The sequence below is a fragment of the Geofilum rhodophaeum genome, from assembly GCF_002210225.1.
GTDB lineage: Bacteria > Bacteroidota > Bacteroidia > Bacteroidales > Marinilabiliaceae > Geofilum > Geofilum rhodophaeum.
The window spans coordinates 1-115,343 of the sequence record NZ_MWUJ01000001.1; the positions used below are offsets into that span (position 1 = coordinate 1).

A 115,343-nucleotide genomic window follows, 5' to 3' on the forward strand; every position below is an offset into this window, starting at 1 on the left:
GGCCTATCCCTTTTCCTATTGACAAATCCGCATAGGTCGCCTACACAACGATGAAGTTGGGGACACCTTCGTGGTGGTTAGAAACCGCCCCCCATTAAAACTCTTCCTTCACCACAAGGTCGGGAGGGAAACCGATGAAGTCGAGCTCGCCGCCAATTTCTTCCATCATCGGGGGCGGACCGCACACGTAAATATTGCCGCCGTTGTAGTGGATGCCGATCATTTCTTCGTCGATGCGCCCATGTACGTAACCCGGCACGTCTTCTTTGGAAAGCACATGCACACAGGCGTCTCCAAGCAAGGTGTTGAGCCAGTCCTCCAGAATAATGTCGTCGCGGGTCTTGTTGCCAAACAAAAGCTGACTGCCCTTAAGGGCATCCTCTTTTTGCAGCTGCTTGAATATCGCAATAAAGGGGGTGATGCCGGCCCCTCCGGCAATGAATAAGCCGGGACCTTTATAGGCAATGTTGCCCCAGGGATCGGCAATCAGTAATTCGTCGCCCACTTCTACATTGCGCAGGGCGCTGGTCATTCCCTCCCGATCTGCATAGATTTTAATCACAAATTCCAGGTGGTCCTCGTCGGGCAGACTGGTAAAGGTGAAGGGGCGGGCATCGTCTTCTCTGCCCTTTTGGTTAATGGCGACGGAAGTGGCCTGTCCGGGCACAAAGGTGTAGCCCATGGGTTTCTCCACTTCAAATCTTAACACGTCGTGGGTTAATGGCTCTATCTTTAAAATCTTTACTGCGCTCTTTGCCATGACTTTTGGTTTTAGGTTCAACAATGGCTCATTGTTTACAACCTTATTAAGGTATAAAAAAAGCAGGCGCAAAGCAAATAGACCGTATCTTTACTCATTCAAAGCAAACCTTAAACCAGAAAAAAATGAAGGGATACGTGCAACTTTATACCGGTAATGGCAAAGGCAAGACCACTGCAGCATTGGGCTTGGCCCTGAGGGCTGTCGGGGCTGGTAAAAAGGTCTATTTTGCCCAATTTGTGAAAGGTAAGACTTACTCCGAAATTGAGGCCCTGGCCCAATACTTGCCGGCCATTAGACTGAAACAATACGGCAGGGGATGCTTCATTAAAAACGATCCGGTGCCGGAGGACATTGCCGCAGCGCTTGTGGGACTTGAAGAGGTAAAGGAGATAATACAAAGTGGTGCCTACGATGTGGTGGTCCTCGATGAGGCCTGCATTGCATTGCACTACAGACTATTTTCCATCGAGGACCTCCTGAAAGTGATTGACCTTAAACCGGAGCAAACCGAAGTGATTGTTACCGGCAGGTATGCGCCGCAGGCGCTGGTCGACCGGGCGGACCTGGTTACCGAGATGAAGGAGGTCAAGCACTACTATCAACAAGGCATCCAGGCCCGCAAGGGCATTGAGTTTTAAGCGCCGTCTGCAAGCACAAAATTGATGGGAACGGTGTAAGTGGTGCGCACGGGCTTTCCTCTTTGCTTGCCGGGTTTCCATTTGGGCATAGCCTTTACAATGCGAACGGCTTCGGCATCGAGCAAAGGATCCACGCTACGCACCACCTTGACATTGGTAATGCTCCCATCTACATCTACTACAAAGGAAACGTACACCCTTCCCTGTATGCCGTTTTCCTGAGCGGCTACAGGGTACTGAATGGACTGAGACAGATAGGCCTGCAATCCGCTGGAACTTCCGGGAAATTCGGGCATTTCTTCAACGATGTAAAATATTTCTCCTCCATCAGATGCTTCTTCCTCAACCAGCATATTGGAAAAAGTGATCTCCAGTTCGCTCTCGATTTCCACATCGTCCTCTACGATACTAAGTCCCCCTACCGCGTTGTTGCTGACGCCTTGGGGCAGGGCACTGGGCTGCAAAACGGTATTTTGCGCTCCACCGGGGTTCGTGATCAGGGAATCTATTGCAATAAATGAGGTGTAGGAGGTCAGCAGACTGTAGTGCAGTCCCAGCTCCGTAATCTGCTCAACCAAACTGCTGTCTCTGTTCCAGTGACCACCCAGGTTGGCATAATCGGACAACAAACGCAACTTTTCACGGGCCCAAAGGTAGCGCAGGGCGGGGGACTCCTTTTCGGGGGCAGCCACGGGCACCTTCATTTCAACGCGGCGCTTTCCGGAGGTACCGGAGACCAGCAAATTCCCTTTGGCTTCACCCTTGTACTTGCCGGAAATAATCAGGGGACGCTCGGCAAACAAATCGGGCCAGTCCTCCGGCAGCACATCGTACACCTCCAAACCATCGAAGGTCACCGCTATGTCGGTCAACACCGGTTGTTCAATGTAGCGACGAAACTTTCTCGCCTCCAAAACCGCCTCTTCCTCATTCAGGGCAAAAAAGGGCTCGCCATAACCGACGTGAGCCATGCCTTCGATCAAATGACGGTTGACCGAGCTGCCAATGCCAAAGGCAAAGAAGTTGGCCTGTCCCAGATTATTCCGTATATAATCAAAGGTTTGAGCTTCGACACCGACATAACCGTCGGTAAAAATACAGAACGAACGGGCATAACCCTCCGCCGGATTCAGTGTCATAGCCTTCTGCAAGGCCTGCAACAGCACGGTGCCCCCACTGCCTTGCTGGTTCTCTAAAAAGCTTAGGGCTGCGGCAATGTGCTCGGGCGTGGCACTTTGGGAAGAGCGACTGTACACCTCGGCCCCTCCGGAAAAGTAAATAATGTTGAAACGGTCGGTTTCACGCAATCCTTCGAGCAAACTCACCAAAAGCTCCTTGGATACATCGAGGGGAAAGCCATACATGGAACCCGATACATCCAGAATGAAGACGTATTCGCGTGGAGGGAATTCTTCGGGTGCAGGCCGCTCGGGCGGCTGCACCATCGCTAGGAAAAACTTTTCTCCGTCGGGCGCTTCGTACAACAAAACACCGGTATCTACACCTTCACCAGCCAAACGATACTGAAGTACAAAGTCCCTGTTTCCCCCCTGAGGCTCTTGCAGGGTTACAAGCGCTGCATTTTCATTTTGCCACGACACGTCGTGCTTATGGGTACTGCAGCGCAGATCGCGCAAGGGCATGCCAGCTTGCAGGCGCAGCTCCATATCCAAACTAAAAAGCGGAGGCTCCCCTTCCCGCGTGTAGGGATTGGCCGCCCAATCCACACGGGCTCCCCCTTCTTTTTCTGCCCCACTCACATAACGGGGACCAACCACCGTGGGAAAAACAAATTCGTACACCTTATCACTGGGCACCAGCAACTCGGTATAAGAGAGCTGCACCTCCACCGTGGCTCCCGGCAAAATATTGCCCACCTTCATGGTAAAAACATTGGGGCGCTCCTGCTCCAACAAGGAGACCGTGCGCCCCTTCTTTTTAGCGGCATCGTAATCTTTTCGGGCCTTGGCTTTCTCTTCAATTTTGGCCACCACGCGCCTGTCGCCCACCAGCATTTCCATAGCATAAACGGCCGACCGGGTGGAGGCCGGAAATACATAAATGGCTTCGATGGTGCTGGCGCCGGTGTTTACGTAGCGCTGGGTCAGCTGCACGTCGGCAATAACGCCGGAAATATCCACCTCCACCGAAGTGGTTTTCAGCGGCAATTGGGCCTGCGCATCTTCATCCGACAACACAACAAAATAAGGGGATTCGTTCTTTTCCTGAGCCTTGCTAAAAATCGAAAAGCCCAACAATACGGCAAGCAATAAAATATGGTTCCTGGTTTTCATAATGCTGTAATTTATGTGGTACAAAACAGCTCCATAAAGGAAGGGTCGTAAACTTGGGTTGCAACCAGTTTGCTTTTCTCGGTATTCTTAACAACAAGTTAACACAACACAAGAATAACTTAACCAAATATTTATTAAAGAAACGTAAAACCCCCAAAGCCGCAGCAACCCGACAAAAACCAGCTTTTTGTTAAAAAGATGGTCGTCTGTCGGGTTGCTGAAACTGTTAAAAAACTGCAGCTTGGGCAGCGGGCCCTCAACTCTTGCGCTCAATTTCACGCAGGTTGTCCATCTTTTTGCGGGCCAAAAAGCTGTGGATATCGCCCAGGTGTTCCTTCACCCTGCCGTGACCAAATTCGTAGACCGTCTCCACCAGTCCGTCCAGAAAGTCCCGGTCGTGGGACACCAATATGAGTGTACCGTCGAAATCGCGCAGGGCACTCTTGAGAATGTCCTTGGTTTTAATGTCCAGGTGGTTGGTCGGCTCATCCAAAATCAACAGATTCACCGGCTCCAGTAACAATTTGATCATGGCCAGCCGGGTACGCTCACCACCCGACAGTACTTTTACCTTCTTATGAATTTCGTCGCCGCCAAACATAAAGGCGCCCAGAATGTCTTTTATTTTGGTACGGATATCGCCCTTGGCCACATCGTCGATGGTCTGAAAAACCGTCAACTCCTCCTCCATCAACGAGGCCTGGTTTTGGGCGAAATAACCAATTTGCACATTATGACCCACGGTAAGTTGGCCCTCGTGGGCCAACTCGCCCATGATGCATTTTACCATGGTGGATTTTCCTTCCCCGTTGCGACCGACAAAAGCCACTTTATCGCCCCGCTTGATGGTGAAGGAGGCCTGGGCAAAGACCTGGTGACCGTCGTAGTTCTTGCCCACCTCCTGAGCAATGACCGGAAAACTGCCGGCACGTGGCGAGGGCGGAAATTTCAAACGCAGGGACGAGTTGTCCTCCTGGTCCACCTCCACCAGCTCCAGCTTCTCGAGCATGCGTACCCGGCTCTGCACCTGGTTGGTTTTGGAGTAGGTACCCTTAAAGCGCTCAATAAAATCCTTGTTGTCGGCAATCATTTTCTGCTGCTCCTCATAGGCACGCAACTGCTGTTCGCGTCGTTCCTTGCGCAACTCCAGGTACTGGGTATAATTCACTTTATAATCGTAAATGCGCCCCATGGTAATCTCGATGGTACGCGTGGTAATGTTGTCCACAAAAGCCTTGTCGTGCGAAATCACCATGACCGCCTTGGCGCTGTTCACCAAAAAATCTTCGAGCCACTGAATGGATTCGATGTCGAGGTGGTTGGTGGGCTCATCCAATAAGATCAAATCGGGTTTCTGAAGCAAAATCTTAGCCAGTTCGATGCGCATGCGCCAGCCCCCGCTGAACTCGTTGGTGGGCCGTTGAAAATCGCTGCGCTCAAAACCCAGTCCCAGCAAAATCTTCTCCACCTCGGCATCGTAGTTCACCTCCTCAATGCTGTAAAACTTCTCGCTGAGTGTCGCCACCCTTTCAATAAGGGCATAGTACTCGTCCGACTCGTAATCGGTACGTGTGGCCAACTGTTCGTTCAGGTGCTCAATCTCGGCCTGCATGTTGTTCACCTGGGCAAAAGCCTGGGCGGTTTCCTCAAAAACGGTGCGACCGTCCTCGGTCATCAAGTGCTGGGGCAGGTAGGCAATAACTGTTCCCTCGGGTGCCGAAACCCTGCCGGCCGAGGGCTGACGAACGCCCGCAAGTATTTTGAGCATGGTGGACTTCCCGGCCCCATTCTTGCCCATCAAAGCAATCTTATCCTGCTCGTTAATGGCGTAGGAAATATTCTTAAACAGGGTGGTTCCCCCAAACTCCACGGTTAGTCCGTCCACTGAAATCATGCTGCACCTTTTAAAAATGAAGCGGCAAAGATAAGCAGTCTTTAGCAAGGCGCGAACTGCCGGGGGGACTTTTAATTAGAGAGCGAGAGTTCGGGCATGGACGAAAAAGCCCATGAAGCCTTACAGGTAAAAAAGTATGCCGACATCACCTTTACGCAGACCGGAACCGCTACTGCGCAACTCAGCGGCACAAAATTCAGCACCACGGTAACAGGCACGCTTACCATTAGCGGCAAAAAACAAAAGGTCAACCTGCGCATAACCGGCGACACCGCCAACGGGCAACTCAAAGTAAGCGGAACGGCCAATCTTAAAATGACCGACTTCGGCATTGATCCGCCCAAAGCCATGCTGGGGGCTGTAAAATCGGGCGATGCCATTAAGGTGAACTACGAAGTCGTATTGAAATAAATAAATTACTCACCCCATTTTTAAACAAACACTTATGAAGACAAGAATATTAAGTATCGGATTCCTCCTGGCTGGCGCCCTTAGCGTTGGTGCGCAACAATTTGAAGCGGAAAAAATCAATCCGGAGGACTTCAATGAACTCAAGGTAAAAATCGGAGCCGACTTTGCCCTTCAATACCAGGGCTTGTCGCACGAGGCCGACGTGGAGTTGATCGATTTGAAAAAGAACTTCAACCTGCCTGCGGCCAACCTTTACATCTCGGCCGATCTGGCGCCGGGTATGCGTCTGCACCTGAACAACTATTTGTCTTCACGCCACCACAACGAGGCCTGGGTTGAAGGGGGTTATCTGACTATAGACCACCTGCCCTTTTTGCCGGCTGCCGATGGCATTATGGAGTACCTGACCATTAAGGCCGGTGTTATGATGCCCAACTACGGCGATGCGCACTACTTCCGCAGCAACAACGCAGCGGTGACCAATAACCCTTTTGTGGGCAACTGGATCATGGATGCCTACACCAACAACCCCGGGATGGAAATTCTTTTCCGCAACAGCGGCTTCCTGGCCAATGTGGGCCTCAATAACGGTCGCATGAATTACGGCAGGGGCGGCGACCTGGGCGAAGACCTCGTATTTACCTGGAAACTGGGTTACGACAGTCAGGTCACCGAAGATCTGCGGCTGCGTGCCACCTTCTCGGGCTACCACGTGGGTGAAGGACACAGCGGCTCCACCTTGTGGGACGGCGACCGTGCCGGAGCCCGTTACTACAATGTGATGCAAATTTTCGACGATCAAAACGCTTCGGCCAACACCGCCGACGCCAACTTCCGCTCCGGCCGTTGGAGTCCCGGTGCCAACCAAACCGAGATGAACAGCTACATGTTCAACCTCTTTGGTCAGTTCAAAGGACTCGAGCTATTTGGTATCTACGAGACCATGAAGGGCGTTCGCGGGGGCAACGACCAGGAGTTTACCCAGACTGCCTTGCAGGGCCTTTACCGCTTTGGCGATTTCTATGCCGGTGGCCGCTGGAACAAAGTGGACAACAACAACGGAACCACCGTTCAGCGCACCAACATCGGCGGAGGCTGGAACATGGTGCCGTACGTGTTGGTGAAACTCGACTATGTGATGCAACAGTATGAGGGTCCCGCCCACGGCGCCATCGACGGCGGCGAGTTTAAAGGACTGGTACTGGAAGCAGCCATCTCCTTCTAAGCAGAAACAAAAAATTGCCCATTTCAAAAGTGGTGCTGCCTCAGGGCAGCACCACTTCCCAACACACAGGCTATGCAAAAAACAGGAAACAACCCAAAAACAAGCCCCAAAAGCAACAACGCGGGTCTGCACCTCTTGTGGTTCCTGGCCTGTTTTCTGGCCTATTTTTCACCCCTTACGGCCCAAACGGAGTCGGCAGGCAACAAGCACAGCGACTGCCACAACTTCATCACCATTGCAGGCTCCACCAATGTCAACGAATTCTCCTTCCAGCAGATGCTGGACGACCAGCGCTCCTTGATTCGTTTCTACCCGCAGGAGGGTTATCTGAGCGTAAAAATTCCCTCGAAAGATTTCGAGCCGTCCAATCCTTTAATGTATGCCGACTTCATCAAACTGATTAAGGCCGAAGAACATCCCTACATCACCATCCGCTTCCACTTCAACCCCTACGAGTTTTATCCCGAGGGACAGCAAACAACAACCATTGCCTCTGAAATTTATGTCAGTCTGGCCGGCGAGGAAAAAAAATACAAAATACCGGGTAAAATACATTTGTGTGAAGACAATATGCTGCGCATCAGAGGGGATGTGAAAATAAATTTACAAGATTTCAGTCTGCACCCCCCCACCAAATTCATGGGCATGGTCAAGGTTAATCACGAAGTATTTGTTAACTTTGGTTTGCGCATTGAGCAGACCATGCTCACGCAAAACTAAAACAATGTGGTCGCCGGCTTGTTTCCGACGCCTCTTTAGCAAAGCACCACATCATGAAAATCACCACCAAGACCCGCTATGGCCTGCGCGCCATGATCGAAATTGCCCGGGAGACCAACGAACAGGGCATATTGCAAAAAGAAATTGCTCGACGGCAGGATTTGTCGAACAAGTACCTCGATCAAATTGTATTGGGATTAAAGTTGGCCGACCTCATTATGAATGTCCACGGCAAAAAAAGCGGCTACATACTGACTCGACCGGCTGAAGAAATTACCCTTTTTGACATTTACCAGGCCTTTGAGCCGCCCTTCCATTTGGTGGACTGCCTGGCCCCCAACTACCTTTGCGCCAAAGAGAAAGTCTGCTCGGCCAAGCACTTTTGGCAGGGCCTCAATAAAGTCATCATCGATTACTTCAAATCCTTCACCCTGCAGCAACTGCTCGACCATCAAATAGAGCTGGAAACAGTCGAGAGTTATATCCCTTTACGGGTAGAATGTGATAAGTAAAACCGTCCTTTAAGGGGAACAAGCTTAAAGCACAAGCAACTCAGTCCATCGCTCGCCCCTTTTTCCGGGCCATGCGATCCTGAGAAGTGGCACAGGAAATGCCTCTTTTCGACATTTCCTTATTGGAGCCAATGTGCAAATTGGGAAACTGTCCGTTTTTACGAAACAGGACATTAAACGACATCAGAAAAGCCACAAAGGCCACCAATATCAGCGTAAGCAACAACACTTTCCAAATCATAAGCTGGTTTCTTTGCCACAAAGATAGGCAATATCCTAAACAATAAACCCTCTTGACTGTTTGATGTGTGGCTGCAAAGTGCACAAAACGGAGACAGACTGGCATTTGTTTTTAGATCCGTGATTTATTCTTTTATTTGTATGCAAAAGACCAATAAAACGCCGGAGATGGTAGCAGCACCTGAAACCGATCTAAGTTTCGACGATTTTAAAAGAGAAGTACTCAAGGACTATAAGCTGGCACATACCAGTCGGCAAATGAGCATGCAGGCACGCAGGGAAGTCCTCACCGGAAAAGCCAAGTTCGGCATTTTTGGAGATGGAAAAGAAGTGGCCCAAATTGCCATGGCCAAACAGTTCAGGGAGGGCGACTGGCGCTCGGGTTACTACCGCGACCAGACCTTTCTGTTGGCTGCGGGCATGACCACTCCAAAAAACTTTTTTGCCCTGCTTTATGGCGAAACGCGTACCCATTTGAATCCCGACAACGGCGGCCGCTCCTTCAACAACCACTTCGGCACCCGCCTGATTGATGACGAAGGGGCCTGGATTGATCAAACCCAAAGCAAAAACACCGCCTCGGACATCAGTCCCACAGCGGGACAAATGCCCCGCTCAGTAGGCTTGGCCCTGGCATCCAAATTATACCGGCAACAACCCGGTCTGCCGGGAGCTCAGCAATTCAGCAAGCAGGGCAACGAAGTAGTCTTCGTCTCCATAGGCGACGGCAGCACATCCGAAGGGCATTTTTTTGAAACCATGAATGCCGCCGGGGTACTGCAAATACCGATGGCCGTATCGGTGTGGGACGATGGCTATGCCATTTCGGTACCCACCGAAAACCAGACCATCAAAGGCAGCATATCCAAAGCACTTAAAGGCTTTGCCAAAGACCAAAAAAACGGTACGGGCCTGCACATTCTCAAGGCCAAGGGCTGGGACTATGCCGGTCTTTGCCAAATGTACGAGCAAGGCATCGCCCTGTGCCGCAACGAACATACCCCCATTCTTTTTCACGTGGAGGAACTGACCCAGCCCATGGGCCACTCCACCTCCGGCTCGCACGAGCGCTACAAAAGTGCAGAACGCCTGCATTGGGAAAAAGAAAACGACTGTTTGGTGCGCATGCGCCAGTGGATGGAACAAACCGGCATTGCTGCTGCCGATGAGCTGGACCTGCTCGAGACCGAAGCGCAAAAGGAAGTAAAAGAAGCCCGGGAGGCCGCTTATCAGGAGTACATCGCCCCTCTGGAACAGGAACGCGATGCCCTCATCGACCTCGTAACCAGACGCCACTGCGCCTGTAACGAGGCCCGCCAGCACCTCATCGACGAAGCCATCAGCGGTCTGCGCAGGGCCCACACCCTTACCCGAAAAGAAATTTTAAGCGCCGCACGCAAAGTGCTGCGTAATGTTTGCGCCTCATGCGATGTGCCGGGGGGATTAAAAGATGAGCTTAAAAAGTGGGTGGTGGACTACCGGCAAATGGGGCACGAAAAATACAATGCGCTCTTGTACGACGAGTCGGTACACTCTGCCCTGAAAGTCACCCCCGTAGCCCCGCAATATGCCGAAGAAGTAGAAACCATTCCCGGCAGAGAGATTCTCCTGAATAATTTCGATGCCCTGTTGGCCAAAGATCAGCGGGTGCTGATTTTTGGGGAAGACACCGGTCGTCTGGGCGGAGTCAACCAAACCCTGGAGGGCATGCAGGAGAAATATGGCGAACAAAGGGTGTTCGACACAGGCATACGGGAAACCACCATCATTGGAAAAGGAATTGGTCTGGCCTTGCGGGGATTTCGGCCCATCGCCGAAATCCAGTACTTCGACTACCTCTTATATGCTCTGCAAACCCTGAGCGACGATGCCGCCACGCTGCATTACCGAACCAAAGGGGGACAAAAAGTGCCGCTGATCGTCAGCACCCGGGGACACCGACTGGAGGGCCCTTGGCACGCCGGCTCCCCTTTGAGCATGGTCATTAACTCCATTCGCGGCATCTACGTCTGCGTACCGCGTGACATGACCCGCGCAGCCGGCTTTTACAACACCCTCTTGCAGGGCGACGATCCGGCCCTGGTTATTGAACCGCTCAACGGCTACCGACTGCGCGAACGGAAACCGGAAAACCCGGGTGAATTCCGCATCCCCTTAGGCATACCGGAAATTATGCGGGAGGGAGAGGATGTTACCCTGGTCACCTACGGGTCCTGCGTGCGCATTGGTCTGGAAGCCGCACGCCAATTGTCCGAAATTGGCATTTCTGTAGAAGTAGTAGATGTGCAAACCTTGCTGCCCTTTGATACCGAACACCGCATTTTGGAATCGGTGAAGAAAACCAATCGCGTGGTATTCTTCGATGAAGACGTGCCGGGGGGAGCAACAGCCTATATGCTGCAAAATGTACTGGAACAACAAAAGGCATTTTTCCACCTGGATGCACCCCCTGTTACCGTTTCGGCCAGGGAACACCGACCGGCTTACGGCACCGACGGCGACTATTTCAGCAAACCCAGCGCAGAAGATGTTTATGAGGCCATCTACGACCTTATGAATGAAGCGCATCCGGGCCAATTTCCACCCATTTACGAATAAACATTGTTAAAACGCTCTTAATGGCTTGCCATTCTCGGACGAAGCACTTAATTTGAAGTCTACCTGCATTATTCATAAATTATCTATTACGATGCCCAACTACCTGCTAAATACGGACGTCCTCAACAAAATGGATTTGAAAATAATTTATTATTCCCTGCGTCCATTTTCTTTGCGGTTGTCCATATTTATTGGTATTTGAGCATCTCATAACGACAACTTATGAATAAAGCAGGTTAAATAAGGACAAAAAGTGGCCCTTTATTTTTTATTCCCAACTTTTTTTCCTTGTTTTCGTGACTAAATGTTGATAGGAGGACGTCGGAATGAAGAACATTGATTTGAACATTTTTCAGGGAATCAACCAAATGCTCCGTCCGCAAAAAGGCCGCATACTTATTGCGGAGCCCTTTTTGCAGGGCCCGTATTTTGCACGCTCCATTGTGCTGCTGACCGAACATGGTGAGGAAGGCTCCGTGGGCTTTGTGCTGAACAAATCGACCGATGTATATCCCGATGAAGTGATCGAGGACCTCTTTAATTTTGGCGGGGAGCTTTTTATTGGGGGACCGGTATCGTCCAACACCCTGCACTTTTTGCACACCATGGGCAAGGACGTGCCCGGGTCTATGCAAATCACCCCATCCATTTATTGGGGCGGCGATTTTGAAGCCATCAAGCAACTCATCAACGCCGGTAAGGCCGACAAAAACAGTGTCCGCTTCTTTGCCGGATATGCAGGCTGGTCGCCCGGCCAGCTCGAAAGCGAAATTGAAGAAAACTCCTGGATCGTAACCAACCTGGACGATTACCGGATTATGCACGCCAACTCCGGCACCATTTGGAAAGAGAGCATGGAAAATCTGGGCGATGTGTACCGAACCTGGTCCAATTTCCCCACCAATCCGGCTTTCAACTAGCTTAAGCTTTATCGATCTGCGCCATCAGCGCCCGATGCAACCGTTTGGAAATGCGGGCAAAGTAGCGGCGGTTTTTATAGGCAGCCACCCAGCGAATACCTGCAATCACATTCCCCAGAAAAATTTCATCGGCATCCAGGAGTTCCGCCTCACGGGCACCGGGACTTTCCACCCATTTTATGCCCTCCTGCCTGGCCAGTTGCTGCAACTCTCGGTGCAAAACCCCGTCGATACAACCAGAGGAGACCAGCGGGGTATAGACCACCTCATCCTTTACCCAAAAGAGACTGGAGTTGAAGGACTCGATAACCAGGCCCTGTCCATTAACCACCAGGGCGTCGTCCCAGCCCTGCTCCCGGGCGTGTATCCCTGCCACCACGTACGACTGCGAAGCCCCGGTTTTAAAGGGCGAGAGGGGTCCGGCCAACTTGGGAAGGCCGGAAAAAATGCCGATGCGCAAACCCTTATCGGCAAAACCATAGCCGGTCTGCTGCAGATCGGTCGCCTCAATGAGCCACGACACCTGCATGCGCTCCGGGGTATAAAGACCCGCCCCTTTGCGGTAAACGGTGAGACGAATGCGTGCATCGTAAAAGATCCGGTTCTTCACCACCAAATCGATGATGCTGCTGTAAAGAGCTTGTGCAGGTGGAAAGCTGGCCACGGCCATTTGCAAGACCGCCATGCCGCTGAGCAGGCGCTGGTAGTGTCGCTCCCAAAACAGAATGCGGCCCCGATGTACACGAAGGGTCTCAAAAACCACATCGCCGTACCTGAAGGCACGATTATCGGCACCAAAAAGCGGGTGCCCCACCGAAAGCAGCACCCCGTCGTGTACCAAATACTGTTTGTTGTTGGGCATCACAGACATCTAAAAAGTCAGAAGCTGTTCAAAAAAGCGCAGCAACAATTTGGGCTCGTACAAAATCGGGAAGATAAAACCGTAAACCGCGCCAAAAAAGTGGGCATCGTGACCAATATTGTCGATCTGCTTGCGGCCCATGTAAGCCGAATAAACCAAATACAGCACGCCAAAAATGATCCCCGGAATGGGTATTATGGCAAACAGCAGCACCGGATTGTAGGGGTCGAAAAAAATGGACGCAAACAACACTGCAGAAACAGCACCCGAAGCTCCTACTGCGTTGTAATGGGGATTGTTACGGTGCTTAACAACCGAGTAGAGGGCCGACATGGGTATGGCCGTTAAAAACAACACCAGGTATAGCACATCAGCATTTCCAGGCAAATAATGACCGAAATAGAAAACAACGGCTCTGCTGAAGGAAAAAAGCACAAAGGCATTAATCAGTAAGTGCATCCAATCGACGTGCAAAAACGCATGAGAGAGGATGCGTACATATTCCTTTCGATGCACCACGCTCCAGGGATTCAACTGATAACGGGCCATCAGTGCCGGGGAACTGAAGGCGGCCATACTAATGAGCACAATAACAATTATAACAATCAAATACACAGTCATAAAAAACATTTTAGGCGACGGGCAAAACCAGTCGGATTAATGTAAGATCTTAAACACCATTTCCTGCAGCAGTTCACCATCCGGCGTTCCGGTATTCCCAAAGCCCTTGCTTTTCATATCGTACTCGCGCAAAAGGGAAATGATTTGAGCCACCTTTACCCCGGTATAATTTTTGGCAGCCATTTGGTACTTGTCTACAAAATACGGATTCACCTTCAACTGGGAGGCCACCGCAGCCTTACTTTTGTCCTTAAGATAATAATACCCCAGCAGCTTGCTGAAAAAACTAAACAGTGCGCCGGTAATCATGGGCAAAGGTTGCGCTTTTGGATTGGCCGCAAAGTAGCGAACAATCCGATTGGCCTTAAACACATCTCGCTTAATCAGCGCGTCTTGCAACTCAAAAACGTTGTACTCCTTACTTATGCCAACATTTCGGGAAACCTGCTCTATAGTAATCTGCTTAGCACCAGGCCCCATGGCTACCACCAGTTTATCCACGGCCTGGGCCACCTTTTCAAGACTCTCGCCCAGAGAATCAAGCAAGAGCTGACTGGCCCGTGGATCAATGGTCAGCCCTCTACTCTTTAAATAATCGGCCACCCAGGGCCCCATTTGGTAATCGCGCAGGCGATTGGATTCGAACACCACCGCCTGCTTCTGCTTCTGGAGTACTTTATAAGCTTTAAGGCGCTTATCGACCAACTTATACTTATGGCAAAGCACCAATACAGTCGAAGGCTGGGGCACTTCAAAATAGCTCTCCAACAGTTCAAAATTGTCGAGCCGCTGCGCTTCACGCACCATCACCAGCTGACGCGCCGCCCCCATGGGGTAGCGCTTGGCGGCGTGAATAATGTTGACCACATCGGCGTCCGCTCCATAGGCAATGGTTTCGTTAAAAGCACGCTCCTGCTCGGTCAATACTTTTTTTTGAAGGAGCTCCGACAATCGGTCGATGAAAAAAGGTTCCTCACCGTGCAAAAGATAAATGGGCGCAAACTGCCCCCGCTCTATTTGTTGAATTAATTCTTCGAACTTCATTAGTACACTTGCAACTGGTGAACTTAACTGTCAAATTTCAGGTGTTTGACCGACTTGCCGTTATGAATGATTTCCTCCAGGGCTTGCACACCAATGCGGATGTGCCCTTCCACAAACTCCTGAGTTACCCGCTTGTCGCTTTCGGTGGTTTTAATACCACTCGAAATCATCGGCTGATCGGACACCAACAACAGGGCACCGGTGGGAATGGAATTGGCGAAACCAACGGTGAAGATGGTGGCGGTCTCCATATCAATGGCCAGGGCCCGCGTCTTGCTCAAATACTTTTTAAAGCGCTCATCGTACTCCCACACCCTTTTGTTGGTGGTGAAAACGGTACCGGTAAAATAATCGCGACCGGCATCCCGAATGGCAGACGACACGGCCCTTTGCAGACTAAAAGCCGGAAGTGCCGGCACTTCGGGCGGCAGGTAATCATCCGACGTACCATCGCTGCGTATGGCCGCGATCGGGAGAATCAAATCGCCCAACTTGTTGATGTTCTTCAGTCCCCCACACTTGCCCAAAAACAAAACTGCCTTGGGCTCAATGGCACTGAGCAGGTCCATAATGGTGGCGGCATTGGGACTGCCCATGCCAAAATTAATCATGGTAATACCGCGCGCCGTGCAACTGGGCATATTACTGCCCTCGCCCATAATGGGCGCATCGTACCACTTGGAGAACTGCTCCAGATAATGGTTGAAATTGGTCAACAAAATATATTCGCCAAACTGATCGAGTCTCCGCCCGGTATAGCGCGGCAACCAGTCCTCTACTATTTCTTGTTTTGTCTTCATAAAGCCCGTATAAAGTAAGCACACTAAGATAAGGGATTTTGACGATTTTATGGTAATTTGCCCCCAATTTGCCTTTAAAAACAAGCCGTCATGCAGCCCTTGAATCTGCCGCCCTATGCGGCCTCACTGAAAGAAGAAAAAGGAAAACAATACATTTTTGACCCCATTCGCAAAAAATGGGTTGTGCTGACGCCGGAAGAATGGGTGCGCCAGCACTTTCTGAACTTTATGCGTCAGCTGGGCTATCCCGAAGGATTAACCGCCGTAGAGCGGCTGGTGGTGGTGAACGGACTGCGTCAGCGCAGCGATGTGCTTTTGTACAACCGCCAGGGAAAACCGGCCTTAATCGTAGAATGCAAGGCGCCCCACATCCCGCTCAACCAGGCCACCCTCAGTCAGGCAGCCCGCTACAACATTCCCTTAAAGGTGGGCTGGTTGGTGCTGACCAACGGACTGCAGCACTATTGCCTGCGCCTGAATGCCGAGGGCCGGCATGAAATAATGAAAGAAATGCCCGACTTCGAGACCATTAATGCGACGCCGGTCGGATGAGCTGATACAGCCACTCCTCCTCAAAACCCTCAGGGGTTTTGAGCCAGTCGCGCTTTTTCCCCACCAACTGAAAACCGGCCTGCTCAAACAGCGCCCGACTGGCCTTATTGCCTTCCGCAATGTTGCAATACAGTTGATGCAGGCCCAATACCTGAAAGGCATAGGGACAAAACAAATCCAGGGCAGCAGCGGCCACGCCCTTCCCCCGCCAATCGGCATGCAGCATAATGCCCACGCCGGCACGTCTGTGATAGGGATCAAAATCAAAAAGATCTACCATGCCCACCGTAAGAGAACCCTCCAGCCAATTGATCATGAGGCGCAGCTGCCGGGTTTGGTACACATCGAGGGCGGCATTTTTCACGTAGCGGGCCAACTGGGCACGACTGAAGGGTTTCAATGTAGAACTGACCGGCCACAGGGCCATGTCGTTTTCCCACTGGTACAATAAATCCACATCCTCCGGCTCCACAGCCCGCAGCTGCAGGCGCTCGTTGCGTAACAAATCACTCAAGCTCCATCTCCTCCTTTATGTCTTCCTCAACCAGAGGCTGCAAAAAAATACTTTCCAAAAAATGGGCGCGTCCACGGGTGCTGAAAACATCCCGAACCTCCACCCTGAAATTCTCGCGATGGGTTTCAAAACCCTCTGCTTCCACTTCCAGGCGATAATCCTGACCGGCAGGCAGAACGGCTACAAATTTCCCGCTGAGGGTATTGGGCCGATAAACGCCCTGCAAAAGGTCGGTTTCCTCGTCATAAATCCTAATAATGGCCGAGCCCTGCACCTTCTTTTCCTGGTCGAACACAAAACCGGCAGTTACTGCCAGCCCCCGATCGTCGTCACTCGGAAAGGTCATCAAATACAAATCCACGCCACCCAAACCATCGGTCTGCCGGGAAGCGTAATACACCCTGTTGCCATCGGGCGTGGGCATAAAAAACACATCGTCGTCGGGCGAGTTCACCGGGTAGCCCATATTTACAGGCTCCCCCCAATTGCCCTCCTCATCCTGCATGCTGAAAAACACATCCAGGCCGCCCATGGAATGGTGGCCCTCCGATGAAAAATAGAGGGTTTGACCATCGGGGTGCAAATAAGGACTGTGTTCGTCCAAAGGCGTATTGATGTTGGGGCCCAAATTCAATGGCTCCCCCCAATTTCCATCCGGAAGAAGATGCGATACGTAGATGTCTCTTCCGCCATAACCGCCGTGCCGGTCGCTGGTGAAATAAATGCGATCGCCATCGAGACTAAAACTGGCGTGCGTTTCGTTGGCACTGGTATTGATGGGTGCCGGGAAAGGCTGCGGTTCGGTCCACTGTCCAAAACGCAGTCGTGTATAGTAAAGGTTGCCTACGGTAGCATCGTTTTGATAAAAAACCAGGGTGTTTCCGTCGGCACTCAAAGCCACGGTGGCCCTGTTGGCATAATAGTTCCCGGGCAAATTCACCAGCTGGGCATCGGTCCATGCTCCCTCCCGCCACTGGGAGACATAAATATCTTCAAATGTATGCCCCTCCAGGCGCCCTTCAATATCGGCAGGTCGGTTAGAGGTAAAGTAAAGGGTAGATTCATCCAGGGCCACGATGGGACTGTGCTCATCGTAAGTGGTGTTGAAAGCAGCGCCCAGATTCTGTATTTCGTAGGGTACCGGGTGAGCAACCATCTCTATGGCGTTTTGGGCGTAGCCGATTTCCCTTTCGATGGCGCCCCGCAAATCCCGCGAAGAAGCGGGCAGTATTTCGAGCAAATTTTGATGTAAACTTAGGGCCTCTTCAAAGCGATGGGTCAGATGCAAGACCTGGGCCTTGTAATAATGTGCTTCCAAAGCCCTCCGCGAAGGCTTTTCACCCAGCGGAAGTCCGGCTACAGCCAGATCTAAGTACTTTTCCGCTTCTACAACACCACCCGGGCGATTAAGGTGCGCAATCCCGGCAAAAAGGTGGGCCTCAGCCGGTGTTTCATCCGCTTCCAACAAAGGTTGAAGCGCATTCAGAGCTTCCACATAACGCTCATTGGCAATATGGGCTTCGGCGCTACGCAAAACCCTTCGCTGCGCATGACTCTGGGCAACAAAAACAAAGCATACTAAAAACAGGGTAAAAATCTGACGCATAAGGCATGGGTTATAAATTAAACGAGCTCCGCTGCCTCCACGTGCATAACACTGCGGTTCGAAGCGGAAAGCGGCTGCAACAGAATCTTACGATCGGGCAACAGCCACAAAAACTGTTTACAAATCAAAGCTTTTCTGTTAACAAAATCAAGAATTTTTGACGGACGACAAGTGGAGGTATCCAAAAGGCAAGCCTCGGCCCCCAAAGTCTGCTCACCATTGTGGCAACAAGGATAAACCCGTTCCAGACCGGCAAAACGTAAGGCAGGTGTCTGCTCCTCGCTCAAAAGCAGAGCTGACGCAGGCAAAGGCGTTTCCTCGCGACCGGGGCGACGCTGAAAAGCAAGGCGCCAGCGCGCCATACGTGCCAGCATCCGAATGGCTGGTACAACCAGCCAGGAGCCGGACCAGAAACCTTTTCTCTTCGTATGTTTTTGATAAAACAACTCCATAGCGCCATAAAACATTTCCACATAACGCCGATTGCGCAGCGTGCTTTCCCCTTTAAAATGGACGATGCTGATGCCGGCGTGATAGTAATTGCGAAAACCCGCACGGTGTATGCGCCACGACAAGTCGATGTCTTCGCCATACATAAAGAAATCTTCATCAAATCCCCCCACCTGGTCCACCGCGGTGCGACGAAGCACCATAAAGGCGCCCGACAAGACTTCCACCGGAGCCGTTTCATGCTCCCCCACCTGCGCAGCATAATACCCGGCAAGCAAAGCTGAGGAAGGAAACAAACGGGAAAGTCCGCTAAAACGACAAAAGGACCGAAATACCGTTGGCAAACCCCGCTTGGATTCAGGCAAAAAACGGCCCCTGCCATCGAGCATACGCACCCCCATGGCCCCACCATCCGGATGTTGGTCCATAAAGTCCACTACCCGCTCGTACAAATCTTCCGGAACATAAGTATCGGGATTCAACATCAATAAATATTCCCCACGTGCTCTTTCCATCCCCTGGTTACAAGCCTTTCCAAAACCCACATTCTCTGCATTAAGCAGCAACTCCACCTGCGGAAAACGGCTCCGCAGCAGTGCTGCGGTATCGTCGCTGCTGGCGTTGTCCACCACCAGGACTTCTAAGCCATCTTGCTTTTTCCAAAGCAAGGCATGCAGGGTCAGGCCCAAAAAAGCGGCACAATTGTAGCTGACAATAACCACCGATAAGCGGGGCTTCGGCAAATTATTATCTGATTTTGATAAATTGATATCGGACATTATACAAAAGAAGGAGAATAAATTTCTTAATTTTAACCTTTACAATTAAGTCAACGACAAGATATCATTTGTTTCTCAAATCCTAAAAACAATCATTCATGAAACGAAGCAAAATCTTTTTTGCACTGCTGGCCCTCCTGGGTTTGGGCAGCTGTAACAAAGATGCCGGTCTGCAACTGCCGGCGTTATTTACCGACCACATGGTTTTGCAACAAAATGCCTTTGCCGCCATTTGGGGCAAAGCCGCTCCCGGAACGCAGGTTACGGTGAGCAGCGACTGGGGCGCGGAAGTCTCCGGCCAGGCCGAAGCCGACAGCACCTGGCGGGTTGATCTGCCCACCCCCGAAGCAGGAGGCCCCTATGTGCTGACCATTACAGCGGGCTCAAGCACCTTAACCATCAACGACGTTCTTTTGGGTGAAGTTTGGCTGGCCTCAGGCCAGTCGAATATGGAGATGCCTTTAGAAGGCTGGCCCCCCAACGACCTGATTCAAGACTCGGAAGCGGCCATTGCCGCAGCCAACAAGCCCAACATCAGGATGTTTACTGTAGCTAAAAACACCAGTTCTACCCCCCTTTTTAATGTAGAAGGCAGCTGGGAAACCGCTTCGCCCGAGGTGGCGGGACAATTCAGTGCTACTGCCTGGTTCTTTGCGCAAAAGCTTCAGGAGGAATTAAGTGTTCCTGTAGGCATCATTCACAGCAGCTGGGGCGGTTCGGCCGCTGAGGCCTGGATCAGCAGCGACATGCTGACCCTGGAGGAAGCCTTTCAGGAAGAACTGGCCCAACTGAAAGAGTTGGCGCCCAAAGAAGCCGAATACCAGGCCTGGCTGAAGAGTCGGCCCACGCAGACGCTCGCCGTTACAGAAGGAAACGACCCCTTAATTGGCCTGGACTTGTACAACGAATTTGGAAGCCATCCGCAAACCAGTCACGAAGACTGGGCAGAAATGAACTTACCCGGCGTTATTGAAAACACCGAGCTGGGGGCTTTTGACGGCATACTGTGGTTCAGAAAAGACATTGAAATTCCTGCTTCCTGGGAGGGTCAGGAACTGGTGCTGGACCTGGGGCCCATTGACGACCGCGACCTGACCTTTTTTAACGGCACCCTGGTTGGGGCGCATGAAGAGGGCGGTTATTGGCAGACCCCACGCAGTTACCAAGTTAAGGCCGACTTGGTTAAGGCGGGGAAAACCACCATTGCCGTGCGTATGATCGACAACCAGGGCGGAGGCGGCTTTAATGCGCCGGCCGACCAGATGGTACTGCGCCTGGCCGAAACAGGTGAAAGTATTCCGCTGTCGGGGAGCTGGAAATACCGTGTTGTTGGAGAAATACGCGGAACGACCCTCTACACCTTTAATCCGGAGACCAATGACTTTGCCGCCCGGCCTTCCCTATCGGTCAGCATGGGCAACCAAACGCCCACTGCACTGTTCAATGCGATGTTGGCTCCCCTGGCCCCCTACACGCTGAAGGGCGCCATTTGGTATCAGGGCGAAACCAATGTTGGACGTGCCAACCAATACATGCGTTTAAAGTCTATGTTGGTCAGCGATTGGCGTCAGCGCTTCGAAAACGAGGAGCTGGCCTTTTACTACGTACAATTGGCCCCCTGGCACTACCAGGATGCGGAAGGTCGTTCTTCTGCCCATCTGCGCGAGGCCCAGCGCCGCATGATGGATTTACCGAACACAGGAATGATCTCGACCCTCGATGTGGGCAACGTCAACAACATTCACCCGGCCCGCAAGCAGGAAGTTGGCGAACGCCTGGCCTTCTGGGCCCTGGCCAACAACTATCAGATGGACCTGCCTTATTCCGGTCCCCTGCCCGACCAAAGTGAAGTTAAGGGTTCTGAATTGCACCTGACTTTTACCCACGCTGCCGGTGGTTTGGTGGTAGACAAAGAAGTTCCCAATCAATTTGAAATTGCGGGTACCGACGGGACTTTTTATCCTGCCCAATGGAAACTGGAAGGCGACACTCTGGTGCTCAGCTCCAGTGCCGTTAAAACCCCGGCCTACGTCCGCTATGCCTACCGCAACGGCAGTCAGGCCAGTCTCTTCAACGCTGCCGGCTTGCCAGCTCCCTCCTTCTCTACCGAACCAGAGATTCAGGATTAAGCCGACCAGGCACACAAGAACCCAAAGGGCAGCGATCATCCGATCGCGGCCCTTTTCGTCTTTCCAAAGCCATAGTATAAACTCAAGCCAACCACGACTTGCTGGGCGGGTTCACGGCGCTTGAAAGCCTTCCCAACCCGACAATGGGTATAAATACCCACCTCTAATAATAGGATTTCCCTAATTTTGCAGGTCAAAACTAAATGCAATATGAGTCAGGATATTAAGCCAACACACTATCTACTGCAATCGGTAAAAACGGGTCAGCAATTCAGTGACCAGGGCTGGACACTGGATGCACCCAACGAAAAGGAACCCTCGTTGATTCGTACTGTGTACGAAGAAGTACAGCTGGAAGTAAAAGACGCCAGTCTGGGCCTTTTTCGCTTTGACGACTGGTTGCCGGTAACCCGCTTTCTGGAGGGCTCTTCGGCGCCCATCACCTACAAAAGTGAGGGCTTGGCAAAACATTTGGGACTCGAAAACCTGTACATTACCTTCAGTGGCTACTGGCCCGAGAAGGGGGTTAATATGCGCACTTGCTCTTTTAAGGAAACAGAAGCCTTTGCCGTTGGGGGGCGCATTACGCCGGCCACTAAAGGTGTATTGGTGGTGGCCTCAGCCGGCAATACCGCACGGGCCTTTGCCCGGGTGTGCTCCGACAACAACATTCCGCTGCTGCTTTGTGTGCCTGAGGACAATCTGGATGCCATGTGGTTCGATGAGCCCATCAACGACTCAGTCAAGCTGGTTTGCACCCGCAAGGGCAGCGATTACTTCGACGCCATTCACCTTTCCAATAAGGTGGTTACCCTGCCCGGCTATTACGCCGAAGGCGGCGCCCGCAACGTGGCCCGTCGCGACGGCATGGGCACCACTACCCTCTCGGCCGTCACCACCATCGGACGCATACCCGACTACTATTTTCAGGCTATTGGCAGCGGAACCGGTGCCATTGCAGCCTGGGAGGCGGTGGACCGACTTATCGTGGACGGACGCTACGGCAATAAGCAAATGAAACTGATGATTGCCCAGAACGAACCCTTCCTGGCGGTGTACAATGCCTGGAAGGCCGACTCGCGCCAGCTGTTGCCGCTCGACGACGACGAGGCGCGTAAGCAGTCCGAAGCCATTGTGGCCAAGGTGCTGGCCAACCGCTTTCCGCCCTACCCCATTCCGGGTGGCTTGTACGATTGCCTGAAGGACTCGGGCGGAGATGTACTGAAAGCCACCAACGAAGAGGCTATGGCGGCGGCCGAATTGTTTGAGCAACTGGAAGGCAACGACATTTTACCAGCTCCAGCGGTAGCCACCGCTGCCCTTATTGCCGAAGCCAAGGCAGGTCGCATCCCTAAAGATGCCACGGTAATGCTGAACATCACCGGCGGAGGCGAAAAGCACTTCAAACGGAATAAGGAAATCATTTACAAACAACCCGACCACATTTTTGACATCAACCCGGGTGTAGAGGACATCAAAAAGGTTCTGGACCAACTTTTTAAGTAAACGCATACCAAGCATCCTGGTCGAACAATGCAAAAATGATCAGCTGAGATTACCTGTTTTTCCAAAGTTCAGGATTCCTGCTTGTATGAAGGACTGCCGAAACTATTACAATTTTATTTACCTCATCAACTGTATAGTGAATCATAAAAGGAAACACATTTAAAACAGCAGTTCTAATAACATTGTAACGTATACTTGAAGCTTGGGGGTTTTGTCTGATAAAATGGACATTTCTTCGTACGTCTGCAGCAAACCTTTTTCCTAGCCCCTTTTCCTGCTTATTATACCATTCAGCAGCTTCCCTGATATCTTCTTTTGCTAAAGGCAGAATTAAAGACCTATACATTACAAATCTTTTTCTATATCATCCATTGCAGAATCAAAATCCATTGCAGAATCTGGATTTTCTTTATAATCTTCAAGGCGCTTCACGACTAAATCCTTGTGCCAGTCGGCAACACTGAGCTCTTCCAGCTCAATACTTTCATATTTCTTTTTCAGCTCATTCCATTCATTAATAGGAATAAACACGCCTGTAGTCTTTCCTTTGCTGTCCGAAACATATTGTAGATTCATAGCCCCAAAGATTTATCGGTATAAGACACTTGGAAAACCTGCCCAATCTGAATTACAAAGATAAACAAATTTTAGACGACAATAAGGACCATTGCTGTCCACGCCATAAGATGAATAAAACAAGACCGGGTGACCGGCCACTGCTATCAGTGGCCGGTTCCTGTTTGTACACGGTTTCGCGCTGTCCATTGCGCAAAGCAGAGGGCGGCTTCCGCCGATTCAAAGCGATAGTCGAGATGGTCGGGAAAGGCGCCGTAAAGCGCCATAAAGTGTTCTACGGCCAGGGCGGAGTAGAAATACACCCCTTCAAAATCTTCGAGATTAAAATGCATGGGACGCGGATGCTGCTGCAACATGCCCCGGGGATCGACCGTTTCGAGCGGAGCATGCACCGGATGCAGGCCTTCGGGCACGGACGAGGGGCGACGGTGACCCGTGTAAAGGTAGCGGCGACCGGGGCGACTGCCGTCGGCGGCTGCGGTCCACCCCACCATTATGATGGCGGGCGAAGGCAGCAGGTTTTCTCCGCTGAGCAGACGCTCCAGGGTATAACGACGGGTCTCGGCATCTGCATAGGAGGCGTTGCGGGTAACGGCGACCGGGGTGGCCGGCGCCCAGCCTTCGTCGATGAGCCGCTGCGCCAGGGGCACCTGGTTGGAAGCGCCCATGTAAATCACCAGGGTCTCGGCTTTGGGAATTTGCAACTTATCGAGGTCGTGCCCCGAAATAAAGGCCACCGAAGAGGATACCCCGCGCTCGGTTAAGGGCACCAGGGCATCGGCGGCGGCAGCCAGGGCACTGGAAATACCGGGGACCAGCTCTACCTCCACCGAACGTTCGTTCAGGTAGCGGTACTCTTCCATCCCCCTTCCAAAGATGAAGGGATCGCCACCTTTTAAACGTACCACCTGCTTGCCGGATGTGGCGGCTTCCCACAATTGTTGATTGATGGCTTCCTGACGAAAGGTGTGCCGGGTGCTGCGCTTGCCCACGTAAACTTTTTCGGCAGCAAACTGGTCGAGGTACGAGGCATCCAGCAAGTCGTCGTAAAACACCACATCGGCCGCCTCCAGCGCCCGCAGAGCTTTTACGGTGAGCAGGTCGGGGTTACCGGGACCAAAACCGGCTATGGTGACTTTGCCCCACTCGGGGCGTGCAAAGGTTTTCTTCAGTTTCAGGCTCATAAGGTCGTATTTTGAAGGTAAGCTTGCAGGGCATTGCGCCAGCGTACCGAGGCTTTCACATCGGTGCCGTTGGAGGAGACCGCTACACTCATATTGTCCTGCAAATAAATGGCCGGGGATATAAAATCTCCCTCAGCGGGGGCATCTGCCACAGTAACCAGTATGGGTCGACCGGCTGCATCTGAAACCACCTGTTGGTTAACGCTGCGCACAGAGGTGGCGGCATACACCAGCAAGTGGCCGTCCAGATCGCCGTGCCGATAAGGGCGCTCGTGCAGCGTTACCCAGGAGCGGCGACGTATGCCCTCGCAGATTTCGGGGGCCACCACATGTATGTTGCGCGTAAAGCGCTCGAGCGACTCCAGTTTGTGGAGGGCGACTTTCCCACCCCCTACAATGAGGAGGGACTGCCGATCGATGTTCAGATTAATGGGCAAATACATAGACTTCAGATTTCGTATTCGGGCGCTTTTTTCTTGCCGTAGCTGATTTTATCCCATACCCGCTCGTGCCAGTAGTAAAGCAGGAGCTTGGAGACGATTTCGATGCCGCCGATGGAGGCAGCCACCAAAAACTCCCCGGTAAGAAAATAGGCCGCGGTCATGGTCAGCAGGGAGCCGGTCAGCCGGTACGACAGGGCTTTGAGAATACTGCGTTGACGTTGTTCGTTGCTCATAGTATCGGTTTTAGTAGCTGACGACAGCTTGTGAAGGGGCCACTATGCCCGCCCGTACCACAAAATCACCAAAGCGCTCTCCGGACTCCCGCTCCTCGGCATAGAGACTTAACAGGGTCGAGAGTTCTTCAAGAATGGCTGTCTCATCGAGCATTTCCTTGTAGAGGGTATTGAGCCGCTCTCCGGCAAAACCGGCGCCCAGGTACAGGTTGTAGCGACCCAGACTCCTTCCAACGAGTCCGATCTCCCCCAAAAAGGGACGTCCACAACCGTTGGGACAGCCCGTCATCCGAATCAGGATGTCGTCGTGGGTCAGGTCGAGTTCGGCCATAATGGCTTCTATTTTGGTGTTGAGCGTGGGCAAATAGCGCTCCGCCTCGGCAAAGGCCAGCGAGCAGGTATTTAAGGCCACGCAGGCGATGGCGTTTTTCCGGATGCCCGATAATTGATCTTCCTGATCGACGCCGTACTTATGCAGGATTTTCTCGACCAACAGCTTATCGCCCTCCTCTATTTGTCCCAGCACCAAACCCTGATTTCCGGTGAGCCGGAAATCACAGACCTTGATGCGGGCCAAATCGCGCAAGGCGCTCTTGAGCTTATAGTTTCCTGCATCTCGCACCCGGCCGTGCTCCACAAAGAGGCCTAAAAACCATTTGTTGCGGACCGATTTGCGCCAGCCAAATACATCGCCGTTCTGCTCAAACTTATAGGGCCGGGCCGCTTCCAGTTGAATGCCGCTGCGGGTCTCCACCAGTTCCTTAAACACCGGTGTAGTCAAACGATCGAGGGTGTACTTCAGGCGCGACAGCTTCCGGTTTTCGCGGTTGCCGTAATCGCGCTGCACCTTCACCACTTCCTCTATCACCTGCAAGGCTTGTTCTTTTGCTACGTAACCAATCACATCGGCCAGCCGGGGGTAGGTCTCCTCATTGCCAAAGGTCATGCCCATGCCACCGCCAATGGCCACATTAAACCCGACCAGCTTACCGTCCTCCTCAATGGCAATCAGCCCCAAATCGTTGGCAAAAACGTCGGTATCGTTGTAGGGCGGCACGGCCAGTGCAATCTTGAACTTACGCGGCAGGTACAACTTTCCCAGAATGGGCTCCTCGTCCACCTTGCCCTCCGTAAGCAGCTTCTTATCGAGCCAAATTTCGTGGTAGGCCGTAGTTTTGGGCAAAAGATGGTCGCTGATGGTCTGCGCAAAAGCCGCCACCTCGCTCACCAATGGGGAAAGTCCCTCGTTCGAAGTGGCCATTACATTTCGGTTGACGTCGCCACAGGCGGCAATGGTATCCATCAGGGTGGCGTTAATGCCCTGGAGGGTCGATTTTAAGTTGCGCTTAAGCACCCCGTGCCATTGAAAGGCCTGCCGGGTAGTCAGCTTCAGCGTGCCGTTGGCGTACTTATCGGCCAGACGGTCGAACACCAACCACTGATCGGCCGTAGCCAGTCCCGCCGGCACCCGTGCCCTAATCATAAAACTGTACAAGGGCTCCAGCTTTTGCTTTTTTCGCTCGGCATCCAGATCGCGATCGGTCTGCTGATAACTGCCGTGAAACTTAATCAGCTGGGTATCGTCGGCCGCAATGGCTCCGGAGGTCTCGTCGGCCAGCGACGCCACGATGCCTCCCCTTAAAAAGTTGCTTTTGCTTTTGATGTGTTCCACCGGCGAGGGGGTCCACTTTATTGGTTCAGGTAGTTTTGTCATTTCAGTTGCTTTGTTGGTAATGGATGGACCATAGGGTTAATACACGTCTTCCTGGTAGCGCTTTTCCTTGCGCAGGCGGGCCAGGTAGGCCTCACTTTCTTCGCGCGACAGCTTGCCTTCAATCTGTAGGATGTCGAGCAGGGCCTTGCGCACATCGCCGGCCATGCGCTTCATATCGCCACAGACATAAAAGTGGGCACCTTCGCTGAGCCACTTAAACAAGTCCTTGCCCTGGCGCTTCATGCGATGCTGCACATAGCGCTTCTCCTCCTGGTCGCGCGAAAAGGCTACATCCAAGCGGGTCAGCAAGCCACTTTTGCGGTATTTCAGCCATTCGGACTGGTACAAGAAATCGGTGGTAAAGTGCTGGTCGCCAAAAAAGAGCCAGTTTTTACCCTTGCTTCCATGGGCCGAACGGTGTTGCAAAAAGCCCCGGAAGGGCGCTATGCCGGTGCCTGCACCCACCATAATGATGGCGGTATCGTCGTTGGCAGGCAGCTTAAATTGATTGTTGGGTTTCACCTTTACCTTCAGGCGCCCATCCTCGGGCAGCCGGTCGGCCAAAAAAGTGGAACACACGCCCCCTCTTTCGCGCTCGTCCTTTTGATAGCGCACGGCCCCTACGGTCAGGTGAATTTCGTCGCCGACTTCGGCGGGACTCGAGGCTATGGAGTAGGCGCGTGGCGGCAGGTAGCGGAGGACCGACAGCAATTGTTCGGCATCCAGTTGAAGGGGATGCTTCTTTAAAAGGTCGAGCACGTCGCTGCCGTACATAAAGGCGCCCAATTGTTCGGGGTCTTCGAGCAGTTGGTTAAGGGCCGATTCAGGCTGCAGGGCGGCGTATTTGCGGACCACCGGCGCCGTGAGCACCGTCAGTTCGTAATGATGCCGCAGGGCCTCTTCGAGGGAGTAAGTCTTCCCCCGCACCTCCACCTGCTGTGTCCCGTCGAGTCCGCTCTGCGCCAATATGGCGGCAACCAACCGGGGGTCGTTGTTGGCAAAAACCTCTAGGGCGTCGCCGGGCTGGTAGACCAGTCCCGTCTTATCGGTGGCCAGCTCGAGGTGCCAGGTTTCTTTTTCGGAGCCGCGTCCGTTGAGTTGAATGCGTTCCAGCACCTCTACCTCTACCGGCTGGTTGGAGGAGAACGCTGCACCGGGGGCGGGACCGCCGGCAGCGGGAGCTGCCTGGGGCGACTGCCCCCCGGCAGGCGCGCCTGCAAACGAGTCAATCACCGCAGGTAAAAGGTCGGGCAGCTCATTCTCGAAATCGGTATCCAGGGCAGCCACCTCCCGCAGCGACTTTGCGCCCAGCTTCTTAAAGAAGTCGGCAAAGTCGTGGCCCGTCTTACAAAAGTGCTTATAGGAACTGTCGCCCAGGGCAATAACGGCAAAGGACAAGCCGCTTAAATCAAAACCCCTTCCGGCCGCCAGCTTCTCGTGCAATTCCTGGGCGGCCAGGGGAGGCTCTCCTTCGCCGTGGGTGGAGACCACCACCAAGACCTGCTCCTCTTCCTTCAGAAAACGGGCGTTGTATTCTTCCATGTTCTTGACCTTTACACTAAGGCCTTTGCGCTCGGCTTCCTTTTGTGCCAGTCGCGCTGTTTTCTCGGAATTGCCGGAATGGGAGCCAAACAAGATGGTCAGACTCCTGGCTTTGCTTTCAGCGGCCGGGGCCTCCTGGCGCTCGCTCTGCTCACTGCCCTGCGTCAGGGCGCCGGGCTCTATAATGGGGTCGCTGTAGTGCTCCTGCACCGCCGGGGCAAAATCTATGGCGGCAGAAATGTAGCCCCCCAGCCAAAGCAACTGTTCGCGGTTCATGCGCGAAAGTACCCGCTGCAGTTCGCTGCGCTCTTCGGGTTTAAATAATTGATTGTCGGACATGCAAAATATCGGTTTGGGCAAATCATACTATTTTCATATAACTATGTATATGATTTCATACATGTTTGCAAGGCTTTGCGTAATATCTTTAGTGAATACAAAGGGGAAACAAAATCGACGTCCGCAAGCGGACCGCAGGATTGTTTCCCCCTTTTTATCTGCAATCGACCAATAAAATGGCTTTAGTCGATGTTGTAAGAGCTCAGGTAACGCTCTCCGGTGTCGGGCAAGAGTACCACTACACGCTTGCCTTTATTTTCAGCTCGCTGAGCCACTTCAATGGCGGCCTTAAGTGCTGCACCCGAGGAGTAACCACACAAGATGCCTTCCTGGGTTGCAGCCAGGTGGGCGGTTTCAATGGCGTCCTCGTTGCTCACCTTAATCACCTCATCGTAAACACTGGTATTGAGCACGTCGGGTACAAAACCGGCACCGATGCCCTGAATTTTATGTGGACCGGGTTGACCGCCGGAAAGGACGGGACTGGCCTCGGGTTCTACGGCAATGATTTTCACATTGGGGTTGCGCTGCTTTAAAACTTCACCCACTCCGGTAATGGTACCGCCGGTACCAATGCCGCTCACAAACACATCTACCTTTCCGTCGGTATCGTTCCATATCTCCTCGGCAGTAGTAGTGCGATGCACCTCGGGGTTGGCCGGGTTTTTAAACTGCTGGGGAATAAAGGAGTTGGGATTCTCCGCTGCAATTTCCACAGCCTTGGCAATGGCGGCCTTCATGCCCCCTGCGGCGGGGGTCAACACCAACTCGGCGCCAAATTTCTTCAGCAGTTTGCGACGCTCAATGCTCATACTCTCAGGCATGGTCAAGATCAGCTTGTAACCCTTTACGGCGGCCACAAAAGCCAGTCCCACCCCGGTGTTGCCACTCGTAGGCTCCACAATGATGCTGTCTTTAGTAAGTATGCCCTTGCGTTCGGCATCTTCAATCATATTCAGGGCAATCCGGTCTTTCACCGATCCGGCAGGATTGAAAAACTCCAGTTTGGCCACCAGTTCGGCAGCATCTTCCTTAACCAGACGGTTGATTTTTACCAGTGGGGTCTTACCCACCAAGTCGGTAATGTTCTGTGCAATTTTTGTCATGGCGTTACTATTTTAGATGTAATACATTAATTTGTCGGCACTCTCGTAATACTTCTTTTGGATGGCGGCGAGACTAAGTCCCTCGAGTTCTTCCCAAAAACGGGTCAGCACCTCATCCAGGGTGGTTTCAACCACCTGACCGGTTAATTCCCCACTTTTTTTGGCGGATTTGGTTGCGGGTCCCTCCAGGGCCTGAACCACCTGCCCCAAGGTTACAGCCTCGGCTTCGCGACTCAGGCGGTAGCCTCCACCGGCTCCTCGCTTGACTTCCAGTATCCCGTGCTTCTTAAGACTCACGGCAATGCCTTCAAGAAACTTGTGGGGAATCTCACAGGACAAGGCGGCCCTTTGAATGTCGGTGTATTCCTCCGTATCCACATCCAAAAAGAGGAGGAATTGTAAACCGTACTTTATTTTGTTTGAGAATCGAAGCATTTTTGTATGATTTTGTATTGCAAATATAACGCGGGTTTTCATACAAAGTTTAAAAAAAACAGACAATACGCATATCTTTTATATAGGATTTAAGGGATTTGCGGCGCGCAGAAAACTGAAAACCCGCTGGTGTGGCGGGTTTTCAGTCAAGCAAACCAAATACAAACTAATTCACACTTAAACAATATGGATTAGTTGTTTTTATAAACTTTTTCATAGCCGTGCACCCTGTTTCCGACCAGGTACAAACCGGAAGGCAAAGCCTCAAGAGCTGCGCCTCTAAGCACCTTCTCGCGCAATAAAATGCCGGTAAGACTAAATACATCTACCTCATCGGTAGGTTTTTGGGGAACCAGCTCAGCATCGTGCAAGCCCACAGGCAGGAGATCGTCGCTGTTCGACAGGTAAACCTCATCGATAACGATGGGGCTGCCACCGAGCGACCAGAAACCGATAATGCTTAGGGTGGCGGGATTGGCCTTGACCTGCTGACCATCCACGGTTTTAAACATGGCCTGCAAATCGACCACCACCTGGGTGGCTGAGCCAACCGAGTACTCCACCGCCGGGGCCCAGTAACTGCCCTGATCAAAAAGACGAAAAGAAGCATTACCACCCGCCGGCTCCTGCAAGTTCACCACCAGATAACGGTAGCCGGATAAGTCCACCCCATTGTCGTACTGCCATCCCCCAAAGCCATACTGACCGGTAATCAGGGTGCCGGTTTCGGCATCAAAGGAACCGTTCTCCCAGATGGAGGGGTTCAGAAGCCCCTCAACCAATGGGAAAACAGAAGAGCGGACCTCCATCTCAAGTGCATGTGTGCCCCCAAGGGGGCCTTCGTAGTTAATTTGAAACAGAGAACGCCCTGGGCCCCTGGCCAGTAACATGCCGTTTTGCAGAGCAATTGTACCAGGATTGGAATTTTGGATTTCGGCCTCAGCAGCAATGTTGCGCACGCTGCCGTCGGCAAACTCTGCAAAGACCTCAAAGCTTTTGCTGGTTCCCATCAACATTTCCAGATGCTCCGCCGGAGTAAAGATCTGCACCACCGTTAAAGCCTCCTCGCTGTAGCCCACAAAATCGGGATCGTAAAACAAATCTTCGTAAAAAGACTCCTCCGTACTGAACCAATCGATATCGACATAGCCACCCAAATCGCTTGTGGCGTAGGAGAACAGGCCAAACTTGTTGCCGGTAAAAACCGAGAGATTGAAGGCCATATCCAGCTCCTCGCCCAAAGGCAGGAAGCTTTGGTTGTCGAGACTGTAATAAAAGCGGGCCTTATCGGCACCAAAAGCAGTTACGGCACGCAAATAAACAACATCCTGTTCAAGAGCCGGCCCTTGGGTAATGGTCCCGTTCATATCAAAAAACAAATGCTTGTCGCCCGAGCCGGCTTCTACCCCTATGGCGGCATAAGGATCCTGGAACACAGCCAACCCGGCACGATCGCCCGACTCCATCCCCGAAACGTCCATTTTAATGGTTCCGTAACTTTCACTCCCGCTCTCATGATAGCCAAAAATGCGCTGGGTAAGGGTGTTGCGGGCCTGCCACAAATCGTCGCTCACACTGGCGGTGTACAAGCGCAAGTGCCCGGGGCGATCAAAGAGCGAATACTTGTCTGGATCGGGATAGTGATTCCAGCCCCATTGCATACCCAACCTGTAGGCGCGAAAGGGATCGTTAGTAGGCAGCACTTTAACCGGGTGCGAACGCCCCACATCGGGCTTGCTATAAACCGCAACTCCTTTGCCGTCCACCCCAATCTCGGGCCAGCCATCCACCCAATTCACCGGCTGTAAATTCGGCAGCCGTCCAATGGCCCCACGATCATAAAACATAAGGGTCCACCACTCCCCGGTTTGGGTCTCAATGAGGGCGCCTTGGTGAATATTCTGATCGTCGAGAAGGACTTTTTCTTCGTAGGGCCCCTGGATGTTGGTCGACCGAAAAGCGACCTGTGAGGCGGGCCAGCCACCGTAGGTGGCATAAATGTAATAGTAATCTCCAATCTTATAAACGTGACTGCCTTCAAGTCCGCTTTCTGCACGTTCCACCAGAACCACATCGCTGCCTATGGGCGCAAAGTTCTGATCCAACTCAGTCAGCTTAAGGGTGTTGATGCCATGCACCACATAGGTCTTACCATCCTCATCAAAAAACAGACCCGGATCATAGAAACCGCGAGGCAAACGGGTTGTCGTCCATTCTTTTTCCGGATCAGCAGCTGTTAAGAGGTAGCCGCCGTCGTCAAGCGTATTGAAAAGCAAATAAAAAGTGCCGTTGTTGTAACGCAGACTGGTGGCCCATTGACCCCGGCCATAACGGTTCTCACCATTCAACAAAGAATAGGCATCATCGCCGCTGATGCGTTCGAGGGGATGGGCACAATACTCCCAGTTGACCAAATCGTAGGATTTCAAAAGGGTGGCACCGGGAAAGACATGCATGGTGGTGGATACCATGTAATAGACATCTCCGACGCGAATCACATCCGGGTCAGGAAAGTCGGCATAAACGACAGGATTGGTATAGCTGCCATCGCCGTTGTCGCTTTGCGATTGCTTTTCAAACTCGGGCCGTGGATAGTGTTCCAGCGCATAGTCCTGGTACCAATGGTACACGGGCCAGGGGCAAGCCTCCGGATCGTTCAGAAAGGTATAGGGCTCCCCCGGTGCTGGGGCCTCACCGGTAAACCGGGCCAGCAAATGGGCATCGGTAAACAACAACCAGCTGGCGTTACCGGCCTCGTCCATAATGCGTTTAAAATTGGCACCAAAACCTTCTCCACCTGCCGTTCCGGTAATCCCCTTGCCCCAGGACGAATTGTATTTTTCCGGTGCCCAGTCCATTTCGGTTATAACAATGGGTGCGATATCGGCAATGGGCTTTACCTGCTCCTCCCACTCTGCTTTAAAAACCTCGTAACCGTTGGCGCTGCCAAACCAGCCGGGATAAAGGTGCACGGCGTAGCCAATATTGGGCCCCTCGATGGGATTTACGGCATAGCCTTTGTAATGAGCCTGGTAACCCGATCCGGGTATCCACAGCACACTGTGAAAACCGTTGCTGCGTATGCGGTTAACGATGGGCTGAAAAATCTCTTTGAGCACATCGAAGTGCGCCTGGGTATTGGCCCCAACCGAACCGTCGGCCAATTTAATGCGCACCGGCTCATTGGCAAGCTCAAACATAATTTCATGGCGGTCGCGAATGCGGGGGTGACTGGACACAATGTCCCATACAGTCATCAGGTATTCGGCGTAATTATACTCATCTTCCACCCCAATGACCTCGGGAGAAACGCCGGGAGGACGCATAATAACGTACAAACCTTTGCTTATGGCGTACTCGGCCATGGGAATAAAAACCTCATCGAGGTATTGGCGAAAACGGTCTTCGTTGAAGCAATTGGGCAATTCGTGGCCGTCGGGTGTACACCCGGGCGTATTGCTCCAATAAGGATCCATATGCAGACGTACAAAATTCATCATCCAGCCGGCTTCCAGTATATCGTCAATAAGTCCCTGGTTGTAAGCCAGACAGCCCGCCACATCGTAGTTGCTCCATTTTGTTCCCTGCTCATTGAACCAGGGACTGTAGGTTTGGGCAAAGCCATGTAAATTAACCACATTACCATGGGTGTCGGTTAAATAACGTCCTTCCACACTAAGCGGAGGAAGTGGCATCCCCTCCCAGGCTGCAGCCGGGATGGTGGAGCTGGTCCAAAGGACCAGGCCCAATAAAAAACTGTAAACGATTCTTCTCATAATATTTCCGTTTGGATCGGCTCTTCTTTATTCAGTCACTTTAACATCGCTGCCCCTGGTGGCATACAGTCCGATAAAGTTTCCGATGAAACCGCCGGCTACGTTGGTCGACAAGATATCGCCCGACACGGTTCCGCCTAAATTTTCAAAAGTTTCTCCATCGTAGGAGTAGTTAAAGCGGTAGTCGTCGCCATCGGCATCAATCTGAAGATGCAAAGGCTTTTTGACATCTACTTTAACTGCAGCCAGGGTGGACGATTCCCCGCCCTCGGTGCGCTCCAATACCAGGAAGTTCTCTTTTCCCACCTTGGTCACGCCAAAAATGTAATGAAAATGCTCACTCTGGTAACACACCATTCCCGCCAAATCCTTTTCAGTTTTCGGCTGGTATTCCAGCAAACTGGTTGCAGTAAAGGTTTGGTGCTGCTGACGGTGAAACAAAGTGGAAGTCGGTGCAACCGCCTTCAGATTTACTTCGAAGGGCTGAATCTGCATTCCCTGCTTAGTTCGCTTTATGAAATCTTCACGGGGTCCACGCATCCCAATCCAACGATAATCAAGGGTGTCGGCCTTAAAATCTTCGACAAAACTAAAGTTGCCATTAGGGAAAAAGCCATCCTTGCCGGCTTTATTCTCCACGCCCTCAGGCATTTTTAACTTGGGTGAAAAAGGCACCAGGCCATTCTCAAACACGGGCCATTCGCCACTCCAATCTACAGGTAAAATAAAGGTTTCACGACCCGTATTCACGCGGTCCTTGTCGTTGGGACGAACAGCAAGAAAAACGCCCCAGAAACGACCATCGGGTCCCTCCACCAAGTCGGCATGCCCGGCCCAATCCACCTTATTGGGACGATCAGGGTGCAAATAACGCTGAGTTAAAATTGGATTATTGGGAGCGGGTACATAGGGACCTCTGGGATTATCGCTCACAAAAATCACCTCACTGTGCCAACCTCCTGTGCCGCCTTCGGCGCACATCAGATAGTAACGACCATAACGCTTGTAGATGTGTGGCATCTCTATCCAAATGGGCTTTTGACTCAAATCCACGCCACCGTTCACAATGATTTTGTCCGAGCCGGCAACCACCTGGTCTTTCTCCAAGTCGTAATCCCAGATCTTAATCACACGGTGCCCTTCGTACAACTCCTCGCCGGGATTGGGTGCATCGTTGTGCACAACGTAAGCCTTCCCATCTTCATCAAAGAAAAGTGAAGGGTCAATGCCTTCAAAATCGAGACTTTTGGGATCGCTCCAACCCTGAAATGGATCTTTGGTCTTCACCACCATATTGCCAATGCCGCCGGCAAACTGGGTGGTAATCAAGTAAAAGGTGTCGTTGTGCTCGTTGTATTTGATGGCAGGAGCATAAATCCCGGCAGAAATACCTGTGTCAAAAACTTTGAGCTGCGATTTGCGATCCAAAACGTGCCCTATTTGCTTCCAATTCACGAGATCGTTGGAATGAAAAATGGGGATGCCCGGGAAAAAAGCAAAAGAAGAACTCACCAAAAAATAATCGTTCCCTTTACGCGTAATGGCGGCATCGGGATACACTCCTTGCAAAATGGGGTTGTAAAACTCATCGCTTTCCAGTGGAAAGTCATTATAAACCCTATCGTTTCCCTCATAAACAAACTGCTTAAACAAAGGCAAATGTTTTTGAGCAACCAGGGGACTCAAGGTCATCAACATAAATAAAGCCGCAGTCAACAACAAGTGCCCAAGGCCGCTTACACCCTGCTCCCCTCCTTCTATCCTTCCTCCTGTTTTCATAACCATATTTTTTCTGGCGTTCATCATTAAAATATTTACACTATTAAAGTTGTCGAGCCTCAAAAAGTAAAAAGTCGCCTCCCAAAGGAGGTGACTTTTTACAACCTCAAGGCAAGGGATTACATCGTTTACTCACCCGACAGACCTTCGGCAAATCCGGCATAAGTATGCTTGCGATATTTATCGAGCGACCAAAGTCCAACAGGCTCTCCCCCTCTCCAGGAGGAGCTTTCGGGACTGTCTAGCGGACACCAATGCGTAATGCCATAGCGCTGCTCGGCAGGAATAATCTCAAAATATTTTTGAACAATAAATTTGTAATACGCACTCATTGCTTTATGCTGCTCCAGCGTAACATCACCGGTTTTAACCGGCTCACCCTCAGCATCGACCAGCCCCATATCCAACTCTGTAATTTTCACAAGTTTTCCTGTGGCGGCCATCAACTCAAGCATCTTGACCACATGTTCTTGCTTCTGAGCCTGTGTCTCGGGATTCATATAGCAGGATACGTGCATTTGGGTGCCAATACCGTCAATAACGGTAACGCCATCTTCCTCCCATTTTTCTATCCACTTAATCAAGCTCCTCAGTTTTTGATTGTCGTCCCAATCCGATTCCAGATTGTAGTCGTTGATGAACAACTTGACATTCTCGGGGCCATACTGGCGGGCAAACGCCACGGCCTGACGAACGTAGTTTTCGCCCAGGTAATCGCCCCAATAAAAATTATTGAGGGCATCCTGCTCCGATACATTGCTGGCCGACCATAAGTCGTAAATACCATCGCCATCACTGTCGGCACCCGATATGGCTTCATTCACCACATCCCACTCGGTAACATAGGTATCTGTTGCCTCCATCATTCCGGCAATCCAGGTCTCCATAGCCCAGGTAAGGGTGTCTGCCTTCTCTTCTGGGCTAAGGGGGACAGAATTCCCCGACTCTTCGATGGCCCATGAGATGTCGTCAAAATAATAGGTGTTGGCTTCTTTTAAAACCGCAAGGTTGAAGGCTATTGTCTTAGCTCCTCTAGGATTGTCTTCACCACCGGCCTGGGCAAGACTGACGGTTCCAACATACTCTAAAGTCTTCCATTCGGTCGTAAACTGAGGTTGACCTACAAACTCATAATGCTGATACTGCCCGGGTTCAAAATGTGCCTGGGAGGACGATCCTGCAGGCTTTTCAGCCCTATACTTCATAGAAAAACGAAATTTTTCGCCTTCCATAAAGGGTTCCGCAACAGTAACAAAAAACTGCGTGGAATGATCTTCTGCCGGATTATCCCCCGCCTGAACCACAATGGCCCTGCCAACGCCGTCGGCTCCGGTACCGGCTGCACCTATTGTTGCCGCCTTGGGTCCGTCTCCTGCCTCGGTTGCAAAGAAGCTCGACAAGTCGTCCCCTTCCACATCACCATTACTTACGCGCTCGGTATACCATACGGCGGGACCTCCGGCTACTTGCTCAACACCAAAACTGTAATCGTGCCATGAAGGCTTTTCCCAGCCACTCAAACCATCTTCTTCAAAAGAACCATTGGCCACCAAATTGTCCTCCGACCCGGCGGCAGTAAGCTCTAAATCGTCGAGGTACAAATCGCCCCCAAAAGTTCCAAAACAAAACTGCAGCGTAGTGGCATCAATAGTGGGGGTAAAGCTGATCGAAACATCTCCCCAATCTTTCCCTACCGCAAAGTCGGGACCGTAGTTGGTAGCTGTTCCGTCGAAACGCCAAAAGGCGACGGTATAAGCTTCAGATGCCTTTGCACGCAGCTTCAAGGTATATTCCACCCCTTGTGTCAAAGGTTCAGGCAATACGTAATTCAATTGGAAGTCCCAAATATTGGCACTGGCAGCAGCCGTTTTAGCCACCAAAACCGATTCCGCTGCATCCGGGTCCACCTCTATTTCTTTATCGGCCATTAAACCTTCCAGAAACGTCTTGTTTTGTTGCGAATGCCAGACCAGAGTGTGTCCATAAACAACGAGTCCGGCAGCTTTGGCTGCGCCAATAAATTCCCCTACCTGTTGAAAATTCATGGCACCCTTATCTCCAACCACAGAGCTGTGCTTCATGGCATTACCAGCCGTCATCCCATCAAAATTTTCGTTGATAAAATGGGCGTAACCATCCTTTTTGAGGTATTCACTGACAGTAACCCCCGCACCCAGCTTAAAATGCGGGTGAGCACTTCGATCCACATATTGTTTTAAAACGTCGTACTGGTTCAAATATTCCATTTCGGCAATGCTCGCGGGCTTGGTCACCTCAAAATCGAGCACATGGTCGTCGGTACAGCTCCCCAACAAGCTCAGCACCAACGCTCCGGCCAACCATTTATTCTTAGTTTTCATAGTCTTTCTGTTTAAAATTCAACATCCGCTTAGTTGCCTTTGTACACAGGTGTAAAAAACGCTGCATCTACACCGCGGTCGCGCAACACCAGTGTGTCGGTAGTAGCAACATGCATCAAATCCATGTCGATCTCATAATCGAGGTACAAGGCATCCCGGTCCTTGCTTCCCCAACTGTTCTTTTCTCCTTCGACAACAAATGCACCCTCACCGGAAGCTGTAATGCCTTCAGTTGCAGAGCTGATGCTGCAGGAACCGTCCTGATTAAAACTGAGCAGCAAACGACAAGGAATATTGGCTCCTTCAGCATCCTTGAAGGTCAAATCCAAATAGGCAGCGTTTAGCGAGGCGGTCTCAACCAGATTCACTTCATCTTGCTCCACAAATTCTTTTCGACGAACCACTGTGGCGTCTAAGGCGCTGTTTCCATTTTTACCGGTAACCACATCCTCACCCCTACGCAAATAATAACCATGCCAGGGATTCACGTACCTAAGGGCGTACAAAACGTAGTCCTTGGGAAGCACTTCCCAGTCGGTGGCGACCAGGCGATGAGGGTTCTCAACCAACGGACGCCCCTCCAAAATAGAATCGGCATTCTGCACCTGATACATCACCACAGGCAACACATAGTTGGCTTCGAGGGCCATAGGATCAGCAAAAAACGCATCGGTAAGCTGAACGGTAAAGCCTCCGATTTCCTGCCCCTTTTTTATTACTATCTGATCGGAACTCAAGCTGTAGTAGTCTTCAGGAAGAGGCAAAACCTGGGCATCTGTATTGCCGTTTCGATCGAAATAAACATCGGTCAGCAAGGACTCATCGATTTGAAAATTAACAACAACCTCTTCCGAATTGTCGTAGGCCCCGCCAAAAGTTGCCAGCACCTGACATTGGTACTGATTGTCCAAACTGGTGTCGAAGACCTCATGCCGGCCCAGGGTAATGGTTCGCACCGGATGCTGATACGAAAAATACACGGTTTGGTACTCGTAATCCGGGAAATCCCAGTCGCCATTCTCACAGGATACCAACAGAGCTGTCAGCATGCCCATTATTATCAGATGAATTTTTCTCATTTGTTTCAGTTTTATTGCTTTAAAAAAACTTACCATCCTTTGTTCTGAATCAGTTCATCGTACTTCAACACCTCACTGTAAGGCAGCGGTCCGTAGTACATATAATCACGGTAAACTCTGTTTTCAACGGCAATGCGGTTGTAGGAGCCATTTCGTATGGCCATTCCTTCAGCAGCCACATTCAGTTCTTCGTTCCAACGTCGCAAATCCCAGAAACGGAAACCCTCAAAGCAAAGCTCCAGGCGGCGCTCGTTTTTAATCAACTGACGCATAATCGCTTTATCATCGGCGGCTTGCTCCAGGTAGGGATCGCTGTCGGAACTTCCGACCCCGGCACGTGTCCGCAACGCCTTTATTACATCGTAGGCCGAAAACCCGTATGCTCCGGAGCCACGGGGGCCCCAAACCTCATTGGCCGCTTCGGCATAAATCAGGAACAATTCGGTATAGCGAATAAAGGCTTTGTACTTATACTGCTCGGTATCAATGCTGGGATCCAGGTTAACGTCCTGCCGCAACAACTTACGCATATAATAACCGGTACGGGTCGAACTTTCTACCTTATTGAGTCCGTCGTTGGTACCACCATCTTCTGCCGTATTAATAACGGCATCGGAAGGACCAGCCACACCACCATTCAATAAAACGTAGGCAGCCAAACGCGGGTCTCGGCCCTCATAAGGATGAGCGGCGTCGTAGCCACTGAGCGGATCATTTATCGGATAGCCATTAGCCATAGGAAAGGCATCCACCAGATTTTGGGTGGGATTTACCATCCCGTTTCCATACAAGGTGGGCGGAAAATGTGCCTCTTCTATGTCGTTGTTTTGCGCACGATTTCCCCGCCACAGCATTTCCGGAGGATTCATTCCACTGGTAAGACCATCTATCTCATCGGTGTTGGTGTACCAGGTCCACCCATCAGCGGCCATAGCTCCCAGTCCCCCGTTCAGCGACAATACTTCGCCCGCAAAATTGGCCACATCTTCCCAGGTAGTAGTGGTCGCCTCACTGTAGGCAGGTGATGCTGCCAACAAAGCAACCTTTGCACGCACGCCTTTGACAATACGGGCGCTTATGCGACTTCGAAAGTAATCGCCATTGGTTCGGTTGTAATCGTCGATCGTAGCCCCTGCCGAACGATACTTTTCGGGTATCTGCTCAACGGAGCTGATCATTTCGTAATCAAGTGGCAATAAGTCTTCTGCCTTATCCAAATCAGCGTAGATTTGCTGCAAACAGGCTTCAAAGGTGGCTCTGGGCTGGTTAAAATCAGAATTGATGTCCTCTGGCTCCAGTACAATGGGCACTCCCAGCAAATCACCTGACTCGGTCCACCCGCCATGCGCCTGCAACAAGTCGAACAAAAACACCGCACGTAAGGCGTAAATCTCCCCTTTAATGCGATCGTTAAACATCGCACGGGGTAGGGCGTCAATGGCCCACGCTACAGAGTCGCTTACGCTGAGGAGACTATTCAGATATTGAATGGCAGAGCGAGATCCGGTCCACCGGTTCATGGGATTGTTCTCTGCCGACCATTGCCCGGTGGCCATTCGTCGATAAGCGTTGTCGTTGTCGTTGCTTACCGCATTATCGGTAGCCACATCACTTATATCCCAGGAGGAAAATGGCAGTCGGGCATAAGCGTTCAAAAGCAATCCCTCGGCATAAATGGGATTGTCGTACACATTCTCAAGCTGCAGGTGATTTTCAGGAGCAGGCTCAAAAAAATCGTCCTGACAAGCTGAAACCCCAAGCATTAGTGCGAATAAAATTCCAATATATCTTTTCATAACAAACTTACTATTTAAATGATGACTGGTTAAAACACCGCCTTTAATCCGAGGTTAAAAAAGCGGGTTTGGGGCGTAGAACCCACGTTCAGCTCCAGCATTTCACGCTCAGGAGCTGCCGTAAATAAATTGTAAGCAGCCAAATACAGACCCAACTGGTCCAGACCCAGATTGCCCACCACAGCCGATGAAAAGTTATAACTGAGTTGCAGTTGTGCCAGATCAAAACGATCGGTACTGTACATCCAAAAATCAGATGCTCTGAAATTGTTATCGCCGCTTTGAGTAGTCAAGCGGGGATAAGTAGCTGTTGCCTGAGTTTCCTCAGTCCATCTGCCTCTAACCACTTCGGAGTATTTTCGATCACCGTACACCCAGTTGTAAGCATCGTTCTTAAAGGCGTAGGCACCGAATCTGGCACTCGCCAAAGCAAAAACACTGATGTTTTTCCATTCCGCTTTTAAATGCAAACCACCACTAAAGGGGGTACCAAACCATCCTGCTTTTCCGAGAAAAACAACATCCTTGGAATCAATTACCTCATCGTTGTTCTGATCTACGTAACTCAAATCGCCGGGCTTTACTTCACCAAAACTGTGCCGGGGGGCAGCTGCAATGGCGGCTTCGTCGGCAAAAAAGCCATTGCTTTCCAATCCCCACAAACCGTCTATGGCTTTTCCGGCACGATTCTGATAGGAATCGTCATAATTCTCGGCCCGCTTAAGCGCTTCAGAATCGAACCATAGGCCACTCACCCCAAGCGTCCAGTTAAAGTCGCCCAATTGTTGACTGTAGGTGGCCGAAAAGTCCACCCCCATTCGTTGATCCTCATTATAATTGGTGTAGGGAACATCGGAATACTCCGGATAGCCTGTGCTGAAATAGCTGGGATACAATACACCTGCCTGAACAATATTCCCCGTCATTTTATTAACGAAAAAAGAAGTGTTCAAACGAAGTTTGTGTTGAAACAGCGCGGCATCAAGGCCCAGATTAAATTCCTCTCGCCGTGGAAAGGTCAAATCAGGATTTGCACCACGACGACGATCGTACATCTTGCGTGAAACACCATCTCGCCATCCGTGGTACGCGGCATCCTCATGGGTGTAGTAACCTTGGTACAAATAATATTGCTCAACATCCAAATCAGTGTGCAAAATTCCGGCAGACGCCGTCAGTCGCAAGTCGTTGATGGCCTGGATGCCCGACATAAATCCTTCCTCATTGAGTCGCCAGGCCAAAGAAGCTGTAGGGTTGAAAGCACTGCGATTGCCCTCGGGCAAACGGGCAGAATGCACCAGGGCTCCGTTAAACTCCGCCGCATACTTTTTATTGAAGGAGTAGGCCAAATGCATCCCCAGATTGGCATTGCTCGTGCGATGATAAATCCCTGATTCACTCATCTGATAGCCGGAAGCAATGGCCATAATACTAAGCTTATGCGCATCGTTGAAAACGCGATTGTAATTCAACTGACCCGAAAAAGCCAACGTTTGGTCGTACCAGCTCCCACTGACCGACTGGGCACCTGTTTTTGCATCTTTCCCGTACTTGGTTAGGCTCCCTACCTGGTCGGTCCCTCCATAATTATTCCATGTAGCCTCGTACACAGAATATTCGTTGTCGAACGACAAATTGTACAAGGTGGCATAATCAAAGGCAAACATGGTTTGAAAACTCAGGCCCTGCAACAAGCCACTTAAATCGGCATTAATGCCAGCGTCAAATTGGAACTGACGACTGTTGTATTTATTGGTTCCTCCGGCATAAACATCCGCAAAAGCATTGCTTTGATCCAACTGCGTACCCCCCAGCAGGTATTTGCCGTCGATGAGGTAGTTGGAATTATTGACCAGGGTCTGGGACGCTTCATCGTTGGCCGACAACAAGTCGATGGGCAGCAATGGCGCCACACGGTTGGGTCGCAGAATGGCCGAACTGCTCCAGTAATCGGCATTAACGCCTTTGGCGGTATAAAAAATGGCATTGGCATTGATGTAACTGGTTATGGCTTCGTTGATGTCCACATCAATATTACCCCTGACATTAAAACGGTTTGAAGAATTATTGTCTACAGCCTGACCAAAATCCAGCAAAGAACCTTGCCGATCGTAGCCAAAATTGGTATAATAGCGCGCGTTTTTCCCGCCACCAACGACTTCAGCCGAAACATCGGTAAAATTGTAGCTCGACTTCAGGTAATCCGAAGAGAAAAAATCCACATCGGGGTAACGATAAGGGTTAAGACCGCTTCCATGGTTGTAAACATCTTCCTCCGAATACAAAGGCTCCAGTCCATCATTTACACGAGCCTCATTGTAAAGTGTCATGTATTCGGCCGAGCCCAAGTACTTGGGATAACTCTTAGGAACATGAAAACCGGCATTGGCCCTGAAATGGATTTTTTGCGTTTCGGCTTTCCCCCTGCGGGTAGTAATACTGACAACGCCCTTGGCTGCACGACTGCCGTAAAGAGCTACTGCTGAAACGCCCTTTAAAAAACTGATGTGCTCTATTTCGGAGGGTCGGACGTAAGAAGACGACCGTGGAACGCCATCGATCAACACGAGCACATCACCCAGGCCCCAAATATTGCCATTGTAACCGCCCACAAACGCAGACATGCCAAACAAGGAGGAACTGGAGTAAGCACTTTCCATTAATTCCTGCACATCAACCACTGCTACGTCTGCAGGCAGGTCGTCTACATTAACTTTACGAAAGGCCAACTGCACCGAAGTTAAACTGTCGGTTAGCGCCAGCTCCTCCACAGCATCCGCAGGCGTTTCAGCATCCTGGGCCAGAAGTCCATACGGCGCCAACGCCAGCAAGGCACAGCATGCCATTCCTATCTTTAGATATTTCATTGCTTTCATTTTATTGAATTCATGTTTATTTCTGCTGCTCTACCAACCCGGATTCTGCTCAAATTCGGGATAGAGATTAACGTCGGCCACCTTAAAGGGCAACCAATAGTGTTTTTCGCTGAACTCACGCTCTAAAATCACAGCTTCACGCAAATTCACCACCTGGTTAAGCGAAGGATCTTCGGTGTTGAGCTCACCAACACGATCAAACTCAAGAGAGGTCTTGAGGGTATAAGGACGCTCCGTTAGAAGCAGCCAGCGACGTAAATCATTGAAGCGATGGGCTTCGAACGCCAGTTCAACAGCACGCTCCCGACGCAACTCTCCCAGCAGGGCTTCCACTGATCCGGAAAACTGAGCGGCAACAAGTCCCGCACCGGCACGCTCGCGAACCACATTGATGGCGTCGAGGGCCGATTTGCCATAACTGGAAGCTGTGGCCGTGGGTGCGTTGTGCCCCATCAATACCGATTCGGCATACATCAGATAAACATCGGCCAGGCGCATATAAGGAATATTGATGTGCAGATTACCTCCCCAGTCGAAACCCCGGTCGTGAATATTTACAGTAAGCGGTACAAACTTGCGCAACACAAAACCGGTTCGACTTCCGTTGCTGACGCTGCGGTAACTGCCACCGCTGTATAAGTTGGCGTAACGTTCCTTTTCCTGTTCTTCGGGCATGGAGCCTTGTACCACTTTCACCCCATCAAAAACAAAGTTGGTGTAAAAACGAGGATCGCGGTCGCGCCAAGGAAAGGCAGGATCGTAACCCGATGCCGCATCGGCCTGGGTAAGATCATTGATGGGCAAGCCATTGGCCATGCCAAAATAGGACACGTAATTGGCCGTTGGATTGAACTTCAAATCCTCTCCGCCAACAATGGAAGGCATATATTGCTTGCTGAGGCCCCAGTTGCTTCGATTGGCCGATTTATATGGGGCTCTGAAAATGGCTTCCGTCCCACCAGGTAAAGCCCAGTTTTCGCCGGTGGTAAAAAAGTTCCGGTGGTACTCATCAAAAGGCAACAATGCATAATCGGCCTGTCCGCCTTCGACCAGACTCAGCACCTTTCCAAAGGCTTCAGCTGCTGCTTTACAATAATCGGCGTTGTAGGTTTTACTGCCGTTTACGCTGTAATTCATCAGGGGACTGCCTGCCCAGAGATAATTCTTACCCAGGTACGAAAGCGCCATTATTTTATTGATGCGCAAATCGTTCTGCCCCAGGGTTCTTCTTCCGGCTTCGGTATCGTCCCAATGCATGGGCAGCAACTCGGCAGCAGCCGCAAAGTCTGCCGCGGCCAAATCGGCACACGCATGGTAATTGAGGCGGGGCAGGGTCAGCGGCTGATCACTGGGCAAAACTTCATTAATATATGGGATCCCGCCAAAATACTCCATCAACCTATGATGAAACCAGGCCCGGAAGAACAACAGTTGGCCCTGAATCAAATTGCGCTCCTCCTGGGTAGCATCGGTCAGCAGATCCATATTGGCCAAACCAATATTGGCCTTGCGAATGCCGTACCAGGCCGAACGCCACAAATCGCGGTGCGAGCGGGAAGCATTCGGATCGTAACCCAGATCCCAACGATCACCCGCATCAAGCCAACCGGCACCCCAACCATCGTGCTCTGACTGCCAACCCCAAAAGTTGCCCTGATCCACTTTGTAACCAAAATGAAAGGTTCCACCGGTGGTCAGGATTTCATCCTCACCCCAATTGAAGGAGTTGGTCCAGTAATTGTTCGAGAACTCCACAATGCCGTTGTACAGCTCTTCAGTATAGCCCTGAAAATTCTGGAAATTTTGAAAGGCTTCCTCCTCCGAAATGATCGAATCTCCGGTTTTATCCAGATAATCCTCACAGGACATCAAGCCCGCTGTAGCCAGCAAAAATGCCCCGATCATATATTTTCTAATCTTCTTCATGATGTTCTGGTTTTCCCGTTAAAATGTCAGATTAAGACCAATGTTGTAACGCTTAACAGTGGGATAGGCGCCTTGCGAGGCCCATCCGGTTCCTGCAAAGTTGGACTCCCGGTCGTCGGGCATATCGGTAAGCACCCACAAATTGTTGCCATTAACAAAAATGCGCAGCGTCTCAATTTTCGAGTTGCGCATAAAATCCCAACGAGAATTAAATGTGTAAGAAATTTCAGCATTCTTAAGGCGCAGGTAGGAGCCGTCAAACATATAGCGACTGCCCGCACTGTAGCTGCTGGGTGTGCTTTTCCATCGGGGATGGGGCACATCGGCTGTCATCTGCTCCTTACTCCAATAAGTGCCCTCATCATAAACCAGGGTGTTGCCGCGTTCGAGACTGCTCAGCACAACCTGGCGGGTAACGTTGTTAACGCCATAAAACTGCGCAAAACCGGCAAAACCATTCCATTCAAAACCCAGGGTGGATGAATAGGTGTTTTGGGGGGTCGACGAAAAACCATACGGAATGTTGTCGTTGGTATCAATGAGTCCGTCGGCATTAAAATCGATGAGGTGATAACTACCCGGTAATTTCTGGTTGTCGTTGGCATCGTGCGGAGTACTGGCGTACAACTCGTCCCAGGTATTGTAATACCCATTGCTCACATGCGATCGGGTTTGTCCCAGCACATAACCCACTTGCTTCTGGTAAGCGGGCAACAATTTTGGATCGTCGCGCTCAAGCACCTCGCTATGACTGCGGGTAATGTTGAAATTACCGTATAATCGGGCATTGGCACCAAGCTTTTTATTCAATCTCAACTCCAATTCAAAACCCTTCACTTCCACTTTACCAAGGTTGGCCACGGGTGCCTGTGCGCCAAAATAGGAAGGAATGGCCCGATCGGTTCCACTGATGAGAATGTCGGTTCGCTGATCTTCAAAATAATCGAAACTACCAGCTACCAAATTGTTAAAAAAGGAGTAATCGACACCCAGGTTGGTTTTCTGTACCTTTTCCCAGTGCACATTGGGATTGCCAAGGGCCGACTCCCGATACCAGGTATAAGGACTGGTGGCTGGAGTTTCACCGGTAGTTCCAATGCGGGTCTGTCCCCCGTCGGGATCGTCGTACGACCATTGGGTCATATACAACCAGCGGTCGTCGATGTTGTCGTCGCCAATTTCACCGTAGGAAGCACGCAAACGAAGCATATCCACAAAACCAAGGGGTTTCATGAAATTCTCCTCTGAAATCATCCAGTTGGCGCCACCCGACGAGAAGAAGGCAAAACGGTATTCGGGACTAAATTTCTCGGATCCGTTGTAAGCACCATTGTACTCTATGGTGTACTTTCCGCCATAATTATAGGTGGCTCTAAACACCCAATCCTCACGATAAAACGGCACCTGACTTCCCTTTGCGTTTTCATTACGACTGAACAAGCCCATAGCAGTAATGTCGTGCAGGTCGTTGATGGTTGTCGCATAATTCAACTGAGTCTGGTAAAAAAAGCTGCGATAAGTCTCCCAATTACGCACTTCTCCTTCGCTGATGGCCCAGTTTACGCCCTCGGCAAAATCGAAGCGACTGCTGCTGTCGAGCAATTCCTTGTACCGGACTTCACCGGTATCGGGATCAATCCATTTCAACTGCGAATTGTTGTACAAATCATTGATGCCGCGCTGTGCCTCCACAAACGTATTGTCGAGTGAAACCGTGCCTTTAAAACTAAGGCCCTTGACCAACATACCCAAATCCTGATTGAGCGTAAAATCGGTGTTGATTTGACTGGTGGTGGTATATTCCACCCCGCTGGTGGCCAGTATGCGCACAGAGTTCAGTCCCCGCTGTTCATCATCGGCATAATACCCCCAGGTTCCATCAGAATACCGGGGCAAAAACAAATCCGGTGCAGTAGAATAAGCAGCGATCCAATAACTGTAATCGTCGCCACCGGCATTCCATGGTCTTTTGCGTTCGGCGCGCGAACCTGCCAGATTTACACTAAAAGTAGTGCTGGGGGTTAAATCAAAATCAAGGTTAGAACGCACATTCATACGGTTGTATCCATAACCCGATTCATATCCCCGGTTGTTGTCGTACACCTTAAAAAGATCGCCCTCATTAAGGTAATCGGCACTTACAAAATAGCGCACCAATTCGGTTCCTCCGCCAATGCTCACATTGGCGTTGTAGGCCATGGCATAGTCCTTAAATAAAGCATCCTGCCAATCTACATTGGGATAACGCTCTGACTCTACTATAGAGCCGGGATAACGGTACTTTCGTGCCATCTCGTAAGGCACGTAATCGCTCCAGCTGTCGGGATTAAGGCCAAGCTCATATTCTATGGCATTGTTCTTTACCATTATGGCATCGTAGGCATCGAGCTTTCCGGGCAACTTGGAAGGCGACTTAATGGTGGCGTTGGCGTTAACACGAATATCGGCGCGGCCTTCCTTACCACGCTTGGTGGTTATCAGAATAACTCCGTTGGCCCCACGCACGCCATACACCGCCGTAGCCGAAGCATCCTTAAGTACCGATATGGCCTCAATAGAACCAATATCCACACTGCTCATAGGCCGTTCAATACCATCGACCAGCACGAGGGGGTCTGAATTGTTCCAGGTACTGCTGCCGCGAATGACAATTTCAGGATCTTCTTCACCGGGCATGCCGGTACTCGACGAGGTGATTACACCTGGAACGTTTCCGGTAAGGGCAGCTCCTACGCTGGACACCCCGCCTGCTCGCTCCAACTGCTCTCCGGTGGTCTGGGTTATGGCAGCAACCACACTGGCTTTCTTTTGCTGACCGTAACCCACAATCACGACCTCATCAAAAATCTGGGAATCTTCTTCCATAACCACCATCAATTTACTTTTCCCGCCCACATTGATGGTTTGTGATTTCATGCCCAAAAAGGACACTTCGAGCTCCGTATCGCCTTCGGTCAACGGAATGCTGAAGCGACCATCAAAGTCGGTAATGACGCCCACACCCGGACGCCCCTTTACCATAATGGTTACCCCATACAAAGGTTCCTGTCGGGCATCCACCACGGTACCTTCCACTACACGACCTTCCTGAGCATACAGACCGGAAAACCCAATCAGGCACAGGAAAAGCACCAGTAGCTTCTTACTCATCCACTGTTGATACAGTGGCCGTAATCGATTCTTTGTTTTCTTCATTTTTCTTGAATTTGAGTTTCAAAACTGCTAAGGGAGAAATAGTGACTGCCGGTTGCAGCAAGTACCTCCATCTCTGATTTTGCGCATAAGATTTTTTAACTATAATTAGAGATCTGCAGCAAAAGTAGACTGTACCCCACTTGCAGAGTTTCACTCTGGGATAAACCTTGTTTGATTTCAGATAAAATGTGAAGAACTGTGAAAAAAGAAGACGAAATCTGCAGGAAATTCCTCCTTAAGCTAAGACCAAAAAAAATGCCACCCGGAGGTGGCATTAAGAAAGTGGAAACATCGTGGCTAGCGTGGCACGACCTCGGAAGGCGACTTGCCGTAATGCTTCTTAAAAACCGTACTGAAATAACCTACAGTGGTAAAACCACACAACTCGCTTACCTCGGTGATGCTGTAACTTCCGCTCTGCAAAAACTCAAACGAACGGGCCAGACGAAGGTTGCGGATAAAATCGGAGGGACTGTGATCGGTGAGACTCTTGATTTTTTTGTACAAAAGAGATCCACTCACATTCATTTCGGCAGCAAACTGCTCTTTATTAAAGCCGGAATTGGCCAAATGTGCTTCCACCACCTCCATGGCTCGAATTAAAAACGCATCGTTGATTTCATTACCCAACAAGGGCTCCTGGCGTGGACCGGCTGAAAGCTTAAGGGCGCTCTCACTTACCGCCCGCCGATTGTGTATGATGGAGGAGATTTTTTGGGCCAGTAAGCCCAAATCAAATGGCTTGGTGATGTAATCGTCGGCCCCCAATCCCAAACCGTGCAAATGATCACCCTCTCCGGATAAGGCTGTAAGTAAAATAAGAGGGATATGTGCAGTTTCAAAGGTTGATTTTGCCAAACGACACAACTCAAAGCCATCTCTGCCCGGCATTAAAACATCGGAAACCACCAAATCGGGCAAGTGCTCCTTCATTAATTCCCAACCCCTTATTCCGTCATCGGCCACCACGACCTTAAAGCGCTCCTGCAGGGCGGTTTTAAGAAAGTTCTGAAGCTCCACATTGTCTTCCACGACCAAAACCGTGAAATCCTTTGGTGAATCTGAAGCTTCAGGTGCAACAACACTGCCCGGCATCTCAAGAGCCGGACTCCGGTCGACCGGAGTCCGGCTCTTCTCACCGCTATCTCTGGGCAAGACTACGGAAAATACCGACCCTTTGTTTTCCTCACTCTTCCATTCGATAGAACCTCCATGCAACTTCACATACTTTTGGGTCATCAGCAGGCCTATTCCTGAACCCACTACCCTCGAATTAATGGCGTTGTGGCCACGATAAAACTCGCGAAACAGCTGACTGCGCGCCTCTCTGGCGATACCAATCCCTTCGTCCTTGACCTCAAATACCACCTTGCTTTTTTGGGCCTGCAAACGTACCCAGACCTTTTTGCCCGGCAGGGAGTATTTAATGGCATTCGACAGCAGATTATCCACCACTTTCACCAACATTCCTTCATCCACGTTGGCCCAGACACCTTCGCCTGGTGCGTCATAAATCAACTCCAGGTCATTATTTTGAGCGTAGGACTGAAACATGGCCACCCGCTGGTTGACCAGATGACTTAAATCGACCTGCTGCAGCAACAGCTGCTCCTTATCCACATCGGCCTTCTGAAAATCCATCAGTTGGGTAACAACCCCCACCAGACGATCGACCTGACTGCGGGCCAGACCCAAATAGTATTGTCCTTTTTCGCTGAGACCCTCTTCACGGGCCAACTCTTTAACCGGAGCGGCAATAAGGGTCAGAGACGTGCGCATGTCGTGCGCGGTATTGGCAAAAAACCTGATTTTCTGCTCCGAATGCAATTGGCGCAACAAACCCATATAATACCGCATCACCAACAAAAATCCACCCGTAAGCACCATCGCTACGCTCAACAAAAACCACCAGGTTTCCCAATACGGGGGCGCCTTATTTATCAAAAACACCCGCTCATCAACCACCTCCGACATGGCATTGTCGTACATCCGCAGTTTCAACTGAAATTCACCTGAAGGCAGGTTGGAATAATACAGTACACGATTGTCGCCGGGTTGGTGCCAATCCTGATCAAAACCTTCAAGTTTCCAGGAAAAACGCGGACTAAAAACAGCGCCCAGGGGAAGCATTTCCATCGACAAGGTATTGTGGATGTGTCGCAAACGAAGTTGAGTTGTACTATCGGCAGGACTGTTTAATTCAGACAAAAAGCCATCCCGAACCGAGCGCCCTGATACGGAAATGTCCTGAATATAAATACGACCATCCGCCCGGGCCGGCAGCAAATGATTGGGATCAAAAACAACCAATCCCCTGTTGGTTCCAAAAGCCAACTCGCCACTTTTTAAGGCCGCATGCGCCTTGCGATTAAAGGATTGTCGTGCCAACACATCGGTCGAGGGAAAGGTTTCTACCTTTTGGGTATGCGGATCAAACTTACACAGTCCGTTTTCCGTTCCCAGCCAAAAGATTCCATCATGCACCTGAATGCTGTTGACAAAGCCTGAGGGCAGACCCTCTTCGGTTGAAAACGACACTACCGCTCCACTAAGGCGATCGTATCGCACCAGACCGTCCCCAACGGTGCACAACCAAAACGTATTGTCCTGCACCCACACATCCTGCACCAGATAACCATTCAAAAGGATGTCTGCCGTACCGCTTTCCAGATTCAACAAACTGATGCCGTAGGAACAACCCAGCAACATTTCTCCGGAAGGCAATTCCTTAATCACATTTACAGGATGATTTCCATAATGATTAAATGTACCCTTCGCGGCATCATAAAAAAGCACATCCCCACGCACCCCTACAAACCACAAACGATCCTTGCTGTCCGAAAAAATATCGTACACATAGTTATTTCGAGAGTTGGTGCCGGGCCAATGATCTGAATAGTGTGCCAGTTCCTCACCCGTGACACCGCTTACAACATAAGCCCCTGCCCCATAGGTCCCTGCCCAAATATTTCCCCGCGCGTCTTCGCATAAGGAAAGAAACACATGTGCCTCCTGTTGCTTGTTGTGGTAAAAAGACTGCCAGCGGTTGGTCTGGCGCAACCACCTGGAAATACCGTTGTTGGTGGCCAGCCACAAGTTCCCCCGCCGGTCTTCCAAAACATCGTTCACATCGTTATTAACCAACGAATTGGGGTCATTAACGAGGTGCTCAATATGTTGCACCGAAGGCGGCAACTGCACGTAATAAGAAGCTCCACCGGTAAAGGTGCACACCCAAATTCGCCCGCGCCCATCGTTAAAGATGTCGTAAACCCCATTGCCTCGCAGAGAACGACTGTTGTCTGCATTCTCTTTATATACCCCCTGAACACTTAAATCGTAACGATTGACTTCCCATAAGCCCTGGCCATCAATACCCACCAAAAGCAAAGAATCACCGACTTCCTCCATGGCCAGCACAGGTTGCCTGGGCAGACCGGGAATGGGCAGAAAATCGTCACTGTCCCCATCCATTTTAAACAGTCCCCGTCCATCGGTGCCCACCCACAAATGTGCATCTGAATCGAAAAACATTTTGCTAACCCGCGTTCCACCGTCGAGCCTTTTTACCACGCGCCCACTCCCACTCCCATATACATCAAAAACCAACAAGCTGGTATCACCAGCCACCCAAAGCTGCTCGTTAGTGAGCATCAAGTGATTTACCGGCCCAAATTGCGACAATTGACTCACCTCCTGATCTCTGCATTTGATGAGTCCACTCGAGGAGGAAAACCAGAGTCGCCCTACCTCATCGACTTCCATATTATACACCATCAGAAAAGGCGCATCCAAGGATTTGCCCACATGCAAAAAAAGTTCGAACCGATCTGAAACAGCGTTGTAAATAAAAACCTGTCCGTTGTTGGAGTACACATACAAGGTCCCGTTGGCGTAATGCAGCTTAACAAAAACGACATCGGGAGAATCGTAGGGCAGTTGATAAATGCGGTAATCGTCCTCGGTAACCCGCAAAATGCCCATTTTTGAAGCAATCCACACAAAACCATTTCGATCCATACAGGCCGAGGTGGTTTCGCGCAGGGAAATGCCAAATTTTTCATTGAGACTTTGAAAACGCAAGACATGTTGACCTTGCACCCGCAAAAAAGCACCTAAAAAAAACAACACAAAAAAGAGAAACAGCCTGGTCATCATGAATCTTAACTATACCTACAAATTGTTTACAAAACGTAAAATTAACATTAAAAACCCAAACCCACTACCAAATCCAGACACAACACTTCTAATCTCAGACACTTTTAAAAACGCGCTGAACCAACAAATATATTTCATATTAAAAAAGAAATGTCTCAAATCAAAAGCACTACAAGGCAGCCCTGCGTATTTTTACACCATAGAAAAAACATCAGCAAGACATAAGGACATTATTCTATTCTCATAAATAGGATAATTTGGTAAGAAAGGGGGACTCAACGGAGTCCCCCGCTTGCGTTTATACCCTTTGGACAAAACAATCTACAAATTAAAATTCTGTTAATTAGAAACATTTGTTACCCACTCATTAACAATCGATTCCACACAACATTATTAATAAAATTATCTAAAAACGGAGATTTTATATCCCAAATCAACAATCCGCTCATCTCTAATGCTATAGCTTTGATTAACTACTGGTCATAAAATTTAACAAAGTCAGACCAGCAGGAAAATCAATTCTTAACCTTTTAATTATCAGTACAATGAAAACAAAGTATTTGGGACTGATGCTGATGGCATTAACCTTGTTTCCTGCCGCCTTATGGGCTTGGCCGGGAATGGAAACTCCGACCCTGAAGGTAGAGGGGCGCTATTTGAAAGACGGCTGTGGAAACACCGTAAATCTACACGGCGTGGGCATTACCGTTTCGCCCTGGTTCAATGGCTGTATGTACGGTAACACTTCCTGCCGATGGAACAATTACGATGTGGCCGGGGCTTTAAACTACAACAAAGCGGTAATTGACCGCCTGACCAACACGAACGACGGCTGGTACATCAACTACATCAGACTGCACTTTGACCCTTACTGGACCAACACCCCTGGGCCCGCCATCGGAGAAAACGACATCTCGCGCTTCAGCTTTGACCGCCTGGTGACCTACACCGACCAGGTCATTGTCCCTTTAATTGAACACGCGCGCAACAGAGGGTGCTACGTAGTACTTCGACCTCCAGGGGTTTGTCCCGACCGCATTTCGGTCAACGACGCTTATCACCGTTACCTGCTGAGGGTATGGGGACACTTGTCGCAACACCCCGATATTAAAAATGCGGCCAATGTCATGTTTGAGGTGGCCAACGAACCCATCGAGATACTGGGAACCAACGGGGTATGGGGAAAGACCGACCAGGCACACTTTAATGCCTTAAAAAATTATTTTCAGCCGATTGTTGATCTTATTAGAAACAACGGGGCCAACAATGTTTGCTGGATACCGGGCACCGGGTGGCAATCACATTATGCAGGTTATGCCAATACCCCGATTACCGGTGGCAACATTGGTTATGCGGTACACATTTACCCGGGCTACTGGGGAGGCGCCCGAAATTACCAGTCGTTTAAACAGGGCTGGGACGCCAATGTAAAACCGGTTGCCGATATCGCTCCCATTATCATCACCGAAACCGACTGGGCACCACAATTCTATAAAGATGCCGGAGACTATATTTGGGGCATCGCCAACACGGGAGTTGCAGGAGGCAATGGTTTTGGCGCCAACCTTAAATACGTAACCGATCAATCGGGCAATGTCAGCTGGAATGTACTTGCTCCTGAGAACCTGCTTCACATGGGGGACCCCAATGGGGGAATGGCTTACGGCAATGACTGGGAAGCCTGTGCGGCCCCGGTTAAACAATGGTTTTCGCAATACGCCGGCAGCAACCTGCCCTCGACCAATTGCAACCCACCCACCGGCTGCTCAGGATCCAGCGCTTTGCCTAACGGCATATACACCATTACTGCCAGGCACAGCGAGAAAAATCTGGATGTATACGACTTCTCTTCAGAGGATGGTGGAAATATTGTGCAGTGGACCCCTTCGGACAGCGAAAACCAACAATGGGTTGTACAACGCAACAACGGATACTATACCATTCGCAGTGTATTCAGCGACAAGTGTCTGGATGTAGAAAACTGGCAGACCAACGATGGGGCCAACATACAGCAGTGGACTTGCAACGGTATGGAAGTGCAGCAGTTTTGTCTCCAGGATATGGGCAACGGCTATTTCTCTATTGTAAACCGGAACAGTGGTAAGTGCGCCGACATAACCAACATATCTACAGAAAACGGAGCCAACCTGCAACAATACGCCTGTAACGGGAACGACTGCCAGCAGTTCCTTTTCACACCGCTTACCGCCACCGCTCCGGATGAAGGCAGCTACACGCTAATAAACCGTTCCAGCGGCCAGGCCCTGGACGCCTACAATCTGGGGACTACAGAGGGCACTAATGTTGCTCAATGGCCCGCCACCGGTCAGACCAACCAACAGTGGCGACTCACAGCCACCTCCGACGGCTATTTCAGAATTTCTCCCGAACACGCTCCGGCCCTGGCTTTGGATGTAACAGAGGCCGCCGAAACCGACGGTGCCAACATTCAGCTGTGGAGTTATTGGGGCGCAGATTGCCAACAGTGGCGCTTTATTGAAGCAGAAAGCGGCTACTACCAAATTGAGGCCCGCCACAGTGGTAAAGTTCTGGAGGTAGCCGGAGCTTCCGCTGCGAACGGGGCCAATGTACAGCAATGGCCCAACAACAACCACCATTGTCAGCAATGGGCCTTACAGCGCTTAAAAAACAGCAATATATCGGCGGATAAAGCACGGAACAACAACAAACCAGGTGCCTATCAGCTGAGAAACAACCCGAGCACAAATGGGGATTTTGTGATTGAATCGGAATACATTGATCAAAACACAACAGTAGTGGTGTACGACCTCCAAGGCAGACGGGTCTTTGAAAAAGATTATGTGGAAAAATCACGCATTGAAGTAAATGCCAAGCTGCCGACAGGTGTTTACCTCGTTGCCGTGATCAATTCGAACAACAGGGCTGCGCTCAAATTACAGGTAAAATAAAAGCTAATAACCTAACCTGCATTATTCATAAATTATCTATTACGATGCCCAACTACCTGCTAAATACGGACGTCCTCAATAAAATGGATTTGAAAATAATCTATTATTCCCTGCGTCCATTTTCTTTGCGGGTGTCCATATTTATTGGTATTTGGGCATCTCATAACGACAACTTATGAATAAAGCAGGCTAATAAGAAAGAGGGTGTCACTAAAATCCAGGACACCCTCTTTGCATATATTTTCCTGTAAAAAGCGCTTACTCAAGGGCTGCATCCCCGGCACCCACCCGGTAATAATCAAAATCGACATAACCACCAGTTTCGGCCGTGGCAAAAGAAAACAGGCCAAAGCGATAGCCCATAAAGTGGGGTAAGGTGTAGCGCATAGCCAGGGTGTCGCCCAGCTCTTGCCAATCCTCCCCATCAAGACTGTAGAAAAACACGGCCTGATCGGTCATTTCGCTAAAATCACAAGCTATTTTCAAATAAACGCGCTCGCTTGTGAGCGGAAGAATTTCCTTTTCGACCGGCGCATCGTTCTCGCTGCGCACCATAATCAGGAATTTTTCACCCTTCTCCATTTTTACGCCTACATATCCATAGTGGCGCTGGAGAGCCAGGATGCCGGCAAAATCGCCATCTTTCATGCCATCCAACTCTAATGCGGTTTCTGCCGTACTTTTGGGACCAAAAGTGCGCTGAGTTAAAGTGTTTAGGGTTTGCAACACGTCCCCGTCCACGCGACCATTGGTCAGGCGTAAAAACCCGGGGCGTTGACTCAGCGACCAGTACTCCTCCTCTGGATTGTGGTTCCACTGCCAGGCCAAGGGGAATTCCCGCTCGCCGGGAGCACGCTCAAACTCATCGGAGGCCACAATACCGGCCGCATTGATGTTGGCTGTTGCAATATCCAGTGTGTCGGGCACCACGCCGTCCTTACCCAAAACGGGCCAGCCATCTTCCCATTCCATGGGAACAATGTAGGGAATGCGCCCAACGGCCCCGTAATCGCGGAACAAATAAGCATACCAGTCGCCTTCAGGCGTATCTATGATGCAGCCTTGGGCGATGCCCCTGTCCTGCAAGGCCACCCTTCCTTCATAAGGGCCGGTAATCTCATCTGCACGATGAATAACTACCGTCCGCATCCCGTTGCGGGGCCAGGTAATGTTGAAAACATAGTACTTGTCGTTATACTTAAACAACTGTGTCCCTTCGGCATGCAACATCAGATCCTCCGCGGCCACTTTGCCTGCATCGGGAATGATGACTTCATGCAAGCCTCCGGGTTTCAGCCCGGAAAGGTCAGGCTCCAATTCAACAATTTTAATATCGCCTCCATTATAAAGCATATAAACCTTGCCGTCGTCGTCGAAAAAGAGACTGTGGTCGTGCAGCATGGGTTCAAAGGAATGTCCCTTCCAGGGTTCGTTTTCCGGATCAGAGGTGGTATAGATGTGTGTTTTTCCGGAGGTTGATGAAAAAGTGGTGACATAAAACAAACCATCATGGTAGCGTATGCTTGGGGCCCAGGATCCGGCTCCATAGGCGTTGGCGCCGTCTTCCAGATTCATTTGGGAATTATCAACCAACTCGTCGTAGGCATAACTGACCAAGACCCAGTTGACCAAGTCGGTCGATTTCATAATGGGCAGACCGGGATTCATGTGCATGGTGGTGCTGGCCATATAGTAGGCGTCCCCAACGCGCACCATGGCGATATCGGGCACATCTGCGAAAATAACAGGGTTGTGTGCCTTAACACCGGAGCCTTCTTCTCCACCCGCTTTGGGCTGGGTGCAGCCGGCCAAAAAAGCCAAAGCAAGCACCCCTAAAAGATATCGTTTCATTGCTGTTGTTTTTCGGAGCCTTTTCAGGCCCGCATTATACATCAGGTATAAAAGTAAGGCGCTTTTATCAAAGCGACCTGCCCTGGCAGATAAAACCTTTACATTTTGGGATAAAATGTATCTTTACCCTTACATTTAAACAAAAAGAACAATGAAACTCATATCGTGGAATGTTAACGGCATTCGAGCCGTTGCCCAAAAGAACTTTTTTGCCGATTTTAAAGCCATGGCCCCCGATGTACTTTGCCTGCAGGAGACCAAGGCCCAGGACCATCAGGTGGCTGAAACCCTGGAGGTGTTGAAAGACCATTACCATATTTACAGCAACTCGGCCGAACGTAAAGGCTATTCGGGCACTGCCATCATCAGCAAAACAGCGCCGCTAAAGGTAAGCAGCGACATAGGCCTGGCAGAACACGACCAGGAGGGACGGGTGCTTTGTGCCGAGTACGAGGATTTTTATCTGGTAAATGTATATGTGCCCAACTCGGGCAGCGATTTAAAGCGGCTGGACTACAGACAGGGATGGGACCTGGCTTTTTTCAACTACCTCAAGGGGCTGGAGGCGCACAAACCTGTGGTGGTCTGCGGCGATTTTAATGTGGCCCATAAGGCCATTGATTTGGCCCGACCCAAGGCCAATTACAACAAGGCGGCAGGTTACATGCAGGAAGAGATTGACGGTATGGATCGCTTCACCCAAGGGGGATTCAGCGACACTTTTCGCCACTTTTATCCCGACCTGACCGATCGATACAGCTGGTGGAGCTACCGTGCCGGAGCCCGGGGCAAGAATGTGGGCTGGAGAATCGATTATTTTTTGGTCACGACCCCTTTCCTAAGCAGGGTGAAAAAGGCCGACATTCTGGACCAGGTGATGGGCAGCGACCACTGCCCGGTTCTGCTGGAACTGGAGTAGCACGCGCACCTGAAAAAACAATCCCCCCTTGCTGACTGCTGTGCAGCAAGGGGGGATTTCTTTAATTATTGCAACTGCCTACAATTGCAAGGCACGCAGATAGGCTATAAAATTACCCATGGTATTGAGATCGGCTTCCTTCTCGCAGGAGGAACTCACCCAGGTTTCCAGGTACTTGGTCGGCCTGGACACCAACTCAAACTGCTTTTCCTGCTTCCTTACCAGTTCGTAATCGTCTGGGTTGTACTTAATAGCTGCTCCTATGGCAAATTGAAAAGCGGCCACATCTTCGGGATGTATGCCCCAGGTGGCAATAAAGTCATCGCCCTGGAATACCTCGGTTGCGGGATGATAATTTATACCGGTCAGAAACTGCACGGGCTGCTTGCTGAAGGCAAAAGCCTCTACCTTTGCCTCACGCATGCCTGAGAATACGGTGACCCGAACCAAAACATCTATGGTGTCGCCTTTGTAGGGAATCCCTTCCGACAACATTTCCATATAGGCGTGGTTGGCCTCTTTGCGCACGCGGGCAGTACGACGACTTACCGGGTCCAAAAACTGTTCCTTTTCGCCATCCCACAAGCGCACACCACCCATCCCCACGGTGGATCCTACTTTATATAGGTCGGCCCCCCAGCCATTCTCCTGCTGTTCAACGGTAGGATACCAGGCAGCGGCGGTGAGTTCAAGACCGGGGTTGATCTTATTGTAGGTGTCAATGGCTACTTTATGGTCGAAGTACAGGCGAAGGCCCATCCACTCATTCTCCACGGCTGGCCCGTGGTGGGCTACGTCTTTATACAAGTTCCCGCTTTCTGAGCTGATCTCTGTAACCTGCTTTTTGTCCTTGTTCCACATTAAGCTGGCGTCGGTTTTGTTTTGTGCCTGGGCCATGGTGCTCATAAGCAACACTGCTCCCAAAGCAATAATCATTTTTTTCATTGAGCTTCTCTGTTTTAAAGTTATGTAAACAAACTGTGCTAAATCCTCCTTTGCAAGCTTTAAAGATAATGGCTATTTTTGGTAATCCATAACCGCCCGAACATCTGCCGCAGCACAAACAACAAAATAACACACATCTCATGCAACGAATTCTTATGTTTACGGCCCTCGCTGGCCTGCTTTTTGGGTCGTGCAGCACCCCGGTGCACGAAGACCACAGTCACCACAACCGCGACCTGCAGCTAAGCAGCGACCGCATGACACCGGAGGTGCTCTGGTCCTTCGGCCGTTTGGGCAGTACAGCGGTCTCGCCCGACGGGCAAACGGTGCTTTATTCGGTGACTTACACCCACATCGGGGAGGACCGCTCGTATACCGACCTTTATACCGTTCCGGTTACAGGAGGAACGCCGGTGCAAATCACCAACACGGCGGTAAATGAAGCACAGGCGGACTGGCGGCCGGATGGTCGAAAAATCACCTTTTTGAGCAGTGCGTCGGGCGCGATGCAGTTGTGGGAGATGAACCCCGACGGCAGTGAGCGGCGCAGGGTGAGCGACATTGAAGAAGGCATTACCGGCTATTCGTATGCACCCGACCTCAAACACATTGCCTACAGCAAGCCGGTAAAACTCGACCAGACGGTCAACGAGCGACATCCCGACTTGCCCAAGGCCAATGCGCGCATCGAAGACGATTTGATGTACCGGCATTGGGACAGTTGGCACGACCACCATTACAGCCACCTGTTTATTGCCTCTTATTCCCCCGGAGGTGAGCTGACAGAGGGGACCGACATCATGGAGGGGGAGCGTTTTGATGCCCCCCTGAAACCTTTTGGGGGCATGGAGCAGGTTGCCTGGTCGCCCGACGGACAGGCATTGATCTACACCTGCAAAAAATTGAGCGGTCGCGACTACGCCTTTTCTACCAACTCGGATTTGTATGCCTACCAACTCAGTGACGGCAGCACCCGTAACCTTACTGAAGGGATGGCGGGCTACGATAAGAATCCGCTCTTTTCGCCCGACGGCACCCGCCTGGTTTGGGAAAGCATGGCACGCGATGGCTACGAGGCCGACAAAAACCGGCTCTTTATCATGGACTGGGAAAGTGGCGAGAAACGTGACCTTACGGTCGATTTCGACCACAATGCAGGCAGTCCGGTGTGGGACCGCGACCTGGACTACCTCTGGTTCAGCTCCAACCGCGAGGCGACCTATCAACTTCATTTGCTCGACTTAAAGAGCGGCGCCATTCATCAGGTTACCGAAGGGGTGCACAACCTGAATACCGTAGCCCATACGGGCGATGCACTGATTGCTGCAAGGGTGAGCATGAGCGAACCCGCAGATGTTTTTCGCATCGAAATAGAAACCGGCAACAACACCAATCTGAGCCGCATCAACGAAGGCTTGCTGGGACAGCTGACGATGGGTAAGGTAGAGGAGCGTTGGATAAAAACGAGCGACCGAAAAGACATGTTGGTCTGGGTCATTTACCCACCCCATTTTGACCCCAATAAAAAATACCCGGCCATCCTGTACTGCCAGGGCGGTCCCCAAAGCGGAGTGAGCCAGTTCTGGAGCTACCGATGGAATTTTCAGATGATGGCGGCCAACGACTACATTGTAATTGCGCCCAACCGAAGGGGTTTGCCCGGCTTTGGCACCGCGTGGAATGAGCAGATCAGCGGGGATTACGGGGGTCTGAATATGCAGGATTATTTAAGTGCCGCGGATGCTCTGGTGGCAGAGCCCTATGTGGATGAGGAGCGACTGGGCGCTGTAGGCGCCAGCTACGGGGGCTTTTCGGTATATTGGCTGGCCGGCAACCACAACAAACGCTTCAAAGCCTTTATTTCACACTGCGGCATCTTCAACAGCGATATGATGTACACTACCACGGAGGAGATGTTCTTTGTGGACTGGGATATGGAAGGTCCTTATTGGGAGCAAGCCGACAAACGCTACGATTTTTCGCCCCACCTCTTTGTGGACCAGTGGGATACCCCCATGCTGGTGATTCACGGCGAAAAAGATTTTCGCATTCCTTACACCCAGGGCATGGGCGCCTTTAATGCAGCACGCATCCGGGACATCCCCGCCCGTTTCCTCTATTTCCCCGAAGAAAGCCATTGGGTACTGTCGGCACAGAACGGCATCCTGTGGCAAAGGGAATTTGCCGGTTGGCTGGACAAGTGGCTGAAGTAAAGCGCTCAAAAACAAGACCATCAACTTTTTGTTGTCCCGATTGTTGTCTTACTGAAACCTTTAAACAAAAACATTATGCGGACAAAAGTTTTAAGAAACGTGGCGTGGGGATTTTTACTGGCATTGATGGCTGCCTGCACCCCCACCAACGACACCGCCATTTTGGTGGAAAGGGAAAGTAATTTCAATGTAGAAGAAACCCTCGAACGCATCCAGAATGAGGCTGCGGAATTGGGTTATACCGTGCCCATCGTTCACGACATGCAGGGCAATATGGCCCGCAACGGCATTGAAGTGCTTCCTGCTCAAATCATGGAACTGTGCCACGGGAATCGGGCCTACGAAATTTTAAAGTCGGACAGCGACCGCTACAACCTCACCATGTTGCCCTGCCGGGTAGCTGTTTACGAAAAGGAGGATGGAAAGACCTATGTGTCTTGGACCAACTACGCACATTTTTCCCAGTTGGAGCACGGCGTCGGTATGGAGGTGTTTCGGCAGGTGAGCAACGATTATGAAGAAATTATGCAAGATATTGTAAAAGAATAAACGCTGTTTACAACATGAAGGTATTGTGTTTCTACGCCGACCATTTCAGTTATACCATCGGCGATAAAAATCATGAAGCAGCAGACGAAGCGGCCCTCCCGGGCCGCTTTGCTGCTTGCATTGTGGCCAAAGCCCCCAGTTACTCCATGGCACGCATTTGGGCGGCCCTTTAACTTATCCCTTCGGTCACTTGGGCTGCAAAAAGCAACCCTTCAGGAACAATAAACCCAAGTGCGCCCATCGGCCACTTATCTTTGCAACATACCAACGCATCGACCTATGTTGCACTACAGCATCAACAACAACTTTAAGGCGCTTGAAAAACACTTTCCCACCATTCAAAAATGGTTTCCGGAAGAAGGCAGCACCATATACAAAATACGCAACGAAATTAAAGTCATTGAGTTGGAAGGCCATCGCCTTTGCGTAAAAGCCTTTGCCCGGCCGCACCTGCTTAATCGCATAGTTTATGCATGGCTGCGTAAAAGCAAGGCCAAACGAAGTTTCTTAAATGCCTTCAAGCTGCAAAAACTGAACATCGATACACCTGAGCCCATAGCCTGGATCGAGTTCCGTGACCGTTTCGGGTTCATCACGCACAGCTATTACATCTCGTTGTATCAAGAACACGCCTTCACTCTGGCTGGAGTCTTTGGACAAAAAATGGCCGCCAAAGAAGAGATTCTGCGCGACTTTGCCCACTTTGCCTGGGAGCAACTCCACCTCAAAGGTGTGGAGCATCTCGATTTGGGACAGGGCAACGTACTGGTTCGCCCCCACACCGAGAAATGGCATTTCAGTCTGGTCGACATCAACCGAATGAAATTCAACAAGAAAGGCTTGCGTCAACATGGATTTTCGAACCTGCGCCGACTCAACGCCTCCCCCATCGAAATGGCCATGCTGGCCAGCTACTACGCCGAAGCCCGACAAAGCAACCCGCTTTGGGGCATTATTCAGTTGGGTTGGTACAAGCTGCGCTTCCAAAAATTCCGCCATCTAAAAAAAAGCATCACCAGCCCCCTAAAAAAATTGGCATTTGCCCGCTAAAACACTGAGGTATTAGTACGAAAGCGTTATTTTTGCGGCTTTCAACACCGTACCTATGCGCAGCATCCTGCTTCTGCTAAGCCTTCTTATACTCATGGCCCCGCTCACGGCCCAAGAAAACGACAGTCTTTTGGTGGCACGTCCCCTCGAGGGAGAAGGCATCTGGAGCTTTCTGCGCCGGCACCAGCTCGACCCCGCCACCCATCTGCAAAACTTTAAAAAACTGAATGAGGGGCGTTTCGACAACAACGGGGGACTCTATTTGCACCGCGACTACCTGATACCGGTGGTACTGAAAGAACGGAAAGAGCCCCTGTTTGGCGCCGAACACGAAACCGTTAAACCTATAGATGATCGGCTCAAAGGGGCCGTATTTTACCTGGTAAGCGGGCACGGTGGGCCCGACCCCGGGGCCATCGGGCATTACGGCGAACAAGACTTGTACGAAGACGAATACGCCTACGACATCACGCTCCGACTGGCACGTCGACTCATGGAGCACCAGGCCAAAGTCCACCTCATTGTACAGGATGCTACCCACGGTATTCGCCCCACCTCTTGGCTGGCCCCCGACCGCTCCGAAACGGTACAGGGCGAGACCATCCCCCTCGACCAGCTCGAACGCCTGCAACAGCGCGCCCGTGTCATCAACCATCTGGCCAAAAAAGAACGGGCAAACTACCAGCGGTGCATCGAAATTCACCTCGACAGTCGCAGCCAAAACAAACAACTCGATGTGTTTTTCTACCACCACGCCCGCAGCAAAAAAGGCCGACAGATGGCCGAAACTTTGCGCAACACCCTCCAGCAAAATTATCAGAAACACCAGCCACGAAGAGGTTTTTCAGGCACAGTAAGTGACCGCAATCTCTATATGCTCCGCCAAACCAATCCCGTTGCCGTATTCATTGAACTGGGGAACATCCGAAACTTTCGCGACCAGCAGCGCTTCATCTTCGAATCGAACCGACAGGCACTGGCCAACTGGCTGGCCGAAGGCATCATCAACGACTACACGCAAGGGCAGTAATCGGACTTTGATAAACCCCGGATTATTCGCATTTTTGTAGAATCATCAACAACGAAAACATTTGCTATGAAACCAACACTCTTGATACTTGCCGCCGGCATGGGAAGCCGTTATGGCGGACTCAAACAAATGGACGAACTGGGACCCGACGGCGAATCCATCATCGACTATTCGGTATTTGACGCCATCCGGGCCGGCTTTGGCAAGGTGGTCTTTGTCATCCGGGAGGACTTTGCCCAGGCTTTTAAAGACCGCTTTGAGCCACGCCTGAAAGGCAAAATAGCCACGGAATACGTGTACCAGAGTCTCGACAAAATACCCAACGGCTTCAGCATTCCCGAAGGCCGTGAAAAGCCCTGGGGAACCGGCCACGCCATGCTCATGGCTAAAGACGCCATCAGCACCCCCTTTGCCATCATCAACGCCGACGATTTTTACGGCAAGGACGCCTACGCCCAGGCCTTCGAATTTATACAGAACAGTAAGGCCGACAACGAATACGCCATGATTGGCTACGCCCTAAAAAACACCCTGAGCGAGTTCGGTACCGTATCGCGTGGCGTATGTGAGGCCGATGCCAGCGGTAACCTCACAAAAGTCACCGAACGCACCAAAATTGGCAAAGAAGGTCAAGGCATTTTCTTTTATGAAGGCGAACAGAAGGAAGAACTGACCGGCAACGAGCCCGTATCCATGAATTTCTGGATTTTCAAACCCGAATTTTTCAAGCATCTGGAAGAAGGGTTCCAAAACTTCCTGCGTGAAAAAGGGAGCGAGATGAAATCCGAATACTACTTCAACATCGCTGCCGACCAACTGGTAAAAGCCCAAAAAGCCACGGTTAAAATCATCAACACCCCCGCCAAGTGGTTCGGCGTCACCTACCAGGAAGACAAGCCCGACGTACAGGCCGCCCTCCAAAGCCTGCACGAGCAAGGCCTCTACCCCAACGGCCTTTGGAAATAAGCGGAAGCGCAGATGGCATGCCGCAAGCCCCAACTCAGGAAAGGAAGTAGTGCAAGATAGCGCCCTTCAGAAAATTTCGTAATGAACAAGTATCCATAACGCAACAAGCATCGCTCCACTCCGGAAAGGAAGTAGTGCAAGATAGCGACCTTCAGAAAACACCGTAAGTGAACAAAGGAGTGCAACGTCAAAAACATCGCTGTTTGAGCCGAAGGCGAGTTCGATGTTTTTAGTGAAACGACTGAAGTGAACAGGTGTTTTATGTCAGGCGCAAGATTGCACTACGACTACCCGAGTTTCGATGCTTGTAGTGAAGGATACGAAGTGAATAGAAATTTTATGTCAGGCGCTATTCTGCACCACGACTACCATGATAAAAAGCACAAACCTCCTTCAAACCACACGCCTCACACTTCGGCTTCCGCGCCACACAAACATAGCGCCCATGCAAAATCAACCAATGGTGCGCAATGGCCAGCAAATCCTCCGGAATGTACTTCACCAACTGCTTCTCCGTCTCCAGTGGCGTTTTGGCATCCTTAGTTAAACCCAGTCGCGCCGCCACCCGAAACACATGCGTATCCACCGCCAGGGCAGGCTTATCAAAAACCACCGAAGCAATCACGTTGGCCGTTTTCCGCCCCACCCCGGGCAATTTCTGCAAATCCTTAATGTCAGAGGGCACCTCCGAATTAAAAGTATGCACCAACATTTGCGCCATTCCCACCAAACTCTTACTCTTATTGTTGGGATAACTGCAGGAACGAATGTATTCAAAGACTTCTGAAACTTCGGTCTGAGCCAGCACTTCGGCCGTAGGGAAACGTTCAAAGAAAGGCGGCGTCAGCATATTCACCCGCTTGTCGGTACACTGTGCCGACAAAATTACAGCGACCAGCAACTCATAAGGATTATTGTAATGCAACTCGGTTTCGGCCACCGGCATATTTTCCTGAAACCAGGCAATCACCTTCTTAAAACGCTCTATTCTCCGCATCGCTTCCCTTTCTTATATGAACAACAACAAACTCATCGCCATCACCACCATGCCCCCAAACATGCCGTAAATCGAAAGGTGGTGCTCGCCGTACTCACGCGCTGCAGGCAGGAGTTCATCCAGACTGATAAATACCATAATGCCGGCTACAGAAGCAAAGATGATTCCGAAAAGCAGCGGGCCCATAAACGGCATTAAAAGCATAAAACCCACAATCGCGCCTATGGGTTCAGCCAGGCCCGACAGAAAACTGTATTTAAAAGCCTTTCGGCGACTGCCGGTAGCATAATAAATGGGAACAGAAATGGCAATCCCCTCGGGAATATTGTGAATGGCAATAGCCACCGCAATGGCAATACCCAAATTGGGGTCGGCCATAGCCGCCGTAAAAGTAGCCAGGCCCTCCGGAAAGTTGTGAATGGCAATGGCCAGGCCAGTCATCATACCCATTCGCATCAACTTCTTCTCCCGCCTTTTTTGCGCACGCTGCTCTTCCGTCATATTCTCAATCAGATTGATCTCGTGCGGGTTCTCACCCTTGGGTATAAAACGGTCGATCAGGGCAATAAGCAGCATCCCCCCAAAAAAGGCCGCCACCGTCACCCAGGTCCCAGGCTTATCCCCCATAAATTCGGTAAGCTCCTCCCGTGCCTTAAAAAAGATTTCCACAAAGGAAACATAGATCATTACTCCGGCCGAAAAACCCAGCGCCAGGGACAAAAACCGGGTATTGGTGCGCTTGGCAAAAAAAGCCATGGCACTACCAATCCCCGTCGACAAACCCGCAAAAAGGGTCAATCCAAATGCAAACCAAATCGTATTCCAATCCATCCTCGTTTCTTTTAATTCAGGGGATTTAAAAAAATCTTTTGCACCAAACCTTCAGAGAGCAAAACCTTTCGGCGACCAACCTCCAGCTCCATACTCTTATCAAAGTCGTAACATTGAATTACCTGCAAACGCTGCCCCGGATGAATGCCGTAGCGGGCAAACAAATCAAAAACTTCCGGTTCACGAATGATGATGCGTGCCACCAAATAGTTTTTCCCAGGCTCTGCCTGTTGCAGCTCCAACAAGCCGTTGGCCTCAGGCAGACTCCCGCTTTGACGGGGAATGGGCTCTCCGTGCGGATCAAAATCGGGATGGCCCAAAAAAACATCGATCCGATTCATCAACTCCTCCGAAGCGTGATGCTCCAAACGCTCGGCCTCCTCGTGCACCATTTTCAGATCCATATCCAAAACCTGCTGCAAAAACAATTCCCACAGCCTGTGCCGGCGTATGATTTTCAAAGCCAGCTCCTCTCCGGCCCCCGTAAGCTCCATCTCCCGATAAGGCGTATAAGCCACCAAGCCCCGCTCGGCCAATTTGCGGGCCATATCGGTCACCGCGGCCGAACTGATTTCAAGCCGGGCCGCCAATTGGGTACCCATCACAGCCGCTACCTGTTCATCACGCAGCAGGTAAAGCGCCTTTAAAAAATTATCTGTGGCAATAGACATATTACAGCAAACTTAAATGCAAATTTAAGTAAGCTTAAACTCAAAAACAACAACTTAGCAAAACTCTTAAGGGCACTTTCACGTTCTTTTAATATTGAGATAAAGGAGACCTCCCCAAAAAGAAGTAATTTAGCTCTTCAGATAAACTTGTTTTTATAAAAAATACGATATGCTTAAAATGAGAATTACATCGGCCCTGTTTCTGGGTCTTATGCTTTCGGCCCCTCTGGGGGCTCAATCGACTGACTCACTGGCTATTTTTACCAACCCAAGCCCCCATAAGCTGGTGAACCTGCCCGCTGATGCAGCTTTTAAAGAACATCCCAAAAACATCATACTGCTGATTGGGGATGGTATGGGACTGGCCCAGCTACATGCAGCCAAAACAGCCAACGGCGGGGCACTCAACATCACAACACTGAAACACATGGGTTTGATCGACACGCAGAGTGCCGACAATTACATCACCGACTCGGCAGCAGGAGGTACCGCACTGGCTACCGGTCAACGTGTCAACAACGGGGTCATTGCCCAGGATGCCGAAGGCCGCCCCATCAGATCCATCCTGCACCTGAGCGAAGAAAACGGCAAAGCAACAGGCCTCGTTTCCACCTCCGGCATTACCCATGCCACACCCGCTTCCTTTATTGCGCACGACATTTCACGCAACAACTACGAAGCCATTGCCGCCGACTTTCTGGAAACCGACATCGACCTGTTTATTGGAGGGGGACTGGAACACTTTACCCAAAGGGAAGACGGCAGGGACCTCAGCCGTGAGCTGGAAGACAAAGGCTATAAGGTCTTCACCTCGCTGGAAGCAGCGGGAAAAGCCAAAAATGGCCCCATGGCCATTTTTACCGCAGCAGGACACAATCCGGTTTATCCGGAACGTGGCCACATGTTGCCCATGGCCACCCAAAAGGCACTGGAGGTGCTTTCGGACCACCAAGCCGGCTTCTTCATCATGATTGAAGGCTCACAAATCGACTGGGGTGGCCACGCCAACAGCACGCCCTACATTGTACAAGAGGCGCTCGACTTTGACAGGGCAGTAGGCGCAGCACTGGAGTTTGCTGCAGCCAATGGCGAAACACTGGTCATTGTTACCGCCGATCACGAAACCGGTGGTATGACCATCAATGGCGGGAGTGACCAAGAGCTTACAGTAAACGCCAGGTACACCTCAGAAAACCACACCGCCGTAATGGTGCCCGTATTTGCTTACGGTCCCGGAGCCGAAAATTTCATGGGCGTTTATAAGAATACCGACATTTTTGAAAAGATGAAAGCCCTTTTCAAGTTTTAAGAAAACGCACCAAAATTAGAAAACGAGGCCACAGCGCCCCGTTTTTTTTGCTCCTGTTATAATCGGCCGTTGATGGGACAACTTAGCGCTTCCTGCTCATCCTCACCTGGCGCAAAAACGTCCTTCCTGTTGATTTTGAAATAGGCTGTTAAATCGCGTAACTGTCGGGCCCTACTCTCCAGGTGCTGCGCCGTTGCCGACAACTCCTCGCTGGAACCGGCCGACTGCTGAGTAAGCGTATTCAACTCCTGCAAGGCCATGTTAACCTGATTGCTGCCGTTGCTTTGCTCTATGCCTGCCGCAGCAATTTCCGATAAATATTCAGCGGTTTTCCCCACCTGGGGCACCAACTCCTGGAGGCGTTCCATAGACGACTGAGTAAGTTCCAAGCCCTCCTTTACAGCCTTCATAATCTCATCCGCAGCCTCCTTACTTTTGTCGGCCAACTTTCTCACCTCACCGGCCACCACGGCAAAGCCTTTACCATGCTCCCCTGCCCTGGCAGCCTCAACCGAAGCATTCAAGGCCAAAATATTCGTTTGGAAAACGATGTCGCTGATTACAGCAATACGCTGAGCTATCAGAGTATTGGCCTCAAAAGCCTTCACCGAGCGAACATTCACCTCCTCCATATCTGTCAACGCCTGCTCCGAGACCTGGCGTGTTGCATTGGCATGAGCACTGTTTTGCTCAACAGAAGCATTCATCTCTTCCATAGTAGAGCTGATCTCTTCCAAGGAGGAAGCCTGCTCATTGGCCCCTTCACTCAAGGTCTGAGAAGCGCGACTCAACTCACGACTAACCTGCTCAAAATTCACGGCCTCCATATTCATAAACCCAATCAGTTCTTCAAGCTTGGCCTTCATTCGTGACAAAGCTCCTGCCAACTGGCCCAATTCATCGTTTTGAGTCACTTCAATTTCCACCGTCAGATCACCGTCGGCAATGTGTTCGGCAAGCCGGATGGATGCCTGCAAGGCCTTACGGATGTTTCGGGTCATCACCACCGATATCATAACCACAAAAACAATCACCAACACGCCCAATACCAGCGTCAGTAAAGCCACCCGTTCCTTCAAATCACTGCTCTGCACCTGCAGCACAGCAATTTCTTCCTCCAACAAAGTCTCTGCCCGATGCAACAAAGTAGTCATCTGCGACATATTGGTCTCCACCTCCTGCTGATACACCTCAGCCATACGCGCCGAAGAAGTCCCCTCCCCCAGCAATACCGCTATACTATCGGCAGCAGCATGCAAACGCACATGAGGCTGCTCCATAGCCGCCATCAAAGGCTTTAAATCAGGCAACAGCGTCTCCATCTCCCCGCGCTCTGCGCTGTAAAACATTTGCCCAAACCGGCACTGCCGCGGATCGTGCTCCAGATCCCTGGTGTCCGAAGCTCCGGTAATCAAAATCCCCCCCAGCGTATTCACCCATTCCAGGTGATCGATGTGCCGATTATTGAGCCCCTGAAGACGATCCATATAATAGTCGATGGTCTGGCTGTTTGCATTAATCCGGTACAGGACACTTAAGTTGTAGCCGGCATAAACCAATACACCGGTAATAATAACCCCGAAGCCCATGACCAATTTATAGCCAAACTTCCAATTCTTAAATTGTAAGTAGTTGTACATAAATCCTTATACCTAGAAGAAAAACAATTTGGGTGTGGGCAGTCGTTAAACAGAAAATGCGCCCGGGAGCAGGTACTACAAAGATAGCAGGAAGTTAAGCACCGTCCGCCTGTTTAATAATTTTTAGCATTCGATAAACACGCAAGATATTCGCCCAACAGTTCTTATCTTTACAGACAAAACACCTTGATTATGCAGTGGAGCCGGCAGCAACTTTCCATTCTGGCCATAGTGGCCATCACCTCTTTTATGGGGACCTTCCTCATCTCCTCCATCAACATAGCACTTCCGGCCATTGAAGCAGAATTTTCGATGCATGCGGTGGCCTTGAGCTGGATTGTTACCGGTTTTTTGCTGACCACCGCCATTTTGCTTTTACCTATGGGACGGATTGCCGATTTAAGCGGCGTTCGCAGGGTGTTTAAATCGGGGCTCGTCTTGTTTACCTTATCGTCGCTGCTTTGTGCCTATGCGCCCAATGGAAACTGGCTCATCGCCTTCAGACTGCTTCAGGGAATGGGGGCAGCGCTCACCAGCACCACAGGGACCGCCATTTTGGTAACGGCCTTTCCACCCCAACAAAAGGGTCGGGTGCTGGGCATTTCGGTGGCTGCGGTTTACATCGGACTGGCCACCGGTCCCTTTATTGGCGGTTATCTCACCCAGCTTTTGGGTTGGCGTTCAATCTTCCTGACTTCAACCCTACTGGGCCTTTTGGTGATTGTCGTTACCTGGCGCTATTTGGGGAAGGATGCGGCAACAGCACCCGGCATCTTGCGCAAACTAAGATTGAAAGGAAGCCTTTTTTATATCGCTGGACTCACGGCACTGGTTTACGGGTCCTCCCGCATTCCGGAGCTTTTGGGTTGGCTTTTGATGCTGCTGGGTGCGGTAGGCTTGCTGCTTTTCTGGCGCAGCGAAGCGCGGTCCGACTTCCCCATCTTCCATACCCGGCTCTTTACCCACAACCGTCTTTTTGCCTACTCCAATTTCGCCGCCCTCATCAATTACAGCTCCACCTTTGCCATTGTGTTTTTGTTGAGTCTATACCTGCAAAAAATTCAGGGACTTAGTCCACAAACCGCAGGCAGCATTCTGGTGGCCCAACCGGCCATGATGGCCTTGTTTTCGCCCATAGCTGGCCGCCTCTCCGAGCGCATACAACCCCGTTACCTGGCCACCCTGGGTATGAGTATGTGTACGGTGGGACTGGCTGCCTTTGCCTTTTTGCAAGCCCAAACACCCCTACCGATCATTGTGGGCATTTTGCTGTGGGTGGGACTGGGTTTTGCGCTGTTTTCATCGCCCAACATGAACACCATCATGAGCTCGGTCGACCGCAGCGCTTACGCCCAGGCATCGGGCACGGCAGCGACCATGCGGGTGGTGGGACAAATTACGTCGATGACCATTGCAACCTTCTTTTTTGCCCTCCTTTTGGGGAAAACCCAAATGGAAGCGGCTGATCCCAAACTGTTTCTGCAGGCCCAACGCCAGGCCTTTCTGGTATTTGCCGCACTGGGACTGGCAGGCATCTACTTTTCGTGGTGGCGGGGACGCCTCGACCGCCAGTAATTGGAGAGGTTGAGCACCACGAGCGAAGAAGCAATAATGAGCATCCCGGTGACCGAAATCCAGTCGGGCTGCTCCTCAGCAATGAGCACCCAGCTCAAAATGGCGCCGGAAACAGGAATCAAAAACTTCCAGACATTCAACTCCGACACCTTAACCCCGGGACGTTTTATCAAGGAAAACCAGATGGTGAAAGCGGCGGCAGAAAGAAAACTCAACCAGCCCAGGGCCAGGTAATAATCCCTGGGGAAAGGACCACTGGCCAGACCCTCTACCGGTAGGGATACCAAAAAGAGGGCCAAACCGCCAATCATGAGACTGCCCCCGCTGAGCACCCAGGCCGGCATGCCCTTCGAGCGTTTCACAATCAACACATTGGAGAATCCCGAAAAAAGGTTGTTCATGATAAGAAAAAGAATGCCCAGCCACTCGTATTCCCCCCGCACTTCCGATTTGCTGCGGCCCAGGGTGATGACGACGATGCCCAGCACCCCAATAGCAATACTGAACATCTTCCAGAAAGTCATTCGGTCGTTCGACAGACTAAAATGGGCCACCACCGCAATGAACAGGGGCGAGGCCCCTATCAGCATGGCACCCAGCGCACTGGGCACCAAATCAAGCCCCATATAAAAAAAGGCATACTGCAAAAAGATCTGCAGCAGGGCAATGAGCAAAACAAAGACCGGCTGTTTCTTAATTTCACGCAAAAAGACCCGCGGCTTCCCAAAGAACACAAGCAACAAAAGTCCGGAAATAAAGAAACGAAGTCCGGCAAACTGGAGGGGACTGTGGTATTCCAAACCAATCTTGACGCCCACAAAGGCGGTGGACCACAACCAACTGGCAAAGATGGCCAGGAAGGTGGTGCTCTTTAAAATTTTAAGCATGCAGCAGTACCAAAAAAGCAGAGCCGTCTGATCAACAGACGACTCTGCATTACTAAAAAGTATTCTAAAATTAAATTACGGCAGCGCCAATCATGTAGGCAGCAGCCAGGGCTATAATGGCGTAAAGCTCGGGGAATACAGCCAAAATCAAGGTCTTACCAGCCACATCGTGACCCGAACCAATGGCAGCAATACCGTTGGCACAAACCTGACCCTGACGGTAAGACGACAGCAAGCCCACCAGACCAACAGCCAAACCGGCGCCAAAAACGGCACCTGCTTTGATCCAGGTAATGTCGGGTGTCAGCAAACCGAAAAAGTTACTCATCAAAAAGTATCCGGCAAAGCCATAAAGACCCTGACTACCAGGAAGAGCGGTCAAAAGAAGATAAGATCCGAATCCATCGGGATTCTTTTTCATTGCTCCTACAGAGGCACTACCTGCCGCTGAACATCCAAATGCACTACCGGTTCCGGCCAAACCAACCATTAAACCAATTCCAATGTAAGCCAATACAATAGGTTCCATGTTTTCTTTTTTAATTTGTTACAACTGTTATTATTCTAAACTCTTCTCGGCAAAAGGGGTATAACGTTTGCCGCCCCCGGTAAAACCGGCATTTTTATAAAATTCCACAAAGGTAAGTCGAATGGGATGAACAAAGGCACCCAAACCTGCCATAAACAGGGTCATTCCGTGCCCCACCAAAAGAATAATGATCATCACCAGGGGACCAAAAATCACATTGTCGGGACGCAGACTCATGGCCAACTCATTGAACACGAAGCCCAGAATCGCACTGGAAACCCCCAGGGCGAACAGACGAATGTACGAAAGCAAATCGCCCACCAAGCCGGTAACCATACCATACACATCCCACAATCCACTTAAAAAATTCATCACAATACTGCGACGCGGATGGTTGAACAAGAGAATCAAGGCCCCGGACGCGATCAAAACACCGTTTTGCAGGTAGCTGCCCACCGATTCGCTGACGGCACCCAGCTCACGCAAACCGTAAGCCAGACCACTGCCCACAATCAACAACAACCAGCCTATGGTGGCATAAGCGTAGGCAAAACCCTTGGTCATGGAAACATTCACCACTTTCAGCACCATGCCGAACAAAATCTGAATCACACCCAAAATAAGGGCCAGATTAAACAGCTTATCGGTATCGATCATGTAAGCCTTCCACTTTTCCAGCCAGGCAATGTCTGCCTCAATCAAATTGATGCCGAAGAAGGTGCCGGTAAGGGCGCCAAAAACAACGGTTGCCAATCCCAGCCACTGCGCCAGGGTCATGATGCTGCGCATCTTTGGCACCTTGTACTTGGCAAAAATAGCTGCTAAAAGAATGATCAATCCGTATCCGGCGTCGCCTAAAGAAAACCCAAAGAAGAGCATGTAAAAGGGTGCAAAGAAAGGCACCAAATCCAGCTCCTTATGGTTGGGCAATTCGTACAGGTCGCCGATGGACTCAAACACGCGGGCAAATCGGTTGTTTTTCAACTGCACGGGCACCTTATCGTCGTCGGTGGGTCGCGAAGCCACATACAAAATACTCCTACGATCCAACTCAGCATTGAGTCCCGCCATCTTAGGCTGGGGCACCCAACCCTCGATCAAACGAACATGGTCTTCCACCTCGCTTTGCGTTTGGTGCAAAACATTGGCCTCATCCAGCTCGCTTTTTAAATCAGCAGCATAGGCCTCCAGTTGTCTCACTTGGTGCGTGGCCAACAAATCCAACTCCTCGTTGAATTGAAGCACCTCTGCTTCCAATGCTTTTTGCTCGTTTCGCAAGTCCGACAAAGACCTTGCCGGCAGCAAAGTTTCGTCAACGCCCTCCCATTCGGGCAAGGCAGCACCAGCTTCGCGTTGCAGCAACACAAAATAAGTGAATCCCCCCTCAGCAGAAACTTTCTGCAAATAGTACTCCTGCTCCCAGGCGGGATCAAAATATTTATCGCGACAAACCAGGAAACGGAAATACAGTCCACTTTCTTTTAAATCCTCCAGTCGCTCGGGAGAAAAATCGCCCCAGGGCAACAAGAGTTGGGCTTCCTTTTCGAGACTGCCCATCTGTTGCTGTCTCTGTTCCAGTTCCGCCTCAATTTCCCGAACGCGCTGCCAAACAGCGGCGCCATCGGCAAAACGGGGTCCCTCACCACTGACCTCATTGTTCTTCACCCGATCGCTCAAACTGCGAATGGTTTTCAACAAATCGTTGTAAGCCCTAAGCAAATCCTGCATTTCGGGAGTCGCCTCCTGCTTCTTTACCTGAACATGCAACACACCCATCTGCTTCAGCTCTTTTAAAAAAGCTTTATAATCGGCATGGTACACCAGGAAAGAGTATTTCATCATGGGTACTATCATAACTCGACCTCCTGCTCTTGACGGGTTTTAACAATCTTCTGGGCCGATTTGGAAAGATTTTCCTCATCTTCTAAAAAGCGCTTGATTTTACGCATGGCATCCTCAAACCCGGGAATCTGAACCTTCTCATACAGGTTCACCTTTTGGGTGGTCTTTTTCCGGGCATGATCAAGCAACTCCATCTTACGCAGCCACACCTCGCGTTCAATACCCAAACGGGCCAGATTACGCAAAATGGCGATGCCATCGGCAAACCAGACCGGCCGTGTAAAAGGATTGTAGGGTGCAATGTTAAAGTGAATATCTTCCAGGATGGGCGTAAGCACACCGGCGATTTTCTTCACCGACAGATCCACATCCTCTACTTTAACCAGCGAAGCATCAAACTCGCCCCACAATCGCACCATGTCCTCATAACGACCCAGTTCCTTTTCCAACTCCTGCTCCATCTCGGCAGCACGGTCTTTGGCACGCTTCACCTCACTGCGCAAAGCCGACTCTTTGTTCTTGAGGGTCGGCAAGGCCCGCTCGCGTACCTTCAACTGCTTATCCAGAGTCTGCAGCGAAGTTTTATTGTACTGAAATTTAATTGACATGCTGTTATTCTTAATGTTTTTACCGCTGCTTATTCTCCCACCCAGTATTGGTCAACAAACTCTTGTTTGATGCCCACCTCGGCCTTGGTAAAATGCTTACCAAGCAATTCCCAGGAAATATTCAGCATGGTGTCGGTATCCACATTTACATCAATAGCCAACAACTTATCCGAATAGGCTTTGGCAAAAGCCAGGGTACGCTCATCGTAATCGGTCAGGTCAAAACCATTCTCCAGTTTGGTCTTGGCATTGGCCGCATCGGCATACAAACGAATGGCCGCATTCATCACCTGCGGGTGATCGGCCCGGGTTTGTTTACCAATAACCAACTGCTTCAGACGAGACAGCGAACGGAAGGGATCCACAATCACCTTTCCAATTTCGGTATCGCGACGCAGGAACAACTGTCCCTCGGTAATGTAACCGGTGTTGTCCGGAATGGCGTGGGTAATGTCGCCGCCCGAAAGGGTGGTTACGGCAATAATGGTAATGGAACCGCCGGAAGGAAACTGTACCGCCTTCTCGTAAATACGCGCCAGGTCAGAATACAAAGATCCGGGCATACTGTCCTTCGAAGGAATTTGATCCATACGGTTGGATACGATACTCAGGGCATCGGCAAACAAGGTCATGTCGGTGAGCAATACCAACACACTCTCATTCTTATCCACCGCAAAATACTCGGCTGCCGTAAGTGCCATATCCGGCACCAACAGACGCTCCACGGGCGGGTTCTCGGTAGTATTAACAAAGCTGACGATGCGATCGAGCTCACCAGCGTTCTGAAACACATTCTTGAAAAACAGGTAATCGTCGTTGGTCAAGCCCATCCCGCCCAGAATAATTTTGTCGGCCTTGGCCCGCAAGGCCACATTGGCCATTACCTGGTTGTAGGGCTGGTCGGGGTCGGCAAAAAACGGAATTTTCTGACCCGAAACCAGACTGTTGTTGAGGTCGATACCTGCTATACCTGTAGCAATCAACTGAGAAGGCTGCTTACGACGTACCGGATTCACCGAGGGACTGCCGATGTCGCGAATCTCCCCTTCTACCTGGGGACCGCCATCAATGGGGTCGCCGTAGGCGTCGAAGAAGCGACCGCCCAGTTCTTCACTCACCTTCAGCTGGGGCGGACGCCCCAAAAAGGTCACTTCGGCGTTGGTGGGGATGCCTTCGGTTCCGGCAAACACCTGCAGGGTAACCAAATCGCCCATCAGCTTAACCACCTGTGCCCTGCGGCCATGCACCATGGCCATTTCATCGTAGCCCACGCCCTTGGCCTTTAAGGTAACCGTGGCCTTGGTCATGTTGATCAGCTGGGTATATATTTTTTGAAATGCCTGACTTTCCATCATTCAAATTTTACTCGGTTAATAATCAGTTCATGCGTCCTTTGAGCAGCTCTTGAAGTGCCGACTCATGTTTTTTAAAGTCGTCCGACTCAAATTCGGCATAATTCATCTGCTTGTAAATGTTGATCACCTCCTTGAAAAATACGGAGACGTCTTCAAAACCTTTGTATTTGAATTCGGCATCTGCCACACCCAAAACACTGGAAAGCATGTACTTCTGTCGCTCCATCGGCGTAGACGCATCAATCGCGTCAAAAGCATCCTGTTGCAAAATCACAAAGTCGATGAGTTCCGACTTCCAAAAACGATCGTGGAAAGCCATGGGCACGCCATCGTCGCCCAAAATATTGATTTGCTCCATCGCTTCCTTACCACGCAACAAAATATCTTTGGCCTTAATAACATCTGCCAACCATTCTTCACCCACATTCTTTTTCAGATTCTCCATTACTTCGGGATATTCGAGGTACTTGGAGTAACTGTCGATGGGGTCGATGGCCGGATAGCGCTTGCTGTCGGCACGCGCCTGCGACAGACCATAGAAACAACGGGCCGCCTTACGAGTCCCTTCGGTAACGGGCTCCTTTAGGTTACCCCCTGCCGGAGATACCGTTCCAATAAAGGTAATGGAACCGGTGGAACCATTGGGCAAATAAACAAAGCCGGCACGCGAATAAAAATTGGAGATTACAGCCGAAAGGTCCATCGGGAAAGCATCCGGTCCGGGCAGCTCCTCCAAACGGTTCGACATCTCCCGCAAAGCCTGCGCCCAACGCGAAGTAGAGTCGGCCATCAACAACACCTTTAAACCCATTGACCGGTAGTATTCGGCCAAAGTCATGGCGGTATATACCGAAGCCTCACGAGCGGCCACCGGCATATTGGAGGTGTTGGCTATGATGGTGGTACGTTCAATCAGTTTGCGCCCGGTCCTCGGGTCGTCCAACTCAGGAAACTCTGTAAAAATTTCCACCACCTCGTTGGCACGTTCGCCACAAGCGGCGATGATAACCACATCTGCCTCCGCCTGCTTAGAGATGGCGTGCTGAAGTACGGTTTTCCCGGTTCCGAAAGGCCCGGGAATAAAGCCGGTTCCTCCTTCGGTAATGGGATTCAGCGTGTCGATACACCGTACTCCGGTTTCCAGCAATTTAAATGGGCGTGGTTTGTCCTTGTAAGCACGCACCGCCATTTTAACGGGCCATTTCTGAACCATAGTCAGCGGGAACTCCTGTCCCTCATCGTCCACCACCACAGCAATGGTTTCGTCTACGGTATAATCGCCGGCCTCGGCCAGGGACTTCAACTCGTAGCGCTTGTCCATTTTAAAGGGCACCATAATTTTATGGGGAACACTGTTCTCCATCACCTCACCCAACCAGTCGCCGGCAGTCACTTTATCGCCCACCTTGGCCAGGGGCTTAAAGCCCCACTTGTCCACCCGGTTCAAGGGATCGGTATAATCGCCCCGTTTCAAAAACACCCCGTCCATTTTGTCGAGATCGTTCTGCAAACCATCGTAGTTGCGAGAGAGGATACCCGGTCCGAGACTCACCTCCAACATATGGTTTTCAAACTCCACCGAGGAACCAATGCGCACTCCACGGGTGCTCTCGAACACCTGAACGTAGGCATTTACCCCAACCACCTTAATCACCTCAGCCATGAGGCGTTCTTCGTTGTGCTGGATAAAACAAATCTCGTTCTGTGCCACCGGCCCGTCCACTTCAACGATTACCAGGTTGGCCACAATCCCGGCCACCTTGCCTGTGGTTTTATTATTTCTTTCCATATCCTAATGTAAATTCTTCCGGAAACTGAAAGCCTGCCTCCAGGTCGTTCAGCAATTGGTTAAACATTTCTTTACCGCGCTCAGCATCCAGGGCCATCCAGCGTTCCACAATCAAGAGCTTTTGCACAAAGGCCAGCACTTTCTCAATAGTAAAATACGCAAAAAAGGTCTCCTCATCTATGAAGTCCCATTGGTGCCTGTCCAGGCGAAGTTCTCTTTCCAACAGATCCTTGCCTTCAAACAACTGAATAAGGTGCTCCATCTCGTGCACCTCGTTGGCCAGACCGAAATCGCGTGTTCTGCTTTTCCGAAGCGCAGCGGTAATCTCATCGTCACCCACCAAAGCCTGATCAAAGGCCAATTTATGCTTGCGGCCATTCAGCGCCACCATCACATTACCAATGGTACGGTGATAGCTGGCCAGAGCACGCAAAAAAGCATTATTGACCTGTTCCAAATGTTCGTAGTAAGCCCTGGTAAGCTGTAACTCTGCCACATAAAAATCATCTGTACCCTCTTCGCCGTGGATCTGCTCCAGAAATTCTACAAAATAATCGGGCAACAACTCCAGGTCGGCAGACTCATAGCTCTTTCGATCCTGTAACTGCTCCACGGTGTCCCGTGGCAGATTTCCACGCTCATCCCACTCTTCGTCCCGCTTAAAATAGCGATTCAAAAAGTTTTGATGGTCAAAGGGCATATACAGCAATTGAACCAGCTTAAAATCTGCCGGCTGCAATTCCGCACTTAAGTTTTCCCTTAATTCTGCCGAAGAGTACAGTACTTTTTTGTCTTCCAGAAGAATATCGGGTAAACCTGCCACCAATGCGTAGTAGTTTTTTCCCATTATTTTTCCGCTTCAAAAAGTAACTCACTGGTTTTGGGACGCAGGTAAGCTTTAAAAAAATTGCTGAAGTCCTGCTCGGTAAAACTGATTTGATAACTGCCATCAACCGGACCCACTTTAAAACCGGATTTCACACCTTCCGAAAAAGTCAACTCCAATCCCTGGTTGAGCTCGGCAGCCAATTGGTTCTTGAAGTAAGCATCCAATTGCTCCTGCTCCTTGGCCGACAAAACCACCTGCATATCCAGGCTGTCCTTTTCGGCCCAGGTTTTAACCACTTTCTCAACCAGCGACTTCAAAAAATCCTGATTCGAAAAGAGTTCTTTAACAGCAGGTTGTACCGCTTGCATGGTCACCTGGTTGCCCAAGTCCTGCTTTAGGGCAGCGAGCGCCTGCCCAATCGACATTTTCAGCTCCGAATCGACATGCTTTCTGAGCGTTTCGGCTTTTTCCTCCGCCTCTTTTACCAACGCAGCCGCCTTTTTCTCTGCCTCTTTCTGCAGTTGCTCAGCTTGCTCCCGGGCCTCCTTTAGAATGACTTCGGCCTCCTGACGGGATTTTTCAACCCCCTCATTATAAATCTTTTCAGTAAGTTCCTGAAGTTTCGTTTGCATATCTCTTAAATTTTATACTTTGCTAAAAATAATTTTTTCGAACGAGCCGGCAAAAAGCACCAAGGCGACAAGTGCTTACAATTTAACTCTTTTCGCAAGCAAAAGCCAACGGATTCTCCCTGTTTAAAGGGATTTGCGCCAAAATTATTAAAGATTTGAAAAAACCCTTAAAATAAAAGCGCCAAGCAACAAAATTGCGGTTTCAAATGTCCACCTAATAACAGGCCAACAACCATAAGGTTCACGGCAAAACCGCTCCTGCTGCAAGAATAGGCAAAAAAAAAGTTGTATTGGCCAAGGGCCAATACAACCGCTAAAATGTCGTACAAATTAAAGCAAAACAACACAGAAGGCCGTTCTGTTCAAAAGGCCTGATTCAATCCCTAGTGAATACTGGCTTGCTCCTGAATCGGCTGAGTCTGGGGACGCAGCTGCAACTGCAACTCCATCATCCTTCGCTCCACCTCCCGCAAACCCTTTTCTGCCTCCTTTTTGTAAGCAGCGCTCCGGTTGTTGGTCGATAAAAGCTGTTCCGATTCACGTATGCGCTCACGCATAAACTGATCAAAATCTCTCAATTTTTGACGGTACTCCGCATCGAGTTCACGCATACCGGATCTTAACTCATTGGCCTCAGAGCGCGTAACCTTTACAATCATGCGCTCCACCGCCTTCTTTTCCTCGGCATAACGCTGGGCCTCGGCGCGCATTTCCTGACTGGCCGAATGCATTTGTTCACTCAAGGAAGAAAGCAAGGTGTCGCCCACCCCAATTAAAGAATCTGCTTCTGCCATTTTGGCCAGATACTTAGTCCTGACCTCAGTAACCTGTTCCAATTGCTTAATTAGGCGCTGCTCCTTTTTACTGCTTTCTTCTGCAAGCAAAGCAGGCACTGCAGCAATAACAAAAACAACCAACAGCACAAACGGTCGAAACGGGACATGAGTTCTTCTGAATTTCATAATGATAAGGGTTTAATTTGGTTCGCTGCGAACTTAGCAAAACCCCGCGTTAACAAAAAGTAACAATTACCCATTTATGACCAATAATCATAAAAACCTGACCACCCTCTCGAAATCATCCATTAAAAACGTAACCCCATAGCGGCAAGACCTAAAACCGAGCCTCAAAAACACGACAGGACTTAAGTCCATTTACTACACTTTTGTACAATTTAACCACAACTCCCGAATAAAAAATCCCACCTTTGCCCCCGTAAAAGCAACCAATTATCCTTTTGTGCATCCAAGCTTTGTTGACATAAATGAGGAAAGCCTACAGAAAAGGAACAATCTTTGCATATACTCGTTTAACCAATTTGGAATGCCCTCGTGTCGTTTCAAATCAAAGCACGCTTTTTTTGAAACCAATCAATAACTAAAATTAATTTGAAATGAAAAGAACTAAACTTTTTGGCCTTATGATGGTCTTGGTAGTAGGCATGGGTTTTACTGCCTGTACAGAAGATGATGATGCCTTTATCAATATCACAGTTGAAGGAAACGTTCCGGAAACCCTAACTGTTGGAGAATCGCTTACCATCAACTACTCTGTAATCAGCAGCGATCGTCTCGACATCATCGAACATTTGATTAATAATGATGTGGTAGAAAGTGTAGAAGAGTTCACTTCCAACACCTCTCACACCGGCTCATTTACCATCACAGCTGAAGAAGTTGGCACCATCTACGCCACAATCAGAATAACCGACCGCAAAGGAGAGATAAAACCCCGCGACTTCAGCATCGAAGTAGAAAGCAACATTGAATCCTTTACAGCTGTGCTGATGGGGAACTTTGACGATACACAACTCGGCAGTTTCTTTTCAACTGTTACAGGTGAGGTGTATAAAATTACACCTGCAGGAGAAAATTCAGAACTCATCGATTTTGTATATTTCTACGGCAGCAACAACAGCGCAACCATTACCGCCCCCGACAATGACGAGATAATTGGAACGGGAGCCGGCCAGGTATACGGGCCTGTTGCCAACTGGTCTACCCGCAACGCCACCCGCTTCAACCAACTGTTTAGCGGCATTACCGTTGAGGAGTTTGACGCTATGAATAACGACGCCCTGATTGTGGCCAACACCGCCAGCGATGTCGATCTGAAAATGGCCAACTTCCTTAATAAGGATGCCCTGGTTGCCTTTATTACTGTGGACGGCAAAAAAGGAATCTTCAAGGTAGCAGATTTGGATACCGAAGCCAAGACCATCACCATTGATGTGAAAGTACAGAAGTAAACAACTTCTATCCATAAAAAAAGAGTCGTTCCGGTCGGAGCGGCTCTTTTTTTATCCATTCAACTTGACATTAACAAAAGCGTACAAAAAAACACTTGCCAATCTAATATATTAACTAAATAAATAATATATAAGACAAATTAAACCTTGCTAGAACCCAGAAAGATATTGGCGATGTCATAGGATAAAAACATGAAACCCTCCTAAAAACAAGGTTTAAAACACAAAACAACAATCACATATATTTAAAAACAGATAGCTGCCCACTCGCCAAGTCAATGAAACACTTCGTCAGGAATCATAGGCCATTCATCAATAGCGCAACATAATTTTAGCACAACAGCAGTAATTAGACCTACTTTTGTCGCGGCGCAGAAAAACGCCTTTAACCTTAACAGGTACTAAATACACAACAGCATTTTATTTTTTGTCATTTAATATTTAACCCAAGATTTTTTGCAATGAAAAAACTCAGACTTTTTGCAGGATCATTATTGTTGGCCGGCGCCTTGTTCGGCTGTATCAAAAACGAAGAAGCAGATGGCGTTAAAGCCTTGCGTGAAGCACAGGCAGCTTTAATCAACGCCAAAGCAGCCAACGAAACCACACTGGCTAACGCCGAAGCAGCATTTGTGCAGGCTCAGGCCAAAATCGAAGAGGCAAAAGCCTTACAAGCAGCGGCACAAGCCCGTTACCAGGAACTCCAAAACGACTTGCGTGAGGCACAAAACACCGACGACATTGCCCGTATGGAGGCAGATCTGGAATTGTTCCAGGTTCAAAAACAAGGTGAGATTGCCGCTGCACAACTTGAGGCAGAAGTGCTTTTGAACAATGCTAAAATAGCCCTTGAGGGTTCTATTCGCGCCTTAAAAGCCGAAATCGCCATTTCAGAAGTTTCTACTCCTGCTTTGGACGAATACCTGGCCAAATACACCGAGGCTGTGGCAAAAGTAACTGGTCTGCAAGGCCAAATCATCGGCAAAGAAGCTGAAATCGCTACTGCCGAATACTACAACAGCAGCAACGATTTGATGAATCTTAAGCTCATCGAAAAAGAAAAGCTCAACAACGAAAAGGCCAGTCTGGAAGCCTGGAAAACTCGCTACGAAGCTGTTTCCGGAGGCCGCATTACCGTTGCCGAGGCGGTGCTGGATGCCAGGGAGATGGAAGACAGCCTGGAATTTGCACGCGAAGAGGTTCGTGTTGAAAGGGCCAAGCAGGACATGTTGCGTGCCAATGCCAGCACCATATACACCAATGCTAATACGGACTACCAGGAAGCCAACAACGCACTTGCAAAAATCGAGCAATTCACCAACGGTATTGGCGGAAGCATTCCTTACAGCTTCCTGGAGGTTCATTACGATGTACCCAACCCAACTCCCTCGTTCAACAATTTCCAGGCAGCCGATTACTACGAAACAGCCATCGAGGCCATGGAAGAAGGCTTGAGCAACTACGAACTGGTTTACGAAGAAATCCTGGAAATTAAAGACATCTATGCCGACCAAATTGAAGATTTGGAAGCAGCCATTGAAGCAGCCCGGGAAGAGGTTGTTGAAAAAGAACATGCCTACACTTTGGCGGTGGTAGAGTACCAGGCCGACCAGACCACTGCAAAGGAATCAGCTATGGACAATGCTGAGACAGAGCTGCAAGATGCACAAGATGCTTTGACCGATGCCATCGTAGACTACGCCAACTTCAGAAATGACATCAACGACAGCGACCTGACCGATGTTGAAGCTCACTACACCGTCCATTACAATAACTGGGTGGATGGCGACCTGATTTTCACCATTGATGATTTGATTGCATGGTACGAGGCACGTATTGCTCAAAGGGAAGCCGAGCTGGAAGATTATGAGCTTGACCTTGCGGTTGTGGAAGCTTATATCGCTTACCTCGAAAGCATTGATGTGGATCGTATTCCCGAATTGAAAGAAGCTTACTTTGCGGCACGTGCTGCTTACTGGGCGGCTGTTGAAAAATACAATGAGCTAAACAGCCAGGAGATCTTCCTCACTACAGAACTGAGCAGAACAGCAATTTACGTAAACGCCTTAGAGAATGAAGAAGAGCTCATCAACGACAACCTGGACAATATCGAGAAGGGCATCTACCAAACCGAGGCTGCTGTTGCCATGATTGACAAGGATTTTGCAAGCTGGGAAGCCTACAAAACCAAACTGCAACGCGAACTGACTGTATTGGAAGATGAGCTGGCAGTATACCAGAAGAAAGCAGAAAATTACTATGCATTGGTAAACGCCGAACTCGACGGCACCAACGAAGAGACAGAGCAGACCGAGACCGAGACCGAGACTGCTGAATAGGCTGATAATTGGACAACAGACAGAGACAGGCACTGCCTGTCTCTGTACCAAAAAATGTTTAACCCAAAGATAAGCCTAAGAATATGAGAAATATAATATCAGGGGGACTTCTACTGGCTGCAGCTTTGATGCTTGGCAGTTCTTTAAAAGCGCAATCCCTGGGTCCCAAAGCCGGCGATGTTTCGGTGGCGGTAAAACTCGGGAGAGGCATTTCATTCTATGACCTTAATGCCTACGAAGTAAACCGAAACGCATCGTACAGCAACACACTGCCAGCACTTGCTGCGCCAAATGCAGCCAGCTACAGCACTTCGAACAGCGCGACCAACATGGTGGGTGTTGAACTGAAATACCATTTGGCCGACAACCTGGCTGTACGTCTGGGTGGTGGCGGTGCGCTGCAATCTACCCCGGCCAAAGATGCGCTTAGCGGAGTAGAGGATCCCAGCGGTGAGAACTATCCGGGAACAGTAATTCCCGGTTACGAAATGCAGGAAGGTGTCAATGTGCGACAGGCTTATGGCGACCTGGGGGTAGATTACTACATCAGTACCGGATCTCCCCGTCTGCATCCCTTTGCAGGTGTGCAAGCCAATGTCTCTTATGCCAGCATCGAAATTTACGATGGATTTAGGGGGCTGGACACCAACGGGGAAGTAATCCCTACCCTCGACACACGTAAGGGCGAAACCTACGCACTGGGAGGCAGCTTGACAGCAGGTGTTGACTACTATCTGGCGGAAGGTTTCTTCCTGGGGTTAGAGTTTAAGGCTTTTAACTATATGTATGCGGCAAAGAAAGTCTATCCTCAAACCGGGATGGCGCCTCAAACAGCAGACAATCACAACCTGTTGTTCCTTTCCCAGCCGGTATTGCGACTTGGTTTCAGCTTTTAAGCACAAAACAAACTCAAGCACAAGGGAGGTCTGTAAAGGCCTCCCTTTTATATACCCGGTTTGCTGGTACTTCTTCCTCATTTGCAAGTCAGCATCTAAACCCGTAGTTTTATATACTCAACCGGTTTAGTATGAAACGAGCTTCTTTAAAGTCGATAGCCGCCCGGGCAGGGGTATCTAAAACCACCGCCTCTTTTGTCCTCAATGGAAAAGGCAACCAGCACAAAATAAGTAAAAGCACGCAGCAGCGCATTCTCCGTACGGCTGAAGAGCTGGACTATCGGCCCAGTTTTTTAGCGCAGACCCTGAGCAGCGGCATTACGCACACCCTTGGATTCATTTGGGACCGGGAGCAGGCCGCCCACCTACTTCCCCATTTAATGGATGGTTTGGAAAGAGTTCAGTACCGCGTGCTGCCCGGGAAGGCCGTCGGATCGGCCGAAAAGACCAGGCTTATCGAGGACTTTATGCTGCGACAGACCGACGCCATTGTAGCCTTCGACGACGAAGAGTCAGCTCAGTGGAGCCGGGTACTGAAAGAAAGTGAAATTCCGCTCTTACTCATCCCCTCACTTACCCAACCCTCCGGACTGGGACAACAGTCCACCCTCCTTCCCCAACTTTTCAATCTCTTATTACAGCATCATTTTCAACACCACCGGAAAGCCATTGGCTACATCGGACTGTCGGACACTTCCCCGGAACCGGCCAAAGTGTTTCAGGAGGCCTACCTCCAACGCTTTGGCATGAACGGTCATTTGCTGCAATGCCTTTCGAACAGCAAGGAACTGCCCGAGGCCTTGCACCGTTTGGCCGACAAACAGACCAAAGCGGTTATCTTTGAAAACCCGAAACTGCTTTTGGAAGCACTGGTCTATCTGAAAGGACACCCATACGAAAGCCTCAGCAGCATGGCCTTTTCTACGCTGGGCTGTTCGCCGCGCTTCGAATGGGCCCAACCCCAGGTCAGTGCTGCCGATCTGGATTATTCGCACCTGGCCCAAAACATAAGCGCCTGGATCAAAGGCAGGCCCAAACCAACATCAAAGATTCAGGTGCTGCCTGCAAGCTGCCGCCTGTATACCTGAAACAAACGGCAGCTTAAAAAACATTGCGCAAACAATCACCATTCTGCATCCGGCGCTCTATCCATCAAAATATCGCTGCGCAAGCCCTCCTCCAGCTCAATGTCTTTCAGAGGAAAGTCGCCCATCACCAGTACCCCGCTGTAACGCCCTTTAACAAGTATCGGTTTGGCATTGGACTTGTCTTTCAGCTTCAGCCCACCGGCGTACAGCTCAAACACATCATCCATCACCATGGCGCGTTCTTTAGAGCTCACAGCAACATTATTCATATGGAGGTTTTTCACCCGCTCCAATCGAATGCCCTCCTCAGCATTAACAACTTCAATATTTTCCAGGTAGATGTCTTCCAGCCATTTCTCGGGTAAACCAATCAGAACAATTGCTTTAGGTACGCCATCGATTTTTATATTGCGGATATCAATATTTCGTACCAAGGGAGCTACCCCAACTCCTGAGCCCTGATAAAAGGTGTTGAAATTTAAAGCCTCATAAGTAATGTCTTTCAACGTGATGTCCCGCACATAAATATTTTCGGTCGCGTTACCCCGGCCGCGTGCGGTTTTGAATCGAATACCCCGATCACAGCGCTCAAAATGTGCATCGTGCACATACACATTGCGGATACCTCCTGAGGTTTCGCTACCAAACACCACGCCACCACTGCCGGTGCGCACATCGTAGGCCGAAAAATTGCGAATAAGCACATTTTCCGTCGGCCTATTTATTTCCAGGCCTTCCTCATTAAAACCGGACTTCAGTACGATGGCGTCGTCACCGGTCTCCAGATGGTTGTACTCCAACAAAATATCGCTCGACGAATCCACAACAATACCGTCGCCGTTGTGTGAATCGACACTGTTGACCGTAACCCCACGCACAATGGCGCCTGTGGTATAAACCAGATGAATGTTCCACATGGGCCCGTTTCGAAGCGTAACATCTTCTACCAAAACATCTTCTGACTCCCAGAAAACCATGAAATTTGGACGCATACCTTCGCTGCCCGACCCCTTTCCAAAATTGGTTCTGCGACTCAACGGCATCCTGGTAGCCATTGCCCGTGGCTGAACCGTGCCCCAATCGAGCCAATGCCTGGCTTGACCATCCAGTACACCTTTGCCGGTAATGGCCGCATTTTTTACCCGGTAAGCATAAATTAATGGCGAATAGTTGTAGGCCTCTACGCCCTCATAACGTTGAATAACCACCGGGAGATAGTCTTCCTTATCCTCGCTAAAGAACACCTTGCAGCCCTCTGCAAAATGCAGATTAACATGGCTGAGCAAGTGGATGGGCCCGGTCAGCCATTCTCCAGCTGGCACGATAACCTTTCCCCCTCCACTCCGATGGGCTTCAAGCACCGCGGCATTAATGGCCTCGGTACTTTTAACATGCCGCTGAGGACCAGCTTCCTGAGCACCGAAATCCAGAATGTTAAATTCGCGGTCGGGAAACTCAGGGCGCTGTAATTGCCTTACTTCAAAAGGGGCCTCCATGGGTGCTATTTCATAAGGCACTTCCTGAACGCCTCTTAATTGGGCATGGAGACTCCCAGTCATCACAACCAAAGCCAAACTCCAAACAATTCTCAAGCAACACTTCATAATTGATGTTTTTTTATCCATTAACAGCACAACTGCAAAACAAATTGCGATCGCCCCAGGCATCGTCGACCCGTCCCACACTCAGCCAAAACTTATTATCCTTAACCCACTCCAACGGGAAAGCGGCTTTCTCACGCCCATAGACATGTTGCCAATCGTCGGCTACAAGCTCTTCCTGAGTGTGCGGAGCATTCTTTAGTACATTGTCCTCCCTGTTGGCCACCCCTTCTTCCAATTCACAAATTTCACGCCGAATACTGCGCATAGCCGCAACGAAACGATCCAACTCGGCCTTGCTCTCACTTTCGGTAGGTTCTATCATCAGGGTCCCGTGTACCGGAAACGACAAAGTCGGCGCATGATAGCCATAATCCATCAACCGCTTGGCAATATCCACCTCACTTATCCCTGTGGCCGCTTTCAAATGCCTGCACTCCAGAATCAATTCATGAGCAACACGGCCCTTTTCTCCCCGGTACAAAATTCCATAATCTTTTTCCAGGGCCTCAGCCAAATAATTGGCATTCAGAATGGCTGTTTTAGAAGCCAGAGTGAGTCCCTCAGCCCCCATCATTTTGATGTAACCATAAGTAATGGGCAAAACGCCTGCACTGCCCCAGGGGGCAGCAGCCACGGTTAAGATGGCCGGCCGCCGGTTGTCAATTACGGGGTGCCCCGGCAAAAAGTCGACCAAATGCGAGGCTACGGCTATAGGCCCAACACCTGGTCCGCCCCCACCATGCGGAATGGCAAAAGTCTTATGTAAATTCAAATGACAAACATCCGCTCCTATAAAACCGGGACTGGTCAATCCCACCTGGGCATTCATATTGGCCCCATCCATATAAACCTGCCCCCCGTAGGTATGGACCAGCTCACACAACTCTTTTATGGAGGCTTCAAAAACACCATGGGTAGAGGGGTAGGTAACCATTACACAAGCCAGGCGTTCCTTATACTCGTCAGCTTTCAGTCGCAAGTCGGCCATATCAATATTTCCACGCTCGTCACAAGCCACTACCACCACTTGCAGACCGGCCATCACTGCGCTGGCGGGATTGGTTCCGTGGGCGGAGGCGGGAATCAGTGCCACATCCCGCTGAGGCTGACCCTGGTGTTCGTGCCAGGCACGAATCACCATCAAACCGGCATATTCGCCATTGGCTCCGGAGTTGGGCTGGAGACTCACATCGGCAAAGCCGGTAATCTCAGCCAAATCGGCCCGCAACTCAGCCATCATTTCGTGGTAGCCCTGAGCCTGATCAAGCGGCACGAAGGGATGTAAGGCAGCAAACTCAGGCCAGCTGATGGCAAACATTTCGCTGGCGGCATTCAATTTCATGGTGCAGGAACCCAAAGAGATCATGGAATGGGCCAGAGAGATATCCTTGCGCTCCAAGCGCTTTATGTAGCGCATCATTTCTGTTTCGGAACGGTAACGCAAAAAGACCTCCTGCTGCATAAAATCGGTCTTACGCAGCAAATTTGCGGGCAACTTAAGCTGTTCCTTCAATTCCAGTTGGGGCGACTCCGCCCCGATGCAATCCGCCACCAGGGTCAGCAGATCTTTCACATCCTGAGCCGTGGTGGTTTCGTCGAGACTGATGCCAAATTGGCTGACCCCGGTATAAAGCAGGTTGATGCCGCGCGAAAGGGCCATACTCCGCAATTTTTCGGTAGAAGGTCCTTTGGGCAAGCGATAATGTAAGGTGTCGAAAAACACGGGATTCAGTCGTGTCAAGCCGATCTGCTCGAGGCCTTCGGACAAAGATCCGGCATAAGCATGAATCCTGCTGGCCATGCTGCGCAGACCATCGGGTCCGTGATACACAGCATAAAACCCGGCCATGGTGGCCAAGAGTGCCTGCGCCGTACATATATTGGATGTGGCCTTTTCGCGCTTAATGTGTTGCTCCCTGGTTTGCAGCGCCATGCGAAGCGCCGGTTTGCCGTGCACATCGCGACTCACGCCAATGATGCGACCGGGGAGTTGGCGTTTTAATTCTTCACGAACGGCAAAAAAGGCGGCATGGGGACCGCCATAGGCCATGGGCACACCCATGCGCTGTGCGGAGCCCACTACAATATCTGCCCCCCATTCACCGGGGGGACAAACCAAAGTTAAGGCAAGTAAATCGGTGGCCACGGCCACCTTGCCTCCTGCTGCATGCACGAACTCCACCAGCGAGCGTCTGTCGTCCAGGCAACCACTGGCATCGGGATACTGTAACAACACACCAAAGTGCCGGTCCTTTTCAAAAACCAAGTCCCCTTCGGAAGCAAACTCAAGATGAATCCCCAAGCCCAAAGCGCGGGTCTCCAAAACCGCCCGGGTTTGCGGCCAAACGGAGGCCTGTACCAAAAGGGTATCAACACCCGCCTTTTGTTGGTCTTTACTACGTGCGTTGAACATTAAAATCATGGCCTCAGCTGCTGCTGTGGCCTCATCGAGCAGACTGGCATTGGCCAGCGGCATGCCGGTAAGTTCGCAAACCATGGTCTGAAAATTAAGCAGTGCTTCGAGTCGCCCCTGCGATATTTCAGCCTGATAGGGGGTATAGGAAGTGTACCACACCGGGTTTTCCAAAACGTTACGCAGGATTACCGAGGGGGTATGCGTGCCATAATAACCCATCCCGATATAGGTCTTCATGACCTTATTTTTTGAGGCCAACTCGCGCATACGCTGCAAAAAAGCAGCTTCGCTTAGCCCTTCACCCAAATTTAAAGGTGCAGACAAACGTATGGAAGCCGGCAGGGTCTGGTCCAGCAATTGGTCCAGCGTTTCCACTCCCAGTGTTTTCAACATCTCCTGGATGTCGTCGGGACGGGGACCAATATGGCGTTGCGCAAAAGAATCGAGGGACATAGGCAGCAAAATGAGGTTAAACGATGGTAAAATTCAATGCTTGAATATACAAAAAAACCCAACAATCACGCTGCAAAAACCAAGACCTGCACCAAGCCTGCAATATTCATATCTTATTTATTGCTGTTTAAGCAACAGGTCTCGAAAACCTATGAATAAAGCAGGCCATAGCCTACAAATAAGGATTCCCTGCTCTTTCTGCACCAATGGTGGTGTGGGGACCGTGCCCTGGATACACTTTTACCTCATCGGGGAGCACCATCAACTTTTGTTGAATGCCGGTAATCAGCTGCTCATGGTTGCCGCCGGGCAAGTCGGTGCGCCCCACACTGCCTTGAAATAAAACATCCCCACCAATCAACTGCCGGGTTTCCGGATGATAAAAAACCACGCTGCCGGGCGAATGTCCTGGTACATGCAGTATCTGCAGCTCGGTTTCACCAAAACGCAGCACATCGCCTTCGTTTAAAACCACCTTGGGCATGGGCGGATTGGCACTGACCTGAATGCCAAAATTCAAGGCGTATTCCTTATGCTGCTCCACCATAAAAAAATCATCGGCATGCGCCGCTACCTCCAAACCATAAGTCTCTGCCACATAACGGGTGCCAAACACATGATCGAGATGCAAATGAGTCTGAATAAGCTTTACGGGCTTCAGTTGCAGCGCTTCAAGCGCAGCAGTCAGCTGCTGCTCCTCTCCGGCATCCAACATCCCCGGATCCACGATGGCGCATTCGCCTGAATTGTCGTACAGCAAATAGGTATTCTCCTGAAAAGGATTAAATGTCAATGTTTTTACTTGCATATCTGTTTTTCTAAAATAACACGCTTCCCAGCTTTTGGTTGCAGACAGCTTCTTACTGACGCACGATTCCGCCCAGCATAGGCACAAATGCACATTCGCCATAGGCTTCCTGCTCAAAATCAGTCTCACTCAAACGACGAATACGGGTCATCGTCTGCACTTTCGCTCCCAGGGGCACCACCATAAGTCCACCCACTTTAAGCTGCCGCAAGAGCTCTTGCGGCAAGGCTGCTGCCCCGGCGGTTACCAGTATGCCATCAAAAGGGGCTTCTTGAGGCAATCCCTCGTAGCCATCGCCCAAAAACAACTTAATGCTTTTATAACCCAACTGCTGCAAGAGCTGACGGGTAGAAGTATAAAGGGCGGACTGCCGCTCAATACTGAACAATTCAACACCCAACTCGGCCAAAACGGCAGACTGATAGCCAGATCCGGTGCCGACTTCAAGAATCCGCTGCCCCTCACGGGTACTGAGCAAGGCCGATTGCCGTGCTACGGTAGAGGGCTGAGAGATGGTTTGTCCTGCCCCTATGGGAAAAGCAACATCTTTATAGGCAAATTGCCCAAAAGAACGCTCCAAAAACAAGTGCCGGGGCACCCGCTGCATGGCTTCCCACACGCGCTCATTTCCTGCACCCTTGCGCCGCAGCTCCTGAACCAGACGGGCACGAAGCCCCTGTTGTCTGAAATCATCCTGTATCATCCGTGCAAAGATAGAATCCCCCGGAATACTAAGCAACCAAAACCATCGTTCTACGTAAATAGCCACCAAGCCAAATTCATATTGCAGATATTTACCCCTTTAGTCGAATGTTGTCTACCCGTTTTCTAAAACGCAAATTACCCGGCCTGATTGCCGTTTTGCTGGATTTTGGTCTCATTGTTGTATTTCTGTACAGCTTTGCCTCCATCTTATCCATTACCGGCTTAAGAGTTATTTTGGGTGCCTTGCCCTTGCTGTCGCCGGAAGTAAGCGCAGCTTTTTTGCTGACGGTGCTTTTTGCCGCCGGCGGCAGCTATCAAACCAATACGGCCTCCATTGGCGAACTGTCGCTCAAACGGCCCTTTGTTATATTGGCGGTATTGTACACCTGGGTGTTTGTATTTCTTTCCCTCGAGGAAGAGTGGCTGACCTCCTTCCCCCGCTTCCTCCTGAAGTTTCTCATCATCATCTGCATCTTTTGGTCTACACTCGCGCTGCAGCGTTTCCTCCTACACCTCACATTAAGCCACTTGGTAAAGAGAGGCTGGTTGCAGCACAACTTATTGCTGGTGTTTCACAAAACTCCGGCATCGGCCTATCTGAAAGAAATCCTGCGCTACACAAAAGTCAACAATCTCAACGTAGCGGGCTATTGCTGTTCAAAAAGGGACGATTGCGCCATTATTCAGGACCTTCCCTGGCTGGGGAGCTTTGAACAGGCGCACGAAGTCGTTCAAAACCAAGCCATCGACGAAGTCATCATCCTGAATCACTCACACAAAACCCGAAAAACAGAACAGCTGCTGGCACAACTGGATACCCGCGAAGTGTTGGTGCGTTTGGCACCCTGGAGCTTTGAAGGAAGCGGGGATGCCGGAGGCAGTCTCACTGCCTCCCCCCTCACAGCACTTGCTGTTCGTGCCCAACAAGCCACGCTGCTCTACCGCCTCTTCAAACGCCTGTTCGATATACTGGCTGCACTTCCGGGACTGGTCTTTTTCCTGCTCAGTTTCCCCGTCTTAGCCTGGCTCATAAAAAAAAGTTCCAAGGGGCCGGTTTTGTACCGGCAGGAAAGGTGGGGTAAAAATAAGCGCCCCTTTACCCTGTACAAGTTCCGCACGATGTATACCAATTCAGAAGAACAGGGGCCGCAACTGGCCGCTCCCGATCACGACCTGCGCATAACCCCTGTTGGCCACTTTATTCGAAGAACCCATCTCGATGAGCTCCCTCAATTTTGGAATGTACTTAAAGGCGACATGTCGCTGATTGGCCCTCGACCTGAACGCGAATATTTTGCCAAACAGCTCGAGAAGATTCTGCCCTATTATCCATTCATCAACAGCATTAAACCGGGCATTACCTCTCTGGCCATGGTCAAATATGGTTACGCACACAACCTGGAGGAGATGGCCGAAAGAGCCATCTACGACCTCGTGTACCTGAACAAACAATCACTGGCCACCGATGTCCAGATATTGTACCAAACGCTGCTGTACTTACTCAAAAAGCTCTTTGCCAGCAAGCAATAAAGCCATCTATCGGTAAAACTTATGACTTTCAATCCTCCCGCTGGCTGTCTGTATGCGCAACAAGTAAAGACCGGGAAAAAGACTGGAAGTAGGGACGCTCAGGCTTAAACCCTGGGCTTCGCCTTGCAAGACCATACGCCCCTGCAAATCAAAAATCACCCAACTCTTCAGGCTTGTGTTACTTCGCACATGAAGCAGCTCCGAGGCCGGATTGGGAAATACCCTGGAGACTACCGTTTCAGCGGCACTTAAGCCGCCCACCGTAGACACATAACCAAAACCGACCATCTCCTTAGAAGAGAACAACAAAAACTCACCCGGCTCAAGCCGTATCTGCATATCAACATCGCTTACATCCAGAGTAGTTCCCTCAAAATGATTGTACCACAATCCTGTTGAAGAAAATCCGGGGCTTACGTTTTGAGGTATTACATCGAAATTGCCTACCAAACGAACCTGATTGTCCACGCCATCCAGAGCTATGCGCTTTACGGCAGTCCCCACATTTAAACTGTAGTTTTCGGCAGCAAACACCGGCTCGTTTTTCTTCAGATCAATCATGGCCGCATAGACTTGCCACAAACCTTTTCGTTCATCTACCTGCAAATAATTCCACATCGGCGGTTTGCGAGCAAGGCGTCCGCCCTCGTCAATACTGATGTCGTAGCCCAACTCACCAAACTGCCATATCATTTTGGGTCCGGGAACTGCAAACAAAAATGCAGCCGCAGCCTGATGACGCTTCATTGACGCATCGAGCTCGCGGACCGAGTAGCTGCCTTCGACCATACCATAAGTCTTTGACCTGTAGCTCACCCGCTCTTCATCGTGACTCTCCATGTAAGCCACCAAATGAGGCTGCGTCCAATTTCTACTCAGGTAAGAAGACCAGGACAGATCGGATTTTCCGCCATCGTGATAGCCCATTACGGCCTCTGAAAAATTGTGATTCATATTGCCCCAAAGCAAAATCCCGTAATCGGCCAGCTCCTTCTCTTCAACATTATCGCTCAGATGCTCGAAAATAACCAAAGCATCGTCCTTGTAATTCCACACCGTGTTGGCCATCCGTTTAAGAAGGGCTATTCGGGAGGCATCGTAGGCACTGGCCCAGGAAGTAGGACTGTAGGTGGTATTGGTAAAGCCCTTGGTGAAATCAAAGCGGAATCCGTCAATCCGAAACTCGTCCATCCAAAAAGTCAGGATACTGTCGACCAGGGCCTGGGTATGCACACTTTCGTGATTAAAATCGTAGCCCCACTGAGCATCCGGATTCTGCATGTTGTGGTTCTGGTTGTACCAGGGATTATCCGCAGCGGGCTTTCCGTCTTCAAAATACATCTGAAGCAAGGGCGACTGGCTGTACGAATGATTCAGAACAACATCCATAATCACCACCATGCCGCGTTCGTGGCAGGCATCAATAAAGGCTTTATAATCGTTTTGGGTGCCATAAGCCTTGTCGGTGGCAAAAAAGAAAGAAGGATTATAACCCCAGCTGTCGTTGCCCTCGAACTCATTAAAAGGCATCAACTCAATGGCATTAACCCCCAAACGCTGTAAATAATCAAGCGTGTCGCTTACCGTTTTAATGTCGCCATTATCGGTAAAATCTCGAATCAGCAGCTCATAAACCACCAGCTTGTCGGCCTCTGGCATTTGAGCACCTTCGGCCTTCCAGGTATAGACTGCAGGAGCAGTATTTAAGACAGACGCCAATCCCGTTGTGTGTTCTGCCGGGAACGCTTTCAGGTTGGGATAAACCCGCTCAGGAATGTAACGGTCGTTCCACTGATCCAACACCTTGTTGGTATAGGGGTCGGCCAGGGCCAACTCCCCGTCGATGTAATACTGATAAGCGTACTCCACGCCGGGCTCAAGGCCGGTTACGGTCAACCAAAAATAGTCGCCATCTTTTTTCATCTGTGCGCCGGCTTCCGGAGCCCAGTTGTTAAAATCGCCCAGGGCATAAATGTACTCCTTACCGGGGGCAAACAAGACCAGTGTGGCGGTCGTTTCATCCACTACGTTAACCCCTCTGCGCAGACCGGCAGGCTTTGTTTCCTCGCTTACCGCCTCCCGAATGTAAAAGGTAAGGGTTTCCGAAACCACTTCACTGCCCAACCAGGCCTCCAAACGCAATTCATGCGCGCCCGACAAGGGGGCATTAAAGTTGTGTGTGAGCGACAATTCGCTGGTCTCCTTTACCAAATCGTTGTTCAGATACAAGCGCAGGCCATCGGCATTGAGGCCGCTACCGGCCACCTGAATCGCCTCTCCAGGTAAATACAGGGACTTATCGGATGGCTGGGTAAACAGGGCCGTCAGGCCCTCTTTAAATACATCAACAAAAATGTCGGTACCGCCAACATCCTTCCCTTCCTTCCACGCACCGGCCACTTGGGTGGCGCTGCGAAACACAAAGGTCATTTTCAGGATGTCCTCTCCCTCGGGCACCCCATAAAAACTACGAATATCGGGACCCAGTTCCAATTCATAAAGATCGGTTTCGATGCGGGTCAAACGGGCCTTCTCAACATTTTCGTCCCACTCGGCCACCACGTATTTCCAATCCGAATTACTTGTACTCTCTGAGGTAATTACCCCGGTATGGGCGTAAACTTCCCCGGTATAGCCCATGAGCCCTTTAGTGCCCTCATCGGCCCTAAAAACGATGGTCACCGCTTCACTATCGACCGGGATGCTTGGCACAGAAACCACCACCTGGGCCTTCAGCAGTACGCCCATCAAAAGAAGCATTAATAAAAAGTATATCTTTTGCATAGCAATCTAAAAATAATTAAATCCCACTAATGGCACTTATAAACACCAAAACCCTTCTAATAAAGGGTAAAAAGAAAAGAGATACAGCCCGAAGGCTGTATCTCCTGGTTTAAATTAAACTTACTCATTCAAGGTAATGGAGCCTTCTCCGGTCCACGGGTCCAGGGTAAGTGTGTAATTACCTGCATCGGCAATCACCATATTGGCTCCGCCCGGGGTAAGGGCCGGCCAATCTCCTCCAAAATTAACGGCCCAGTCGGCATTGGCCCTAAATTTAACTTCGCCGGCCACCAGGTCTGCTGTGACTGTGAAAACCTCAGCTTCAGCGTCCCAGGACATGAAGGTATCGGCATCCCAGCCGCCGGGAGTGGCATTTCCAATTATTCCCCACCGGTTGGCACTGTAGGTGAATTCATGCGGGGTACTCAAGTCCAGGGTGATGGCATAATCACCTTCCACTTCAACAGGGATATTGGAACCATCGAAGCGCAGATTTCCGTCCGCCTCATCACTTCCGTAATTGTAACTCCAGCTGTCGTTGGCCCTAAACTTAAATTCCCCTACCGTCATAGCAAAAGTACCCTTCAGCACATTAAGATCGGCTTCGTAAGCCAGTGCTGTTTGACCATCCCATCCACCGGGAGTAGCGTTTCCAATAATGCCCCAGTTCATTTTTATGAGGGAATAGCTCATATCGGTGAGATTAGCCGTAATATAATACAAGCCATCTTCAGCTACCGGAATGTTTTCACCCGGGTTGGTCAGATTTCCTGCACCATCGTCACCGAAAGTGGTCTCATCGGCCCAACTTCCCAACACTTCGATGAATTTAATTTCACCGGCGGTCAGGTAGATGTAGCCATCGGCTAGTCCTTCGCTGGTCTCTGTGCTGATGATGAAGGGCACCACAGCCCCTTCTTCGTTGGTCCAACCGTTGTAGTTACCCACCACATACAATTGGGTAATATCGGCCAGGGTTTTGAAAGTCATGGTCTCCCCAAAAGCAGTCCCCTTGCTGTTGGTAGCAAAAGCACGAACGTAGTAAGTGGTGCTCAGTTCCAGGCCTTCCAAAACATATGAAAACTCATCTCCCTCAGCGGCCATCATATCTACCACATTGTCGCTCAAGCCCGGCTCATCGGTGAGTCCCCATACAAAACCGCGTGCCGTAACATCGGCACCACCATCGTAAGATGTTGCTCCGTGAAGTGTAGCTGTTGTTTTGCCTACAGCGGTAACATCTCCCGTTTCCACTTCCGGCCAAAGCACCTCTGTGGTCCATTCCATAGCCTCACCATATCCAACTCCCCCGCCATTTATGGCATAGGCACGCACATAGTAAGTCGTGTTACCGAGCAGCTCTTTTATTTTACCGGCATACTCGCCCAAGCCACCCTCGTCATCGGCAACTTTTTGGCCGGTTTCAACGGTAGGATCTTCCGTGGTCGCATAAACCACACCGCGCTCGGTTATTTCACCACGACCTGCATCGGTAGCTTCAGCGCTAAAGGCAGCACTGTCGCCCTCTTCGTAAACCAGACTATTGATTTCAACCATAGGGACCCGCGGCAAGGTGGTAAAAGTCAACTGCTCGCCATACACCACACCTCCGGGATAGATTCCGTAGGCACGCGCATAATAAGTGCGGGCATAATCCAATTCGGTCAAAGTCACCGTAAAGGCAGCTTTGCTGCGCTCTCCCTCGTAAATAACCTTGTCGCCGGATTCAAGCGTAGGCTCTTCCGTAAGGGCATACACAATACCCACCTCGGTGAGCGCTTCATTCCTGGCCACAATATAACCCTCCACCTCAGCGGTATAGGCCGTTACATTCTGGTTCTGAGTGGTGCTCATATCGGCATCCAGTCTGACATCCGCGATGTCTTCGGTACAAGCTGCCAGGGCAGCTGCAAATGCAGCTACCAGGGCAAATTTCTTATACAAACTATTTAGTTTCATATTTCTTGTTTTTCAGTCGGTTCAACAATACTTTCCCCCTAATTCTGAGTAATCACCGCAGAACCGGTTGCGTCGTTCACAATGGTAAGGGTAATGGTATAATTACCCGCAGTAACAGGAATGTTTTCACCACCCTGTACCAGGTTACCCAAGTCCTTATCATCACCAAACCCAAGGTTCCAAGCCCAACCATCGTTCTTACGGAACTTAATTTCACCATCTACCAAATCGGCAGTAATGTACCAGGTTCCACTTTGTGCATCGTAGTCCATTTTAGTGTCTGGCGCATCCCAGCCATTAGGCGTTGCATTACCAACCAGGCCAATCATGTAGGCATCCAGAGAATAGCTGTTCTCGTTTAAATCAACCACCATATAGTAGTAACCATCGCCACCCGGGGTAATGGCTGCGCCATCGGCAGCTAAAGCTCCGGCAGTAAGGCCATACTCGGTTTCGGTGTCAGGATTGTAGAGAGTAAAAGAATGATCAGCAGAGAGCTTTACAAAACCCTTATAAACACCATCTCCCAGGGCGGATTCCACTTTCTGATCCACACCGGAGCCCAGCAAATCGAGGCGAGGCAAACCATAGGCAAATACCCCGGCTGGTCTCACAGAAGAAATGTACTGAAAAGTATTGCTTCCGGTTCCTGGGGCACCTGTTCCGCCATCTACCACCAAAACGGCACGCAAACGGAACTCGGCATCGGACACCAGATCGGCAGCAAACTTACGCAGCAAAATGGTATTCAATTCACTCACAGTCATACTGATCACCTCTCCCTGAACGCCATTATAAACAACCAGGGGGTTGGCAAAATCATTCCCGCTGGCATCCACCTCCAGGAAATAGCGCGCCGAAGCTTCAAATCCGGCATCCACGGGAGAGCATTCGAACTCCAGTATTTCATTGCCCTGATCGCGGCTCAACATCAGATCGGGTAAGACATCAATGCTGGGGGCAACAGGATTCTCTTTCATGAAAATCTGATCCTCATCCTTTTCGCAGGAGGACAGTAAAGCCACCAGACCAAACAAGGCGATATATTTCAAAAAATTAGCTTTCATATATTCAATTTTTAATGGTCAACCCAAAAATCAGGGACTAGTAATCTTTGTTTTGCTTCATATTGGGATTGGCGGAAACCTCATCACCCGGTATGGGATAAATATTGAGGTGACTGGAGGTCGCGGTTCCTTCGAATACGCCGCCTTTCCACTGCCAATGATAGCTGCCGTTGGTAAACTGACCAAAACGAACCAGGTCGGTACGACGCTGCGCCTCGTAATAAAACTCACGGCCTCTTTCGGCCAGCAAGAATTCGGCAGTCAACTGCCCACTGGTAATGTTGCCACTGGTATTGCCAAAGGCGCGCTCGCGAATTTTGTTGATGTCTGCAACAGCGTCGTCCGGTTTATTGGTACGGAACAATGCTTCGGCACGCATCAAATAAGCGTCGGCAAAGCGAAATACCGGAAAATCGGTACTGGCATAGGTATCGCTGTAATTAGCGGCTCTGCTGCCGTCGGCATTTCTTCCTGTAAATTTGTAGACCCCTACCCCATAATCACCACTTGAAGAGGCGCTGGGAATATCTATTGATTTTTTCTGGCGCAGGAACACGCGGGAATCGGGACTCTGGGCAAAGATGGTGTCGGAAGCCGGAATGGGATCCCCGCCATAAACGGCCAGTGTATCCACCAGTACATTCAGGAAGTCCTTACGGGCACGGTTACCGTTCCAGTTGGGGTTGCCGGGCAAATCGTGGTAAATGCCAGCAGGGATAAATTCTGCATCGCTGCTCGACTGAATGATGAAAGTCGTCCCAACCGGACCCTGGGTATGAATGCCGTCCTGCTCCCAGGCAAAAATCATTTCAGGATTCACCGGAAAATGATTGTCGGCACTGAAATTATGACGATAATTGTCGTTCAGCGAATAGGCTCCGCTGCTGATCACCTTGTTGGTGTAGGTTACCACATCGTCCCATCTTGGCGTTCCGGTATACACTTCCGCATTCAGATACATACGGGCCAGCAACATCCATAAGGCACCTTGATCGGCCTGCTGTGATGAAGTTCCCGGTTCGGACAACAAGTCCTCAATGGCCAGCAACTCCCCTTCAATATAATTGAACAAGTCTGCACGCTGAATCTGCTGGGGATAAAATTTACCTACGCCATCCTCTTCGGTGGTAAAGGGGGGATTACCAAACAAATCCATTTGCCAAAAGTAAGCCAGGGCTCTTAAAAAACGGGCTTCAGCATTGTAACGTACAACCTCCGGATCGTTGTTCCCGTTGGTCAGACCAATAAAATCATTGGCATAGGTAATACTCAGGCCCAAACGCTGATACAAAGCAGTCAGGAAGGGATTACTCGGGCTCCAGGTCTGCGTATTCAGATCGGCAATACCCACATCGCCCCAGGCACAAATACCCTCATCGGTGGGCAGCTCCTGCAGGTTCCAAAGCGCACGCATGGTAGTGAAAAAGGCTTCATCCGAAGACGAAATATCGGCACCCCCATTGGCACCCTGACCGGCAATAATGAAACTGGCATAAAGCTTGCCCAATACTTGCTCCATATACAGTGGATCGTCGCCCAGATTGCCCGAGAGAATGGTATCCGGGTTCTTGGGTGAAATATCCAGGTCGTCGACACATGCATTGAACATGAAGGCAGCGACCGCAACTCCTAATATTAATAGTTTCTTTTTCATAAGAATAAAATCTAAAGTTTTCAACCGTTCAGTTTAGAAAGACAGGTTAATGCCGAGCATATAAACCTGGGGTCTGGGATAAAAATTGTTATCCACCCCACCATCCACTTCAGGATCCAGACCCTTATAATTGGTAATGGTCCATATGTTTTGAGCGGTAAGACTCACGTAAGCACTCAAACGATCGGTAATGTTCTCAATATTGTAGCCCACGCTCAGGTTATCCAACTTAAAGAAGGAGGCATTTTCCACAAAGTAGTCGCTGGAAAACTGACGCTTCACAAACTCGGTGTCGTTCAAGAGGCGGGGGAAATTTTTCCAATAACCGATTTGATACATCTGATCGTAGGAAGAACCTGCAGCCACCATATTGTAAACGTAGTTGCCGATGCTGGCTCTGCTGGAAGCCGACAAGTCAAAATTCTTATAACTGTATCTCAAAGAGAAGCCCAGCAAATAATCGGGGGCAGGATTTTTGAAGATGTACTTGTCCTCATTGTCTCCGGAAACGGTTCCTCCTTCACCCGATAGGTCGGCATACAAACCTTCTATTGGCATTCCGCTAGCGCTGTTGTAAACCTGCTGATTAACAAAGAAAGATTTGGCCGGATACCCCACAGTGGTGACCTGATTTTGCCCTGTCATGGCATCACCTTCCAAAACCCCGATAAAATTAGGATCATCGGTCATCAACAACTTAGTAATCTCATTCTTGTTGTAAGTAAAGTTAAAACCCAACTGCAAGGACATGTCGCGGGTAGACAGCGGAATCAAATTTAAAGCCACTTCCACACCCTGGTTCTCCAGACTGCCCACGTTGGTCAACAAACGGTTGGAAAAGTTACTTCCTGTGGGAATGGTAACGGTGTTCAACAAATCGGTGGTTTCGCGACGATACAAATCAACAGATCCTGAAATGCGGTTGTTGTAGAATCCGAAATCCAAACCAATGTTCTGCGTCTCGGTTTCCTCCCATTTGATGTCGGGATCGTAAGCATTGGGACGAAGGGTTGGCAGATAGCGCCCATTGATGTAATAATAGGAACCAGCTGCGGCCTCGCGGTATAAAGCCTGGGCAGGATAGTCGTTGTCGGCCACATCCTGTTGCCCGGTAATACCCCAACCCAAACGCATCTTCAATTCAGAAAGATTGGCAAAATCATCGAAAAAAGATTCTTCATTGATTTTCCAGGCGAAGGCAGCCGAGGGAAACAAGCCCCAACGATTGTCCTCCGAAAAACGACTGGACCCGTCGTTACGCATGGTAAAGGTTAAAAGGTAGCGCTCCTTAAAGGTGTAATTCATACGACCAAAGAAAGAAACCAGGTAGTTCTCGGTTATGAATTCAGAGTCCTCTACCAACACAAAGGGGTGCTCCTCATCCTCATAGCCACGGGTAAAATTACTCCCTTCCCGCTCAAAATGCTGCCAGGAGTAACCAGCAGTAAGGTCAACACGACTGTCGATGCGCTCTATATCTTTCACATAATTCAGATAAAAGTCGAGCAAGTTGTTTTTATTGGTTCCCGCGTAGTCGGTCAAACGTCCCCAGGTGGGGTTGGTCAATACCGAAGGAGAAGTAACGGGACGATTGTTGTGCCCTTCACTCTCTGAGTAATCGGTAGACAGGTTCAGATTGGCTCTAAGTTCTGGCAAAAAGGGCAGCGTATAATCAAACTGCGCACTGGCAATTAAGCGCTTAACGGTCGATTGGTTGTCCACCGCCAAAGCTTGTTCTACCGGGTTGGGCGTACCCAAGGCGGCGCCATAATTGACCCACTGAAAGTAACCAGCGGAGGCAGAATTGCCATCGTAAACCGGCTGTGTGGGATCCATATTAATGGCAGAACCAATGGCGCCGGAATCACCAAAATTATGGTCGGTCATCATACCCTTAGCACTCACATTCACTTTTAAATCGTCGTTAAAAAAGGTGGGAGACAGATTCAAAGATGCTGTAAAACGCTCCATATCGGTATTCTTTAAAATACCCTCCTGATTGGTGTAGCCCACCGACATGCGATAAGGCAGAGTGCTTACCGAACCGGTAAAACTCAGGTTGTGATCGTGTGTAAGTGCAGTCCTGAAAATCTCATCCTGCCAATTGGTATTATAACTGCCCAATTTATCGAGATTGCTGACCCCATACAAAGGACGCTTAGAAACGGCAATTTGACGCAGCTCATCACCCGAATAAACATCGGTATATCGAATGGCGCTGGATACAGAAGTGTTGGCGCTGTAATTGATCCGCAATGGAGTTCCGGCACGCCCCTTTTTCGTGGTAATAAGAATTACCCCGTTTGAAGCTCGCGAACCATAAATGGCGGTTGCAGATGCATCTTTCAGCACTGTAAAGGTCTCAATATCGTTGGGATTAACGAAGGCCAAAAAGTTGCTGCTGCCATTCAGATTCTTGTTGTCCAGGGGAACGCCATCAACAATAACCAAAGGATCGTTGGAAGCATTCAACGATGACCCCCCACGCACACGAATGGTTGAACCACTGCCGGGAGCTCCGCCAGAACTGGTGATTACCACACCGGCACTTTTACCCACCAAAAGATCCTGCGGAGAGGTAATCGCTCCCCGGTTGAAATCCTTGGCACTAACGACATCAACTGAACCGGTAGCATCCGATTTCTTAACTGATCCGTAACCAATCACCACCACCTCGTCCACACCTATTACACTGGCACTTAAAGCCACATCCAAACGGGTCACGCCGGCTTCAACATTTCGTTCTTCGGCATTAAAGCCAATAAAAGAATACTGCAGCACATCGCCTACATTAACTTGCAGACTGTAGTCACCCATGGGAGAAGTAATGGTACCCGTTTGTGTACCTTTAACTACCACGGTTACGCCAGGCAAACCCATGCCGTCCGATGCATCGGTAACGGTGCCCGATACGGTAAGCTGCTGGGCATACATTCCAAGAGGGAGCATACACCCTAAAAGAAGCAACAGAAACTTCTGTTTGATTAACATCTTCTTCATAAACCTAGTTTTAATAAAATTTTAAGAACTGAATTTTGTAACCTGCAGCCACACGTTTGTCGGTCAGCAAGTCCACCGGGGATATTCAATTAACAATAGCTTGTACCTGATAATCACGTTAAACTTCGCAACAAAGATAAGCCCTTTCGCAAGCAAAATGAAACATTCTTTAACACTGATATCCATAATTTTACAGGGTTTTCGGCGCAATCGATTCCGCAATCGGTTGCGGGTTCGATTGCGGAAAACTTTATATGTTGTATAACATGTTTTGAACCGATTCAAAAACCAGACGAAAAGATAAGCAATGGCCCAAAACCATAACAGCAAGGTATAAAAACCTGATTTGCAACCAACTAAAAAAATCGGGTTTAAACATCCCACTCAAGACATATTAAATCGATTGTTTATATATTTGTACAGCGTTATATATTAACAGTTTTTAATACATCGCTTACACTTTAAATTCCGCAACGCAAAAAAGTCGCCATGAAACCAACCCACATTACCATTAAAGATATTGCCAAAATGCTCGGTGTTTCTCCCTCTACCGTATCGCGGGCACTTAAAGACCATCCCGACATCAGTGAGGAAACCCGAAACCTGGTCAAGACTTTTGCGGAAAAGGTAAAATACCGGCCCAACGCCCTGGCGCTCAGCCTGAGAAAGCAAAAAACCAACACCCTGGGTTTAATTGTTCCGGAAATTGTGCATCACTTCTTTTCTTCGGTCATCAGCGGCATGGAAGACCTGGCCTATGGCGAAGGTTATACCATGATGATTTGTCAGTCCAACGAAAACTTCTACCGGGAAGTCATTAACCTACAAGCCCTACTCGACCACAGGGTAGACGGTCTCCTGGTATCGATAAGTAAAACCACACGGGAATTCAATCATTTACACAATGCGCTCGACAGCGGCATCCCTATGGTTTTTTTCGACCGAATTTGTGACGAGCTGGATACCGACCGGGTGATTACCGACGACTTTGAAGGCGCACGAATCGCCACCACCCATTTGATTGAAACCGGCTGTAGAAAGATCTTGCACCTGGCCGCGCCCCGCCATTTGTTGATCGGGAAAAATCGCTATGAAGGCTATGCCCAGGCGCTTAAGAACCATAAAATCCCCCTGGACGAAAGTCTGGTTTTAAAGTGCGACACCCGCGAAGAAGTGATGAGTATGCGCCAGCACATCCTGACCCTGGCGCCGCAAATCGACGGCATTTTTGGGGTCAACGACAGCACAGCCATCGCAGTCATGCAGGTTTTACAGGAAAACGGCTACCGCATTCCACAGGACATCTCCGTGGTAGGCTTTGGCGACGGTCCAATAGCCACCATTGCCAGCCCCCCCCTTACCACCGTGGAGCAAAAGGGCTATGAAATGGGCCGTGAGGCGGTTCGTCTGCTGATTCAACGTCTCGAAAACCCCAGCGCAATGATCAACAACCAAACCAAAATCATCACCCCCTCGCTGGTCCGTCGCAAAACCAGCCGCTAGCTGTTCCGAAACCGTTTGCGTAAAACAATGTAACTGCCTAACTTAAAATTATTAAACTTTTTTATCCTGCTCCGCAAACGATTGAAATGGGGCTTTTACAGCAAAGGAGGGTTCCAAGCGCTTGATAAAAAGCTGTTCAGGTATTTACTGTGCATGAATTTTAGTTTACTTTTGTATCAAAGAACCGGGAATTATTTTCAATTAACTTTCTCTTTTCGTTCCTTTCGGAACGAGCTTGTCTTGTATATTACTTTTTGATTTCAACAAAATGATGTGCTGAATGCGGCATAACTCATTGTATTGTCGTATTGGGGCAGTACGCTGCCTGCCGCCATTAACCGTAAACGATAAAAGAGATGAAGAAATTACCCCACTTGTCTGTAGGACAGATTTGGAACCTGAGCATTGGCTTTTTGGGCATTCAATTTGGATTTGCCTTGCAAAACGCGAATGCCAGCCGCATCCTGCAAAACTTTGGTGCCGATGTTGAACATTTATCCTGGTTCTGGTTGGCAGCTCCCATCACCGGCATGCTGATTCAGCCGCTTGTGGGACATTACAGCGATCGCACCTGGACGCGCCTGGGCAGGCGGCGTCCCTACTTCCTATTTGGCGCCATATTTGCGGCGCTGGCGCTCATTTTCATGCCCAACTCCGGCTCATTGGCAGCGTTTATTCCACCGATGTTTGTAGGGGCTGGTATGCTGATGATTATGGATGCTTCCTTCAACATTTCTATGGAGCCGTTTAGAGCTTTGGTGGCCGACAAATTGCCCGACGAGCAACGCACGATGGGCTTTTCGGTACAGACGACACTCATAGGGATTGGGGCCGTTTTAGGATCCTGGATTACTTATTTGCTGGCCGAATGGCTTGGGGTTTCCAAGGTGGCTGAAGAAGGAGCTGTTCCCTTTAACGTAATCCTTTCGTTCTATGTGGGTGCTGCCGTATTACTGGCCGCCATTATATGGACGGTTGTTACCACCAAAGAATACTCCCCTGCTCAGCTGAAGGAATACGGTCTGACTGAGGAAGAGGACGGCGACAAGCCAAAGCAGAACGGACTGATGGAGATCTTTCGTGACTTTGCTGCCATGCCCAAAACCATGAAACAACTGGGGCTTGTTCAGTTCTTTTCGTGGCTGGCCTTATTTGGCATGTGGGTATTTACTACCCCGGCCATTGCGCAGCACGTGTACCAACTGCCGGCCAACGACACTTCCTCGGCGCTTTACAACGATGCGGCCAACTGGGTGGGCGTGTTGTTTGGGGTTTACAATGGGGTTGCGGCTGTTTTTGCTATGGCCCTGCCCTTTATCGCGGGAAAAATTGGCCGTAAAAACACGCATGCCTTTGCACTGACGACGGGAGCGGTGGGACTTCTGTCCATTTATTTCATCAGCGATCCGCTGTGGCTCATCGCACCGATGTTGGCCATCGGGGTGGCCTGGGCCAGCATTCTGTCGATGCCCTACGCCATTTTAGCGGGGTCCCTGCCCCCGGCCAAATACGGCATTTACATGGGACTGTTCAACTTTTTTATCACCATGCCGCAGATTGTGAATGGGGTATTTGGAGGTCCCATTGTAAAGCGATTGTTCGACTCGCAGGCCATTTTTGCGCTGGTTATTGCCGGCGTAAGTTTGTTGATTGCTGCCCTGGCCGTGCGCTTTGTAGACGACCAGCCCACCCTTAAAACCGAAAAGCCATGATTAAAGCCTGTTTGTTCGATTTGGACGGCGTTATAGTCGACACCGCCAGATATCATTACATCGCCTGGAAGAAACTGGCCAAAGAGCTGGGCTTCGACTTTAGTGAAACCGACAATGAGCGCCTGAAGGGGGTAAGCCGTATGGCTTCGCTCGACATACTGCTCGAAATTGGCGGCATAAATATGACGCAGGCCGAAAAGGAAAGGCTCGCACATCAAAAAAACGAGCATTACGTGTCCTTCATCACCCAAATGCAAGCCGACGAGGTATTGCCGGGGGCACGGGAATTTCTGAAGGCTTGCCGCGAGGCCGACATCGCCACAGCCCTGGGCTCGGCCAGTAAAAATGCCATGACCATTCTGGACCGGCTGAAGCTGACCGACCTTTTTGATGTCGTTGTGGATGGCACCCATACCACCAAAGCCAAGCCAGATCCGGAAGTCTTCCTGAAGGGCGCTGAGGCGCTGAAGGTGAATCCGGCGCATTGCGTGGTTTTTGAAGACGCCGAAGCCGGCGTGGAGGCCGCTCTGGCTGCGGGAATGAAATGCGTGGGCATTGGCCATCCTGAGGTACTGAACAAGGCCCATCTGATTATTGACGGTCTGCATCAAATGGACCTTCAAAAACTGAACAACATTCAATAAGCACCCGACTATGAGACAATATTTAAAGAACGACCCTTGGAAGATCATTGAAGAGGGTTTTCATCCCGATTACCACCAGGCCTCTGAAAGCATTTTTAGTCTGGGTAACGGCAAAATGGGCCAACGGGCCAATTTTGAGGAGCAATACAGCGGCCCCTCTTTACAGGGAAGCTACATTGCCGGCGTTTATTACCCCGACAAGACCCGGGTAGGCTGGTGGAAAAATGGTTATCCGGAGTATTTTGCAAAAGTACTGAATGCCCCCAACTACATTGGCATCCACCTAAAGGTAGATGGCGAAGCGCTGGACTTATTTACCTGTGCCACCAGCGACTTTGTTCGCACCCTCGACATGAAAAAAGGGCTGCTGACCCGCAGCTTTACAGCTACACTAAGCGGGGACAAAAAGATTAAGGTAGAAACAGCACGCTTCCTGAGCATGACCGATGCCGAGACTGCGCTGCTTCGCTTCAGTGTTACGCCGCTGAACTTCTCCGGAAAAATAGAATTTACGCCCTATCTCGATGGGGATGTGGAGAACGAAGACGCCAACTACGACGAAAAATTCTGGAATATTTTGGAGACAGCCTGTTCCGATGAAGAGGGACATTTGCTGTCGCAGACCAGGAAACTGGATTTTCGGGTGGCCTTGGCCATGCGCTGGAGCATCAACAGTCGAAACACCCAGGTAACAGCTGCGCACAATGACGTACGCAGCGACATCGCCATCAGCACTTCGGTCGCCGAAAACGAAACGGTGGTGCTCGACAAATTTGTGGGCGTTTGCAGCTCCCTGAATCATCCGGCCGACCAGTTGGTGACTAAGGCGCGGGAAAAGGCGCTGCAGGCCCAGACGGCCGGGTTCGACAAGATGCTGCGCGCGCACAGCGAAAAATGGGACAACATCTGGCTGCATGCCGACATTAAAATAGAAGGCGATGTGGCAGCTCAGCAGGCCATTCGCTTCAATATTTTTCAACTGAACCAGACCTATACGGGCGACGATGAGCGCCTGAACGTGGGTCCCAAGGGATTTACAGGAGAAAAATACGGCGGCACCACCTACTGGGATACCGAGGCGTACTGCATCCCTTTCTTTTTGGCCACGGCCCCGGCCCACGTCACACGCAATCTTTTGATTTATCGCTACAAGCACCTGCAGAAGGCCATCGAAAACGCCGAAAAGCTGGGCTTCACCAATGGCGCAGCCCTCTACCCCATGGTGACCATCAACGGAGAAGAATGTCACAACGAGTGGGAAATTACTTTTGAAGAAATCCACCGCAACGGCGCCATTGCTTTTGCCATTCATAATTACATCAGGCATACCGGCGACGAAAAATACCTGGAAGAATACGGTTTGGAAGTCCTCATAGCCATTGCCCGCTTCTGGGCCCAACGCGCCACCTGGTCGGGCGATAAGCAAAAATACGTCATCCTGGGGGTGACTGGCCCCAACGAGTACGAGAACAACATCAACAACAACTGGTACACCAACAAAATGGCCACCTGGTGTCTCAACTATGCGCTGGAAGCCTTGCAAGTGGTAAAACAAAGCAATCCGGCACGCTATTCGGCCATCTTGGAAAAAACCAATTTTGAAGAAACCTCCGAGCGTAAGCACTGGCAGGAGGTGAGCAGTCAAATGTACTTCCCCTACAACCAGGAATTGGGTATTTATATGCAGCAGGACGGGTTTATGGACAAAGAGCAAATCATGGCCAGCGACTTGCCTGTGGCACAACGCCCCATCAACCAGCACTGGTCGTGGGACCGCATTCTGCGTTCCTGCTTCATCAAGCAGGCCGATACCCTGCAGGGCATTTACGTACTCGAGCACGAGTACGATACGGAAACCATTCGAAAGCACTTCGACTTCTACGAACCCCGTACCGTGCACGAATCGTCCCTCTCGCCCTGCGTACACACCATTCTGGCTGCACGCATCGGCCGCCTCAACAAGGCCTATGAAATGTACCTGCGCACCAGTCGCCTCGACCTGGACGATTACAACAACGAGGTGCATGAGGGCCTGCACATTACCAGTATGGCGGGCACCTGGATGTCGATTGTCGAAGGCTTTGGCGGCAAGAGGGTTCACGACGGCCAATTGTTCCTGAATCCCATCATCCCCGAGCAATGGACGGCCTACACCTTCCGCATCACCTTCAGGGGAAGGGATTTGGAAGTACGGGTGGACCAAAAGAGTGTGAACATTTTGTCGCACGCCAGACAGAGCGCAGAGCTGCGTCTGTACAATCAAGTCATTACCATTGAACCGGGCGCCTCGGTGAGCGCCCCCTTAAAACCAGATTTTCATGCTTAAGAAAAACAGCTTTGTGGCCCTACTGGCCCTTTTGACCCTCAGCTTTGGATTTGCGGCCAAGGCCCAGCAGGTAGAACGCCTGGAGCCGTCCTCCTGGTGGATCGGCTTTCAGAATCCCCGGGTACAAGTCCTCGTATACGGCCAGGACATAGCCACCCTGCAAGCTTCCGTTGACCACCCGGGAGTAGCACTGGAAAAGACCATTGCAGTGGAAAACCCCAACTACCTGTTTCTGGACCTGCTGATTGACGAAACAGCACAGCCGGGAGAGGTGAAAATAGATTTCAAGCAAGGCAAACGCGTACGCACAAGCGCAATGTTCGAATTGCTGGAACGGGAAGCCGGCTCGGCCAGCCGGGAAGGCTTTAACCAGAGCGATGCCATTTACCTGATTATGCCCGACCGTTTTGCCAACGGTAAAACGGAGAACGACGAAATACCCGGCATGCTCGAAAAGTTGAACCGCGAAGACCCTTACGGTCGCCATGGCGGCGACCTCGAGGGCATTCGTCAGCGGCTGGATTTCATTGCCGACATGGGCTTTACCGCCATTTGGATCAACCCGGTACTCGAAAACGACCAGCCCCAATCCTCGTACCACGGCTACGCCATTACCGATTACTATCGGGTGGACCAGCGTTTGGGCTCGAACGAGGAGTATCGTCAACTGGTTCAGGAGGCGCGTTCCAAAAACATCAAAATAATTAAGGACATGGTGTTCAATCATTGTGGCCATAAGCATTGGTGGATGGACGACCTGCCCATGGGCGACTGGGTGAATCAGTATCCCGAATTCACCCGCAGCAATTACCGCCTGAGCACCGTGGCCGACCCCTATGCGGCCAAGGCCGATCTCGACCTGACCACCAAAGGATGGTTCGACACCAGTATGCCAGATATGAACCTGACCAATGAGCTGGTGCGCAACTACATGATTCAGAACAGCATTTGGTGGATTGAATACGCCGGTCTCCAGGGCATTCGCATGGATACCTATCCCTACCCCGACAAGGAAGCCATGGCCGAGTGGATCAAGCGGGTTAAAGCAGAGTACCCCGACTTCTCTATCGTAGGGGAAGCCTGGATATCCCAAGCGTCGAAATTGGCCTACTGGCAAAAAGATTTCCCCAATCAGGACGGCTACAACTCGGAGATGAAGCTCCTGATGGACTTTCCGATGGCGGAGGCCCTGGGCGCGGCATTTAACGAAGGTGAGGGCTGGAACACCGGTCTTCAGCGCCTCTACGATGTGTTGGCCGACGATCACCTTTACCGCTATCCCAAGCATCTGGTGGTTTTTGCCGAAAACCACGACCTGGGGCGCATGGGGCACTTTTACGGTGGCGACATCAACAAAATGAAACTGGCCATCGCCTTCCTGGGCACCGTAAGGGGCATCCCCCAATGGTACTACGGCAGTGAACTCCTGATGATGGGCGACGGGGGAGCCTCGCATGGGGCCATTCGGCAGAATTATCCGGGCGGCTGGCCGGGAGACGAACGCGATGCCTTCACCAGCGAAGGACGAAGCGCCACGGAAAATGAGCTGATCGACTATTTGAGCGCTGTGCTCAACTACCGAAAAACCAGCGAAGTGCTTCAACAAGGCCATACCTTACACTTTTTACCGGAAAACCAGGTTTATGTTTACTTCCGTTACCTGGGTAAAGACGCGCTTATGGTGGTTATGAACAACAAAGACAACGAAGCCACCGAGTTGGACACGGCTCGTTTCAACGAAATACTGAAGGACTATAAATCCGGCCGGGAAGTGGTCAGCGGGCAGACTTTCCAATCATTAAACAAAATCAAAATACCGGCTAAGTCTGCATTTATCATTGAATTAAAGCCATAAAAAAACCAGAAAGCAGGGAAAGCTTTGGAAAAATGGAACAATTGACTGCAGAATTCATTAAATTTCGGCATACAATATGTAAGCATCGTTTTACGTTAATTGATTAAGCCTTAATTTTTTAAACCTATAAATTATGATGAGTAACCTGCACGTTTCCATTAAATCAACGCTTTCCCTTCTGATTTTCCTTTTCGTTGCGGGACTGCTGTATGCAGTCCCCACGGAAGTGGAGAACAGCACCCACCTCATCACCTACCACCAATCGACTGACAATCTGACCCTTAAAACAAACGAAGGCTTTCTTCGCATTCAACTGATGGACGAAGACGGCATCCTTTATTTTTCCTTTGCCAGCGACTCCGTTTTTATAGCCCCCTCCGATGCGGTCTCCCTCAAACCCGCTACAGCATCCATCATTATTCGAAACACCACAGAAACATTGGATGTTCGAATGGGCAATGTGTATTTTAAAGTAGCTAAAAATCCTTTTGAAATTCGCATCTCCACAGGAACCGACAACCGCGATGAAATGGTGATTTCCGGACCCTTCGAGAGTCCCGGCGGTTCGGGCATTTGCTTACCCCTCGCTACCCGTGAAAAGATTATGGGCGGAGGCGCCCGGGCCCTGGACATCAATCGACGGGGAAGAATCCTGCAATTAAGCAACCAGGCCAACTACGGCTATGGCTGGGGAGCCGACAAGCTCAACTACTCCCTGCCGCTCTTCTATTCTTCAGAAAAATACCTGGTCTTTTTTGATGCGCCTCAACGCGCCACCGCCGATATTGGGGTTAGCCAACGCGAAAAATTCAGACTGGAATCGCCACAAAAGTCTTTTAATTTCTATGCCATTACGGGAGCCGACTATAAAAACCTCTTAAAAAAGTACACCCGACTGACCGGCACGCAACCACTCCCCCCGCTCTGGGCCCTGGGCAATTTGCAGAGCCGGTTTGGCTACCAATCAGAAAGCGAATTAACGCAAGTGGTCGACTCCATGATAAAGGCCAAATACCCACTGGACGCCGTCTTTCTTGACCTGTATTGGTTTGGACAGGGTGAAGGAGACTATCGAATGGGCAACCTCAGCTGGAATGAAGAACAATGGCCAGACCCTGCGGCAATGATTCAAAACCTTAAAAACAAGGGCATACAAACCCTGTTGGTTACCGAGCCTTATTTTCTCACCTCATCGGCGCATTTCAAGGAA

At 50.4% G+C, this 115,343-nt stretch carries 84 protein-coding genes (1 of these 84 running past the window's edge); 31 read left to right on the top strand and 53 right to left on the bottom strand.

Going from position 1 to position 115,343, the window contains the following annotated elements:
• Positions 1 to 94: 94 nt before the first annotated feature.
• Positions 95 to 760 carry an FAD-binding oxidoreductase gene (locus B4W65_RS00005; RefSeq protein ID WP_088653060.1) on the bottom strand — a complete coding sequence of 222 codons (666 nt, stop codon included), beginning with the start codon at positions 758 to 760 and terminating at the stop codon, positions 95 to 97.
• Positions 761 to 846: 86 nt separating this feature from the next.
• Here B4W65_RS00005 and cobO point away from each other — a divergent pair, with 86 nt between their 5' ends.
• Positions 847 to 1,401 (top strand): cob(I)yrinic acid a,c-diamide adenosyltransferase, encoded by a 555-nt coding sequence (gene cobO, locus B4W65_RS00010; RefSeq protein ID WP_262487793.1) that lies wholly within the window; start codon positions 847 to 849, stop codon positions 1,399 to 1,401.
• Here cobO and B4W65_RS00015 read toward each other — a convergent pair.
• The gene (locus B4W65_RS00015) at positions 1,398 to 3,695 is read right to left on the bottom strand and encodes a TonB family protein (protein WP_088653062.1); all 2,298 of its coding nucleotides are present in this window, start codon (positions 3,693 to 3,695) and stop codon (positions 1,398 to 1,400) included. The genes cobO and B4W65_RS00015 overlap by 4 nt on opposite strands.
• A 256-nt stretch (positions 3,696 to 3,951) precedes the next feature.
• Positions 3,952 to 5,589 (bottom strand): ABC-F family ATP-binding cassette domain-containing protein, encoded by a 1,638-nt coding sequence (locus B4W65_RS00020; RefSeq protein WP_088653063.1) that lies wholly within the window; start codon positions 5,587 to 5,589, stop codon positions 3,952 to 3,954.
• A gap of 96 nt (positions 5,590 to 5,685) precedes the next feature.
• On the opposite strand from B4W65_RS00020, the gene B4W65_RS00025 reads away from it, so the two are divergent.
• The 4 genes from B4W65_RS00025 (at position 5,686) to B4W65_RS00040 (ending at position 8,457) form a co-directional block, all read left to right on the top strand.
• Complete coding sequence (locus B4W65_RS00025) at positions 5,686 to 6,000, top strand: YceI family protein (RefSeq protein ID WP_088653064.1); 315 nt, start codon at positions 5,686 to 5,688, stop codon at positions 5,998 to 6,000.
• A gap of 34 nt (positions 6,001 to 6,034) precedes the next feature.
• Positions 6,035 to 7,225 carry a hypothetical protein gene (locus B4W65_RS00030; protein WP_088653065.1) on the top strand — a complete coding sequence of 397 codons (1,191 nt, stop codon included), beginning with the start codon at positions 6,035 to 6,037 and terminating at the stop codon, positions 7,223 to 7,225.
• Positions 7,226 to 7,297: 72 nt separating this feature from the next.
• Positions 7,298 to 7,945 carry a polyisoprenoid-binding protein gene (locus tag B4W65_RS00035; RefSeq protein WP_088653066.1) on the top strand — a complete coding sequence of 216 codons (648 nt, stop codon included), beginning with the start codon at positions 7,298 to 7,300 and terminating at the stop codon, positions 7,943 to 7,945.
• A 53-nt stretch (positions 7,946 to 7,998) separates the two neighbouring features.
• Positions 7,999 to 8,457 carry an RrF2 family transcriptional regulator gene (locus B4W65_RS00040; RefSeq protein ID WP_088653067.1) on the top strand — a complete coding sequence of 153 codons (459 nt, stop codon included), beginning with the start codon at positions 7,999 to 8,001 and terminating at the stop codon, positions 8,455 to 8,457.
• A gap of 40 nt (positions 8,458 to 8,497) precedes the next feature.
• Here B4W65_RS00040 and B4W65_RS00045 read toward each other — a convergent pair whose 3' ends face one another.
• A complete protein-coding gene (locus tag B4W65_RS00045; protein ID WP_088653068.1) occupies positions 8,498 to 8,698 on the bottom strand; it encodes a hypothetical protein in 201 nt (66 codons plus the stop codon).
• A gap of 140 nt (positions 8,699 to 8,838) precedes the next feature.
• Between B4W65_RS00045 and B4W65_RS00050 the strand changes: the two genes are divergently transcribed.
• Both B4W65_RS00050 and B4W65_RS00055 read left to right on the top strand, forming a co-directional pair.
• A complete protein-coding gene (locus tag B4W65_RS00050; protein ID WP_088653498.1) occupies positions 8,839 to 11,295 on the top strand; it encodes an alpha-ketoacid dehydrogenase subunit alpha/beta in 2,457 nt (818 codons plus the stop codon).
• 326 nt (positions 11,296 to 11,621) lie between these two features.
• On the top strand, positions 11,622 to 12,215 hold the full coding sequence (locus B4W65_RS00055) for a YqgE/AlgH family protein (RefSeq protein ID WP_088653069.1): 594 nt from the start codon (positions 11,622 to 11,624) through the stop codon (positions 12,213 to 12,215).
• A gap of 1 nt (position 12,216) precedes the next feature.
• Here the strand turns inward: B4W65_RS00055 and B4W65_RS00060 are convergent, their stop codons facing one another.
• From B4W65_RS00060 to B4W65_RS00075, 4 genes are read right to left on the bottom strand one after another with little or no spacing between them, the layout of a single operon-like run.
• Positions 12,217 to 13,077 (bottom strand): aminotransferase class IV, encoded by an 861-nt coding sequence (locus B4W65_RS00060; RefSeq protein ID WP_158522734.1) that lies wholly within the window; start codon positions 13,075 to 13,077, stop codon positions 12,217 to 12,219.
• A 9-nt stretch (positions 13,078 to 13,086) separates the two neighbouring features.
• A complete protein-coding gene (locus B4W65_RS00065; RefSeq protein ID WP_240509427.1) occupies positions 13,087 to 13,698 on the bottom strand; it encodes a rhomboid family intramembrane serine protease in 612 nt (203 codons plus the stop codon).
• A 36-nt stretch (positions 13,699 to 13,734) separates the two neighbouring features.
• Entirely contained in the window at positions 13,735 to 14,742 is a 1,008-nt protein-coding gene (gene holA, locus B4W65_RS00070) for a DNA polymerase III subunit delta (RefSeq protein WP_088653072.1), read from the bottom strand.
• 23 nt (positions 14,743 to 14,765) lie between these two features.
• Entirely contained in the window at positions 14,766 to 15,542 is a 777-nt protein-coding gene (locus B4W65_RS00075) for an AMP nucleosidase (protein ID WP_088653073.1), read from the bottom strand.
• Positions 15,543 to 15,632: 90 nt separating this feature from the next.
• Between B4W65_RS00075 and B4W65_RS00080 the strand changes: the two genes are divergently transcribed.
• Positions 15,633 to 16,094 carry a type I restriction enzyme HsdR N-terminal domain-containing protein gene (locus B4W65_RS00080; protein WP_088653074.1) on the top strand — a complete coding sequence of 154 codons (462 nt, stop codon included), beginning with the start codon at positions 15,633 to 15,635 and terminating at the stop codon, positions 16,092 to 16,094.
• Here the strand turns inward: B4W65_RS00080 and B4W65_RS00085 are convergent.
• The 3 genes from B4W65_RS00085 to B4W65_RS00095 are packed head-to-tail and all read right to left on the bottom strand — an operon-like array spanning position 16,072 to position 19,407.
• Positions 16,072 to 16,608: a GNAT family N-acetyltransferase gene (locus tag B4W65_RS00085; protein ID WP_240509428.1), complete on the bottom strand. Its 537-nt coding sequence runs from the start codon at positions 16,606 to 16,608 to the stop codon at positions 16,072 to 16,074. The two genes, B4W65_RS00080 and B4W65_RS00085, sit on opposite strands and share 23 nt — an antisense overlap.
• Positions 16,601 to 18,214: a PD40 domain-containing protein gene (locus B4W65_RS00090; protein WP_088653075.1), complete on the bottom strand. Its 1,614-nt coding sequence runs from the start codon at positions 18,212 to 18,214 to the stop codon at positions 16,601 to 16,603. The genes B4W65_RS00085 and B4W65_RS00090 overlap by 8 nt, the downstream gene beginning before the upstream one ends.
• A gap of 17 nt (positions 18,215 to 18,231) precedes the next feature.
• On the bottom strand, positions 18,232 to 19,407 hold the full coding sequence (locus B4W65_RS00095) for a glycosyltransferase family 2 protein (RefSeq protein WP_158522735.1): 1,176 nt from the start codon (positions 19,405 to 19,407) through the stop codon (positions 18,232 to 18,234).
• A gap of 134 nt (positions 19,408 to 19,541) precedes the next feature.
• Here B4W65_RS00095 and B4W65_RS00100 point away from each other — a divergent pair, with 134 nt between their 5' ends.
• Positions 19,542 to 21,572 (top strand): sialate O-acetylesterase, encoded by a 2,031-nt coding sequence (locus B4W65_RS00100; protein ID WP_088653077.1) that lies wholly within the window; start codon positions 19,542 to 19,544, stop codon positions 21,570 to 21,572.
• A 210-nt stretch (positions 21,573 to 21,782) separates the two neighbouring features.
• Positions 21,783 to 23,078, top strand: coding sequence for a cysteate synthase (locus tag B4W65_RS00105; RefSeq protein ID WP_205741182.1), 1,296 nt, complete (start codon positions 21,783 to 21,785; stop codon positions 23,076 to 23,078).
• Between the two features lie 49 nt (positions 23,079 to 23,127).
• Here the strand turns inward: B4W65_RS00105 and B4W65_RS00110 are convergent, their stop codons facing one another.
• The 18 genes from B4W65_RS00110 to B4W65_RS00195 all read right to left on the bottom strand — a co-directional run bounded on the left by B4W65_RS00110 (position 23,128) and on the right by B4W65_RS00195 (position 53,595).
• A complete protein-coding gene (locus B4W65_RS00110) occupies positions 23,128 to 23,424 on the bottom strand; it encodes a type II toxin-antitoxin system RelE/ParE family toxin (RefSeq protein ID WP_088653078.1) in 297 nt (98 codons plus the stop codon).
• Positions 23,424 to 23,654 carry a hypothetical protein gene (locus tag B4W65_RS00115; protein ID WP_088653079.1) on the bottom strand — a complete coding sequence of 77 codons (231 nt, stop codon included), beginning with the start codon at positions 23,652 to 23,654 and terminating at the stop codon, positions 23,424 to 23,426. The genes B4W65_RS00110 and B4W65_RS00115 overlap by 1 nt, the downstream gene beginning before the upstream one ends.
• A 146-nt stretch (positions 23,655 to 23,800) precedes the next feature.
• Positions 23,801 to 24,838 (bottom strand): uroporphyrinogen-III C-methyltransferase, encoded by a 1,038-nt coding sequence (cobA, locus tag B4W65_RS00120; RefSeq protein ID WP_088653080.1) that lies wholly within the window; start codon positions 24,836 to 24,838, stop codon positions 23,801 to 23,803.
• The gene (locus B4W65_RS00125; RefSeq protein ID WP_088653081.1) at positions 24,835 to 25,281 is read right to left on the bottom strand and encodes a precorrin-2 dehydrogenase/sirohydrochlorin ferrochelatase family protein; all 447 of its coding nucleotides are present in this window, start codon (positions 25,279 to 25,281) and stop codon (positions 24,835 to 24,837) included. The genes cobA and B4W65_RS00125 overlap by 4 nt, the downstream gene beginning before the upstream one ends.
• Before the next feature lie 5 nt (positions 25,282 to 25,286).
• Positions 25,287 to 25,514: a DUF2061 domain-containing protein gene (locus B4W65_RS00130; RefSeq protein WP_088653082.1), complete on the bottom strand. Its 228-nt coding sequence runs from the start codon at positions 25,512 to 25,514 to the stop codon at positions 25,287 to 25,289.
• A 10-nt stretch (positions 25,515 to 25,524) separates the two neighbouring features.
• Entirely contained in the window at positions 25,525 to 27,228 is a 1,704-nt protein-coding gene (locus B4W65_RS00135; RefSeq protein WP_088653083.1) for an NADPH-dependent assimilatory sulfite reductase hemoprotein subunit, read from the bottom strand.
• Positions 27,229 to 27,264: 36 nt separating this feature from the next.
• On the bottom strand, positions 27,265 to 29,109 hold the full coding sequence (locus B4W65_RS00140; RefSeq protein WP_088653084.1) for a diflavin oxidoreductase: 1,845 nt from the start codon (positions 29,107 to 29,109) through the stop codon (positions 27,265 to 27,267).
• A gap of 182 nt (positions 29,110 to 29,291) precedes the next feature.
• Positions 29,292 to 30,215, bottom strand: a complete 924-nt coding sequence (gene cysK, locus B4W65_RS00145; RefSeq protein WP_088653085.1) for a cysteine synthase A — start codon at positions 30,213 to 30,215, stop codon at positions 29,292 to 29,294.
• Positions 30,216 to 30,227: 12 nt separating this feature from the next.
• The gene (locus B4W65_RS00150; RefSeq protein WP_158522736.1) at positions 30,228 to 30,650 is read right to left on the bottom strand and encodes an RrF2 family transcriptional regulator; all 423 of its coding nucleotides are present in this window, start codon (positions 30,648 to 30,650) and stop codon (positions 30,228 to 30,230) included.
• 191 nt (positions 30,651 to 30,841) lie between these two features.
• The gene (locus B4W65_RS00155) at positions 30,842 to 34,426 is read right to left on the bottom strand and encodes a family 43 glycosylhydrolase (RefSeq protein WP_088653087.1); all 3,585 of its coding nucleotides are present in this window, start codon (positions 34,424 to 34,426) and stop codon (positions 30,842 to 30,844) included.
• A 27-nt stretch (positions 34,427 to 34,453) separates the two neighbouring features.
• A complete protein-coding gene (locus B4W65_RS00160; RefSeq protein WP_088653088.1) occupies positions 34,454 to 36,205 on the bottom strand; it encodes a glycoside hydrolase family 43 protein in 1,752 nt (583 codons plus the stop codon).
• Positions 36,206 to 36,333: 128 nt separating this feature from the next.
• Positions 36,334 to 38,565, bottom strand: a complete 2,232-nt coding sequence (locus B4W65_RS00165) for an endo-1,4-beta-xylanase (protein WP_088653089.1) — start codon at positions 38,563 to 38,565, stop codon at positions 36,334 to 36,336.
• A 29-nt stretch (positions 38,566 to 38,594) separates the two neighbouring features.
• Entirely contained in the window at positions 38,595 to 39,644 is a 1,050-nt protein-coding gene (locus B4W65_RS00170; RefSeq protein ID WP_088653501.1) for a DUF5627 domain-containing protein, read from the bottom strand.
• 29 nt (positions 39,645 to 39,673) lie between these two features.
• The gene (locus B4W65_RS00175) at positions 39,674 to 41,440 is read right to left on the bottom strand and encodes a RagB/SusD family nutrient uptake outer membrane protein (protein ID WP_088653090.1); all 1,767 of its coding nucleotides are present in this window, start codon (positions 41,438 to 41,440) and stop codon (positions 39,674 to 39,676) included.
• Positions 41,441 to 41,469: 29 nt separating this feature from the next.
• A complete protein-coding gene (locus B4W65_RS00180) occupies positions 41,470 to 44,307 on the bottom strand; it encodes a SusC/RagA family TonB-linked outer membrane protein (protein WP_088653502.1) in 2,838 nt (945 codons plus the stop codon).
• 39 nt (positions 44,308 to 44,346) lie between these two features.
• Positions 44,347 to 46,242: a RagB/SusD family nutrient uptake outer membrane protein gene (locus tag B4W65_RS00185; protein ID WP_088653091.1), complete on the bottom strand. Its 1,896-nt coding sequence runs from the start codon at positions 46,240 to 46,242 to the stop codon at positions 44,347 to 44,349.
• A gap of 18 nt (positions 46,243 to 46,260) precedes the next feature.
• Positions 46,261 to 49,437 (bottom strand): SusC/RagA family TonB-linked outer membrane protein, encoded by a 3,177-nt coding sequence (locus tag B4W65_RS00190; protein WP_088653092.1) that lies wholly within the window; start codon positions 49,435 to 49,437, stop codon positions 46,261 to 46,263.
• A 297-nt stretch (positions 49,438 to 49,734) separates the two neighbouring features.
• A complete protein-coding gene (locus B4W65_RS00195) occupies positions 49,735 to 53,595 on the bottom strand; it encodes a hybrid sensor histidine kinase/response regulator transcription factor (RefSeq protein ID WP_088653093.1) in 3,861 nt (1,286 codons plus the stop codon).
• A gap of 545 nt (positions 53,596 to 54,140) precedes the next feature.
• On the opposite strand from B4W65_RS00195, the gene B4W65_RS00205 reads away from it, so the two are divergent.
• Positions 54,141 to 56,525 (top strand): RICIN domain-containing protein, encoded by a 2,385-nt coding sequence (locus tag B4W65_RS00205; protein ID WP_088653095.1) that lies wholly within the window; start codon positions 54,141 to 54,143, stop codon positions 56,523 to 56,525.
• Between the two features lie 258 nt (positions 56,526 to 56,783).
• Here B4W65_RS00205 and B4W65_RS00210 read toward each other — a convergent pair whose 3' ends face one another.
• On the bottom strand, positions 56,784 to 58,376 hold the full coding sequence (locus B4W65_RS00210) for a glycoside hydrolase family 43 protein (protein ID WP_088653096.1): 1,593 nt from the start codon (positions 58,374 to 58,376) through the stop codon (positions 56,784 to 56,786).
• Between the two features lie 151 nt (positions 58,377 to 58,527).
• Between B4W65_RS00210 and B4W65_RS00215 the strand changes: the two genes are divergently transcribed.
• On the top strand, positions 58,528 to 59,295 hold the full coding sequence (locus B4W65_RS00215) for an exodeoxyribonuclease III (RefSeq protein ID WP_088653097.1): 768 nt from the start codon (positions 58,528 to 58,530) through the stop codon (positions 59,293 to 59,295).
• Positions 59,296 to 59,373: 78 nt separating this feature from the next.
• Here the strand turns inward: B4W65_RS00215 and B4W65_RS00220 are convergent, their stop codons facing one another.
• Positions 59,374 to 60,240 carry a DUF4861 family protein gene (locus tag B4W65_RS00220; protein WP_088653098.1) on the bottom strand — a complete coding sequence of 289 codons (867 nt, stop codon included), beginning with the start codon at positions 60,238 to 60,240 and terminating at the stop codon, positions 59,374 to 59,376.
• 140 nt (positions 60,241 to 60,380) lie between these two features.
• Between B4W65_RS00220 and B4W65_RS00225 the strand changes: the two genes are divergently transcribed.
• The 6 genes from B4W65_RS00225 to B4W65_RS00245 all read left to right on the top strand — a co-directional run bounded on the left by B4W65_RS00225 (position 60,381) and on the right by B4W65_RS00245 (position 66,048).
• The gene (locus tag B4W65_RS00225) at positions 60,381 to 62,453 is read left to right on the top strand and encodes a S9 family peptidase (RefSeq protein ID WP_088653099.1); all 2,073 of its coding nucleotides are present in this window, start codon (positions 60,381 to 60,383) and stop codon (positions 62,451 to 62,453) included.
• Between the two features lie 75 nt (positions 62,454 to 62,528).
• The gene (locus B4W65_RS00230; RefSeq protein WP_088653100.1) at positions 62,529 to 63,002 is read left to right on the top strand and encodes a DUF302 domain-containing protein; all 474 of its coding nucleotides are present in this window, start codon (positions 62,529 to 62,531) and stop codon (positions 63,000 to 63,002) included.
• 14 nt (positions 63,003 to 63,016) lie between these two features.
• Positions 63,017 to 63,175, top strand: a complete 159-nt coding sequence (locus tag B4W65_RS17260; RefSeq protein WP_158522737.1) for a hypothetical protein — start codon at positions 63,017 to 63,019, stop codon at positions 63,173 to 63,175.
• A 106-nt stretch (positions 63,176 to 63,281) separates the two neighbouring features.
• On the top strand, positions 63,282 to 64,052 hold the full coding sequence (locus tag B4W65_RS00235) for a lipopolysaccharide kinase InaA family protein (RefSeq protein WP_088653101.1): 771 nt from the start codon (positions 63,282 to 63,284) through the stop codon (positions 64,050 to 64,052).
• A 55-nt stretch (positions 64,053 to 64,107) separates the two neighbouring features.
• Positions 64,108 to 65,082 carry an N-acetylmuramoyl-L-alanine amidase family protein gene (locus B4W65_RS00240; protein ID WP_088653102.1) on the top strand — a complete coding sequence of 325 codons (975 nt, stop codon included), beginning with the start codon at positions 64,108 to 64,110 and terminating at the stop codon, positions 65,080 to 65,082.
• A 66-nt stretch (positions 65,083 to 65,148) separates the two neighbouring features.
• Positions 65,149 to 66,048: a nucleotidyltransferase family protein gene (locus B4W65_RS00245; protein ID WP_088653103.1), complete on the top strand. Its 900-nt coding sequence runs from the start codon at positions 65,149 to 65,151 to the stop codon at positions 66,046 to 66,048.
• Positions 66,049 to 66,397: 349 nt separating this feature from the next.
• On the opposite strand, the gene nth is transcribed toward B4W65_RS00245, so the two are convergent.
• Genes nth through B4W65_RS00260 form a run of 3 tightly spaced genes read right to left on the bottom strand, consistent with a single transcriptional unit; the run spans position 66,398 to position 68,547 of the window.
• A complete protein-coding gene (nth, locus tag B4W65_RS00250) occupies positions 66,398 to 67,045 on the bottom strand; it encodes an endonuclease III (RefSeq protein ID WP_088653104.1) in 648 nt (215 codons plus the stop codon).
• Between the two features lie 12 nt (positions 67,046 to 67,057).
• A complete protein-coding gene (gene zupT / locus B4W65_RS00255) occupies positions 67,058 to 67,876 on the bottom strand; it encodes a zinc transporter ZupT (protein ID WP_088653105.1) in 819 nt (272 codons plus the stop codon).
• A gap of 11 nt (positions 67,877 to 67,887) precedes the next feature.
• Complete coding sequence (locus B4W65_RS00260) at positions 67,888 to 68,547, bottom strand: metal-dependent transcriptional regulator (RefSeq protein ID WP_088653106.1); 660 nt, start codon at positions 68,545 to 68,547, stop codon at positions 67,888 to 67,890.
• A gap of 169 nt (positions 68,548 to 68,716) precedes the next feature.
• Here B4W65_RS00260 and B4W65_RS00265 point away from each other — a divergent pair, with 169 nt between their 5' ends.
• Positions 68,717 to 69,856 carry an alkaline phosphatase gene (locus B4W65_RS00265; RefSeq protein ID WP_088653107.1) on the top strand — a complete coding sequence of 380 codons (1,140 nt, stop codon included), beginning with the start codon at positions 68,717 to 68,719 and terminating at the stop codon, positions 69,854 to 69,856.
• Between the two features lie 56 nt (positions 69,857 to 69,912).
• Here B4W65_RS00265 and B4W65_RS00270 read toward each other — a convergent pair whose 3' ends face one another.
• Positions 69,913 to 71,496, bottom strand: coding sequence for a methyl-accepting chemotaxis protein (locus B4W65_RS00270; RefSeq protein WP_088653108.1), 1,584 nt, complete (start codon positions 71,494 to 71,496; stop codon positions 69,913 to 69,915).
• 192 nt (positions 71,497 to 71,688) lie between these two features.
• Here B4W65_RS00270 and B4W65_RS00275 point away from each other — a divergent pair, with 192 nt between their 5' ends.
• Entirely contained in the window at positions 71,689 to 73,071 is a 1,383-nt protein-coding gene (locus tag B4W65_RS00275) for an MFS transporter (RefSeq protein WP_088653109.1), read from the top strand.
• Here the strand turns inward: B4W65_RS00275 and B4W65_RS00280 are convergent.
• The 9 genes from B4W65_RS00280 to B4W65_RS00325 all read right to left on the bottom strand — a co-directional run bounded on the left by B4W65_RS00280 (position 73,032) and on the right by B4W65_RS00325 (position 82,504).
• Positions 73,032 to 73,958: a DMT family transporter gene (locus B4W65_RS00280; RefSeq protein ID WP_088653110.1), complete on the bottom strand. Its 927-nt coding sequence runs from the start codon at positions 73,956 to 73,958 to the stop codon at positions 73,032 to 73,034. The two genes, B4W65_RS00275 and B4W65_RS00280, sit on opposite strands and share 40 nt — an antisense overlap.
• 70 nt (positions 73,959 to 74,028) lie before the next feature.
• A complete protein-coding gene (locus tag B4W65_RS00285; protein ID WP_088653111.1) occupies positions 74,029 to 74,487 on the bottom strand; it encodes a V-type ATP synthase subunit K in 459 nt (152 codons plus the stop codon).
• Positions 74,488 to 74,517: 30 nt separating this feature from the next.
• Complete coding sequence (locus B4W65_RS00290; protein ID WP_240509429.1) at positions 74,518 to 76,329, bottom strand: V-type ATP synthase subunit I; 1,812 nt, start codon at positions 76,327 to 76,329, stop codon at positions 74,518 to 74,520.
• Positions 76,330 to 76,337: 8 nt separating this feature from the next.
• A complete protein-coding gene (locus tag B4W65_RS00295) occupies positions 76,338 to 76,937 on the bottom strand; it encodes a V-type ATP synthase subunit D (protein WP_088653113.1) in 600 nt (199 codons plus the stop codon).
• 29 nt (positions 76,938 to 76,966) lie between these two features.
• Positions 76,967 to 78,292 (bottom strand): V-type ATP synthase subunit B, encoded by a 1,326-nt coding sequence (locus B4W65_RS00300; protein WP_240509430.1) that lies wholly within the window; start codon positions 78,290 to 78,292, stop codon positions 76,967 to 76,969.
• Between the two features lie 22 nt (positions 78,293 to 78,314).
• Positions 78,315 to 80,081, bottom strand: coding sequence for a V-type ATP synthase subunit A (locus B4W65_RS00305; protein ID WP_088653114.1), 1,767 nt, complete (start codon positions 80,079 to 80,081; stop codon positions 78,315 to 78,317).
• Positions 80,068 to 80,928, bottom strand: coding sequence for a DUF2764 family protein (locus B4W65_RS00310; RefSeq protein WP_088653115.1), 861 nt, complete (start codon positions 80,926 to 80,928; stop codon positions 80,068 to 80,070). The genes B4W65_RS00305 and B4W65_RS00310 overlap by 14 nt, the downstream gene beginning before the upstream one ends.
• Positions 80,928 to 81,542, bottom strand: a complete 615-nt coding sequence (locus B4W65_RS00315; RefSeq protein ID WP_088653116.1) for a V-type ATP synthase subunit E — start codon at positions 81,540 to 81,542, stop codon at positions 80,928 to 80,930. The genes B4W65_RS00310 and B4W65_RS00315 overlap by 1 nt, the downstream gene beginning before the upstream one ends.
• Positions 81,543 to 81,925: 383 nt before the next feature.
• Complete coding sequence (locus B4W65_RS00325) at positions 81,926 to 82,504, bottom strand: hypothetical protein (RefSeq protein ID WP_146697673.1); 579 nt, start codon at positions 82,502 to 82,504, stop codon at positions 81,926 to 81,928.
• A gap of 431 nt (positions 82,505 to 82,935) precedes the next feature.
• On the opposite strand from B4W65_RS00325, the gene B4W65_RS00330 reads away from it, so the two are divergent.
• The 4 genes from B4W65_RS00330 (at position 82,936) to B4W65_RS00345 (ending at position 88,113) form a co-directional block, all read left to right on the top strand.
• Positions 82,936 to 83,790, top strand: a complete 855-nt coding sequence (locus B4W65_RS00330; protein ID WP_146697674.1) for an emp24/gp25L/p24 family protein — start codon at positions 82,936 to 82,938, stop codon at positions 83,788 to 83,790.
• Positions 83,791 to 84,251: 461 nt separating this feature from the next.
• Positions 84,252 to 86,129 (top strand): coiled-coil domain-containing protein, encoded by a 1,878-nt coding sequence (locus B4W65_RS00335; RefSeq protein WP_146697675.1) that lies wholly within the window; start codon positions 84,252 to 84,254, stop codon positions 86,127 to 86,129.
• Between the two features lie 83 nt (positions 86,130 to 86,212).
• On the top strand, positions 86,213 to 87,025 hold the full coding sequence (locus B4W65_RS00340) for a BT1926 family outer membrane beta-barrel protein (RefSeq protein ID WP_088653121.1): 813 nt from the start codon (positions 86,213 to 86,215) through the stop codon (positions 87,023 to 87,025).
• Positions 87,026 to 87,156: 131 nt separating this feature from the next.
• A complete protein-coding gene (locus B4W65_RS00345; protein WP_088653122.1) occupies positions 87,157 to 88,113 on the top strand; it encodes a LacI family DNA-binding transcriptional regulator in 957 nt (318 codons plus the stop codon).
• A 35-nt stretch (positions 88,114 to 88,148) separates the two neighbouring features.
• Here B4W65_RS00345 and B4W65_RS00350 read toward each other — a convergent pair whose 3' ends face one another.
• The 4 genes from B4W65_RS00350 to B4W65_RS00365 all read right to left on the bottom strand — a co-directional run bounded on the left by B4W65_RS00350 (position 88,149) and on the right by B4W65_RS00365 (position 94,097).
• Positions 88,149 to 89,717, bottom strand: coding sequence for a glycoside hydrolase family 28 protein (locus B4W65_RS00350; RefSeq protein ID WP_240509431.1), 1,569 nt, complete (start codon positions 89,715 to 89,717; stop codon positions 88,149 to 88,151).
• Positions 89,718 to 89,730: 13 nt separating this feature from the next.
• The gene (gcvP, locus tag B4W65_RS00355) at positions 89,731 to 92,586 is read right to left on the bottom strand and encodes an aminomethyl-transferring glycine dehydrogenase (protein WP_088653504.1); all 2,856 of its coding nucleotides are present in this window, start codon (positions 92,584 to 92,586) and stop codon (positions 89,731 to 89,733) included.
• Positions 92,587 to 92,758: 172 nt separating this feature from the next.
• The gene (locus B4W65_RS00360) at positions 92,759 to 93,394 is read right to left on the bottom strand and encodes an MBL fold metallo-hydrolase (RefSeq protein ID WP_088653124.1); all 636 of its coding nucleotides are present in this window, start codon (positions 93,392 to 93,394) and stop codon (positions 92,759 to 92,761) included.
• 52 nt (positions 93,395 to 93,446) lie between these two features.
• Entirely contained in the window at positions 93,447 to 94,097 is a 651-nt protein-coding gene (locus tag B4W65_RS00365) for a protein-L-isoaspartate(D-aspartate) O-methyltransferase (RefSeq protein ID WP_088653505.1), read from the bottom strand.
• 107 nt (positions 94,098 to 94,204) lie between these two features.
• Here B4W65_RS00365 and B4W65_RS00370 point away from each other — a divergent pair, with 107 nt between their 5' ends.
• The gene (locus B4W65_RS00370; protein ID WP_088653125.1) at positions 94,205 to 95,629 is read left to right on the top strand and encodes an exopolysaccharide biosynthesis polyprenyl glycosylphosphotransferase; all 1,425 of its coding nucleotides are present in this window, start codon (positions 94,205 to 94,207) and stop codon (positions 95,627 to 95,629) included.
• A gap of 6 nt (positions 95,630 to 95,635) precedes the next feature.
• Here B4W65_RS00370 and B4W65_RS00375 read toward each other — a convergent pair whose 3' ends face one another.
• From B4W65_RS00375 to B4W65_RS00395, 5 genes are all read right to left on the bottom strand, one after another.
• On the bottom strand, positions 95,636 to 98,413 hold the full coding sequence (locus tag B4W65_RS00375; protein WP_088653126.1) for an alpha-amylase family glycosyl hydrolase: 2,778 nt from the start codon (positions 98,411 to 98,413) through the stop codon (positions 95,636 to 95,638).
• A gap of 120 nt (positions 98,414 to 98,533) precedes the next feature.
• Positions 98,534 to 100,372: a SusF/SusE family outer membrane protein gene (locus tag B4W65_RS00380; protein ID WP_088653127.1), complete on the bottom strand. Its 1,839-nt coding sequence runs from the start codon at positions 100,370 to 100,372 to the stop codon at positions 98,534 to 98,536.
• 38 nt (positions 100,373 to 100,410) lie between these two features.
• The gene (locus tag B4W65_RS00385) at positions 100,411 to 101,439 is read right to left on the bottom strand and encodes a SusE domain-containing protein (RefSeq protein WP_088653128.1); all 1,029 of its coding nucleotides are present in this window, start codon (positions 101,437 to 101,439) and stop codon (positions 100,411 to 100,413) included.
• Positions 101,440 to 101,476: 37 nt separating this feature from the next.
• A complete protein-coding gene (locus tag B4W65_RS00390; RefSeq protein ID WP_088653129.1) occupies positions 101,477 to 103,093 on the bottom strand; it encodes a RagB/SusD family nutrient uptake outer membrane protein in 1,617 nt (538 codons plus the stop codon).
• Positions 103,094 to 103,126: 33 nt separating this feature from the next.
• The gene (locus B4W65_RS00395; RefSeq protein WP_088653130.1) at positions 103,127 to 106,093 is read right to left on the bottom strand and encodes a SusC/RagA family TonB-linked outer membrane protein; all 2,967 of its coding nucleotides are present in this window, start codon (positions 106,091 to 106,093) and stop codon (positions 103,127 to 103,129) included.
• A 489-nt stretch (positions 106,094 to 106,582) separates the two neighbouring features.
• Between B4W65_RS00395 and B4W65_RS00400 the strand changes: the two genes are divergently transcribed.
• From B4W65_RS00400 to B4W65_RS00425, 6 genes are all read left to right on the top strand, one after another.
• Positions 106,583 to 107,596 (top strand): LacI family DNA-binding transcriptional regulator, encoded by a 1,014-nt coding sequence (locus B4W65_RS00400; RefSeq protein ID WP_088653131.1) that lies wholly within the window; start codon positions 106,583 to 106,585, stop codon positions 107,594 to 107,596.
• A 356-nt stretch (positions 107,597 to 107,952) separates the two neighbouring features.
• On the top strand, positions 107,953 to 109,308 hold the full coding sequence (locus B4W65_RS00405; RefSeq protein WP_088653132.1) for an MFS transporter: 1,356 nt from the start codon (positions 107,953 to 107,955) through the stop codon (positions 109,306 to 109,308).
• Positions 109,305 to 109,952, top strand: coding sequence for a beta-phosphoglucomutase (pgmB, locus tag B4W65_RS00410; RefSeq protein WP_088653133.1), 648 nt, complete (start codon positions 109,305 to 109,307; stop codon positions 109,950 to 109,952). Before B4W65_RS00405 ends, pgmB begins: the two co-directional genes overlap by 4 nt.
• 10 nt (positions 109,953 to 109,962) lie before the next feature.
• A complete protein-coding gene (locus tag B4W65_RS00415) occupies positions 109,963 to 112,278 on the top strand; it encodes a family 65 glycosyl hydrolase domain-containing protein (RefSeq protein WP_088653134.1) in 2,316 nt (771 codons plus the stop codon).
• Positions 112,271 to 114,133, top strand: coding sequence for a glycoside hydrolase family 13 protein (locus B4W65_RS00420; protein ID WP_088653135.1), 1,863 nt, complete (start codon positions 112,271 to 112,273; stop codon positions 114,131 to 114,133). The genes B4W65_RS00415 and B4W65_RS00420 overlap by 8 nt, the downstream gene beginning before the upstream one ends.
• 133 nt (positions 114,134 to 114,266) lie before the next feature.
• Positions 114,267 to 115,343 carry the beginning of a TIM-barrel domain-containing protein gene (locus tag B4W65_RS00425; protein ID WP_088653136.1) on the top strand. The gene runs 1,341 nt beyond the window's last position, so only the first 1,077 of its 2,418 coding nucleotides appear in the window; it begins with the start codon at positions 114,267 to 114,269; its stop codon lies off the right edge, out of view.

Bases quoted from the DNA above. Each gene is read 5' to 3' on its own strand.
- B4W65_RS00165 (WP_088653089.1), bottom strand. From the start codon at position 38,565: ATGAAAACTAAGAATAAATGGTTGGCCGGAGCGTTGGTGCTGAGCTTG.
- B4W65_RS00395 (WP_088653130.1), bottom strand. From the start codon at position 106,093: ATGAAGAAGATGTTAATCAAACAGAAGTTTCTGTTGCTTCTTTTAGGG.
- B4W65_RS00305 (WP_088653114.1), bottom strand. From the start codon at position 80,081: ATGGAAAGAAATAATAAAACCACAGGCAAGGTGGCCGGGATTGTGGCC.
- B4W65_RS00080 (WP_088653074.1), top strand. From the start codon at position 15,633: ATGCAGCCCTTGAATCTGCCGCCCTATGCGGCCTCACTGAAAGAAGAA.
- B4W65_RS00235 (WP_088653101.1), top strand. From the start codon at position 63,282: ATGTTGCACTACAGCATCAACAACAACTTTAAGGCGCTTGAAAAACAC.
- B4W65_RS00115 (WP_088653079.1), bottom strand. From the start codon at position 23,654: ATGAATCTACAATATGTTTCGGACAGCAAAGGAAAGACTACAGGCGTG.
- nth (WP_088653104.1), bottom strand. From the start codon at position 67,045: ATGCGGAGAATAGAGCGTTTTAAGAAGGTGATTGCCTGGTTTCAGGAA.
- B4W65_RS00180 (WP_088653502.1), bottom strand. From the start codon at position 44,307: ATGAAATATCTAAAGATAGGAATGGCATGCTGTGCCTTGCTGGCGTTG.
- B4W65_RS00280 (WP_088653110.1), bottom strand. From the start codon at position 73,958: ATGCTTAAAATTTTAAAGAGCACCACCTTCCTGGCCATCTTTGCCAGT.
- B4W65_RS00380 (WP_088653127.1), bottom strand. From the start codon at position 100,372: ATGAAACTAAATAGTTTGTATAAGAAATTTGCCCTGGTAGCTGCATTT.
- zupT (WP_088653105.1), bottom strand. From the start codon at position 67,876: ATGGATTGGAATACGATTTGGTTTGCATTTGGATTGACCCTTTTTGCG.
- B4W65_RS00065 (WP_240509427.1), bottom strand. From the start codon at position 13,698: ATGACTGTGTATTTGATTGTTATAATTGTTATTGTGCTCATTAGTATG.
- B4W65_RS00035 (WP_088653066.1), top strand. From the start codon at position 7,298: ATGCAAAAAACAGGAAACAACCCAAAAACAAGCCCCAAAAGCAACAAC.
- B4W65_RS00290 (WP_240509429.1), bottom strand. From the start codon at position 76,329: ATGATGAAATACTCTTTCCTGGTGTACCATGCCGATTATAAAGCTTTT.
- B4W65_RS00185 (WP_088653091.1), bottom strand. From the start codon at position 46,242: ATGAAGAAGATTAGAAAATATATGATCGGGGCATTTTTGCTGGCTACA.
- B4W65_RS00140 (WP_088653084.1), bottom strand. From the start codon at position 29,109: ATGTCCGACAATCAATTATTTAAACCCGAAGAGCGCAGCGAACTGCAG.
- B4W65_RS00075 (WP_088653073.1), bottom strand. From the start codon at position 15,542: ATGAAGACAAAACAAGAAATAGTAGAGGACTGGTTGCCGCGCTATACC.
- B4W65_RS00215 (WP_088653097.1), top strand. From the start codon at position 58,528: ATGAAACTCATATCGTGGAATGTTAACGGCATTCGAGCCGTTGCCCAA.
- B4W65_RS00175 (WP_088653090.1), bottom strand. From the start codon at position 41,440: ATGAAAAGATATATTGGAATTTTATTCGCACTAATGCTTGGGGTTTCA.
- B4W65_RS00405 (WP_088653132.1), top strand. From the start codon at position 107,953: ATGAAGAAATTACCCCACTTGTCTGTAGGACAGATTTGGAACCTGAGC.
- holA (WP_088653072.1), bottom strand. From the start codon at position 14,742: ATGAAGTTCGAAGAATTAATTCAACAAATAGAGCGGGGGCAGTTTGCG.
- B4W65_RS00285 (WP_088653111.1), bottom strand. From the start codon at position 74,487: ATGGAACCTATTGTATTGGCTTACATTGGAATTGGTTTAATGGTTGGT.
- B4W65_RS00190 (WP_088653092.1), bottom strand. From the start codon at position 49,437: ATGAAGAAAACAAAGAATCGATTACGGCCACTGTATCAACAGTGGATG.
- B4W65_RS00170 (WP_088653501.1), bottom strand. From the start codon at position 39,644: ATGAGAAAAATTCATCTGATAATAATGGGCATGCTGACAGCTCTGTTG.
- B4W65_RS00220 (WP_088653098.1), bottom strand. From the start codon at position 60,240: ATGAAAAAAATGATTATTGCTTTGGGAGCAGTGTTGCTTATGAGCACC.
- B4W65_RS00350 (WP_240509431.1), bottom strand. From the start codon at position 89,717: ATGAAGTGTTGCTTGAGAATTGTTTGGAGTTTGGCTTTGGTTGTGATG.
- B4W65_RS00030 (WP_088653065.1), top strand. From the start codon at position 6,035: ATGAAGACAAGAATATTAAGTATCGGATTCCTCCTGGCTGGCGCCCTT.
- B4W65_RS00025 (WP_088653064.1), top strand. From the start codon at position 5,686: ATGGACGAAAAAGCCCATGAAGCCTTACAGGTAAAAAAGTATGCCGAC.
- B4W65_RS00275 (WP_088653109.1), top strand. From the start codon at position 71,689: ATGCAGTGGAGCCGGCAGCAACTTTCCATTCTGGCCATAGTGGCCATC.
- B4W65_RS00325 (WP_146697673.1), bottom strand. From the start codon at position 82,504: ATGAAATTCAGAAGAACTCATGTCCCGTTTCGACCGTTTGTGCTGTTG.
- B4W65_RS00205 (WP_088653095.1), top strand. From the start codon at position 54,141: ATGAAAACAAAGTATTTGGGACTGATGCTGATGGCATTAACCTTGTTT.
- B4W65_RS00130 (WP_088653082.1), bottom strand. From the start codon at position 25,514: ATGAGCAACGAACAACGTCAACGCAGTATTCTCAAAGCCCTGTCGTAC.
- B4W65_RS00050 (WP_088653498.1), top strand. From the start codon at position 8,839: ATGCAAAAGACCAATAAAACGCCGGAGATGGTAGCAGCACCTGAAACC.
- gcvP (WP_088653504.1), bottom strand. From the start codon at position 92,586: ATGTCCCTCGATTCTTTTGCGCAACGCCATATTGGTCCCCGTCCCGAC.
- B4W65_RS00390 (WP_088653129.1), bottom strand. From the start codon at position 103,093: ATGAAAAAGAAACTATTAATATTAGGAGTTGCGGTCGCTGCCTTCATG.
- B4W65_RS00400 (WP_088653131.1), top strand. From the start codon at position 106,583: ATGAAACCAACCCACATTACCATTAAAGATATTGCCAAAATGCTCGGT.
- B4W65_RS00420 (WP_088653135.1), top strand. From the start codon at position 112,271: ATGCTTAAGAAAAACAGCTTTGTGGCCCTACTGGCCCTTTTGACCCTC.
- B4W65_RS17260 (WP_158522737.1), top strand. From the start codon at position 63,017: ATGAAGGTATTGTGTTTCTACGCCGACCATTTCAGTTATACCATCGGC.
- B4W65_RS00225 (WP_088653099.1), top strand. From the start codon at position 60,381: ATGCAACGAATTCTTATGTTTACGGCCCTCGCTGGCCTGCTTTTTGGG.
- B4W65_RS00415 (WP_088653134.1), top strand. From the start codon at position 109,963: ATGAGACAATATTTAAAGAACGACCCTTGGAAGATCATTGAAGAGGGT.
- B4W65_RS00195 (WP_088653093.1), bottom strand. From the start codon at position 53,595: ATGATGACCAGGCTGTTTCTCTTTTTTGTGTTGTTTTTTTTAGGTGCT.
- B4W65_RS00295 (WP_088653113.1), bottom strand. From the start codon at position 76,937: ATGTCAATTAAATTTCAGTACAATAAAACTTCGCTGCAGACTCTGGAT.
- B4W65_RS00110 (WP_088653078.1), bottom strand. From the start codon at position 23,424: ATGTATAGGTCTTTAATTCTGCCTTTAGCAAAAGAAGATATCAGGGAA.
- B4W65_RS00210 (WP_088653096.1), bottom strand. From the start codon at position 58,376: ATGAAACGATATCTTTTAGGGGTGCTTGCTTTGGCTTTTTTGGCCGGC.
- B4W65_RS00385 (WP_088653128.1), bottom strand. From the start codon at position 101,439: ATGAAAGCTAATTTTTTGAAATATATCGCCTTGTTTGGTCTGGTGGCT.
- B4W65_RS00150 (WP_158522736.1), bottom strand. From the start codon at position 30,650: ATGCTTCGATTCTCAAACAAAATAAAGTACGGTTTACAATTCCTCCTC.
- B4W65_RS00340 (WP_088653121.1), top strand. From the start codon at position 86,213: ATGAGAAATATAATATCAGGGGGACTTCTACTGGCTGCAGCTTTGATG.
- B4W65_RS00040 (WP_088653067.1), top strand. From the start codon at position 7,999: ATGAAAATCACCACCAAGACCCGCTATGGCCTGCGCGCCATGATCGAA.
- B4W65_RS00155 (WP_088653087.1), bottom strand. From the start codon at position 34,426: ATGAGAAGAATCGTTTACAGTTTTTTATTGGGCCTGGTCCTTTGGACC.
- B4W65_RS00230 (WP_088653100.1), top strand. From the start codon at position 62,529: ATGCGGACAAAAGTTTTAAGAAACGTGGCGTGGGGATTTTTACTGGCA.
- B4W65_RS00045 (WP_088653068.1), bottom strand. From the start codon at position 8,698: ATGATTTGGAAAGTGTTGTTGCTTACGCTGATATTGGTGGCCTTTGTG.
- B4W65_RS00330 (WP_146697674.1), top strand. From the start codon at position 82,936: ATGAAAAGAACTAAACTTTTTGGCCTTATGATGGTCTTGGTAGTAGGC.
- B4W65_RS00105 (WP_205741182.1), top strand. From the start codon at position 21,783: ATGAGTCAGGATATTAAGCCAACACACTATCTACTGCAATCGGTAAAA.
- B4W65_RS00270 (WP_088653108.1), bottom strand. From the start codon at position 71,496: ATGTACAACTACTTACAATTTAAGAATTGGAAGTTTGGCTATAAATTG.
- B4W65_RS00090 (WP_088653075.1), bottom strand. From the start codon at position 18,214: ATGCGTCAGATTTTTACCCTGTTTTTAGTATGCTTTGTTTTTGTTGCC.
- B4W65_RS00370 (WP_088653125.1), top strand. From the start codon at position 94,205: ATGTTGTCTACCCGTTTTCTAAAACGCAAATTACCCGGCCTGATTGCC.
- B4W65_RS00240 (WP_088653102.1), top strand. From the start codon at position 64,108: ATGCGCAGCATCCTGCTTCTGCTAAGCCTTCTTATACTCATGGCCCCG.
- B4W65_RS00365 (WP_088653505.1), bottom strand. From the start codon at position 94,097: ATGATACAGGATGATTTCAGACAACAGGGGCTTCGTGCCCGTCTGGTT.
- B4W65_RS00125 (WP_088653081.1), bottom strand. From the start codon at position 25,281: ATGTATTTGCCCATTAATCTGAACATCGATCGGCAGTCCCTCCTCATT.
- B4W65_RS00375 (WP_088653126.1), bottom strand. From the start codon at position 98,413: ATGCAAAAGATATACTTTTTATTAATGCTTCTTTTGATGGGCGTACTG.
- B4W65_RS00060 (WP_158522734.1), bottom strand. From the start codon at position 13,077: ATGCCCAACAACAAACAGTATTTGGTACACGACGGGGTGCTGCTTTCG.
- B4W65_RS00300 (WP_240509430.1), bottom strand. From the start codon at position 78,292: ATGATGGAAAGTCAGGCATTTCAAAAAATATATACCCAGCTGATCAAC.
- B4W65_RS00260 (WP_088653106.1), bottom strand. From the start codon at position 68,547: ATGTCTATTGCCACAGATAATTTTTTAAAGGCGCTTTACCTGCTGCGT.
- B4W65_RS00315 (WP_088653116.1), bottom strand. From the start codon at position 81,542: ATGCAAACGAAACTTCAGGAACTTACTGAAAAGATTTATAATGAGGGG.
- B4W65_RS00015 (WP_088653062.1), bottom strand. From the start codon at position 3,695: ATGAAAACCAGGAACCATATTTTATTGCTTGCCGTATTGTTGGGCTTT.
- B4W65_RS00345 (WP_088653122.1), top strand. From the start codon at position 87,157: ATGAAACGAGCTTCTTTAAAGTCGATAGCCGCCCGGGCAGGGGTATCT.
- B4W65_RS00160 (WP_088653088.1), bottom strand. From the start codon at position 36,205: ATGAAAACAGGAGGAAGGATAGAAGGAGGGGAGCAGGGTGTAAGCGGC.
- B4W65_RS00310 (WP_088653115.1), bottom strand. From the start codon at position 80,928: ATGGGAAAAAACTACTACGCATTGGTGGCAGGTTTACCCGATATTCTT.
- B4W65_RS00135 (WP_088653083.1), bottom strand. From the start codon at position 27,228: ATGACAAAACTACCTGAACCAATAAAGTGGACCCCCTCGCCGGTGGAA.
- B4W65_RS00360 (WP_088653124.1), bottom strand. From the start codon at position 93,394: ATGCAAGTAAAAACATTGACATTTAATCCTTTTCAGGAGAATACCTAT.
- B4W65_RS00100 (WP_088653077.1), top strand. From the start codon at position 19,542: ATGAAACGAAGCAAAATCTTTTTTGCACTGCTGGCCCTCCTGGGTTTG.
- B4W65_RS00055 (WP_088653069.1), top strand. From the start codon at position 11,622: ATGAAGAACATTGATTTGAACATTTTTCAGGGAATCAACCAAATGCTC.
- cobA (WP_088653080.1), bottom strand. From the start codon at position 24,838: ATGAGCCTGAAACTGAAGAAAACCTTTGCACGCCCCGAGTGGGGCAAA.
- B4W65_RS00265 (WP_088653107.1), top strand. From the start codon at position 68,717: ATGCTTAAAATGAGAATTACATCGGCCCTGTTTCTGGGTCTTATGCTT.
- B4W65_RS00335 (WP_146697675.1), top strand. From the start codon at position 84,252: ATGAAAAAACTCAGACTTTTTGCAGGATCATTATTGTTGGCCGGCGCC.
- B4W65_RS00245 (WP_088653103.1), top strand. From the start codon at position 65,149: ATGAAACCAACACTCTTGATACTTGCCGCCGGCATGGGAAGCCGTTAT.
- cysK (WP_088653085.1), bottom strand. From the start codon at position 30,215: ATGACAAAAATTGCACAGAACATTACCGACTTGGTGGGTAAGACCCCA.
- pgmB (WP_088653133.1), top strand. From the start codon at position 109,305: ATGATTAAAGCCTGTTTGTTCGATTTGGACGGCGTTATAGTCGACACC.
- B4W65_RS00005 (WP_088653060.1), bottom strand. From the start codon at position 760: ATGGCAAAGAGCGCAGTAAAGATTTTAAAGATAGAGCCATTAACCCAC.
- B4W65_RS00020 (WP_088653063.1), bottom strand. From the start codon at position 5,589: ATGATTTCAGTGGACGGACTAACCGTGGAGTTTGGGGGAACCACCCTG.